This is a genomic window from Candidatus Nitrosocosmicus sp. FF01, assembly GCF_047711275.1.
Taxonomy (GTDB): Archaea; Thermoproteota; Nitrososphaeria; order Nitrososphaerales; family Nitrososphaeraceae; genus Nitrosocosmicus.
This window is the reverse complement of record NZ_JBLNIG010000001.1, coordinates 233601-348580: the sequence shown is the minus strand read 5'-3', so window position 1 is coordinate 348580 and position 114980 is coordinate 233601. Positions and strand designations below refer to the sequence as shown.

Genomic DNA, 114980 nt, shown 5'->3' with positions numbered 1-114980 from the left:
ACACAATGGTTAAACTATAGGACGATGCTCCTACATCGTAATTTATTTGGAGATGCAATAGGTATTGAGTAGATAAGTCTTCCCTCAGCTCCAATTAAACGGAACGATTTATCAATAAATTAACATAATGATTTTGAAATTAATTGCGAAAAACCACAATTATTATCTTCATTGCACATCGTTTAGACATCAAACTATTAAATTATTACTGGGTTAAAGAAGGATAGTCCAAAGACACTAGGTCGGACAATACGAGAGTAAGGGACAAACTCTGTGTAAACGACTCCATTAATGTTCGAATTTAAGAATTTCAATTATTTCGTTAAGAGTTTTCTTAAATTTGGGATCACGGTTTAAAACATGCTTTACTCTTTTATGGGTACTTGCAATATGCTGAAGCTCAAAAAGAAGTGGACATAGTTCCCTTTTACATTGATAAAGAAATGGAATATCCAAACCTTCCTTAATGGTCTTATTTTTTCCATAAATCGAAACTTGGTCATGAAACCTTTTCATTTTAAATATATTGGAATATGTAACAGATCTGTATCTTAATGTCACAGTCTCTGTTGAAAGAGAAATTATAATTATAGAATATTCTTTATTGGGACCATGTATCTCTATAAAATTGTTTTCTAGATCAAATGAGAATCTTGCGCCGGATAGCCATTTCCATTTAAATTCTCTATACAAATGATTACGAAGTATGGTAATGATTCTTGAATTGTCAATCTGAGTATCCCTTGAAAGTTGTGCTGACCAATTAAACAAATGGATCATTGTATATCTATTAGATATCAGAAATTGAGATCTCAAATCGGGATCCATATATTTGTGGTAAATATTCAAATTCTTATTTATGATTCTACAAATTTGGTTCAGATAAGACAAAAATAGATCATTCATTCCTAAATCCAATAGTGTTTTACGCATGAAGTAAGGGTACAAAAAGCAAACGAATAGGTTGTTTAAGGATTCATTTGTGAGTAACTGTCTAAATGGATTAATAGATTTGAAATTTCTCAATGCTATGGTTAATAAGAATATAAATGATACCTGCCATTGTTAATTCAATTGGTAATGAATATCTATTAGTATTACCAATTCGTTCTGTTTCGTCTTCTCCAGGTTCTCCCATATATTGAACCAACCCTAATTCTACAAGTACTTTGACTTGCCTCAATATCTTTTTATATTGGTTTTTATCTTTTTTGGTAAATAGTGTATCATGAACCTGTTTAACATTACAAGAGTGTGCTCTCAGGACAACACTCAAGATTAAGTTTAATTTATCGTCCAATTCGAATATCTCTGGCTTTATTATTTCATTCGTATCAATAGATTTGTGATCTTTTGTTAGTCTACCATACTTTTCATGCCACTTCAATGAATAATAAATAATACCTGAAAAATTATAGAGGACAATTCCACGATGCAATTGACGTAAATGATGTTCTAGGTTATCTAATTCACCGCTTTCAGTGGACAAATTTTACGTAAATTATGGAGTCTATTACTTTTATAATAATATTCTTCATTTCTGTCCAATGAAGGATGATAATTTTTTAGATAAAGTGATGACAAAAAACTCAGAAATGATTAGAACAGGTAACTTTGAAAGCATAATACTAGTAGATGGTGAGTGTGGTTGTTTGGTTGAGGGACCTAGCCAACCACACCAGTCAACATACTGAATTCGTTAAGGTGCTTTAATATGAACAATCAAACAAAATCCGACTATTTAAGTATTGAAATTCCTGAGGATATGAAAGATACAATCACTTCCTTAAAAATTCATGATGACCTCAACATAATTGCTACAATTACAGGAAAGAACGGACCACTTTTCAAAAGCATTATGCTTAAGAAAATAAACAAAAGGACAATTTTGGATTGGGAAAAAACATTGATAGCACTAAGCTCACAGCTAAAAGAATCAGGATTATTTGATAATTCGGCAAATAGAGTATCTTCATTACTAGCACGCAATCATGCCAAGATAACCGAGTATGTCAATTCGTTATTAAAGAAAAGCGAAGGTGAAAGTGAAGACCAGGGTAATGGCCTAAACAATCAAAGGAAACAGAAAATCAAAGTATTCAAGTACTATTCAGAAAAAGAACAGACTTTATACGAATCAATTGTCTTGGAAGGTAAACCATGTTTTGTATTTTATGAAAATGAAAAACCAAATACTTTAGAATCAATAGAAGAAGCAACACGAACCTTACTCCCTTTTGGATTTGATGACGGACCTGCCAAACCATACGAATTTGAAAATATGGAAGAGCTTGACATATTAGTAAACGAGGTAAGACAAAAATCCACAAGTGATTTTTACAAGAAAACTAAACTCATTGTCTCAAAATATGTAGACCAAAAACCGATCGTAATAAACATCATAACTGTAGATTTATTGTTCTCTTATTTTCAAGACAGGTTTCCTACCACTCATTATCTTTTCTTTGTAGGAAATAATGGAGTAGGTAAAAGTGTAATAGGTGAATTATTTGAGTTAATAGCGTACAGAGGAGTAATGATGACAGATCCTTCTGCTGCAAACATTTACAGATTATTAGGTAAAGTGCAACCAGCTCAATGTACTCTGATTATGGATGAGATTGAGAATATTGAGAATAATCAAACAATAATGAACATATTGAAAACTGGATATACCATCAGAGGAAAAGTTGCAAAGATAAATACAAACACTTTTGATCAAGAATTCTTCAATACTTATTCTCTAAAGATATTTCTATCCGAAAAACTTCCACACAACTATACAGCAAGAGGAGTATTAGACAGAACATTTGCAATCACATGTCTTTTGGGTAGTCCTAAATACAATATAAAAGATGTATTGGTTAGTCAGGGAAAAGAGGGAAATCAATCTGTAAAAGAATTAGCTGAGGAAATAAATGAACTCCGAAAAGAATTGTTTGTTTATCGCCTTATTCACGCATACGAGAAAAGACCAGAGATAGATACTGGACTTGAGAACAGAGAGATGGAATTATGTGAGGGAATAGCCTTGTTTTATGACACTGATGTACAACGAGAAGTAGAGGAAACATTTCAACACTTTTTGGATGTAAAATATGAACAAAAGATAGCCACTTTCGATCATTTCTTATTATCAAAAATAATTGAGGAGTTAGATAAATCAGATGATAAATACAGCTTTCCAGTTAAAGATCTATGGAGTTCCATAAAACAAACAACGAATAGCTACAGCATAAGTGATAATGAGTTGTATTTGGTAGATTTTGGTTTTACGCTTTACTATAATCAACTGTCTGCCAAATGTAAAATATTTGGTGCTGAATCTAAACATACTAACACAGGTAACATATTAATCTTCAAGGATATAAGAAAAATACGACTTACATATCAACAGCATAGTAATAAACCAAAAATCAAGTGTTCTGGTGTCAGGAGTGATGGAGTAAAAAGTGAAGGCTGTGAAGGCTGTGAAGGCTCTGGAGAGGGCGCCATGTCATTTTTTGATGAGAGAAACAATACTAATACTAAATCTAACGAATCTCAAAATCACTAATCAATTATTTCATAATGGTAAATATCATGTCTACCCCTGACGAGCTTAAAAAGGATATACAATTCATATTGTCTCATTTTGGCGGCCAAGAGTTTATGTTCCCAAGATCCATTATGACAGCCAAAACCAAAGGTCAAGTATTTGTAGATTCTGAGAATGAGATGATAGAGTATCTTACAGAAGCTGATTTTGTTGATTGCAGAATTAATGGTTATCCTCTTCATCATCCGAATGAATGGAATAAGTTGTACCCTAGTTTCATTTTCATAGATTTAGATCTATCTTCATGTTCTACTTGTAAGTATCCAATTAGAAAACTAGATTATATTCTAAAACAAACGTTAAAGAAAATCAAAGATGAAATCAGTGGCCACCCGACCGTCCTTTGGACGGGGGGTGGCTACCACATATATCAGCCTATTCAGATAATAACTAAAGATGAAGAAAAACTTCCTTTGGAAAATATCAAAGTGTTTGAGGATTTTAAATCTGTTGTCAAAGCCGATTTAACTACCGAATTCATAAGATATGCTGGAAAATATCTTACTAATCAAAAAGGCGACCCAAAACATAATCCATCTATTTACTCTTGTTTAATTAGAATACCCGGAACTACTAATTCAAAATATGGAAACAAAGTAAACGTAATTCAAAAATGGGATGGAGTCGAAGCCATTGCAAGTCCTGTCTTACTTTCCTTTATGAATCATCTGATACAGCTAAAAATTGAATTCCAGGAATCGAGGAAGAGAAACAGTTTTACCACTTCTAAATCCAGCAATGACAATATCACATGGATTGAACAATTACTGCAAACTCCAATCAGAGAACATAGGTACTTTTGTCTTTGGTATATTTTGATACCATATCTTCTAAATATCAAACGATTACCAGAAGATGAAATAGTATCAATAATTACTAACTGGTTGGACAAATGTAATAATCTGAATAAGATTCAGGTGGAGATACCCTCAAAGAATTAAAGAGCAATTAAGGTATGATAAGGGCTTTCCACCCATCAGTTTAGAAAACCTGAAGAAAGAGAATTTTGAACTCTATAAATTACTACAAAAATAGATGACCGCACCTTCTAAAGCCTTCACAGCCTTCACAGCCTTCACTGCCTTCACCTATCAATCTCGTGGTTTGTTGCTTAACAGAATAAATAAGTCATACAGTTAATTTCACTTATAGTTTATCATTACCATTATATAGTAAATACTTATATATTATCGATGATAACTATGATATGTTTAAAGAGAACACCAAACGGTATAAACAGGTATTAATTGACATCGATCATTATAATACTCTTAAGGATTTAGGAAAAGCGGGTGATTCCTTTAATGATGGACCTGGAAAGTTATTAGATGAAAAGGTAAACAAGGCTTTAGGAGAGGGTCATTAATAATTTGTCATTTTGTATCACTTTAGAATTACGTAAACTGGGCCTTGGTAGTATAACAGTTCATCAAGATTATCTATACATCGACTTTTTAGGATATGATGATGGTAGTATGATAGTATATTATCCGAATAACATAAATGAATTACCCGACGAAGTCGAAAAAGAGTTACTATTATGGAGAGGAGAATCTGACAATTATCTATCAGCTGAATTAATCGAGAAGATCAGAGACCTTGTCCAAAATAATATCCATGTTATAAAAAAGGAACGCCGTCAATGATTAAAGATTGCTAGGATGAGGAAATGGACTTTGGATTGCCTCATATGGTAAATCCTGTTATAGAATCAATTCCTGTGGAGATATCTAAATATAAACTTCTTAGTTGTTCATCGAGCTTTTTACGTTTTTTCCATAATGTATTATGTTGCTTCTCCTCTTCATACTGAATCTGAACTTTAGTTTCATAAATTTTGCTTATGGATTCGAGAAGTGTATTGAACTCAGGACTTTTGATAAAGTTGTATAACCGTGATTGTTTGTTCTCCTCTTCTTTACAACTCATGGATATCCTTGACAGTTTGATGATCACTTTACGTAGTTGATGGCTTACATCAATAATAATTGATGGATGTACTAACAAAACCCCATCAATTTCACCATATAATCCATTTTTAATATCTCTTTTTGGTAAGGTTTTAGATACAATGATCACGTATTCTGTGTTATGGATATGCATATATCGTTTGGCCTTTTCTATGTCTTTCTGAGTCACAGAATTTGCGTTCTTATTATCATAAATGATTTTGGTATCCAAAATAGTTCCAGAGGGTAATTTTATTTGATGAATTATATCACCACTTTCTACTCCTCGAGAACATCTTTCTACAATATCAGATTCAAATGCACTCTTGAGTTTATCGAAGAGATTTAATTCTCCTACTTCCCCTTTTAATTCGGATTGAGCTTCTGAAAGTTGCTTTTTTAATCTATCTAATTCATATTGAACTCGCTTAATTTGAATTTCTTTTTCGACGATTTTGTCTTCCTTATCATCGAGTTCCGTCTGAAGTGAGCTTCGGGCTTTAACTAATGCCTCCGATTCTATTAACTCCATTTTTTTGTATAAATCCTTATTTTCCAAATCTTTCTTGTATATCTCTTCCTCTAATTCAGAAGTCATTTGATTTACCAAATCTTGTTTCTCTTCTTCTTTTTGTTTCTCTAATTTTGTCAATCTTTCTTGGAATTCGTGTTGTTGTTTATTCAATTTTGATTCATATTTGGTCTTTACAGTTTCCTCAAATAGTGATACAGCAGATTCATATTCTTGATTATTCAAAGGATGTTTACAATATGGACATTTTAACTCTACAATGGTTGCCATTAAACAAATACCTCCTCAAAATTTCCTTTTAGACTAAAGATGGATCTAGTAGGTTGTGGATAGTATGATGTGTCCTTTAGCGAATATTTTCTTTTGTAGTTGGACTTTAATCGGTTAAGTCTATTCACTAATCTATTATACACGGGATCCCTCATTTTCTCTGAAAATTTCCAATCTGGACCAAAATTTAGTTCAGATGTTGGTGATTCCATTTTTGTAGGTTTCTTTGATTTTTGTTTTTGTAATTTTATCATTACCGTATTATTCATTAAATTGTTATTCAATGAGGTATGCGCAATTATGTCGCATTTATAACAAATATTTAATTTCTAGTGACATATTTCATTAATATTATTTGGATTGGGATAGCTACGAATCAGTAGATGTAAGAGGAGCAATTAGCAAAGTTGGCCATATTTTAAATGGGAGGGACTTGGATGGCAAAAAACGGCCATTAGGTCCAGTGAATATGCGACCACTTAGATACCTGATGTTGTTGTATTTGGCCAAAATGTCTCCAAAGTACAAGGATATGGGAAAAGCCGTTAATAATCATCTCTACTTCTCTACTCCACATTTGGATAAAGTAGCTTCCGATATGAACCCCCAACTTGAATTTGATAGAAAGCGATGTCTAGAAGTTTATGAAAAATACTCTAAGGCAGGTCTTGTTGATATTGTTGAGGAAAACCATGTGACACGAGTTGGTATAACAGAGGCAGGCGAAACTAAGTGCTTAGAGAATTTAGAAGATTTAATGTCTAACGAATATCCTTCAGAAAAAGATCATTTCTTTAGACCAAAGGTGGTTGCACTAAAGACACCAGTAACAACGAATGAAGCTCGTTATGACAATTGACGTTTATTTAAACAGAAATGAAATAAAACCACTATTCAATAAATATCGTAAATTCTATGGAAGAATAGAGGAAATTAAATTTATCACACATTTTTTGGAAAATGATCAACAAATCTTGATTGTAACAGGAGATGGAGGAGTGGGCAAAACTAGGTTAATATTGGAAAGTATTTTACACCATAGGAATAGACTGGAAAAGGAATTACATTGGCATGTGTTGTTTATAAATCCTGTACAAGAATCTTACACTTTTTCCAGAGCACAATAAAATTTTATTCATATTGGATGATGCGAAACGATATTCAGGCAACCTTGATTTACTCCTCGATTACGTAATTAATCCTCCTAATAATACTTTGATAAAAATAATACTTATAGAAAGACCATACTTTATTGATGAAATAATTAATAGTATCCAACAAAAGAACTCGTCTTTTCAAAAATTAGAGGTATATGCTGGTGATGTGGAAAAATTCTTGACTGAAAACTACTCCTTGGATCATAACACGGCGAGTGAAATCGAGTTAAAAAGTAGAGGTAGTTTTGATTACGCTGCCTCTTGTGCTGAATACTATAGGAATGGTGGTAAAATGGATGATAATTTACTTTCTATTCTTTCGTGGAAAATAGAAAGATATGTCAGCGATATATCCAGATGGACAGGCTATGACATTTCTACAGTAAAATATTATTTACAAATGCTTTCCTTAATAATGCCCGTAAGCTGGAAAAATGACTGGTACTTTCTTCAAGAATGCTTTTCTGATATAGAAAAATTCAAGAAGATATTGCTTGATAGTAGAGATAGGTATGATAATAATCTTATTTTTGTTGAAGATGATACGTTCATTATAAAACCCGATCCAATAGCAGATTACCTACGATTAGCTTTATCAGATGTGAGAAAAGGTGAAAATATATTGCTCAGTTTGTTTAGATTTTTCCCTTATAGGATTTTATATAATATGATTTCTGTCCGCAAGCTTACCGATAAACAGAATCGATTTTATATGTCCATCCTTGGAAATTGCTGGCAAGTTTTAAATGAAAACAAAGGTTATAACGAAGAATATTTTGAAGCTATTGAACTACTTTCCGCAGTAATTACTCAATCTAAAATTTTTGTTGAAATTCCACCAAAGATCAATATAGACATTTGGGTTGAGTCTTTTGAAGATGTATATCCTGATTCCCCACCTAAAGAGATAACAAATCTTCTAATAAGTTCATTTTTTAATGCGTTTGTTTATTATGCGGATATAGGATATTATGATCTGTGTGAGAGGATCATTGGACTTCTCAATAGATTATTCATAAAATATGGCGATGTGCGATTTGAAATTTTTCAAGGGGCCTTTCTAGAGACTTTGGGTAACTACTATGTAAAAGACAACCAACCTGAAAAATTCAGTCAGTGTATACTAGAAATAAAAACCTTGTTTTCCAAATATCCCTCTGATTTACGATTACCCCTCGCTTCTATTCTAGTCAAATCACTTTCTATCAATAAACCTAAAACCAATTTGAAAAAGGCATTGCATATGAATAAACTAATAAACGAAATAAAGGTTCTGTATGATCAAGAACCCAGTGATAAGATGGCCAAAATCCTCTGTTCAGGACTAGTTTTATCAATTGAAGCCTATTTAAACCATAGATTGGTAGACAAGGCTATCTCTGCTATAGACATTGTTAAAGAGTTAAATGAAAAACATTCAAATGAAGAGTTAACATCATTTATGAATTCTATCGAATTCAAAGTATCAGAAAAGATTAGATATGATTTGTATTATAGAAACAAGGGTTTAGAACAAATACTCGTTAACAATGGTAACTCTAAAGAAATTAAGGGATTTTCAATGGGAACACTTAAGAAAGAATTCCAAGATACAATACATGCTAAAATAGCTGAGAGAGTAGTTCCATTCGACATACATCAAATACTTAATGGCTTATTTGTATTTGTTACTCAATAATGAGGACATACCTAAAATAAATCTAGTTACTGAATTCACTATTCATGACTTTGCTTTAGATTCTCATGTTTTCATAAATATAGTTGATAAAATTAATAACGAAAATGTAAAAACTTTAGCAATTTGTCCTTTTCGAGTTTTGAACGATCTGAGTTTACAAAGGATGGTAAATTATTTAGATAAAGCAACACGAGATCCATTGACTGATCTTTTAATTAATAAGGCTATGATAGGAATAACTAACCAAAAAGGATTTGATATGACCAGAATTCCGCATTTAACTACCGCCCAGAGAGATAGGTTAATGTTGGAAAATGATTGTATGGTTTCAGTAGTTTCTAAAGGTTTCCCAACAATGTGTATGCTTTCGCTTGCAATTAATGATCCCATTCTTAAAGACAAAAATAAACGGATTGATTGTTGTCCATATTGTACAGGTTAGTTGTATCCATAAGATATTATGCCAGAGTAAATCAGATTATTCAATAAACTCTAGTTCAATAATGTCATCGAAATTAATTCACAAAATGTAGATGATAGATTCACTGTAATCAAAGATTGGAGAAGAACAAGAAATGAATGTTAGAACAGTGTAGTAGTTAGAGTCAAATCAGACAAGACTGCTTTAGGTACTATTTCAAACTCAAGCTAGCAGGATTTCGACAATCATAGTTTCATTTAGAAAATAATACTAATTTAGGTTGACAGTCTTGATCAAGATACGAGAAACCTCTGCATACAGTTAGCATACTGCTCAACCATCTTATCCAATTCGTGAATAAGATAGTGTTTCGCAGAAATCGACTTGGCTCGACCTTGCAACACCTCGGCCCCCTGTTCTTTGAGTTCCGATCGACACAGTATATTATAGTGGAATTTCCTGAGATACATTAGCATAACCTTTCCATCAGTATGTGACATTAGTAAGGTATGGACTGCTTTTCTTTCTAACTTACTTACTTTATCTAGATTTCTAAATTTGGACCATACGTTTGCGGGCAATATAGTAAAATAACTACGTTTCTGACCCATTATTCTATTAAGCACTACAATAACAAACTTATCCTTTTCAATGACATGTAAATTCTCACATTCACAGCCACTCAATTTATCACATATTGGAGTTTCATGTGCATGTGTAATTTCCTCGCCTCTTAATCCAGAAAAGAATGCAAACTTTACTATTAGTCCCATGGATCCATCAATTTTTAGAACTTTATCCACCGATTCAATTATGTAGTTATTATCCGCCACGAAAACTCTATCTCTAATTTTCATCTTTTTGTTGATTTCATATCTTTTGATTATCTCATCTATCAATAACCTAACTTCTGGATTCTGATATTTGCGGTCATAATATTCAGCAAATCTTCTCATAGCATCACAAATCCAGGCCCTTACATTTCCTGTCTCTGACTGGATAAGCTTGGGGTTGGTGAAGAACATATCACTATATCTCTCAAAATACCTGATTAAATCGCGGGCATGTTTTTTGTAAATATATTTACGGTAAAAGTCTCTAAACATATCCTCCTTGTCTATGCTTTTGTAAAAATCGACCGAGAAATCTCCTGTCATCGGGTCTTTTATCCCTCGATCTCTTATCCTTTCAAGTAGTTTCTCGGACTGCTCATTATCTTCTCGGGCTGGCCACTTCTTATCTAAAACAGCCTTAACGAATTTTCCAAGAGTAGGAAAGTTATTTCTCTGTAAAAAGAAGTTAAGACGCATTGTATCATTTTCATCAAGTATGACTCCAAAAGTCTTGGTCTTCTTTCCTTGCTTCTTTTGTTGTTGCTCGTCGGCAATAGTTCTATTGCTGCTCATTAGTTTTCTCTGGAGGTGGGAATTTTCCCTCACTGAAAGCATCTATTAATTCTTGAATGTCTTTAAATCCATATTTATCAAGTCTCCAATTCAGGTTAGCTAATTCATCTTCTGATAGCTCAAACTGATGTTCCTCAGAGCCATCTTCGGGATGTTTTATTACGGTTTCCTTAACCATAGGTTACTTTACATGCACAGCACAATATATAACGATTTTGCGATCTCTACAAAAGATCGATTATATTAATATCGTCCGAGCGCATATTAATAATTCCATACATATATTAATAATTTTACGAGCGGCCAAATCAAATATTAATAATTATATTAATAATCTGTGAAAATCACGCACGAAGCAAGTGCGAAGTGCGGGATTTGAACCCGCGATCCCGAGCTTGGGAAGCTCGTACCTTAACCAGGCTGGGCCAACTTCGCCCAAAATAAAATTAATCAAACGATATTAAGAACTTATCTTCACTACTTGTAACTATTCCAAATTTTTCCCTTTCTAAAAGCAATTTTTCTTGCCGAACTCATATCTCTAATGCCACTACGGTTTTTCTCAGTACCTTGTCTTATAGATGTACCATATTCATCCACAATTTCGATAACTATCTTATCCTTAAAGTTTGAGCTAAGAATCCCGGCTATTTGATGCGATAGAGAGAGACTTCCGTCACCTATTCTAACAATTTTAGTTGGAGATTCGATTGATGATAATATAAAACTAATCCTTTCAATAGTAGCATGCACAGATGACATTATAATTTTATCAAGTTCGAATTGACAGTATAGTATGGATATACCAATCCTTTTTCCAGGATCAATTCCAATAATTAATTGCTCTTTTGAGGAACCATAATACCCCATACAATTTTGCAGAATTTTAGCTTTTATCGATAACGGATATTTCTCTAACTGAGTATCTAAAAATACACCTTCTCTATTAACGATCCTTGATTCATCATCAGTTGTAATAATAACTCTACCCTTAGATAGGGCAGCTTCCTCCGGAGATAAGGACAAATATCGCAAATCTAGGGACTTTAATACGCTTGTGATTCGATAATATGATCTCCCTGAAACTGTCGCAACAATAACTGGTGGACAACTTGTTAAGTTGAACATTTCTATTGTTATAATTTAGGTTGCATTTACAAGGCTATTAAAGATTACTCATAATTATTGAGTTATTTACACTCCACCCATCTATTTACAGAATTTGATATTCATGGTCAAATACAGACATATATCCTTAATTCAACATGCACTAAAAGAATTTTTATGTTCATAATTAATTTATTAAACACATTTTAAAATCAAGTTATTAAATTTGAAAATTTTAGATTTAATGGTGGTTTTTAAAAAAGCAATCTAAACCGTCAGATTAAGTATTGCTTGAGCAATATCACCCTTTGTGTCCGTAAGTGCTACTATTGCTTTTTCTTTGGATACATTTGCTTGCTGCATTACTAATACAATATCCTCTTCCTTAAATGAGGGGACATCGCGTTTGGTCTCTTCAATATCGCTAGCAACAACCTGAAAAATAGTACTATCCTTACCTTTCATTTCTACAACTTGTGGTTTTTTTAGATATATTTCCTTTACATCAGTCTTAATGATCACTTCTTCTACAGATCCCAAATCCTTCATATCTAACCCCATTCGGTCAAGCATCCTTCGCATATCTCTGTTGCCTGAACGCATCATCCAAAACACTACGCAGTTCTGCTTTTTATTCCTTCTCTAATCTTGACACCTATACCACGGATCTGAGATCGACCGCTAGAACTCAAGTTCCCACTCCTTGTCCCCATTAGAGTAGTAGTTGAATGGAAGTAGCGAACGGCCCACAGCCAAAATCGACTGATCCTTGTTAATAATTGCCACATCAGAGCCACACCTAACGTTTGAGCCGCAGTGAAGTACATGCTTGACAAACAATGATCTGCCTTCAGAAACAAACGGTACAGCGTCTTCTATCGGAATAATGCAGTTTTCAAGAAATTGACTGTCTTTAAGAAAAAGAGTTGCACCATAAATTGTCAGTGCAATCCCGCCATCGGTTCGAAAAGTCCCTATCAGTTTCCCATTAGCACTAAAACTCTTTATTTTTCCTGTTTTTTTTGAATATTCAATGTCTATATTAGACGAAAGCGATGTGCTTATCCCATTGCCAAAGACAAAATCTACATGAGAGCAGATCTTTTGATATGGATTTACAAACAGCTCTTTCAATTAAATGCTTGAATTAACTAATACGATAATAAAAACTAAAGTATGGGATTTGATCGGACAAAAAGTTAACTTGATGATCTAATTCATAGTATGAGAATACTTTATGTATTTTATAAGGAGTTTTGTTTATACTCATATATAAATGGGAAATTCATTCGGAATTGGTATCAACAGTGTCAACTATATAAGCTTCTTGCATGGTTTACGCTTTCAACTCTTAATATATCGTGAAAATGTATATAAATAGAATTAATAGAGAAGGTTGATGTCACCCCGCCTGTTTATACAAAAACAAAACCCCCTTTTGTGGGCACTAGTTCTTACTGGACATATCTAATTACTTGGTTTTCAAGGTTCGCTGATTGACCTCTAACATTCATGTTTTTTGCTTACGTATAAAACCCCTTATGGGAATTTATTCTTCTTTAATAAAGCCTAATAAATTAGATCTGCCTAATTATCATTGCATATGGCTTCTTTCTGTGAATTATGTGGAAAACATACCGATGTTAGTAAAAAAGTAATTATTGAAAAATCAATTTTTAATGTTTGCTTATCATGTTCAAGAAGAGGCAAACCAGTTGAGTCTACCAATTCTATAAGAAATCCTACATCATCGAAAGGCACTGCAATTGCAAGCAATATGGCTACCCGACCTACTTACGTTCCCTACAATGCCGCTGGGACGTCTCAAAATTCAAGAAATCTTTATAGGCGTAAAATAATATCCACCCCTCCAAGGATCAAGCCCCCACCTCTTAAAAAAATTAACATGATGGATGAAATGATACTTGATCATGAGTTCCCATCATTGATAAGAAATGCCAGAAGCAAAAAGGGTCTTACACATGATCAATTGGGTCAAAAAATTAACGAAAAGGTAACTCTGATCCGAAAGGTTGAAACCGGATCTATTCGTCCAGATGAAATTTTAGCAAAAAAACTGGAGAGATTTTTGGGAATAAAACTTTATGTCAATGCCAACGAACAAAATTTGGAAGAAGACCAACCCTAAAATTTGATTTGCGAACAGGAGCCAAGAATCGTTGCAAACAGAAAACGGAAATTCATCCATTAAAGAAAATCCAAATCATACTATTGCTGTTTCGGTATTAAGGATTGGTCACAGGTTGGTAAGAGATGACCGAACAACGACTCATGCCGTGCTTAGTTTCGCGTGCATTAGGATGTAACAATATCTATATGACAGATGTTGATGACGAAATTAAAAATACCCTAAAAAAGGTCAACAAAAAATGGGGTGGAGAGAATGAATTTCACCTTGAGATTATAGACAATTGGAAACAAGTTATCAAGAACTGGAGAGCAAATGGCGGAATTGTTGTTCACCTTACAATGTACGGTGCATTGATAAATGAGAAAATTACAGAAATAAAGGCACTAAATCAAAATGTACTTGTAATTATTGGTGCCGAGAAAGTTCCAAAAGAAATCTATTTTTTGGCTGACTACAATATTGCCATAGGAAATCAACCTCATTCAGAAATAGCAGCGTTGGCGATATTTCTAGATAGAATATTTGATGGTAATCAGTTTGATAGAAAATTGACTAATGAATCAATAAAGATTATTCCTACAGATAAAGGTAAGAATGTAATCAAAAATTAAGTATAGTTTAGGCAAATCCAATAAATCTTATTCAATTCAAAACCACATTCATCCTTAAAATATTCTCACAAATCTATTATTTTTTTGCATATCAACTAGACCTAAACCAAATGCGGAAAAAAAGTTCAGCTAATTCTTATATAATCAAGTTATGTTAAACAAAACCACAAGGGATAAAAAAAACAGAGTTATATGATATAGAATTGATGGAAGATACGCAGCTTAGAGCCAAGCAAACAAGGATCAAGATATTAAGAGCTATAGTCAAAAAAAACGGCTCTGCTTGCTTTTCTGAGATTAGATCTCTCACAGGATTATCGACTGGTTCTATTTATTACCATCTTGAAAGAATGAAAAATTACGTTTTAAAGAATTCGAAATATTACGTTATAACCAAAGAAGGAATGGATTTATTGGTTGAATTAGACAAGAGAAAAGATTTTGCACTCTCAACAAAATCTATCTAGCCTCAGGTCGTAATTAACCTTATTTTAGAGAGTTCCCTGGCCCTCTTGATTTCAAGAGATATCCTTCTACCCATGCTCATAGGGACATCATATAACAAGTCCGAATAAGGAGATCCTGAAACAAAGAGATTGGTTCCAGCAACGATTCGGGCTGAAAACTCAAATGCAGTAAACTTTGCTGTATTATCATACACTCCTTCAATACAAAACGGGCCCGGCATGCCTGGTGGCACCAATTTCTTCGATGCTTTTACAAATCGTTCACCCATGTCATAAACTTCAGGTAGCAAAGATTCTCTTAATACTATAGGGATGTTTCCAACTACGGTATAAGACGGTTCTATGATGGAAGAAAGCTGGTATTTTGATGGTATTCGACCAATAGCATCTATATCGGTTTCGTATCTTCTATCAATCCCCAATAGCTCTAGTTCATTGCTTATGGGAGAATAGAAATATTGAAGATAAACCGGGACACCATTGGCATATTTTTGAATAAACAAATCTTTTTCAGACTTTATAGTTTTGGATTCGACTAGTTTTTGTGCCTGTTCCTCAAACTCCTTTTTATTAGTAACGAGAAAATATCCCTTGCCACCAGCCGCACCGTGTAATTTTACAATACACAATCCATTAATCTCATTTTTGGATGCAAGTTGAACAGGAGAACGAAGATCAGATTCGTTCATCAATTGTTGTTTAAGAACCCTGTCAGATTCCCATCTTAAGATCCATTTATTCCCAAATATAGGAATCTTTATGCTTTCAATAGCGGCCATATCCAGGGTTGATATTAGAGTACCGTGTGGAATCAAAATTGGATTAAAACTTTCAACAAGGTCTGTCTGGAAATCGGCATCTATGATTTCCTCGAAATTTTTTACAGGCACTATACTGTCAATGAACTTGAAACGCTTGTACATGTCGCACCGCTTTTCCTCACAGACAAGTAGTGTTTTGAAACCCTCATCTTTAGCACCCTTTAATACTTGGAGTGAACAATGTGATCCCAAAGTCATTATACTTAATTTACTATCACCTTGTGTATTGTTTTGACTATCTTCCGCTACGTTAATGATTTCTATCCACCACTTATTACTAGAAATTTTATCTGAAATTAAATTTTTTGCTATGGGAGGATTAAATGATCAGTTTCAGTCTGAATCAAAGTTATTCAATTCTTTATATTTTCTTATCATGGCTAGTCAATCAAATTTCTCAAATAATATACCAATTTCTGTTCACTGAATGACATTTAGACATATAAGTCGGAAGTAATAATCTCGACTGAATTAGTTAATGGCTGAAGAAGGTTACAACTTTATAGATACAAAAATGATTCATAATGGTCCTGTGAGACTAAGAATAGACTCGTTTACCTACAGGGGAAAAACTTTTAGTAAAGAAGTCGTTGAGCACAACCCCTCAGTAGGAATAATCCCGGTTATCAATAAAAATGAAATTCTTTTGATAAGGCAATTCAGACACGCTGTCAATAAAAATCTGGTAGAAATTCCAGCTGGCAAAATTGAAAATAATGAACTCCCCCATGAGGCCGCCAAAAGGGAACTGGCTGAAGAAACTGGATATTCTGGTATCTTGCAACCCTTAACCAGGTGTTTTCTCGCGCCAAGTTATGATACAGAACTAATGCATTTTTTTGTCGCTAGCAATTTGTCTGAACTGGACATACCCATCAAAATGGACGAAGACGAAAATATTACAACTATGTCTGTCCATATAAAAGATGCGGTAAAATATTGTTACGATGGAACTATTGTTGATTGTAAAACCGTTTCAGCAATTTTTCTTTACTATTTTAGCCTTAATGACGGTAAACATAATTAGATGGACTCGATGTGAGCTATAACCTGAGCAAGTGATGGATCATCTTTTAGCAGGTTTTCGATGTGCAAAGATGCTAACAAGTTTGCAAAGCATAATTTTTCTATAGCGTTAAACCCATATAATTGACCAAACATAAACCCTGCGTCCCAGGAATCTCCAGCTCCACTAACAAGGTCGATTCTGGATGGATTAAGGGCAGCAGCGAAAAATACATTTTGATCAGCAGAATTATTCATACTTTTGCTACCTACATCGTGAGCACAAACATCAGAGCTAGGAGAAGATAATATAGAGCCTTTTGTTGTATGAAGGCATACTGTCAAATTAAAATAGCTTGATAGTATTTTAACAGATTCACAAATAGAGCCTATGTTTTTTGGATAGACACCGTCACTAAATACATGGAGATTGCTGGCAATAAAATTATGTTTTAACTTGTCAAGTCCGTCGTTAATTTCGGCGGGTTTATCAACTAGATCGTCGTTTTCCTTTTTGCTAGTTTTTTTGGCAAATATGCTCCGCAGGGCCTCCACTATCTGGTTAAATTCATTTTCATTGATACTCAAGAAGTTGACTAGATTTGAGTTGATTCTTAACATATTGACGAATTCAAAACACCTTTTTTCAATATCTGCTGGGTCTAGAAAATGAATAGAAGATGGAGAATTTGTAAAAATAAAACGTAGTAGATCAGTCCCCCTTAAATTAGAAGCCCAATTAGTAAGGATGATAGCATCAGAAGATCGCAGATTTGAGACAAGATTCTCAGATTCTAAAATATCAGGTCCAAAATTATCATTGTCGCCAACATCGCTCACCATTACGTTTGAAAGAGAATGAGTATTTGGATTAGAGAATTCAAATACGGTTGAAAGTCCTTGTTTTCCTTTTTTGATAAAGAGGTTAACCCTATCTCCGAAAGGGGCAAATACAGATCGTAATATGGAGTTACCAATTTCATCGGCAACCGTGTAAAGATTAATACAAACGCCAAGTTTCGCCATACAATATGCCACATTTACAGCATTTCCACCTTTGATGTCTTTGCTAGAATATCCCCTCATACTTCCACCTCCAGCCTTAATTTTTTTTTTAATTTCGCCTACAAATTTATCATGGTCCATCACTTTGATTATTCTGTCAACAAAAAAGTCTGGCAATACTGTAATTGAGTATGATTGATTGGTTTTTTCGATAGACTGCAGTCTAGATAACAAATTCTTTAGTATCTGATTGATCTCAAATTCATTTAAAATATGGGTTTGCGAAGGAAGAGATTTTGTCATTGTTGTCTTTCCTTTAATAATCTAAGGATATTTTCATTCGGCTTTTTTACTCTTGCCGAAGATATTATTTTAGAACAAGTACGGTCATGCGACACCTTGATTTACCTGTGCAAAGTCCAGAGATAAATTTATAGTTAATATCGCAGCTGCAATCGAATACAAGAATATACGACCAGATGTAGAAGTAACAGTAGTAATGGCATGGATAACAGGGTAGTTGGAAGTAAGCAAGGAGTAAATGAGAAATCAAGAAAACTACCAAATAAATACTTGCAAGTGATCGTAAAAGAAGATGTATTCAAAATCGTATCTTATCTTGGTAGTTATTTGAGGGAATTGACAGCAGGCATTGAGTCAAAAAAAATTGTCGAGTAATTTGCTTTTAATTTAACTGAAATGCAAAAAGTGGGTGGACAATAGTTACAATGATTTAAAAAGAAATCGACGAATCATTTGTTAAATTGGGATAGGACAGAAATAAAGAAGAAATGAAAGAAGGAAGGAAGGAAATTTAGAAGGTGGTAAATACAGGCGAACTAGCGGACTAGTCCATGTCCATGCCGCCCATGCCGCCCATGCCGCCCATGCCGCCCATGCCGCCCATGCCGCCCATGCCGCCCATGCCACCAGGTGGACCAGCGGGCATTTTGGATTTTGAAGCGGCAATGACGTCATCTATTCTTAGAAGCATGCATGCTGTTTCTGTTGCAGATTTTATAACTTGTTCTTTAATTGCGGTTGGTTCAAGTATCCCGTTTTTATAAATATCAGATACCGAGGCTGTCCTGACATTAATGCCGATCCACTTGGAACCTTTCGTTTGCTTAGCCTTGAGTTCTGCCATAGTATCAATTGGATCCATTCCTGCGTTTTCTGCCAAGGTCAACGGTATAACCTCTAATGCTTCTGCAAATTTCTGAGCGGCTAATTGTGCACGACCTTCTAAATTACTTGACCATTGCCTAATTTCATTTGCAATATATGCTTCAGGAGAACCACCACCTGCTACAATTGATGGCTTTTCTAAAACATCTTTCATAACCATAAGTGAATCATGCATAGATCTGTCAGCCTCATCAACAACTCTCTGTGAACCACCCCGTATCAGGATAGTTACAGCTTTAGGATTCTTGCAACCTTCGATAAATACCCATTTGTCTGTTTCGACCTTTCTTTCTTCAACCAGATTAGCGGTTCCCAAATCTTGGGTAGTAAAATCATCTAGATTATTTACTAGTCGTGCACCTGTTGCTTTTGACAATTTGAACATATCGCTTTCTTTCACTCGTCTCACTGCCAGAATTCCTGCTTTTGCCAGATAATGCTGAGCAATATCGTCTATACCTTTTTGACACAATAACACAGTTGTTCCAACAGATTTGATTTTATCAACCATATCTTTTAGCATCCTGTTTTCTTCCTCTAGAAACATTTGCATTTGCTGTGGTTCGCTAATTCGAATTTCAGCACTCATTTCGGTCTTTTCAATTTCAAGGGCAGAGTTTATCAAAGCAATTTTAGCATTTTCTATCCTCTTCGGCATCCCTGAGTGTACTATTTCCTTATCCAATACTATGCCTTGGATGAGGGTAGTATCTCTCATAGATCCTCCCGCTTTTTTTTCGACCTTTATATTATCTAAATCGACACGGAAATTGTCACCCACTGATGCCTTCTCTGCAACCTGTTTGGCAGCACTTACAACAATATCGCTTAAAATCGGGCTATCATCAGATACAAGCTTGGACTCCATGCTAGTTTTTGCTATTTTAATCAAAAGATCTCTATCATTAAGATTAAGTTTTAAAGCAATTTTATTTAGCACAACTAATGCTTGTTCTGAAGCTGCCGTATAACCATCAACAATCGCAGACGGATGAACATCTTTTCCTATTAATTCCTCTGCCTTTTCCAAGAGTGCACCTGCGAATATTACAGATGATGTAGTTCCATCCCCAACTTCATTATCAACAGATTTTGCAACTTCAACCATCATTTTAGCCGCAGGATGTTGTACATCAATTTCTTTCAGTATTGTTGCGCCATCATTTGTGATTGTAACATCACCTAATGAATCAACTAGCATCTTATCCATTCCTCGAGGACCGAGAGCAGATTTGATTATTTCTGCTACTAGTTTTGCGGCCGTAATATTATTTTTCTGTGCATCTCTGCCCTTATTTTCTTTAGTTCCTTCTTTTAATATTAATACTGGCATACCACCAGCTGTTTGTTGAATTGAAGCCATACTCTCATATCACCTTAATAGAATGGTATAATCTTTTGATAAGCCCCTTTTATAGGTTTCACAATCTAAACATTACAATGTTGAGGATCAAAGATTGGAAAATAAATTTATCAAACCAAACAAAATAATTTGTATGGAGTTTAACATCAAAATAGGATCCAAAAACGAAAGAAGGATAAAAGTAGATCATAATCAAACGACAAGTTTTCTTTGGGAAGGAGAAAATGTATTTTCGACGCCATCAATGATTTCAGAAATGGAGGAAACCTGTAGATTGCTATTAAAGGAGCAGTTTCTTGGAGTCGATTCGGACTGGGATTCAGTTGGAACAATAGTGGATGTTAATCACATAGCTGCCACTCCAGTGGGAGCAGAAATATTGTTAAAAGCCGAAGTAATTAACTCAGACGGTAGGAAAGTATCGTTCCAAGTTTCTGCCGAAGACAGTTTAGAATTGATTGGAGATGGAAAACACGAGAGATTCATAATCAATGTTCCAAGATTCAAAGAAAAATTTGACCAAAAAGTAAAAAGACTAAGTGACTTTAAAAATTCAAAATCCGCTCGGAGCTAAAAACGATTATCTAGCCTGTGTGAATTCGGAAAATAGATAGCACATGTCAAAAAATGTAGGAGTGAAGTATTTGAGTAGAAGTCACAAAGGAGAAATATATTCAACCGGAAAACATCATGGTTTCGTGGACTTTAGCGAGTAAGTAAAGAATTGTCCCATTAAGAAACAAAAAAATGTTGTTTACTTGTCGAGCTTGACTTACATAACAACTTATATTCAGTACTAATGGAAAAATGCATCAACCATAAAAGCAATAAACAAGGCAGCTAAATATGGACTACTAAATTTGAATACCAGCCATGAAGTTTTCTCACTTGGCTTCAACAATAACCATATCGATAAAAATATCATAACGATTCCAAACACAGTAGCTGTCAAAAGGTAAATCAAACCAAATTGATTAAAAAAGAATGGTAATATGCTAAATACCACCATCATCAAAGTAGTCAACGCAATTATGCGCACCGATTTAGATTCGCTTGATACAACTGGCAACATAGGAACATTGGCCTTTTTGTAATCTTCTTTTACATGCAATGCCAAGCTCCAAATATGAGTTGGAATCCAGAAAAACACTAATCCAGCCATAGCAAAACCAATTTCCACGTGTTGAAATGTTACTGCTATGTACCCAATTAGCGCGGGAGCTCCACCTGAAAACCCACCAAGAATGATGTTAGATTGACTTGTCCTCTTTAGCCATTTGCTATATACGATAATATTATCAAATAATCCAAAAGCCATCAGTCCAAAAGCCCATATATTAATGAACCACGAACAAACTAGAGAAATACCAGCCAATACAAGTCCAAAAATTAAGGCGTTTCTTGGAGATATTCTTCCTGAAGGTATGGGCCTGCCCTTTGTTCTCTCCATTATAGCGTCTATATCTCTGTCGTTATAGCCGGTAAGGGTGTCTGCTGCAGCTGAACCTGCGGCTATCGCTACAAATAATAAAATCCAAGTCATCAAACTGACCTGGACATCAAATAACCATGCTGCTGAAACTGCAGCACCTAATGCTGTGAAAACAAGCAGATACCAAATTTTTGGTTTAGTCAGTTCATAGTAATTTTTAACTTGGTTACCTACGGTCTTCATCTGTAAACCCAAATAATCTAATAACCTACCATCATCTTATAATTAAAATAGTTATTTATATCTTGAGAGAACTTTAGCTATTTAGATTCAGAATTAGATATGATTTCTCTCGATGTCTTTCTCATCTCTATAAATGTCTCAGTTTTTTGAACTCCTTCTATTCTCCCCACTTTTTCTGATATTATTTGATGCATTTCATCCAAAGATCTTGCAGTCATTGTTACCAGTACATCGAATCGTCCCGTGACTTCTGCCACCTCTCTTACCTCAGGGATCTTAAACAGTTCGCTTAAAACATTATCACGCAATTTAGAATCCATTGTTATTCCGGTAAGGGCTTTAACGTTAAATCCCAAAGCCTCATCATTGATTATTATTGTGAATTTCTTAATTAATCCCCTCTTGACCAAGCGCTTGATTCTGCTATAAACTACCGATGAATTGATATTGATTTTTTTTGAAAGCCTGGGTACAGATATACTAGCATCCTTTGACAGCTCACTCAATATCTTTAGATCAAGATCGTCGATCCTGCCCATGATTTTCAAAATATACTAAATTTTGGTGGTTAATAAATGTATAATTTTTATCTTTTGTATAAAGATTTTTAATTTTAAAAAAAATTATATAATTTTTTTTGTCTTGAGTAATTCTGCGAGCAAAACTGCTCCTTTTGCTGAGCCCATTTTTTCATTATGAGTCAAAAGTACATATTTTATCCCGTTTTCAAAGACAGAATCTTTTCTTAATCTACCCACAACTGTAGTCATTCCATCGTTAACCTCTCTGTCAACTCGCGGTTGAGGTCTTGTTGGATCATCATTAACTACTATATAGTCAGCAGGGGCAGTAGGGAGTTTCTTTATAGAAACATTATCAGAAAATTCAATCATTTTCTTCTTGACCGATGACGGGTCAGCCTTGTCAATAGTTTCAACGAAAACTACTTCAGTGTGACCATCAGATACTGGGACCCGGGTACATGTGCAACTAACCTTGATATCATTTGATGAAATTTCCTGTGAAGAGTCATCGTAAGTTCCAAGTATCTTTTTTGTCTCAATCTGGACCTTTTCCTCCTCTTTGGGAATGTAAGGTATCACATTATCTAATATATCTAAAGCAATTACACCAGGAGATCTACCAGCACCTGATAGGGCTTGCATCGAAGTCATGAAGACATTCTTGACTCCAAAATTATCAATAAGAGGTTTTAGGGTTATTGCCAAGCCAGTGGTAGTACAATTTGGCAAAGGTGCAATAAATCCCCCCCATTGACGTTCTTTTTGTTGCTTTTTGAGAATGTCTGTATGATCGTCATTAATTCCAGGAATTAGTATTGGTACATCATTTTCATATCTGAATGCAGCTGCCGTACTTATTACAGGAACGTGTTGGGCAAGTCTTGGTTCTATTACCTGTGCATCATCAGATTCAAGTGCCGTAAATATTAGATCAAATTTTTTTGGATCTATTTCATCCATCTTTGAAACAACTTTCTCTCTAATATACTCAGGAACTTGTTCTCTATTATGCCATCTTAGTATACCCGACTGAGGATCTCTAAGTGCATCGATGTATTTTTTACCAGCAGATCGTTCAGAAGAAACAATATGAGTAAGGTCAAACCAAGGATGATTGTGAAGTGCAACTACAAATTCCTGGCCAACCGCACCAGTTGAACCGATTAACGCAACTTTAAGCATATGGATAGGATATGAAATAAAACAATTAATAATCCTTTTTAAACAGGTTTTAGAAATAAAAATTATTGATGTTAAAGGCACTTTCGGATCAAAATGGATCATAAAGAAAACATATTTGATTCAAATTTGCATGATTGTCAGCATGGTGGAATCCACTCAATAGATTCTTCTAAAAGTGCGATAAGGATGGATTTTAGTTCGAACCTAAATCCACTTGGAATGTCAAGAAAGGTGCAAGATAGATTAAAAAATAGCACTGTGATTGCATATAATTACCCGGATCCAAAATGTATTGACCTAAAAAAAAGAATTTTAGAACATATTGGATCTGAAATGGATTTCGATATTAACCATAACCTGATAACAGGAAATGGTGCAACCGAACTCATTCACTATTTTACGGCTGCGTTTGTGAAAAAAAGGGCCCTCATTCCAGTCCCTACTTTCTGCGAGTATGAACTAGCTTGCAGGCGTAAAGAATCCACTATTCAGTATTCCCTTTTATCAGATGATAGTTTCTTGATTGATTCAGATTCCATCATAAGGATTGCTAATAATCCCAACAATGAGATCTCTTCATTGTTTTTATGTAATCCAAATAATCCCACAGGCAGGTTCCACAAGAAAGAAATAACAGATATTATTGAAAAAACTGACAGGAAAATCAAAATTCTCTTAGACGAATCGTTTCTTGAATTCGTAGACCTTCGAAAGAAAACTACGAATAATCTTTTCATCGATTTAGTAAATGATTATGAAAATTTGATCATTTTAAGATCTCTTACGAAAATATTTGGCCTAGCGGGATTAAGAATAGGTTATGCGATATCTTCAAAAATAAACATAGATAAACTAAACAATCACTTGATTAGCTGGAATGTCAACACTATGGCCCAAATGGCAAGCATAGAAGCCTTACAAGACAAGGAACATTTGCAACTAACCATATTAAATAATAACTCTGAAAGACAAAGGTTATTTGCATTATATAACAAGTATTCTAAAATAAGGGCTATGCCTACAGATACTAATTTCTACTTGGTCGAATTGTGTAACACTAAAATGAATTCTACTGCCCTGAGAGATAAATTGCTAAATAATAACAAGATCCTTGTGAGAGATTGCAAGAATTTTACAGGGATGACTGACAAATTCATCAGGGTAGCCATAAAAACCAAAGAAGAAAATGATATTCTTGTAAAGGCATTGGAAGAGGCACTATGAGATCAAAAATGTTGATGATTCAAGGCACATCCTCAGGAGCAGGAAAGAGTATAATTGTTACCGCACTGTGTAGGATATTAACTAACAGAGGGTTCAAAGTCGCTCCGTTTAAGTCACAGAACATGTCGTCTTTTATTCATAAAATCAAAGGATCGGATAAAATTATTGCAAGAGCCCAGGCTATCCAGTCTTTCGCATGCAAAACATATCCTGATCCAAATATGAATCCTATTCTGTTAGAGCCTCAAGGAAATTTTGAAAGCAATGTTTATGTCAATGGAAAATTTTTTTCAAGAATGAAAGCTCAACAATATTACTCTGATTTTGTACTTCAAAGAGGTTTTGAGGTGGCGTTAAATGCTTTCAAAGAATTGCAAAAAAATCATGACGTTATTTTACTAGAGGGGGCTGGCTCACCTGCTGAAATAAATATTCAAAAGTATGATATAGCGAATATGCTCTTTGCTAAAAAAGTCGATTCACCTGTCATATTAGTTTCAGATATTGAAAGGGGAGGTTGTTTTGCGAGCATCTTAGGAACTATGATGTTGTTAAGTCCTAGCCACCAGAATATGGTGAAGGGGTTTATAATAAACAAATTCCGTGGAGATGCAAAGATCTTAAACCCAGCAATAAGAAAAATTGAATCCAAAACAAAGAAACCTGTTTTAGGTATCATTCCCAAATTTGATCACATAATTCCAAAGGAAGATTCGCTAGATGGTAGCATCGACTCTGAAATCAAAAAGAAACCTCGGTCCAGCATAAAATTAAACAAAATCGCCAAGAAAGAATTGGAAACAGATACTACTGCTCTTGAAATATTCTCTTTCAATCAATTTAATCTAGACCAAGAAATCGATAGAATTTCCGTCTTGATAGAGTCTAGTATTAATTTTAAATATATAATGGATATAATCATCAAATGAAAAAGGGCAATCTAGTATGACAATAGAGCTGATTGATGAAATCATATGTACATTGATTATTGCCTTTGCAATAGATGTAACAATAGGTGAACCACCCAACAAACTTCATCCGGTTGTCCAGATAGGTAAAACGGTAAGCTTGTTTACAAGAATCACTAAGCAGGTATCTCATAAAAAAGGAACAAATTTCGAAAAAATAATGGGATCGGTAGTAGCATTAGGACTGCCCATTGTAGTTGGTTTAATCGTTTACTTCATTAGCGTACAATCATTCCAATTGTTAGGTGCAATCATTTTTGTTCTTCTTTCCTCCATAATCTTGAAAGTCTCGTTTTCAATTAAGGCTATGGACAACCATATAAACAATGTTATCGATGAACTAAAGAACAGTAATTTAGAGCAAGCCCGCAAGAACCTTGCAAGGATAGTTAGTCGAAATACCGATTCATTATCAGAGTCAAAAATACTATCAGCCTGTATCGAGTGTGTTGCAGAAAGCTTTGTAGATGGTATATTATCCCCATTATTTTATTACGGATTCTTAAACACACCAGGAGCAATGGTCTACAGAACCGTAAATACTTTAGACTCAATGATAGGATACAAGGACGATTATCACATACATTATGGATTGATGGCAGCAATGCTGGACACTCTGTTGAACTATGTTCCTGCTAGAATTTCCCCGGCATTCTTGATTCCCGCTCTTATGATTTGTCGAAATGATTGGAAAAATTCTGTGAGGATTTTGAAAAGAGACAGAAACAGGGTAGAAAGTTCCAATGCAGGGATTCCTATGGCCATTATGGCAGGTGGATTAAATACTCAATTAGAGAAAACTAATCATTACAAATTGGGTGACATGGATGAGGAACCCACTATTCAAAAGTGCTTAACATCATTGAAAGTCACGAAAATTGCGACCGTTATTTGTATCACAGTTTTTATAATCCCAGTAATGGTAATTCTTAATCATCTGAGTTGGTGGAATATTTTTTTTGGTCTATAGGAACTTTTTGGGCTTAATTGCATTTTTGACAATATTGCCTGTAGGAAAATCAGCCAAGAATTTTGAAATTGAAAATATTTCTAAGAACATGTTTTTGTTCCCAATCGTTGGACTGATAATTGGATCTTTAACCTTACCGATCATTGTAACTTCATTATATTTTTTCAATCAATACATTGCAGCATTCATAGTCACAATTTTCCTTATAATAATAACTGGAGTACATCATACCGATGCCTTGGCAGATTTTATAGATGGGCTAATGGTCAAAGGTAATAAAGAAAAAAAACACCAAGTAATGCATGATCCAAGAGTTGGCTCAGCAGGGGCAGTTGCAATATCAGGATATATTATTGGAATGACCCTAGCCATCGCTTCATTCTCTAGTATCGATAGATTATTGATATCAATAATCATCGCTGAAATTGTTGCAAAATATTCAATGATATTGCAAGCAGCATGTAGTAATTCTGCATGGGAAGGCTATAGTTCGCATTTTACCAAAAATATGAAATCTAGAAAGAAAATTGTAATAGCTTCAGTCGTTACGATTATCCTAATTACCCTAATTTCTTTCTCAAATCTCATAGTGGGATTTCAAATTTTGATTCTTGGAATAATTTGCGCTCTTATAGTTATCCATATATCTAACAAGAATTTGGGCGGAATATCAGGCGACGTGATGGGTGCTACAAATGAAATTGTAAGACTAGTTTCATTGATTTCAGTAACCTAAGTAGAATAATTTTTTGCGTACTGTATGCATGCATTAACTAATTATCGACAATTTATTTTGCTTACTTATTATCAATTATCATAGCCTGTGGATTTCAATCAGTGACTAAACAAGTTCTTATAGTGGCATGGAGCATGTTCATTTAGTAACCCAATCATTGCAAAATTATTTATAAATAAGATTTATTCTTCTATCCCACTTCATAAATTTCACACATCCAAAAAAGAGTTATTTACCACCAATTACACAAGAACAAATTAAAAAATGATATTCAGAGATAAATGAGGAGAAAGAGTAGATATAGATGAAGGAAGGAAGGAAGTAAATGATTTGACCATATGTGTTCTCATGTGTGGTGGTAGAGGTAGTAGAATTAGTGCGCACTCTAAGATATCTAATAAAATTACTGAAAAGCCTCTAATACTCTTAAACGACAAACCTATGATTGAGCATATTCTAGAGACTTTAATAAATTCAAAGAAAGGATTTAGAATATTTGCTGCTGTAAGTAGTAACACAAAAGAAACTGAAGCAGTAATCAAACGCAAGTATTTCAAAAACGTGACAGTATTAAAGACGAATGGAAATGGATATTCAGAAGATTTTACCAGTATAGTAGATCATTTTTTGACCAAGTCATATATTAGAGAACAATTAAAGAAATATCCTCAAGATAACATAATCTTGGAAAACCAGAAACATATCAAGGAGGATTCAAAAATCATTTTCTTGCCAACCGATTTACCTTTGATTTCTACAGATACAATTGAGAGAATTGTAGAATTAAAGCACAAGACACCTTTGATGTCCATAGTCATAGACAAGAAAATAATCGTCGAAAATAGCTTTTTACCCACATCTTACACAATAAAGATAGATAAAAAGGACTATTGTTACACAGGTATTTCAGTGTTAGAAACGGCTTCATTTAGAACCCAGAAAATTAACCTAATTGGCAATCAAATAGAGGAAGAACCCATAATTTTCAATGACTCCGAACTAGCTTACAATATTAATACTATCGACGACCTGAAAAGAACAGAAGAATTTCTATTAAAAAATAAGTACAGAAAATAACTAGAAAGTAATTAATCCAAAGTTTCTAGTATGTTACCTGTTATTTTTGCTTGTCCGCCAGTATTTAAAAGAAGTTCCGAATTACAGGATGGACACAAAACAGTCTTTGTGCTATAGGTATACAAGACTTTAACATTCTTACAGGATTCACATTCAACTTTAACAAAGTTACTTCGAGGTTTTGGAATCATAATATTGTGTTTTTTCATATCAAACCACTTTCAACCAGTTAGGCTATGCTTGGATTTCCAATTTTCTGATTCGCATTCCTTGTTTCATTGTTTTTCTTTGGCATGTCTTGCAAGTATACCTTAGAGTAACCTTTTTGGTGGTTTTAGCAGTTCTTTTTAATTCGGGGAACTTTTGACCACCATATCCTTTCTTATCCTCAGCGTGGCGTCTGGCCCCCTGGGCACCTTTTCGGTCTTTGCCCTTCTTATAAGTAGAAACAGCCTGAACAGTATGAGTTTTACATTTCGGGCAAAATTTGCGCAGCTCTTTCTGCATCTTCATAAATAAAATTTGTTCACAAGGGTAATTTAAAGTAAATAAATTTACAACGCAAGAAAATTCCCGAAGATCGTCACGTGAAAAAAATATTAAATTGATTCCATAATTTGATAAAATATCATAATATGAATACTGTTTGTTGCATAATCTTAATTTCAGTTTAAAAATAATATCATACAAAGCTTATATACATGCACGGGCTATAACCCCCTAATGTTGTCATTCTTACAAATTGTAATCAGTCCTGAAGCTTTTGGAGTATGGATACCGTTAGCAGTTGGTTTAGGAATTGGGCTAGTTTATGCATTAGCATCTGCAGCGAGAAGGGCAAGATAAGCCTATAATTTTTTAAGCCAAAACATTTTTTTCATACTCATAGACAAGTCTAGAGACTACCACTTGGGATTCTAATCCCACGCTAGAGATAGAATATTTTTTGTCAAAACAAGAATCAACACTATCTGAAAAATAACCGTTTGGAAATCCCCCAATAACAACGCAAGGATTGTTTTGAGAAGATAGATCTATGGCTATTGATTCAAGTTTTCTGTATACGCCCGTAGTTGATAAACCTACCACGATGTCGGACTTTACAATCTCTTTTATAAGACGTTTAAAATTAATTTGAGATCTAAGTTCCAACAATAGTCGTCCTTCATCTGAAATAATCTTCTTGGTTTTAAGTAGGTTTATCATCAGTCCCTCAAATCGAATATAAGACTTGGGAATTCTCACATTGTCACCTACACAAATAACGTTATTATTAACAGTATGGATAAAAACCTTCATCATGTTATTGCGGTATAGAGGAGTAGCTAGAGCGTTTATCAAGGCGATATGAAGTATGTCTGGACGTCCTCTTTTATGGTGATTTTCTAATCCAGTAGACACCATCGCAAAATGATGAAAGGATCTATCTAGTAAAATATCACTAGGTTTTTTGCCAGAATGACGAAGTTTTCTTAGCGAAGGATGTCGATACAGATTATCTGGAATTGTTTCTAGCGAAGTATCAGCTATTATCAAATTAAGCAAATGGTATGAAAGTAAGAGAAGTAGAAATTATTTAAAGATATATAATATTGCAGCGTCATATTTATAGGAAAACACAAAACCATGAAAAAAAGCGCTACAAGACAGATCGCACTACAAAGAGTAAGAAATCTGATTGATAGTGCACTTTATTCTAATGACGAATTTTCTCATGATCATATCAAGATAGCAAGGAAAATCATACTAAAATATAAACTAAAAATTCCGTTTGAATATAAAATACTATTTTGCAAGAATTGCAAAGAGTATATTGTTCCGGGAAGAGATTCAAGTATAAGAATCGGCAGGTCGAACACGAAGGCGCTAAGAATCACATGCAAGCTTTGCGGCCACACGTATAGAAAAATAATTGATAAAAATGCCAATAACTCCATTCTAGGAAATGTCAAATCATAATCACCGCCGAAATCAGAGTGAACGGCTGAGATCATTAACTAGCAAAATAAGAAATAGTGACTATATTACGGTTTATCAGAGATACAAAGAACAAGGATTATAAGGGAAAATTGTTGAATTTATCCTGTAATAATAGATGGCAAAGGTATTTGATGTTCCAGCAAATGAATTGATATCAAAATTAACAGATCAGCTTAAAAAAGATAAGAAAATAAATCCTCCAGATTGGGCCAGCTATGTAAAAACTGGCGCACACGCAGAAAAAATTCCACAAAATAGAGACTGGTGGTATACTAGGTGCGCTTCATTGGTAAGAAAGGTTTACTTACATGGTCCGATAGGAATTTCAGACTTGAAAAGTTACTATGGGGGAAGAAAAAGGATAGGTTACAATTTAGATCACCATAAAGATGCTGGTGGAGCGATTATCAGAAAAGCTTTGCAACAATTAGAGTCTTCCGGATACGTAGAAAGGAAGGGCAAAGGTAGAATGATATCAAATGAAGGGATGAAAAGAGTGGATAGATTGGCCACCGAAATATTCAAAGAAACATCAAAAGCTGATAAAAATTTAGAAAGATATGCTTAAGAAGGAGTAGGTAGCAGACGTGTCAAGCCCCCCACAATCTCATCAACCCTCTGATGATGAAATTAGGAGACAACAGGCTGAAGCGGAGGCAATGAAGCAAAGAGCGCTAGCAATGTTATTAGATCCAGAGGCAAGGCAAAGACTTACAAATGTAAAGATGGTAAAACCAGAACTAGCAGCTGCGGTAGAAAATTATTTAATAAACGCGGCTACATCAGGCCGACTCAATAGGGCCCTTACTGACGACGAGTTAAAACAAATACTGTTGACCATACAACAGCCAAAAAGAGATTTTAGAATCAACAGAAGATGACTTAATCTAATCTCCAATTTAATATACCTATTTATAATTTTCATTAATATAATAAAGAATAATATTCATTTTTGAGTTAACTATATTAAGGTTCTAAATTATCTTCCTCCCATGAAGGCAGCTGTTTTTAGAGAATACAATAAAGATCCTACACAGGTAGTCAAAATTGAAGATATCGATGTCCCAAAAATAAAATCAAATGAAGTTTTGATCAAAGTCGAATCTGCAGCATATAATTATAATGATTTATGGGCAATTTGGGGAGACCCAGTAAAAACCCCACTTCCTCATATTTCCGGTAGCGACGTTGCAGGAACCGTTGTAGAGATGGGTGAGGATGTAACCAAGTTTAAGGTGGGTGATAGAGTTGTCTCCCACTCTAACATGAGTTGTAGAGTTTGTGATCAATGTACATCGGGCAGAGAATATGACTGTAAGGAGAGAATGATTTGGGGATTTCAGACTGGTCCTCTGTGGGGAGGCTTTGCACAATATACGCATCTTCCAGAAGTGAATGTAGCGAAACTGCCAGAAAATGTATCCTTCGACGATGCTGCTGCCATGTCCATGGTCGGTATGACAGCATGGCACATGCTAGTGGGAAGAGCCAAGATCATCCCAGGTCAAACTGTTTTGATAATGGGAGGAACAAGTGGAGTAGGAATGGTAGGGATCCAAATTGCAAAATTGTACAATTGCAATGTAATAGCAACAGCCGGAAATCAACAAAAGATGGATAAATGTCTAGAGATCGGAGCAGACAGTGTAGTTAACCATAGAGAAGCTGATTGGTATAAAAAAGTGAGAGAGATTACAAAGAAAGAAGGAGTAGATGTTATTTTCGAACACATTGGAAAGAATGTATTTCCTCAGGAAGTAAGCCTCCTAAAAATGGGCGGTACCTTAGTTGCCACAGGAGCCACTACAGGGTACGATTCTAGTATTGACTTGAGGTACTTGTTTTTCAAAGGGACTAACCTCCTAGGATCAACACAGGGAACCAAAGCAGAACTGGAACAAGTAGTTTATTGGACTAGTAAGGGAAAATTAAAACCAGTTATTCATACATCTTTACCGTTTTCAAATATGGTAGAAGGTCACGTGATGATGGCTGGCGCCGAACAGATAGGAAAGATAATTACCAGTCCTCAAAAACTTTAATTTTTTTATATCTATTGATAAGACTATTATTGTGGGTAGCTCGAGAAGTTTAATTTTTATCCCAGGGAACAACCAAAGATTTTTAGAGAAATCTAAAGGGATCAATTCAGATATTATATGCTATGACCTAGAAGATTCGGTGCCGGCCGAAGAAAAAGAGGTAGCCAGAGGACTCATCGAGGCAACAATCATAAGCCTCAAGAATAGTAATAGCAATCCAGAAATAAGGAAAGAAAGAATTGTAGCAGTACGCACTAACTCTCCTAATTCAAAACAAATATCAAGTGACTTAGATAAAGTAGTCATAGAAGGACTAGATGCAATAGTCGTCCCAAAAGTAGAGAAAGTTTCACAAATATTAGAAATTTCAGAATTACTAGACCATCTAGAAATTGAAAGAAATATTCCGAGAGGATATTTAAGAATCATGCCTTCAATCGAATCTGCATTAGGAGTAGTAAACGCATTTGAAATAGCAAATTGCAATGAAAGAAATTCGTCCATTTTATTTGGTATTTTTGATTTTCTTCATGATATGAAAATAGATACGCCGGATATGGATATACTTAATAGCTATATGTACGCTCGTGCTAAAGTCCCTGTTGACGCAAGGGCGGCAGGCTTGGATTCTATCGATTCCATATGGCAGGATATTAATGATATAGATGGCTTAAACAAGGATCTGCGGTTAGGGAAAAAATTTGGCTATACCGGTAAATGTATTATTCACCCTTCTCAAATTGATCATGTTCATAAAATATTCAATCCTTCCATTCAAGACATCCAATGGGCAACAAAAGTAGTTCAGGCTCTAGACAATGCTCAGAAAAATCTTGCGTCAGGTGCAGTTAAGCTTGAGGGAAAAATGATAGACGCTGTTCATTATAAACAAGCAAAGAGGATTTTGGACTCTGCTAAATAGTAATTAAAGATAAAATATTTTGTTCAATAATCTTCAAATTATATTTTTGTATTTTGATAGTTGTGTTTACGGGAATAACTCAATATTTAGCAGTCATAGAAGAAATTAAAAAGCCGACTCCATCTAATAATAGAAATTCTGAAACTATTGGCGATAAAGGTAACCATCACACAGAAATTTCACTTCGACTGCCAGAAACAAAGAATATCAAAATAGGAGACAGCGTCTCAATAAATGGAGTCTGTTTAACTGTTGCAGCCCTAAGAAACACGAGAGCTACATTTCAGATCATAGATGAAACCATCAACAAAACAAATTTTATAGATTTGAGAAAAGGTGACAGAGTAAATATTGAACGAAGTTTAATGATCGGGGAAAGACTGGAGGGTCATTTTGTACTAGGCCATATAGATGGCATTGGACAGATCAAGAAAATTGAGAAAGGCGAACAAGGCAGTAGGATAAAAATCAGAATCGCAAACAAAAAGCTTTTACCACTCATAGCTCAAAAAGGCTCAATTGCTATTGATGGGGTAAGTCTAACTGTAGTTAGTGTAAAAAATAGGACGGTTGAAATAGCGCTAATACCGCATACTCTTGAGAATACTACCTTTGGATTAAAAAAAGTTGGCGATGCAGTAAATGTTGAAGTGGACATCTTATCACGATACTTATCAAATATCTACCAGTTTTCTGGTAATAACAAGAAAAATAGTAAGATATATTAACTTTAATCTAGAAAAATAGTTAATTGACAAAGATATTCGAGGCTGTAACTTCGTTAAGAGAAGGAAATTTTGTCTTGATTCACGACGACGATAACAGGGAGGACGAAGTCGATATGGTTATTTCTTCTAGTCATATAACCCCTGAACATGTATCTACAATGAGAAAAGATGCTGGTGGTTTAATTTGTACTGCAGTATCAAAAGAAATATCTACGAAACTAGGATTGCCGTTCATCTACGATGTATTGAATATTTTTGGAACTGCTAATAAGACCATATCCTTAATAAATCAGAACAGTTCTCCATATGGAGATAAACCCTCATTTTCAATAACACTTAACCATGTCAACACATATACGGGAATCACTGATAATGACCGGGCTTTAACCATTTCATCTTTAGCAAATATTTGTTCGGAATTGGATACAGATACAGATCTGGTTGACCAACAAAGAATTATCGAAAAGTTTCAAACAAGCTTTAGGACGCCTGGTCACGTCCCGATTTTAATAGCTTCAAAAGGATTGCTAAATGAAAGAAAAGGTCATACCGAGATGTCCATTTTTCTTACCAAGATAGCAAATATGACAAATGTAACAACCATATGCGAAATGTTAGACTCTCATAACTACAAAGCTCTCTCATACAAAGATGCAGTAGACTATTCTAAAGAGAAAAACCTGGTAATCATTGAAGCCAAGGAACTAATAGCATATGCAAAGTCATATGGAAATTAGTAATGAAAGTCAGAATAGGAATTGTGGTCGCGGAATTTAACAAAGAGATAACAATTCCAATGCTTGATGAAGCAAAGAAATTCGCAAGTGTTGTCCCTACATCAAGGATTACACACATTTGTTTTGTTCCAGGGGTCTTTGATATGCCAATTATGATTGAAGAATTACTAAAAAAAAGGGACGTTGACGCAGTAGTCACTTTAGGAGCAATAATTAAGGGAGAAACCAGTCACGACAGATTGATTGGAAGTATTACGGCCAAATCAATAACTGAACTATCTTTGAAATACAAAAAGCCAATATCTTTAGGGATAACGGGCCCGGATATGACATTTGAACAAGCCGAGGCCAGAATAGAACCTGTTTCCCAACATGCAATTCAAACCGCAGTACTAATGACAAAAAGATTAAGAGAGATAAGAAATAGAAAAATAAAAAATAAAGGTACAAAACCAACTCTATTAGTAGTAGATTAGTTTTGACATGTCAAATAACAGTCATAAAATTAGAAGGTTATGGTCCATGGACCCTTAAACTTGGGAGCGATAGAGAACATCAATTACAAATCCTACAGGCCGGGATATATGCAGATCTACAGGAATATTTTTCGGAAAAGAATGGGCTAGTATTTTCCAATCGCTATGATGAATTAATTGCAGTTACAAATCAAATAACCCTACATGATCACAAAGAAATTCTCGACAAGATTTCGAAGAAAAATAGTAAAATCAAAATTTCCATGACGATAGGAATTGGAAAAACTCCTTTAGATTCAGATAAAAAGATAAAGAGAATCAGGCAAAGGGAAAACAAATCAGTATATAATAATATTTTTGCAATTGACAAAGAGCATCTACAACAAGAGATGGGTCATAAAAATAACATCGATGGGATTTTAAATCAAAATCATAGTAATACTAAAGATTTGAAAATTATTCATATAGACGTAGATGGTTCCACTTCAATAACTAAAAAACTTTCCACATATGAGGTTACAAACCTATTACTGAAGATTCAATTACAAATCTCTAATTTGTTTTTAAAAGAGGATAGCTTAACATTTTTCTTGGGAGGAGACAATTTCATGGTAGTTGCCAAGAGTGATATTAGTATTAGTAAAATTACCAAGATAATCAATCGAATCATAAAGTCATTTGACATAAAGCTCAATTGCGGAATTGGAAATGGAAATAACGCCAGAACAGCTGCAATGCTTGCTACCAAATCATTAGATCAGATAAGAGAATACAGAAAGACAGGCATGAAAATAAACGTTTTTGAGTCAAATTGAGAAAGACCGTAATTGTAAATCCTCAGATTTTATATGGCGAAGAGTTGGAATTGGTTAGAAGAGGAGCAATTCTTGTAAATGAGCACGGGATAATAGAAAAAGTAGTAAGAAAATCAACAGACAGTTACTTTGATTTTTTATCCGATTCAGCTGCTAGAAAAAGTGAAATTAAAATACTTGATGCGGAAGGCTTTATTGTCATTCCAGGTTTCATAAATTCACATATTCATATGGGAGATTCGATTGGAAAAGACCTTGGATCCGATTCAGATTTAAATAAAAGAGTACACCCGCACTATGGTATCAAAAGAACAATTTTAGACAAAACGCCAATTTCGAATTTAATTCAAATGATGAGAAGTACAGCCCTTTCTATGATAAACAAAGGAATCACGACCTTTGTCGACTTTAGGGAAGGAGGATTGGAAGGCATAAACCTTTTAGTCGATGCAATTAGTAACACACCAATAAAGGGAATTATTTTAGGTAGAATCGATTTTAGTAAATCTTACGATTACTATGCGGGTTCAGATCAGGATCAAATACATAGATATCCTGACCAAGAACTTTTAATTTCAAATAATACAGAATCATTTTCCTCAACTAAAAAAGAAATAAGAAAAAGGCGGGATAAAAAAGTGGAGACGAAAGGAAGTAAAAAGAACCAAAAAACCAATACCATTGAGGCCGGTAATAAGATTTTGGAAAATTGTGATGGTTTCGGAATTAGCGGAGCAAATGAAAATACTGATGCAATGCTGTCACTTTATAGTAAGCTCATCCATGATTATTATGTCAAAAATACAAATCATCAAAAAAAAAATAAAAAACCAATTCTCGCAATCCACGCAGCTGAAGCAGAAAGTACTGTAAAGGAATCAATAAGAAAACATAAAAAAACCGAAATCAAACGAACATTAGAAATTTTAGATCCAGATATCTATGTTCATGTTACCAATCCAACTAAACTTGACCTTAACTTACTTCATAAAAATAGAAAAAAAATTATAATTTGTCCTAGAGCAAACGGCATTCTAGGAGTAGGATTAGCACCTATTAGAAAAATGCTTGATCTTGATTTTATACTTGGGATGGGAACTGATAATGTTATGCTCAATTCTCCAGACATGTTCAAGGAAATGGATTTCTTGTTAAAGAGTCAAAGAGGATTTGAGAAAGATTCTAGCTTTCTTAGTGCCAAAGAAGTATTAAAGATGGCTACTGTTAATGGAGGAAAAATTTTTGATATAAACACAGGATGTATTAAGAAGGGATATCAAGCAGACTTGTTGTTTATAGACAGATATGATCTTGATTTATATCCGCTATTAGATCCACACATGGCCATAGTCAATAGATGCACAGAAAGACAAGTAAAAGCTGTAATGATAAATGGCAAGTTAACTACTAAAAATAGTTATTTTGACTAATAAAATGAAAGTTATACTAAATGCGGCATGCAGTATTGATGGGAAAATAGCAACTTGGAGCGGAGATACTAAAATTTCATCCGAGTCGGATCTCCTAAGAGTTCACAAATTAAGGTCAGAGGTGGATGCAATTCTAGTAGGCATTACCACGGTAATTAAAGACGATCCACTATTAACTTTTAGGAAGATTCCGAGAATAAGAAAAAGTGACCCTAACCGTTTATCTAAATCAAATCCCATACGCATAATAGTCGATAGCAGGGCAAGGATTTCCTTACATTCAACCATAGCAAAAACCGCAAAGGAGATCGACACAAGGATTGCAGTTACAAAGAATGTTCCATCGAAAAAATTAAGAAAGTTACAAGAATTGGGATTGAAAATAATGGTAATTGATCATGATACAAAAGACATTGGAAAGGTGGATTTAAAAAAATTGTTTGATCTTTTGGAGGAAGAGGGATTATCCAAAATCCTTGTGGAAGGAGGCGGTGAGATCAATTGGTCTCTAATAGCGAACAATCTTTTTGATGAATTGATCGTCACCATATCTCCCTTAATTATTGGTGGAAAGAAAGCCACTACTTTGGTTGGTGGAGCGGGATTTGAAACGATACATGAAAGTGCTAAAGTAAAGTTATTCAAGATGCAGAAAAATAATAAAGGTGAAATAGTTCTTTACTATAGAAACATAAACAAGGATAAAATCAGGAATAAGAAAAAAAAGTTATCTTACAGAGTCCGTGCTTAACTGCTCTATTTTGTATCGGAGTGCATCCTTTAGTTTGCTATTATCTACCATATTGAGAGGTTCTTTGCAATTTGGACATTTGAAGAACAACTCTATCGCGTAATCAAATTTAATTCTGTCACAGGCAGAATTACCACAGTGATAAAATTCGGATGATTCTTCATATTCGAGTCTATTTTGTAACCTTTCCAAGATTTTCTTTTTTTGGTTATCAATAAAATTATCTACATGGTCTCTTTTTGCTCTCCACCTGTAGACAAACCAACCCTTTTTTTCATCTTTGACTCTAATGCCTGTTATCAAAGCTTTTCCAAATAAATCGTACAGAACCTTTCGTATAATATTTATTCGAAGACCGGTAGCTAGAGCTATTTCCTCGTCAGTTGAATCTTCAGTCTTTAATAATGCTTTAGCAACTTGGTGATATTCATCTCCACCTATCAGCGATGCAATTTTTATAAAAGGATCCTCGTTGCTATCAACACTTTGCATAAAAGTAATATAATATCACAATCAAAAGATATATAGTTTTCCAATATTCCAAGTCCATTCGAATTAATTCAAAGACAAAGAAATACGCGTAATTTTTTTCAATTAAGGGCTTGGGCCCTTTTGATCCTCTACTAAGAGGCGACACTGAGCCTGGTGGGGATGGTTAATGCTTGTAATCAATATCAAAATATGAGATGTTCAATTGTCAATCTAGTTTTTATTTAACAGTCAACCTGTCACTTTTCTGTGTAGATCCAAATCCACTGTAGCTACTAACATGACCCTCCTCCAGATCTTTAGCTCAACTGACTCATATTGGACAAACAAAGCGTCACGATTGGCAATAATACCGTTACAAATTTGATCGACCAAATTGCTAAATGAGATGACTACATCATGAAAACGAATTTCATTGTGTATGCATTCAAGGTAATTTATTAGATCACCATGCAAAAAAAGGATTTTCTGTCCCATAACGATTAAAATATTTTCTTTTTATAGATAGTGTATTATTAATGTGATGAATTCGGATTGTTTTTTTAATTCTTAGCGACATAAGGTTCTTGTTAATAATCGGATCGATTTTGTTTTCATCTAAATTTTACTACCATAGTAAGAAACCTTTTTTATCTAAGGCTTATTGACTGTTTAGTAAGTCTATTGTATCTTCAGCTCGTACTGTCCGGAAAGCCAAAATCACCAATGCAGGAATAGAGACATAGGGTAGGACATACAAATAGGATCTTGATATTCAATTTACTTGTTATCTTCCCTTCTCAATCTACTCCAAGCATGTTATCACATGCCAATGAGAATTAAGAAATGTTCAAATCCACTACAAAAATAATAAAGTGTCATACAATCGATGAACTATCCCATTAGTATAATTCCTGCACCCCTTTTACCTTTCCAAGTTACATGTGGTCTACATCGTTGAAAAAGAACATTCTAAAGAAAAATATAAGGTTTAAAACTGCCACTTATTTTAAGAGTCTACTGCTCGAGCCACAAATGATGGCGAGCATCTTGAAAGTAGGAGACTAAGTTTACATTTTTTTACAATCAGAATTTAACTCTTTTAAGAATGCATAAATCACAGAGTAATCCATCTCCTTTCGATTGTCTTGCTTATTTGCCGCTCTAAATAGTTGTTGAGACATACTAGTCATTGGTAATATCAAGCCAAGATTATGAGAAATTTCCATGACTAAATCGATATCTTTCAACATGTTCTTTAGATAAAATGATGGAGAATAGTCATTGCTTACCATCATGTGGCCCTTACGCTCACTTATTCCGGTCTTAAGCTTTGTAAGATTGAGTATCTTTAGATATAAGTTGGGGTCAATTCCACTGTGATTGGCTAAAAGTAAACCTTCAGACAAGGCCAGTGTTATTATGGCTATATTCAAATTGAGTGCCAATTTTATGCTATTTGATAATCCATTATTTGTTCCCAAGTAGAATATGTGTTTAGAAAAATATACTAATATAGGGTAAGCTTTCTCATACGAGTCTTTATTTCCTGATACCAAAGATATTAATTCTCCATTTCTTGCATCAGTTGGCCCCCCCATTACGGGGACGCTTAGGAAGGTAATTTCATCTTGCTTACTTATCAGATCCGAACAATCAGCAGATTGTTTGGGAGTAACCGTGGTACAATCAATAATAATTACTTGTTTGTTACTGCTATTTACAACTCCGTGTTTGCCAAATAATACATCTCTCAAAGATTCATAATTGGTAACACAAGTTATAATGAAATCGGAGTGATCGGTTAAGGAACAAGGATTATCGAATAACCTTGCTCCTTTTTTCTCTAATCTATTAAGTTTCATTTTATTTCTCCCATAGATATTCACTTTGACATTATGTGTTAGTAATCGTTCTACAATACCGCTACCTAACATTCCCACACCTATCACACCAATAGAATAAACGCTACCCGGTGACACTATTTTTCAACTTGGTCAAGCAGTTTTAAATGTATGTTTGTCATACTGCTTCAACCATGAAGAATAAATAGAAAGTCCATAATTAAATTACTAGTAGTAAATGACTTTTACTTTATTGATTGGAAATAACTTTATCTCTAACGGTCCAAAAAGGATTAGATATAATGACAAAATTTTATTCAGTTTAGAGCAGCACCAGGATACAAATATTCCAAATATTTCGGTTAATGTATTGGATCAAAGTAACAATCAAATAGTGAAAGTTGAAAAAAACGAACTTAAAGAATGCAGCCCAGAATTAATAATAAAAAAATCGGATCCAGAGCATTTACTTATTGTTGACAAAGCTGGTGAAATAATTTTTGAATCGAGGATTCTTGATAGCAAGACTATTTTGGTAAGTGGAATTTTTTACATTGATAACTCCAGGCTAACAATTACACAAAATTATATAATTCTACCAACTGAGAAATGGATAATGCATGACAAGGTAAATTCAAACAATAGAGATGTTGTAATCACCAACGAGGGTATATCTTCCACATCATAAGAAAAAGACAAGTTGCATTATTCCTACCCCCGCTTTTCTTTATCTACCACCCAGCTCCCAGATCGTTTCTTTAGTATCAGTGTTCCTACAAATTTCCCGCTACTGTACACCTTACAATATTCTTGACTCATTCCAAAGAAAGATTCGACTATATTGCCTTTTTTATGAAATCCTGCCTCAACTACCTTGATGTTCAGTTTTGAACTGACTTTCTTTATCACATTTCTCGCAATGCTCCAATCACCATGCCATTCGACTAAATCGAAGATCCCAAAATTTAATGTTTCAAGTTGATTAGTTGTGACAGAAATTTTGAAGGATTTATTGTTCTTGACAGTATACTCATTTATCCATTTTAAAGCTACGTCACATTTCCCTTTTTCAATGCCAAAGTTATTTGCACTGGCCAAGAAATATCAAATTAGTATTACAAGTGTCTCTATAAATGCCTATGATAAAAAAGGTCAACTAAGGTAGATTATTGAATCCTCGCAAGCACATCCTGATAATTTGTTAGCGGCACTATCTTAACTGTATTGAAAGTAGAAATTCCCGATTCGATGCAAAGTTGTTCTATATCATGAGCACTATTCGCCTTCACCAATATGATCCACTCATGCTCTAATACAGACATGTAAAATCCAGCAATTTCGCTGATACCGTATTTGTCTGAATTAGACTGCATTTTATTGTAGATTTCTTTAAAAACATCCTTACTTTCAGAATTATTAAGTGGACAAGATTCTGGACTATGTATTGCAAAAATACCAAAGAGCCTGTATGAACTCATCAAAGTCTTTATGATGTATCCTGTATATATATTGAAAATATTCAAGTTTTGTACATACAGTCCTGATTCGCAAGCAAATGATATTGAATGAATTTCTACATCTGTTCGAAATTTTTGACACTTATTTGACAAAAAATATGCTAAAATAGAAATGACAAGAACAATTATAGATATATACGAGATTATTTAACTTAAAAGAAGGCATTTTTGTAAAAAAATTGAACATTGAAGCAAGGTATAAAAAAACATTAAAGTATCTAATTATTTCTATAGTTACAAGTATTCTAGTTTTAGATTTAGGGATATTATTCATTTCTGATGTACACTTACAGCATGGAGTAGCAATACTCTCACTAAACATCGTAGCAATTATTGCAACTACCTTTGGTATCATAGCGGTGTCAAGACACGGCCTTGGTGGTAGTCATGGAAAATCATACTTATTTTTGACGATTGGGATTGTTTTTTGGTTTGTAGCAGATTTAGGAATTATGTATTCATATTTTGTTTTAAAAGTAGATGAATTCAAACAGATATCAATACTGGATGCATTCTGGCTTTTAGGATATGTTTTCCTTACACTTCATTTGCTATCAATCATTAAAACTATCAAGATCAGGAATCACACTATTACAATAACTATCTTATTAGGAGTTGTAGTTGGATTTATCGTTGTTAATCTTGTTAGTTTATTACCCTTTTCGGACTTTACTCCAACTAATGACTTGGATCAAATCTTAAAAAAAGATTATGAATTCCAAGATGTAGTTATTACAGTTTTGTACCCCATCCTAGATTTGTGTTTAATTGTTCCTTCTATTACAATTTTGTTAAATATTTACAGAGAGTATCAACATGCGATACCTTGGATATTGGCATCAATCTCATTGCTAGTAAATGCCTTTGCAGATAACGGATATACAATTCAATTTATAGATGGTAAGCCATCAGCAATGCCATGGGATCTTTTCTATATTGCAGATTTCATAATTATGTCCGGGGCTCTTTATTGGTATAATAAATACCATATTTCAGAACACATTTTGAAAAGGAAAAATGAAAGGAAATGAAAATCTGGGTTTGTCACTTTAACATAGATTTAATTCTTATTAGGTTTCATTATCTGAATTATCTTCAGCATCGGTTTCTTCCTCTTCTTCCTCTATCTCATCAAAGTCAAGGTCTTCCAAGTCGTCAGCCCCTGTTTGTTCAGCATCGGTTTCTTCCGCTATGTCACTTTCGTCATCCTGTAATTCATGGGTTTCATCCTTGATTTCATCGCGCTCTGCCTCCTTATTGCTCATATTACCGAAACTTGTTAGCACGATGATATAAAAAAATATTGATTGATCAAGAGAATTAGATCTAATCAACATATCGATTCAGGGATGCTGATTGTGCAGGTATTATTGAAAATAAGATTTAGGGTTTCATTAGTCGTTTTTCCATCACCAAGATTGATCTCCACACCAAAATTTCTCGTAAACATGTTTGCATTTATAGTAATATTATTACTATTTGCATCCAAAAATATACCATTCAAACTACTTGATATAAGGTTATTGTCCACTATGTCATTATAAGAACCAAAAAGCGAAATACCTGATATATCATTTGAATCAAATGAGTTGGTAGAAATAAATGAACTATTAACATTATGAAATTTTATTCCAACAGTATTTGTATACAAATAATTGTTAGTAATAGAAATTTCCGACGAATTTATAACCATTATAGAGACTTTGTTTCCTGTAAAATCCATATTCGATATATTCACATTTTTGGTGTTATTTATCAAAACTCCCGTATCAAAATGACCTACACTACCGTCACCTCGCAGTGTGATATTTGAACTACCCGACATCAAAATTCCGGTATATGGATTCAAGTATCCTGAACCTAGAAGAGATGAAGAATTAAAATCGACTCTAATGTTACTGCTATTAATAATAATACCATTCACAAAATCACAATTAATAGAATTATTGAGGATAAAGTTGCCTATAACGCTCTTGTTACATAGTATGGGGTCTGTCTCCTCAATGCTCAGCTGCGAAGATCCAAACACGGGGTTGGATACAGTCAAGAAAAACACTAAGGAAACTATGCCGATATAGCTATAGAAATGATTTGTGAGCAATAGCACAGATCATAATAACTAACTAAAATATTTATTCAGGTTTTTTTTGGGAAGCTACTGCTTACCAATTTAAGTCGAAATCTCCTTAAAGAATAATCGACCTTCTCTTTTATTTCGATAGTTTAACTGGATTAAATTACTATACACCCAAGAGTAACTGAGCTCAACCCTTCTTTTTTCTTTGCTTAGTGATTAGTATTAATGAGTTACAAGAAGCAGATTTTCATAAAATGTATGGTCCGTTTCTTTTAAGCCACGATATTTTTGTCCTGTAATCTTGCATATTTTCAGCGACCAATTTCCAAAACCGAGGTGAATGATTATGTTCTATTAGATGACTCAACTCATGTAAAACTACATAATCTATTATTTCCAATGGTGCTTTCAATAAATGGATATTGAGGTTTATTATATTATTATATGTAGCACTACCCCAGCGACTCTTTAGATTTTTTATTATTATTTTTTTTGGGCTGACTTTTAAAATTTGCGAGTATTTTGAAATAAGAGGTTCAAATATGGTCATTGCTCCACCAAACAACCACTGCTCATAGTACCGTTTGATATTATTTTTTTTGGTATAAATGATAAATTGATCATCAGAAAATTGAAATGAATGATAATTGCTATAGACTATTTTCAATGGATAGTTTTTGCCTAAATAAGGTAAAGTGGAATTGTTACTATATGTTGGCACTTTAATTGTTATGTTAGGGTCATTTTGTTCATTTACTTTTTTTTGAATCCAAGTTGCTTTTTTTGTTGCTAAAGACTCTATGCTATGAATGGGTGTAGACATAGGCACCTTTATGCAAATAATTCCATTGACAATCGAAATCTCGCTAGTTTTTTTTCTTCTTCTAGACCTAACTATCTGAAATTCCAGTATGCTGTTGTTATGGATTATTTGATGCGTGGAGCTTGATAAACATGGAGATGATGAAGAAATTTCAGCCATGGAATACAGATCAAACTGGGGATCATCTTATTATAAATTTGGATAAGAAGTATATATAGGAGGCAAAAATGCGGTAATAACAAACTTTCAGTTTTAATCACAATTAGCAATCAAACTTTGAAATGTGTAGTTAGATGGTGCATCATCATTAATTCGCTCTCTATGCACAGAATCAAGTGACCTACATTTCAAGCATTAGGTTGGCGAAAAAAATATCTAAACAAAATCCAAAATCGATTTTTGGGCCTCTCTCGTAGTAACTTCTATGCGTGATAAATTCGAAACTTTTATTCCCAATTTCCTAATATAACTTGGATAAATTCTTCTTGCAGTAGGCGTATTATTTATGGGGTCAAAATAATTCTCAAATCCAAATCGGTCCAACAGCATCTCGATGACCGAGCTTATACTATCTTTTGTCCTTTGATATGCCGAAAAGGTGAATTCTCTGGTCTCTATCGAAAAGTTAGTTTGAACCAACTTGATTCCAACCGTTCTAAACTCATAACCTTTTATTGCAATCCTTTTGTAAATATCATCCGTAAGACTATGGAGAAAAATCTTCAGAATTTCGTCTCTATCATTGATTGGTTCTAGAAGAGTTTCCTCACTGCTTATAGATAAATTATCACCTCTTGGAATAACCGGTTCACTTTCCCTGCCGTTGGCGATTTGCCACATCCAGAGGCCATGTTTCTTGCCAAATTTTTCCAAAAGTTTTTGAACATCCGTTTTTGATAATTCGCCTATAGTATTGATACCCATAGCTTTCAATGTTTTGGTAGTTTTGATTCCAATACCTGAAATTTGGTCGACTGCCAACTTTGATAAAAATGGCATTATATTTTGAGGATGAACTATAGTAAGTCCATCAGGCTTTTGAAAATCTGAAGCAATTTTTGCAATTGACTTGTTGTTCGCCACCCCTATGGAACAGATCAATCCATTACACTGTTCAAGTATTGAACTTTTGATTTTTAGCGCATATTCTTCCACGTCAGATTTAGTGATGGATTCAGTTACTGGATGAGAGGTATCCTCAGAAACTGGCTGTTGTGGAGACGACTCGAGTTTGTGAGAATGCGAGTTTGCATGTTCGGGCTTAGATAACGAAGGTATTACTGTAATAGAAGACACATCTATTTTACCTATATTTTTACAGGATAAAGTATCATCAAACTCATCAAAGCGATTATGTAAAAATTTTCTTTGTCTATACAGCATTAATTTCTTGGTACAGTCAACGAAAGCCTCATCAATACTCGTCTGTTCTAATACATCAGCATATTCTTCCAATAGTCTCATCACCTGATGAGAAACAGAACTGTAATATTCCTTATCTACAGGTTTTAGTAGTAAGTCAGGACAAAGTTCTTTGGCTCTTGACAAAGACATCGCAGACCGTACTCCGTACTTTCGCGCTTCATACGAACAGGAAGCAACGGCACCTCTAGTTATTAATCCACCCTCCTTTTCCGGAGTCATTATTACCGCATGTGCTTTACCCTTCAACGATGCGTCTCTCAATTCTTCGCATGCAGGGAAAAAGGCATTCATATCTATGTGCATAATGACCCTGCCTGGCCAGATAGAAGAGACAGGTAGTTCTTGTCGTACAATTTTAACATTCCCAGAAGGATTTTTTTCTGTTAAAGCCAGTTTTTGAATTAGCTGGGCAATAGGTGGGCTTTTTGCAACTATAATAGAACAGTCTAGCACATCCAAAGAATAACTTTGGAATTGTTTATTTCCATCAGTTGCTTTCCGTCTTAACAGGTCTAGGTATTTGGTTGCTGTTTGTCTGTTGATGTAAGAATTCCCCAGATTAAGGAAAACAAAATTAGTTGTGATTGCTGGATAATAGTATTGATTTGTGGTATTGGACCAAACAAAAGATGATTCATATCTTTTCAAAAGATTGTAGGTTAAATCCTGATACCATGAGCTTTGTTTATCGAAATCGATAGCGGTTGAAAACCCATGATACTTACATATTGTTAACGTATTCTCTAACCATTTACGACCGATATTTTGAAGCGAAATATGAGAGGGCGGAGACAAAACGATAACAAGAATTTTTTCCCTGATGGGGTGTAATTTATCTAAAAACTTTCCAAGAATATCATAATGTTCTTGCGAAGTTGAGGGGATGTCATAACCAGAAGTCGATAAATTTGCCGATTTGTTGATAATATCCTGAGGCACTCGTACTGAAAAACGAAAATTATCTGGAGTATCACTCGACCATTTATTGAAAGTAGACGAACTTGGTAATGTATTACTCTTTCCGAGATCCAGGTGAACAAAATTGAAAATATTTGAATAGTAGGAAAGATAGTGCGAAGGCTCCAATCCATCAGGATAGAAATTTTTTTCCCATGTTTGATTTTTCCATCCAATGCAACCTACATAATACTTCATTGATTCTCCTTCCTCTTTTATTATCCATTCAGATTAGTTAAAATTATTTAATCAAAGTTTCTATTTCTCAAATTGAGCAATACCATACAAGTTAGGTAAAATCAAAATTCTCCGGTGTATTAGATAATCTGAACCATCTAACCAGGAGCAATGTATTTAATAATTTCTTAACGAGTGATTATAACTAGTAGAATTATCTAATATTATTTTGATATATAATTAAGTTATGTATTAATCTTTAAAAATTTTAATATCATATAATATTGTTTAAAAAATTACGAGACAATTGTTGCAGTTTAAATTTTCCCTTTTAATGCATTCAGTAATTTTTTTAATTTTATTAACCGCTCTAATATCGCTCCCCACCTTATCAAATAGCGAGTCTAGCATATTTGCAAGCAAAAATAATGATAAGGATGATTTCGATGAAATACAATCAGGATCACAAGATTCAGATTGTGAGGCTGGAGAAGATAACAACAACTCATGTAATAATATTAGCATAGGTAGACAAGGCGATGGCAATCAAGGTAATACTGTACAAGTGTCTAAGCAGAACTCAAAGTGTGAGGCTGGAGAAGATAACAACAACTCATGTAATAATATTAGCATAGGTAGACAAGGCGATGGCAATCAAGGTAAGACTGTACAAGTGTCTAAGCAGAACTCAAAGTGTGAGGCTGGAGAAGATAACAACAACTCATGTAATAATATTAGCATAGGTAGACAAGGCGATGGTAATCAAGGTAATAATCACGACTATGGGGATGACCATACAGACAAACAAGGTAAGACTGTACAAGTGTCTAAGCAGAACTCAAAGTGTGAGGCTGGAGAAGATAACAACAACTCATGTATTAACTCTAGTATCCAGAATATTCTCGAAAGCAAATTGAAGTTGATAAGTCATACTAGACCTTAATAACAGTGAATCTTGCGGCGTAACAATAAACTAGATTCTCTATCTTTAATGTCCCAATTCTAACTTCCCATCCCAATCTATATATTAAACTATAATCTACGTTACCATTAGATAGATACATGTGTACATACTTACATTTTGTGACAGACTGTCGGAGTATGATCCATGACAATACTGCAATGCATATCACAACTCAAAAAGCTCTTTTTCATTTCCACGAGGAAGAGTCATTTCAAAATTAAGCGAAAATATAGTTATTAGGTATTCAAATCATTTTTCACGTGCTAATCCGTTGGATTGATAAGTACGGTCATGCTAATGGACTGTTTGCTCTAGTATTATTGTTGAATATATCTATATCTAATTTACAAAAAATCTTGATTTAGCAGTAAAAGATAGAAATATTAGATTTAGATTTACCTTAGGTTTACTTCTATAAAGTATCGGAATTGCTGGCTCTACTATCATTAACTAATTCTGTCGATATCGTGATTTTTCCATCGATTTTCCACTTTGCACCTGCATGATGTTTGCCATCTGAACCGTTGGCCCTCTGAATCTCAATCTCGACATCATCAAAGGTATATGTTACTTGTAGATCCTTTCCAGTCAATTTGTCGATTACCTTAGAAATCATATCGGACCATTCTGAAAGGTGTTCTTTAGAACCCTTAGATTTATCAGAAGTGCCGTATGTATTTCCACTTTCACTAGTGTTAGAAATTTCGCTCATGATAACTCATATCAATTATGGTTTAAATAGATATCACTAAGATGATTAAAGACTTTACTTCTTTAGTACACATATTGGAACAAAAATCACGAAGACAACGTGAAAGGTCGTATTTTTCAAAAATTGTTTGAGATACTAACATTGCCTATCATTTGTTTCCTTGACAGCCTTACTGGCAATATACTACCTGGTTTAGACTTGTAGGCGGGAACACCTATTCCTATTGCAATCATTGTTTCCATACGCAAACCACTATGACTAAAAAAGGTGTTTACCTCATTATCGTAAAATGTGGAGCCAGATGCACCTATACCACATGCATAAGATAAAAGATACATTTTTCCTGCGATTATTCCTGCTTCCAGCTGGGCTGCCCTATAACCCCTGTTTCCCAATATTTCGAGCACCATTTTCAAGTCAGCCATGAGAAAAATAACAGCACTAGCGTTTGCAAAAAGGGATTGATCAAGGCAAAGATGGCCAGAATAATTATCGGTAGGCTTTTCTTTCAAAAATTCCAAAATAGCGGCGTGCTTGTCTAAATAATATCCTCCGCTAGGTAAACCCTCTACTGAATTGACCAAAACATAAAACTCTATCAGGCCAGAACTATCCCTTTTATAATCCAATGGAATTTTCCCGTCAAGGTATGAGGCATTCAAAAGCACTGTGGAGAATACACTGCGAGAAATAGAAAGATTTGAAAAACGTCTAGAGGATCCTCTTTTCAAGATTACTTTACCAATATCCAGCGTGTTTCCATCCATACTATCGTTATTGAACAAATCCTTTCTGAGGTCGTACAATTTCCTTACATTACTTTTTTCTCTATTTTTTTTCGTTGTTTTGATTGATTGTACTTTAGACCATGAAATAACTTCTCTATTATTAATCAATTTTGAAGCATCATATGCTTTCCATATATCAGGATAAAATGTCTGTTTGGATGAAAGTGGATATGTTTCATGTGACAGTGGTTCCAGAGTAGTTTTGTATTGAGGAGAGAAATTACCATCAGAATCTCTTTCACTTTTGTTCATGTTAGGAAATGCGCTACTATGAATAGAAGCAATAAGTAATGAGGCTTCACTATGCGTTTGTAATCCTAACAAGTTATTAACTTGATCATCTACAAAACCCATTTTCAAGCGAGTTTCCAATCCCATAGACTTGATGACAGCCAGCAAGTTAGCAATGATAACACCTAAATCCCAAAACCAATGTCTATAAGAGCGGGATTGATATTTCCATGAATTTCTCCAGGAATTAGATGTAAATATTAATGATAAGGGGGATTTGAGAATTTCCACGTCGTTTCCAGCATAGGAGGAAAGAATTTTTCTATAATCTCCTGATCGAATTGGAACTAGACTAAATTCCCCGGGATTAAAATGATATACTCCAGCATCCAGTTTATCGTCTGGAAAATTGTTGCATACAAGGTACACCTCTATTGGATATAGGGCGCCAGTAGCAGAAGCAGCCCGCATATAAAAAGTTCCAGAATCGAATTTTAGTTGTCTTGTAACTCCACAAGTAAAAAACAGGATGGATGATAGGTCTGTTAACCTCATGGGTCGATAATGATGCTTTGATTCAATAACTTCATCTGCATGCAGTTTCAAACCCGGGGATTTTTCTTTACCATATATATCCCCATTTATTGCATCAATTGCATTCATGGATGGTTTTGGAAAGTCTGATGGAAGTGCAATAGAAGACAAATTTGCATAAACCTTAAACGGATTTGGACGATTATTCCAATCTAGATAATGATGAGAGTTTAGTACACTCAGCTTGAGAATGTTTTGTTTTTTCATGGTAGTAAAGTGAATCTTCAATATTATGGTTCAAGTAATGTCAACCGTTAGGGATTCAAGATATTTAAAGAAAATAAAATCGATTTACGATCGCAAAGTTGTACTGGATCATCAAATATTTGCAACCATTACCACACCACTCAAAAAAGTTATAGATATTCTTACAAATTGACAGGCAATAATAAAAGTTCCATAAATAGGGTATAAGATTAGCACAGGTTTAGGTGTGTTGAGCCTCGGCGGGTCGTTTCATTAATAACATGCTAACCTTTTCAACGACCGTAGTTGGACTAATCGGTTTTATGGCAAATTCATCAGCACCATAATCAAGGACTCGTGTCTTGTTATTTTCATTCTCAGCCAATGCAAAAATCTTTATTTCATGGCTTACTTTTCTTATATTTACAATTAGCATAGGTCCACGGTCTGCGGCTATAGCACCATTCATAAATACTACATCAACTTTGTAGTCTAGCTCTTTCAACTTGTCTAGACATGCTCCAGCACTTTTGGCTTTGAATACATTGAATTTGGCCAAAGTAAAGTGTCCAGCCAAGATATTAGAAACATCAACATCATCTTCCACCAAAATAATAGAATGTTTGTGGTCGATATCAGAATCAGTTAGCAATTATAACATTGAATGGCAATTCCATTAAATGAATCTTTCCGGCGATCAATTTGATGCTGGCGAAATATACTAAAAGACTATTTATAGTTCCATTGGATTCATTGAATTCGCTCTAAAATAAAATCTCGTAAGCTGCAAGTACAAACAGGCAGAAAAGCAGTTACCAGAGAAATTTTTTGTCAAAAGTATAGGATTATTCGTCTTGGGCCCACCCGAATTTTGGGGTTATCCATACAGTAACCAAAATTGTTGAGGCATTAATCAGATCCAGAACCAGTAAGGGCTGGGGCTGGAACAATCACTACCGGCTTCCCTATTGCTTTTATTAACTCATTTTGTATTTGAACTAGATTTCGTTGAATCTCTGTTTCGTTGTCGTCATTTAAGGCAAGAATGGCATTGTTTGTATAATTAAGTAGTTTTTCGTTAAACAAGGGGTCCGATAAAGAAGGGGATGTAAGATTTGCTGTGGTGGTAGTTTGGTTATATTGGTTTGTCTGGTTTGAAGAGGTGGCATCTATGACTGGCTCTGTTGAATTTAATGTCGTCAAGTTGGCAGGAATAGTCTGTCCATCAACTGGGTAAACATTAGAGATGGATAATAAAATTGAACCTAAAGAGACAAGGATAGGAACAGCGAATAGATATGTAAACTTCATCACCGATATTTGGTTATCATTATTTATATAATTGCTGATCGCAACCCAGTATCTAGGTTAGTATTTTTCGTCAAAATTCCATTCAAATATTATAAACAAAATGAAACTGCATGAGAGCGATAGGACGGGGCAATAATCTTTTGTAATAATAGTAGGTAGAGTTAGATTCTGCGGAAGTCTAAGTTAACTTCCCTATCAGCATCTAGGTAGTAAAAAATGAAAAGATAGGTTATTTATTGACTACTATTTGACCCAGCTGACAGGGCATTTGACTGGTTCTCAGATTCAACATATTGTTCCCTTTCCAACCCAGTTCCCAACGAGTTGTTCTCTGGAGCAATTGATGTTCCATTTTGCAATAATTCCTGATTTCCTGATGTTAGGTTTTGTAACTCTTGGATTGATCCAACACCGATGCATCTGATTGGTTGGCTGAACCGCTGCTGGCAGATTGGTTGGCTGAACCGCTGCTGGCAGATTGGTTGGCTGAACCGCTGCTGGCAGATTGGTTGGCTGAACCGCTGCTGGCAGATTGGTTGGCTGAACCGCTGCTGGCAGATTGGTTGGTTTGATTATCACCCATCATTCCTGTGGTCAAATTATTAAAGGCCTGGCCTATCTCATCAAGTATATTTTGTCCATATGCCACTTGAGAAATTGGAATAAAAATCACTGAAAGTAGCAATAAATACAGATATTTCATCATGTTGATTTGTTCATAATAATTTAAATAGATGTACTTAAATCCCAATCTAACAATGTGGTTCAAACGCTGCAAATTTATACATATTTAGTCATCTTATTGTAGCGTTAATAATTTCAACAACCATAGAAGATTAACTTATTTTATCAGTCAGAGACATTTTTCTGTGCTATAATTTTTGTTGGTCGGACTCTAACTATTAATTCACCGGGTACAGCATTTCTTTTTCCATATCTTTCAGCTTTCTCGGTTCCCATGTAACGTTCAGCAATCCTGGTGGTATATCTTAAAAGTTCCTCTTCATTAGGAGATCGATCAATATCAACATTCCCATTAATAATTATAAATGAATAAGGAGGTGTTTGATCATCCACACATAAACATACTTGAGGATTGGAAATTAGTTGTTTGGCCTTGACAGACTTGCTGTAAGTTGTAAAAGTAATTACCAGGTCGGTACCTGGTTGACTCAAATCCCAATCAACTACAAACCAGACAGGAGCGACGTGGGGTTTCCCGATACGACTTGCGGTGGATATTTTGGCAGTCATGGTTCCCTTAGTTAGAAAGGCATAGATTTCATTATTGGTCATTTGTGCCATATTAGGATTTTGATATGTAAGTAGATAATTAAAATTTTGACAATATCATACAGAGGGTTTCTCTGACAATGGCAAAGAATTCCACAAATTGTTATAAGAGCAAGCGAAGGCGTGGTAACCAGTGGAACCATGGAAATTATACTACTAGTTTTTTAGACAAACCCATATCAAATCATATAGTAGTAACACACTGTTAGAAGGAGATAAAATTCTCTTACCGTTTAAAATTTAGGCAAACAAATTCCGATTTATAACATAGTAACAAATATCCAAACTGTGATTTAATTAATTTCAAATATAGATTTAGATTAAAATGAGTAATATAAGAAAAAACTATAAAATCGGAGTATTCACAATGTTCATTGCAGCAGCACTTATAGGTTCAGTAGTAGCCTTTGGCGACAACTATGCATATGCAGGTGGTAAAAAGAAACACAATGACGCAGAGCAAGAAATTGAACAAGGTCAAGCAAACGAACAGAATGCTCAATGTGTATCTGGTGAATTTACATTAACTGGATGTAACAATGTTGGATTATTATTCCAAGTTAATGAAGGCGATTTGGGACTAGGCCAACAATAAATTTTTTTGACTTTAACCGAAATTAAAATTACAGTTCTTTAAGCATTGTCAATTTTCAATTACTCCATTCACAAATTATATAGAAGAGTCATAATCTTGTTTATCTAGTCAATCTAGACTCCAATTCGTCAATTTTTTTTCTAATTTCTTTTATTTCAAACAGTATCTCATTTTGAGTAGCTGGGTTTCTAATTTCCTCTTCTAAAGCTTTGTATGCTTCTTCGGATTTTCTAACAATGACGGCTACAAATATGTTGATTACAATGAATGTGCCTATCACAATAAAACTGACGAAGTATATAATATTGAGCGGGTTTGCATGTGTTGCAGGCGCCATAACCTCTACCCAACCCTCTAAAGTTAATATTTGGAAAAGTGTTATGATAGCTCTTGGTAATGAACCCCAATGTGCCGGATCAGTGGCACTAAATAAATGATAACCTGCAATGCTATAAATGAAGAATAGCAACGATAGTAGTAAGAATATGTTTACCATACTAGGAATTGATTTGATAATAGTTTTTACTACTACTGACATTTCTTTTGATCTATTACTAAGTCGGGTAACTCTCAATAACCTTATTAAACGTGCGATAGTAGAGTACCCTCCACCAAAAGGGATTAGGGATAGTACTATAATTGAAAAATCCAATATATTCCAGCCGTTCTTAAAGTAACTAGAAAAGTTAGGATAAGAGGCAGAAATTTTTAAACCTGCTTCAATAATATAAACAATAAGCACGCCGGTACTGATTGATTCAAGAAAAGAATAATATTCTTTAAAGACAGGAATTGTTTCTAATACTAAAACGGCTGCTTGTATCAGTATGACTATGGTTATAAACTGATTAAAGAAAGGTTCATTAACTATTTTTCTGATTGAATCTAGCAAATCATGTTGATGTCTCTCTGGAAGAATATTTTTAACTTTGGATTATTGAGGCTCGATAGCAATGGCGGAACTTCTGCAGTGATCAATATCGAATTTGTCAAGACAATTCTCCATAGACTTGCTTAATAGTCATTAAAATACAAAATATGTTTACCTGGATTTTCCTGATTTGGTGTTCTTTTTGATGAGGAGTTGCGAAGAGAAAGGTCATGTAGGAATTGGAGGTTGCATGTCAGAGCTTTTTACAAGAAAGATAGAAATCTATAACTACAGGTCTTCTAAATAGGAGGTGAAAATTAAGATTTTAGAAAAGCACTAGATGTCTTTAGTAGAGGATTTTTTTGACTCGAAGATTTTGAGAAGGAAGACTAAGATATCGCATTCGACAATGGATCATTCAATGACCTCAATCCGCTTAACTCCTATATTAACGACCATATAGAATTCATCGGCAATTTGGATTATATCACCCAGAGACATTTTTGAATGATGTCGTTTCCATTTTAGAGGTATTCCGAACGGATTTTCTTCATTCACAAATCTCATCCAAATTCGGCCAGGGTTTAAAACATTCTTAAATTCGGCTTCCCACACCAGCTCGTAAATAGTATAGAGGGCTATTCGGCTAACTTTTTGCAAATTGTACATTAATTCCGCATTAGTCTCCTTGTAAAAATAGACCCTAACTAACACAAAAAACCACCTTATATCGAATAACTTTTGATATTTATTACCTTTACAAACGAAGAGCAGTAATCAACGTCAGAATGGATAGGTATCATCACCATCTACCCAAAAAAAATTTAATCATACAATCAGGTGACTTTTCAAGGTAATTTGTATAGCAATTCATAAATAGATTAGTAGCGATTTGAGTTAAAGTTCTTTTTCATGAATGCTTTCAAAGCAGGCATGATTAGAGCCCCTCAAGGGCTCCAAGTTAATTATACACTAAAGAATACCGCGAGACAATGATAAGAAGTACATGGAAAGAAGCTGAAGCAGAAGAACTGAAAAGAGAGAAAACCATCATATTGGCCCGCATTGACATATAAAAGAAAGAATAGACATTCTTTAGTGATCAAATTTTACTATTGGTTATAGCAAGAAAATTGTGCAAACAATTCTATTCTGTAACTATCTATCAGTATATAACAAAGACATGGTTTCTGTTTGCAAGATAATGACAAAACTTTGTACGTATCTTCACAAGGTATGATAATCGGGAATAGCAATTTTATAAATATATACCAAGAATTCCCAATATCACCTCTTGCACGGGACTGACTCCAAAAAATATCCGCCAATTTAGTTAACTCTAATACATATTTTATGAACAAAGAGATATCTTTTTGACCCATAAGGTATCTATTTAATAAAATGAACTCTAAATAATATTATATTCAAAATCAAGTCTCTTCCAATATCTGTTTCTAATTTACGAAATAATCTTAAAAACTTTTATATCAATCATAATTAATTTTAATGTTGATTAAGGATACAAGTGACAAGACACATTATCAGTATTATCATGATGCGAATCAATTAATGATAATCGATGATGAAAAAGATTTGTTATTTGTATACAAGAGCGGGCTTGAAATTGATGGAATAGAGATATTCACATTTGATGATCCGATATCGGCCCTAGATGAATTTTCAAAAAACTCAGAAAAATATTGTATTGTAATTACAGACATGCGTATGCCAGTTATGAGCGGATACGAAATAATTAACAAGTTCAAGATGATCAACCCTAAAATAAGAATAATCATTATCTCGGCATATAACATAACTGAAAGTGAAATTAGCCAAAACCTAAATTCCAATACAAAAATAGACAGAGTAATTCGAAAGCCAGTCACATTAGAAGATCTAAGAAGAATGATCGAAGATATATGGAACGAATGCAAGACTACCCAATGAAATTAAACAATTTATTAAACCAACCTACTTTTTAACATACACTGATTTACCAACTAAATGGCATGAAATACTCATCAATACATCGAACAGTTGAAACCTAAGAACTAACTTCTCCTGATATTTCAGAAAAGTAAATGAGGTGCTATAACCTATGAAATAATATATAGTACAGTTATGAGCACGAAGGATTACAAGAACCCCATCCCCACTGTGGATGCAATAATTCAAAGGGGGTCGGATATTTTACTCATCAAACGAAAAAAAGATCCATTCAAGAATATGCTGGCACTGCCTGGTGGATTTGTCAATGAGAATGAAACGGTAGAGGAAGCAATAATTAGAGAAATAAGAGAAGAAACAACTCTTGAAATAAGGTTGTTGGAAATATTAGGCGTATACTCAGATCCCAAGAGAGATCCACGAAAACATATCATGACCATTGTTTTTATAGGGGAGATTAAGGGAGACAAAAGCATCGAGGCCAAGGCAGCAGATGATGCTTCAGAGATCATTTGGCTCAGTTTAGAGTTAATAGAAAAAGACACATTCGCTTTTGACCATAAGATAATTATCAATGACTATAAAGAGTGGATCCTCGGACGTGGCACTTTTTGGTCGGCTAAAAATAGAGCCAATCCCTGAAATCAATTGGCCATATTCGATCCAGACAAAGCGAAAACCGCTACTATTAGTTGATCACGAAATGAATTTAACAAATTCAAACGCTTTACGATGCCCAAAAAAGATCCTGCAAATGGCAGATTCCAAGTTTTTGGAAAGGAAATTTTTTACACTAGTTTCTGAAATTTCAAGAATAATGATATCAGGGAATCGGGAACTAGGGGAACGGGAAGGGGTAAACCGAGTGATTAATCCCATTTTAAGGCTCTGTTAACTTAATTCATTATATCCTTATTGTGTTTACATACAAATAGATTCAACCAATTTATCACATGATTTAGTTTACAGTTTGCTTTTCGACACGGAAAGTAATCATCGAAACTTTCAGTCCTGTCCTTAATATATTGCATAGTTCTTTCAATCAAGCTTTTCTCTAAAGGAGAATGAAGATGATGTCTTATCTTTAGGAACCTACAAGCCTGAGGGTACCATGTTCCACCATCTGTTGATACAGGATGCTTTCCATGAATTTTAACTAGACCTGATAAGAATCTCTCAGCAACGAACATGTTTCTTTCCTTGGAGATAGATAGTGCGAGAATTTGCCTGTTCTTAGGCTCTATTGCTACCCATAGCCAGATGTATTCTGAACCAACCTTAATAATGGTTTCATCTACTAGGTACTCTGAAATTTTCTTCCTCTTTGATGATATCCTTTGATGATTATGTTTCTGAATCCAATTCCATATGGCTACATGACTTCTCCTGACTTTGTGTAGAAAGAACATTGCTTTGGCAACGCCTCTGGTTGATAATCCCAGAAAATACAAATACAAAGCGCGACTAATATCTAAAGAAGGTGTTCTGTTTCTTTTGCTTAACATAACAGAAATAGAGCATCTTCAAGCTAAATCATTTTCTTAAGTTAACAGAGCCCATTTTAAAGCCTTTCTTACACGATTTTCCCGATTTTGACATTATTAAACTATTAAATAGCTTAGTTATGGGATTGTAGTTGAGATGGGTAATTTCAGTTTTCACTCAGATAAAATAGGCATCTCCTTTGATAGTCACTTGGCAAATCACAATGATGAAATGAAAACATTGTTGCTGAAAATCAGAGATGATGTGTTTTCCTTAGGAGATAAAGTAATTGAAGAGGTTCGACCCCATAGGATTGTTTATGCAAAATCGTTAACCTTTCGCTACTTTTTAGATATTTATCCCAGACCAATGGATCTAGTGGTTTCTGTAAGAAGAAACAGAAGAGATCCTGCCAGAGAATACATTATTCGCAATTATGAGGAATGGAAAAACATCAGTGTAGAAATTTCTACAGCATATAAGGAAGTCTAACTTAGATGGATCAGTAAAGGTAGATATCTTCGTAGGTTTCCCTTGAAATACCCTAAACTCGATTAATAAAATTAAGAACCCATGGTAACTACAACTAGAAATTCTCCTGAGTCAATTCGGGCGTTACTGCTTGCTAGCTTGCTTGTCTACCCTTGTGATCCATGCAAGTTAGTTAACACATGGAGTGATCAAACAGTAATAAATAGAAGACTGACTTAATCCAAAGGATTGGACGCATACTTTGAGGAAGAACTAATTGATTTATTTACGTATTATTTGCAAAATCCCAGTTCCCAGGAATTGACATCAAAGAAAGAGCGGATAACAGAAATTGGTAGAGAATTATATCAAGATGGGGGTCAGGATTCAATGGAGAATATGTTTCATTCTGTATCGATTCGAATTAAAGAAGAGATTGGAAGTGACATTAGTAAATATCGCTCATGGTGGAACGAGATATCTGATGGATGGAACTACTAACGGTCCAAATTACTGCTATTAACGACAAATAAACAATTGACAGCTCGAGGATTAACAAATGTCGCATCGATTGATCTAAATTCAAGAAAAAAGTAAATTAAGACTAAAGATCCAGGCCATGTTTATATTTTGTAACAGGTAGTATAGCATAATTGGCCAAAGAGTCGAACGAAGATCCTAATCAAAAAACTACGATATTAAATCTATTTAATTCAGGTTTAGAACCTGAAATTATATCCCTCGAACTCGATATAGATGAAGATATTGTTAAATCAATAATTGAAAAAGAGAAAAACAAGGAAAAAGGAGGAAAGACAGACAGCAATATTTCTAATTATCTTATGAACAAATTTTATTTAGATGTAATCATAGATATCAATGCTATTACAAAAGAAGCTCAAATTAGAACTTGGAAAGCATTAAAATCAAAACCAGAACTAAACATAATCGTCAAAGAAACCCAGAGTATTTTAGAACAACATGCTGAATCCAAGTTAAAGTTAGTCATGTTGCATATTGATCTAGTAGGTTCCACGAAAATGGCTCTGACGTTACCAATTGATCGACTAACAACAATAATTAGAGCCTTTACACAGGAAATGACAAAGACAATAGCAATGTATGGCGGTTACGTTCTAAAATATATTGGTGATGCCGTACTAGCGTTTTTTGTAGTAGAAGACTATGGACCCAAGGAGCAAGCTGAAGGAAGTAACCTATCCTTACGTAAGAAAGAAGGTGAAGGAGAAGAAACAAGAGGTGAAGGTCGAAGTAAAAAGATAGAAATAAAATCAAATATTAACGGTTTAACCTCTCTTCAATTTAGTAACGTAATTAGTTGTGCATCTACAATGATTAAGATTCTAAAGGAGGGGATAAACCCCATACTCAATCAATACGATTATCCCGAACTTAAGGTTAGAGTGGGTATAGACTACGGAGAGGTGGCCATAGTACAGTACGGCATAGATATTTATGAATTTGATAATGTAACGTTCAAAGCACCACATTTGGATCTTATAGGGTATACTATTAGTGTAGCCGTCAAAATGACGTCTCTCGCGGAGCCGGATCACATGGTGATTGGTCAAAAACTTTTTGATAACTTAGACGATAAATTAAAGGCATCGTTCAGGAAAGTACAGACCAATACCGAAATTTGGAGTTATTCAAATGATACGTATGATGGACTTTATTCTCTTTTTACCAAGTGATCGAATCAAGGATGATAACTTTTCGTAAAAAGGTTTCATTCAATAGTAAAGTTCAAATGATTTTTCCTCTCGAATCGTGTTCCACCAGTAGATTGTATAGGTATCGATAAGAATTTTCAAATTAATAGACTGGAAATCCTGCGGGAAATTGAAAAGATGCTAGTAATAAAACTCAAAAAGTAAAAAAAAGAAAATTTTATTGCTGTCCTAATGCGTTGTTGCCACTATTCACCTGATTTTGGAAGCTCTCGTTATCACATGATACAATTGCATCTTTACCTGATACACATTGTGCGTTTTGGTTGGAGGTTTGTGATTGGCCGATACCTTGGTTGGCGCTGTTTCCACCTTTACCGCTTCCTCCATTGTTGACCTGCTGCATTGTTTCCGCTATTTGCTTGGTTTTGAGTGCTCGTATTACTACAAGAATTGCTCAATGAACCGCCTGCTACACATTGTGCGTTTTGGTTGGAGGTTTGTGATTGGCCGATACCTTGGTTGGCGCTGTTTCCACCTTTACCACTGCCACCACTTTGTGCGGCTGCATTGTTTCCGCTATTTGCTTGGTTTTGAGTGCTCGTATTATTACATGAGTCGGCCACGTTTCCACCAGATACACATTGTGCGTTTTGATTGGAGGTTTGTGATTGGCCGATACCTTGGTTGGCGCTGTTTCCGCCGCTACCGCCTTTACCGCTTCCTCCTTGTTGACCTACTGCATTGTTTCCAGCTGTTTGCTTGGTTTTGATTGCTGGTATTGTTACAGGAGTTGGCTGTGTTTCCACCAGATACACATTGTGCGTTTTGGTTGGAGGTTTGTGATTGGCCGATACCTTGGTTGGCGCTGTTTCCGCCGCTACCACCTTTACCGCTTCCGCTGCCACCGCCACCACTTTGTGCAGCTGCATTATTGCCTGCATTGTTCTGTGTTTGAGTATTTTGGTTGTTGCCCGAATTAGCAGTATTACCACCAGAAACTACGCCACTATTTTGATTGGAGGTTTGTGATTGGCCGATACCTTGGTTGGCGCTGTTTCCGCCGCTACCACCTTTACCGCTTCCGCTACCACCTTGCTGAGCCAAAGCATTGTTTCCAGTGTTTGCTTGGTTTTGAGCGTTCAAATTATTGCATGATACAAAGGTTCCTGTTCCAGAAACGCATAATGCATTCTGACTTGATGATTGAGCCTGTCCTATTGCTTGGTTTGCGGTATTAGCTCCATTGCCACCTTGCTGAGCGGCTGCATTGTTTCCGCTATTTGCTTGGTTTTGAGCGTTCAAATTATTGCATGATATAAGGGTTCCTGTTCCAGAAACACAAACGCCAAGTTGTGTTGAAGACTGGGCTTGTCCTATTGCTTGGTTTGCGGTATTACCTTGTGCGAATGCATTCAAGGTCATGGAAGTGGGACCGACTAAAAGTAGTATTGATAAAGTTATTACTGCTATAATCGGCACCTTAATATTTTTTTGCTTGTAGATTTTTTTATTTTCAGTGAGTGAATTGTTCACAACCATACTGATTTGAATAAGTATATTTAATTTGCTGCGATATTGCAATACTCTAATATTCTAATAGTTATAGAATTTTATCATTTTATTGGTAATCACTCAAGTGTAGAAATCGCGTTAGCAGTTTGTTATAGCCTTAAATATTAATTAACTATACCCAATTTATGCGAAATACACGTAACAAGAATACATCGACAAGATTGACCAAGTCCACCAAACATGTAATCAAGAGCGAGGATGTGTATAATATGTTACGAACTATCCCTACTGGGATGGTTTCTACGTATGGAGATCTTGCCAAAGCCCTTGGAAAGCCATCAGCCTCACGACATATAGGAAGAATACTAAGCAAAAACCCAAATCCAATTGTAGTGCCTTGTCATAGGGTAGTAAAGTCTGATGGGAATCTAGGAGGATTTGCATTGGGAATTAGAAAGAAAAAAGAATTATTAGAAGTTGAAGGAGTGCATTTTGTACATGATCTTAGAATAGAGGATTTTCAGAAAATCAGGTTTTGTCCACCAATGCGCCAAACAAAATCTAGTTTCTAAAAAAGTTATAAAAAAAGAAGAAAATTAAACGGCCTCTAATTCTTTGATCCTTTCTGAAACACCTTTTACTTCTTTCTCAAGGTCATTTTTGTATTCCTTTAATAGATCTACTTTTTCTTCACGAGTAAGAAAACCTCTTGATCTTTGTACGCCAATTCCACTTACACCGGTGCCACAACCACAGCTCATTATATCACCTCCTGATCCTTATTATCGGACATACGATATCATTAGGCATGAGGTTATTTATACATATCGGATATCCAATATTTAAACAGTAGTTGCTTTCATTGGGCCCTGTTAACTTAAGCGTTTGAATTAGGGTCAAATGTTGTCCAATATGTCATATGGAGCCAAGACTGACTCACTTTCAGACACAGTTATGTTTGGAATTTATGTATAAATTTGAGACATAACTTGTTCTGATAGTTATTCAGTCCTAATCCATATGAAATATTGGAAAACATTTGAACCAAATTCAAACGCTTAAGTTAACAGGGCCAGTTTCTTTCATTGTTATGGATTTCAACTAATTATTGGGCACAAATAATTGTACATTATTATTTGTAGTATCGGCCACATAAACCCGTCCGGCTAAATCAATCGCAATGCTTTCGGGTTTAATAAATTGGCCGGGGCCCGTCCCCTCAGCACCGAATTCCGATAAAAAAGTTCCATTTTTAGAGAATATTTGAATTCGATGATTATCTGAATCTGAAACATACAGATTTTGCAATTTGTCAAAGGCAATTACAGCAGGATGATTGAATTCCCCTTCATTGAGGCCCTCAGAGCCCCATTGAGTTATAAAAGTCCCATTATTAGAGAAAACCTGAATGCGACTATTCACGTAATCAGGTACAAATACGTTGTCCTGATTGTCTATAGCTACATCCCATGGCATATCAAATTGACCAGGTTCCGCTCCTTTATCTCCCCATGAGGTTATGAGTGTCCCGTTGTTTGTGAATTTTTGTATTGTGTCAAGATCCCTATCGGAGACAAATAAGTTTCCTTTCGAATCCGCGGCAATTCCATGGGGATGTAGAAATAGTGCTTCAGCATTAGGTTCATTTCCCCAAGTGTTAATAATAGTTCCATTTTGTGAGAGCACCATTACCCGTTGATTAATTTGATCAGTAAGATAGAAATTTCCTTGCTTGTCAATTTCGCTGCTATGTGGATGATTTAGCGAAAGGTCATCTTTGACTAAATTTTTCCATGTTGAAATAAACTGTCCATTTTTGTCATACTTTTTAATCTCATTTGATTCGATATCATTGACATATACATTATCTTGACTGTCTGTAATTACCCCTTCAGGCTGAAAGATCTGTGTTGAATTAGGAGAATCAGTTTGAGGCGCAAGGGTTCTGAAATAACCAAAGGTCATTGTTTTGTTAGCAGGTAAATCATGCAGGGTGCTAGTATGATCGCCAGAAGTAGAAAAGGAATAATTGGGCAAAAACGCAGGGTTTGAAATGTAAGAAAGTGGCATCAAGAGAATAAAAATACTCAACATGCGCAAAATGTGCGCATAATTATTACAACAAATAGATTTCATGCAAGTAAAATACATGATGACTTTAATTAAGTCTTTAACAAATTATATAAAATCAACTGAACAATTTAGGGAAGATCAACAGAAACTCCTCGCACAAATAGGTAATTGGATATCCTTTTCTAAACGCCATCTAACCAAATCTGTCCTAAAATATATAGTATTAGTATTATGCCATACCAAAAATAAGAACTATATGGAAGTTTAGTTTTTGTATGTTAATGTATTTATTGGGAAATAACAAATTATTTATGTTAAACATGTAACTATATATTATGCAAGACTTTGACAATGAAAATTGGAGCGGTTCGTAGTTTTTTTACGGCCAATAAATCAGTGATCATAGTGGCTATCTTAATTGTTATTATTCCTATTTCATTGTATTTGTATTTTCAACAAGAGACAGAAAGTAGTATAAGAAACAGCATATATGAACAACAAAAACAGAATCAAATGGATGCAAGCAAGGCTATTGCAACGCACCTAGAATCAGATATCGAGTTGATATTGTCAAGACTCCAAGGGCTGGCTAGCTCTCCTTCTATTATGAATTGGGACACTAGATCCAACACTACAATAACTTTATTGAAAGATTATTACAGGATTATTAATTCGAGTACGCCTGTGGATAGGTTATTCTTAAATGATAGATCAGGTGTTTCGGTATTAGATATAGCTCCTCTAAACACAACAAATTATGCAGGGATCAACTTTTCCTTTAGAGACTGGGTAAATCAAACAAAAAACACCTTGTCTCCTGTCATCTCAGACACCTTTTTAGGAATGGATGACAAAAATCGAATCGCAATGACTTATCCCATAATAATCAAAAATTCCAGCGGTTCTTTTTATAATGGTTTGGTTGGTGTAGTAATTCCAGTTAACGAATTTTTCAATTTTTATGGTAATATTTATGATATCCAGTCGCAATACTTGTCAGTGCTGGACAATAAATCAGTTATTTTAGTTCATCCACTGCCTTCATTAGTAGGTAAAGAATTTTTCGGCGAATTTACTCAAAATCTTACAGGTTACAATGACATTTTGAATAACTTGGTTAGGACCGTGATTTCAGGTCAACCTAATATTTCCATATATGAATTCGTAAATGAGGAGAGATTGAATACAGGTTATCCGGTATATATAGACGGAGTTCCCAAATATGCAGTTTTTGTTGTGACTCCAACTTCATCTATTTACTCAACAGTGAACAACATTATTGAAAAAGAAAGACTTCAAATGCTGTCACTAATAATTGGAATAATTGCAGCAGTATTATTGTTAATATTATACTTAAGTAAGGTAAATTCAACTCTGGATAAAGCAGTCAAAAAGAGAACCACAGAATTGGAAAATGTAAACATAAAATTAGAGTCTGCAAACAAACATATCAAAATCCACGACGATATGCAAAAAGAATTCATAAACATGGCAGCTCATGAATTACGGAACCCGGTTCAGTCATTATTAGGATTTTCGGACATCCTAAAAAAATTAAATATAAGAAATGAAGGAAACAAAATTGCCCTTCAATACAAAGATGCCATAGAGGCAATAAGTAGAAGTAGCAAGAGGCTCAAAAGATTAGTAGATATCATATTTGACGTCTCACAGCTAGACAATAATTTATTGATATTAAACAAAGAATCGTTTGATTTGAAGGATATGATAGAACAATTAGTAACAGATTATCAATCCCATAATACACTTCTCAATAACACCAACAACAACCAATCCCACATCGAGGGTAATAATATTGAGTATACTAAAGGCAAACACGTTATAGATTTTGCCTATTCCAACTATCCACCAGGTCCCAAAACAGTCAAAGGAGACAAGGCATATTTAAAACAAGTTATAACTAACCTGGTAGATAACGCCGTTGAATTTACTCAAAACGAGGGTAAGGTAAAGATAAACCTAGATAAAGAATTAAAAAATGGCAAGGTCATTGTAACTGTAAGTGACAATGGATACGGAATCCACCCCGATATTTTACCATTCTTATTTACAAAATATGTTAAAAAGTCAAGAGGCGGGGCTGGCCTTAGTCTATATATATCAAAAAAAATAATTGAAGCCCACGGCGGAGAGATTTGGGCCAAAAATAATGATGACGGAAGGGGTGCAACTTTTGGATTCAGTTTGCCTCTGGATAAATAACAAGTTTTTATTTTAAAAAATATCGGAATTTTTGGTACAGCCAGTTCGAATATTCTCTACTCGAAATTTTTTGTATGGAAATGATAAGATTGTATTTATCAGAACGTTGTTTGAATTGATATAAAATTTTATTGAATCTTCATTACTGTTTATTTTGGTATTTGGCTTTATCAATTTCTTGCTCAAAATGTCTTTTCCAATTCAGAGGCAAAAATTTCAATTTTGTTATAGTTTTTAATTGTTGTAATTCACTATAGTTATAATTCCTTTTTTTATACAAGCTTACTATATAATTTACGGAAACACTGTTCATTTCTCTAGTTAATAGCTTTATTTCATCACCCTCTATTAATTCGCCTTCTCTAAGCACTCTAAAATAAATTCCAGATCTAAGACTGTTTAGAAATTTTTCAATGACATCCATTTTACCAAACCGTATACCTAATTTATAACAAGGCATTCGGGGTTGAGTAACAACAAGCCGTGATGAACCAATATCAAAGGTATCTCCAATATTCACATCCATTTCATTCAATCCTTGGGTTGTAAGATTTTCACCAAACATGCCAAATTGAATATCTATATCAGGATAAATTTTTCTCCAGTATTCATAGTGTTCTACGGGATAGGAATAAACCGCTTTGTCAACTCCCCCATGAACTGACAAGTCAGACTGTGCGTCCCCTTCTAGGTTGAGCTTTGATAATTTTATCTTTTCATGAACAGGATGTTTGAAAATACTCGTAGTTACTAGTTGATTGTTGAATCGAATTTTTTGTGGTATTCCAACATTAACAGAGACAACCTTCATGGGATGGTACAAGATTGTCACTCATAATTGTATATATGTTTGTCAAGATTGATGCAGCACCTTCTCCAGAGAATGAATTACAAAAATTATTATGTCAAATAAAAAAAAGATTATTGCTTGCTATTTTTGGTTTTGAGAATGTATGTAGAGCAAAGAATCAAATTTTATTGCTGCTAATCCGGCAGCATACAAAAGGAGCAGTGGTATTGTTATGAACCACATGGTTATGCCACTGCCGTCCGGTGTAAGCAGTGCTCCTAGGATAATTAAAAAAATAGCGATATATCCAATATTCTTAATCCAAAAAATTTGTGAAACCAATCCAGATTTAGTAATCGCCCACATTACAAGTGGAATTTGAAAAGAAAAGCCAAATATCACTAGCATATTCAGGGTGAAAACCACGAAAGAGGTAATCTCAAAAAAAGAAGTAATTTCGATAACTTGTCCGTACTTGTACAAAAATTCAAGCGTATATGGGATTACGATGGTATATGAAAATATACATCCCATGATGAACAATAATACCATTGGAAGCAAGGTCTTTTTAATAATCTTATTTTCATGATGAAATAATGCAGGATTTATGAATACAAAGAACTCTCTAAATATTAATGGCAAAGTACCTACCAGGCCGATTATTAATGCCACATACAATTGAGCATTGAATGACTGACCAGGTGCTGTTTGAACCAAATTCACGTTCTTGGGTATGAGATCATTCTTTAATAACGAAATTATTTGAACCGAAATATTGTTAAATGCATCAATATGTAAAGTTGGTACATCATATCCGTTTAGATTAACCAAGGATACTCCGAGTGACATGCACACGAGAGTAAGCAACCCCATCACAATGAATATCCTTACTGCCCTACCCCTTATTTCAATGAGTAGACGTGTAAGAGGACTGATGGTAGAAATTTTTATCCCCTACCTCTTTGTTGTGACATACTCAAGTTTATAAAATTCTATAAATCGCTGATTAAAAAATATTTTACTCGATACAATACTGTAAATATCTAAATACATGAAATGCGATTTGAAAGTGAAGGCATATTAGGAGTGCTAGATTCAACAAAGGAATTATCTGACAGTTTTGGAAGAATCGCAAAGAAACTCAGGATTTCCGTTACTGATAGGTGTAATATGAGATGCATTTACTGCATGCCTTTTAATAATACCAAATGGCTAAGCCAAAAAAACATCCTTACTTACGAGCAAATAACATACTTGGCGGAAATTTTTGCCTCACTTGGAATAGAAAAGATAAAAATTACTGGTGGAGAGCCATTGGTTCGAGTCGATATTATATCTCTCATAAAGTCACTTTCTTCGATAAAAGGGATAAATTCTATAAGCATGACTACAAATGGCATCCTGTTAAAGGATAGAGTGGCAAGCCTAAAGGAGGCGGGATTAGAAAGTATCAACATCAGCTTGGATACATTTAATCGCACTCGATTCAAATCAATAAGTGGAATTGACGGTTTAGATATTGTTCTTGAATCAATAAAATCAGCAGTTAGTCAAGATTTGCGCGTAAAAATTAACACAGTTATAATTAGGGATTGGAATGACGACGAGATATCTGAATTTGTGGAATTTTCAAAGAAAACCGGTTGTCCTGTCAAATTCATAGAATTTATGCCTCTTGACGGAACTAAGATCTGGTCAGAAAACCTGGTGGTAAGCAAGGACGAAATGATTGATAAAATAAACAACGATTTTGGGAAACTAAGTCCTTTGGACAACGATAAAGCCGATCCAGCAAGGCTTTACAGGTTCGATAATGGAAACGCAACAATAGGATTCATACCCTCCATAACCAAACCATTTTGTCAGGATTGTGATAGGGTTAGAATAACTGCAGAAGGCAAACTTCATACATGTCTGTTTGAAAAGAAGAATTATGATTTAAAAGCGCTACTAGATAAAGGAAAATCGGATAAAGAAATTCAAGAATATATTCGTAACTGTATATTAGAAAAGCCTGAGGGAATAATAAAAATTATTAAAAACCATTCACTAGAACCCGGAATAAACAATATGTATAGTATTGGTGGCTAGTAAGGGAGGCGAAGAGGAGATATACAGATAGAAAAATAGACCACAAGTATAAAGCGACGTTACAATAAAAGGACCAGATCAGGTCACAGAAATATTGATCTTGCTATAACCCTCCGCGCCATTGGGGAACGGATCTTCTAATGTTGAAGTTTGGATTTGCCCGTTTTTGTCTGTCGCCCGTACCACTATCTCATAGTTGCCTTTGTCTGCTGCGGTGAATCCACTTGTCCACAATACCCAAGTATATTGTGACAAGGGATCTTTAATTATCGCTGTTTTCCAAGATTTGCCTCCATCTATGCTCACCTCCACCTTCGATATACCTCTGTTACCTGCAAATGCGATTCCAGCTATAGGAATGTTCCTGCCAGCTGCTAGGTTGCTGTTATCCCCTACCAAATGAGGAAATCTGTCACCTATGGGCTGGTTGCCTGGGATTACGATAGATGAGCTAATAGAGCTTATACCGTTATTTGTCCAGCCTTTTCTCTGCCAAAAACCTTCATAGGTTTTATCTACTAATTCTATCTCTGTAATCCATTTTGGATTCATCATTCCATAAAATCCTGGAACGATAGCCCTGATGGGATAACCATGCTCGTTTGTAAGCGGAGAATTGTTCATATCGTACGCTAAGATCGTACCTTCCATCATACCGCTTTCTAAAGGAATGCCCACATCATATCCATCCTGACATCTGAATACAATATATTTTGCATTTGGTTTGACCACAGCTTTTTGAAGAAGATCCTTAAGTCGCACTCCTTTCCATAAAGCTGTGCTAGTGAAGTTGCCACCTATCTTATTACTAATGCAAGCCAAAGTTGCAAATTCTTCTACTGCATTCATATTTTTTATCTCATGATAATTTATTACGACAGGATTGTTCACCAGGCCTTTTATGGACAGATTCCAAGTAGCCGCATCGATTGTGGGCACCACGGTATTGATATCTATTCGATAAAATAGATAGGTAGGGGTCACTTCTGCGTCAATGAGAGGAGTAAGCAGTGGATTCTCAAATCCAGCTGGTTTTGATCTTGATTGTAAGAATTGTCGTATTGGTTCATTATAAGTACGTGATGTTGACGGTGATGAAGGCGAAGTTTGTTGATCCGATCCAGATATTAAACGGCTAAAGCCAAAGTAAACGAGAGGAATTGCAATTAACTGAAATTACAAGGGCGCGTATTGCATCTCTTTTGGCGTAATCGATACCATTAGGAATAGAGGAGTTATTTTTTTGTTGTATATCAACGCCCGATGCAGAAGCGGGTCTGGTCAGCAAATTTCTTATTTTCAAAGTATTTGTTTCCATATAAAAAGGCAAAAATTAATCCAAAGATAATATTAGGTAACAAGAATAAGCCAAGAGATGGTAAAGAAGGTAAAAGAGCAGACTGTCCTGGTATAGTACTGATCATCATAAAAATAATTACTAAACTGATTTGAATAACATAAGGTATCACCGTCGCAAGCATCAATCTCCGAGCAAATACTGGAGAGTTAATTTTTTGAAGCAGTTTGCCTATAATAATTCCAAATATACCAAAAATCAAAACATTGATAACAGTAGCACCAAAAAAAGTTGAATACTTGGCAAGAGGTCCAAGGGTAAGTACTGCTTGAGATTCAATTTCTCCAGATGTAGTGGAAATCAAACCCTGTGCGGCTATTTCGGGTAAAAACAATCCATTGAAACCAATTTTTAGAAAAATGCTTAAAGACAGACAAGCGATACCTGCAGCCAGGCCAAAGACAAAAAAATAGACAGAGTTATTTGCCTTCAATCCCTTAACCATTGTATAACGGAAAGATGAAATTATTTAAGGATTTTTCCAAATTGACCTTCCTAGAGTGTTGATTTGAAATGCTCAATAATTTTTATCATTTCAAAATAACCAGAGAGAGAGGGAGTTATATAGGGAGGCACATTGGATCATAAGAATCCACCCCAATCTTAATTAGATATCTTGAGTTAATTTCAACTGTTATGGGCATGATAGACGTGGGTGACAAACCAGAGTCACTTAGGAGTGCAATAGCACAAGCTGTTTTGGAATTTGATAACAGTATCTATGATGCCATAAAAGATGGAAACTCTCCAAAGGGAAATATTTTTGAAATAGCAAGGATGGCCGGCACCATGGGTGCGAAAAAAACTTCTGATTTAATTCCCTATTGTCACCCGATACCAATTGATGACATCAAGGTAGATTTGACAATTGAACATAATCGTATGGAAATAAAAGTAAGAGTCAAAAGTGTATGGAACACAGGGGTCGAGATGGAAGCACTTACAGGAGCAACTGTTGCAGCGCTGTCTGTATATGATATTCTAAAACCATTAAAAAAATCCTTATCTATTAACAACATCACAATTTTAGAAAAAAAAGGCGGAATTGGGGATTTCATAGAGAACTTTAATGAAAATCTTTATGCGGTGGTCCTGACTATAAGTGACACAAGAAACAAAGATCAGGATAAATCCGGCAAGTTAATAGTGGATGTTTTAAGCAAATACGGCTTTACCACAGTTGAGTACAAAATAATCCCAGACGACATAGAGATTATTGAAAATGAATTAAGAACCTATTCGGACTACAAGAAAAAAATAAACATTATAATTACAACCGGAGGAACTGGTGTTGGTGCTCGAGATGTTACGCCAGAGGCAACAAGAAAAATCTTAGACAAAGAGATATCAGGTATTATCGAGAATATAAGGCACTACGGTCAGAAAAGAACGCCCCTGTCAATGCTTTCACGAGGTATTGCGGGAATCAGGGGAAAGACTTTAATCGTAAACTTGCCTGGAAGCGCTCTGGCAGTATCCCAATCTCTAAATGCTTTATTCCCTGGAGTAATACACATTTTCAAAATTATTAGTGGACAGCACTCTTCTCATCATCATCCTCATGATCATGATGATAATTAATAGCAGGTTCGACGGGGCCAGTAACAAGGTTCATTACCAAGATAGCTAGCCACGCTCAACATCCTAATCAATCACCTGGAGGTCATGAATATATGAAAAGCCAGGTAAAAGAGAGAACTGTACTACATCCCCTTTAGATAACTTACGAACATTTTCTGGTACAATAACAAATGCATTTGCTTCTGATAACAAGGATATGCTCTGTGTTTCGCCAACAATTGGACTTGCAGTAAGTAAATTTTTTGATCTTATTTTTGATACTTTAATGTATACTACTTTCTTAAAGTTGGAAAATTTTTTCCTTGAAGTCCAATCCTGATTTAGTATTGCTGGAAGGGTAAGAACCTGAGGATTATTTCTTCCCGTAAGTAACGCTATTAGAGGCCTAGCAAATACAAGAAATGCATTTAAGGCTCCCTGTACAGGTCCAGGCAATAAAAGTAGCGGCTTATCACCAAGAGCCGCAATTCCTGCTACTCTTCCGCGGTCTAGTTTCACTTTGTTAGCAATCATGCCAGGAGACCCCATTTGATTTATTGTTGATTTTACGATATCATGTTCACCGGCGGATGTTCCACCGACCGTTAAAATCAAATCAGATGATCTCAAAGCTTTTGTGATTTTGTTTTTCAAAGCGTGAGTATTATCCGGAGTTATCCCCAAATCTATAGGGATGCCACCCAACTCCTTGACTAGACTAGAGATAATATGGCTATTCGTATTAACAATTTTATTTTGTAGTTTGCTACTAGTATTGCTTAATTCTTGGATATTATCAGTAAGTTCGTTCCCAGTAGGGATGATTGATACAACTGGTTTTTCATAGACAGAAATCTTGCTTATATGTAGCGTAGCCAGTAATCCCATATGTTGTGCACGAATTACCTGTTCTTTACTCATGACTTTCTTACCTTTTTTGATATCAGATCCCGTCAAATATACGAAGCTTCCTTTCTTTAGTGACTTCGTTATTTTTATTTCATCTTTATCCATCACAGAAACATCTTCAATTGGAATCACTGTATCTGACCCTCGAGGCATGCTTCCTCCAGTATTGATTCTAGTGGCCTGCCCCTTCTTATGGAAATAAGATGAAGATTTGCCAGGCACAGATCCAGAGGTAGAGATCTTCAGAAAGACCGGTTCGTTTAACGATCCATTATTTATATCTACTGAACGAACGGCAAACCCATCCATGTGAGAAGTAGGATACTCCGGCACATTGCGGTTAGATATAACATCTTGATCCAAAACTCTGCCCAAGCCTTCATATACATTAATAAGTTCGGTTTTTCTTGAAATCTTTATATTTTTAAGAAGTATTGAAATGGTTTTTTCTACAGATACATATGAATCAATGTTTCGCGACATATTTTATAGCTGATTGATTATAATCATTAAAGATTATTAAAAATGTTCAGCCATTTAGAAATATAATGAAAGTACATTGATTTAGAATAGAATTAGAATATCTGTTGCTGTTATTCATCTATGTTAATTGCGTTACCCACAACCCACTTTACCTTGTTATTTGACAGAATTTCCTTCTTCCAAATTGGAACTTCTTTTTTGATTGCATTTAAAATGAATTGACATGCTTCAAAGGCATCCTTGCTATGTGGAGTGGAAAGTGCTATAACAACGCTACTAGCACCCAACTTCATTGGACCTATTCTATGAATTATTCTAATTTTTTTAATGTCCCATCTTTTCATGGCAATTTTTTCAATCTGTTTTAGCTGTTGTTCTGCCATATCGATGTATGATTCATAAACCATTTCTTTAACCAAACCGTTTTTACCATAATTTCTTACCGACCCAACAAAAACAACAGTTGCTCCAGATTTTCCCTTCTTATCTTTCATTGAATTCAAAAGTTTACAGATATCGATTTCATCAGTGGTAAGTCGTTTGGTTGCTGTTGGATCAATAGACTCATCCTTAACTTCATCAGCATAGATAAGAGGATTTTTATTGGCATTTGTCTGGTGTGGCTTATTTTGAGTGCTTTTTGATCCTGGATGCGTAGATTTCCTAATGGATTTGATTAGAATCACCCTCCAGAAACCGGCGGCAAAAGGGCCACTTCATCTTTGTCCCTTAAAATGACATCAGAGTTTACCAGTTTGTAATTTACAGAAGTATTAAAGTCACTTACATTCCTTAATTCAGGATATCGAGTACGAATTAGTGATAATAGATCCGTAACAGAGGTATTTTTGGATATTTCCAAAGTCTCCTTTTTTACTTTTGTTGCTTCACGAACCTGTGCAAAGTAAAGTACGGTGATTTGGATATTTGAAGTCATCTAGTATCTTGAAAAGATCTAATATTTAAGAAAACGCATAAGCAATATCAAGTTAAGAGAATGTCTATCTCTTCTTAAATCACTTTTGTAATATAGTCCAGACTTTTTTTCAGATTTTTTTTGATTTTTGGACTAACACATCACATGTCTATAGGCGACATAAAACATACAAAACGTTAAAGAATCAAATTACGAGCATCTTATCTCTTTTACCGCAAACCGAGTCATCATAGTTTAGATATCACTTTAAAAGAAGGGATTCTCGTGGTCATTCTTTCTCACGACATTCTCTCTACGTATTACGTGCGGCGTCGTGGCTTTGAACATTGCATATACGAATTGGCCTTTTTTTAAGCTTAAGATATTTTGGGATTCAATTGTAATTCGTGATCTTAAGTGGAAACTTTTAGAGGATAATTGAATACTAACAATTCCCAAGTTATCTGATACAGGATCATCAATCTTTTCGATAAATAATCTTATATTGTTTCTTGCGCTAGTCTTGACGGGGCCTAAAGATAAAATAATATCTTCGGGTTTGATCAAGATACCAACAATAGAATTAATTGGGAACTCTCCAAGGATTTCGATTATATGCTCGTCAACTGAAAAAACCGAAACCCCTTGTTTTGTTTCAATTATTTGTCCCTCTAAATAATTATCATCACTTTGAAACATGTCAGAGACGGGGTTTTTGGCTTCAGATAGGCCAAAATTATTTGATGACAATAATGATTTCAAGTTATCAATCTTTATAATGAGCCCGTGTTGAAGAATCGCTACTGAATCAGCTAAGGCGTAGACATCATCCTCAAAATGGGTAACATAAATTCCCAAAATTTTTCTTTTCTTAAGCATCCACCGAAGTTTTATTCTTAATTTAACTTTTGTTTTGTTGTCAAGGTGAGATAAAGGTTCGTCCATTAGCATTATTCTTGGTTCTAAAACAAGCATTCGAGCTAATGCAACCTTTTGCATTTCACCTCCACTTAATTGTTGTGTCGATCTGTCCAATAAGTGGGTCAGTTCGAAAGTATCTACAAGGGATGTAATTTGTAATTTCATATCTTCTTGTTGATTTTTACTTAATCCAAATACAATATTCTTATATGCATTCATGTGAGGAAATAAGCTTGGCTTTTGAATCAAATAGCCTATTTTTCGAGATTCAATTGGCAAGTTAGTAATGTCTTGACCATCAACATAAATTGAACCCGCATCTGGTTTAACTAATCCGGTTATCAAATTCAGAAGAGTGGACTTGCCGCTTCCCGTTGCCCCAATAAGTACCAGAATTTGGTTACAATCTAGAGATAAATTTATAGGCCCTAGTGTAAAATTTGGATATTTTTTGGTAACGTTAATCAAATTTAGATACAAAGACTAGTCATATCTCCTATGATTTTCAAGGGTGGGAAAATCGTTTCTATCGAAATTTATTGTATCGATTTTTTTGATTAGTGTGAGTATATACAAGGACGAGAACGATTGAAAGGATGATAGATAGCAGTATGCTAGGAATAGCATAAGTTAATCCCCCGATGGCATTATCTTCATATATTTGGATCGATATTGTATGAGGATTATAAGCCAGCATAAGAGTTGCACCTAACTCTCCTATTGCTCTAATCCATGTCATTACTATACCAATCAAGATGCCCCTTTTAGCTAATGGCAAAGACACCTGTATGAAAACCTTCCAATTTTTCTTTCCAAGAATCCTTGCAATGTCCTCTAAGGATTTGTCAATTGCTCCAAATGCAGTTAGGCTAGCAAGTATCATAAAGGGTGAAGCAACATAAGTTTGAGCAACTATAATTCCTATTACGGACTGTGTAAATTCAATCTCAGGAAACCACAAATTCAAGACTGAAGAAGGATTGAAGACACCAAGAAGAAGTGCACCACTAGCTAAAGGTGGAAGCACCAATGGAATAACAACGACAACAAAGAGGATAGACCTGCCAGGAAAGTTATACCTTGACAGACAATATGCTAATGGAATCCCAAATAATATTATTATTCCAGTCGAAACGGAGGCTGTAACAATGCTAAGTATGAATGCATCGACCAACTCGGGTCTTTGAATTGAACTAATTATATTTTCTGGATCAAAGAAAGTAATGATACTTGCAAAAGGATATACAATATACAACAGAGCCAAGGCAGATAAAAGGCATATCAAGAATTTAAAACTAATCAATTTGACTGCAATTTTCATGATTATCCTTTTAGAAAGGTATTTTCTTTATGTCATTTATTATTATCGGCACAAAATATTAAAATATTCATGATTAAAGTCAAAACTCAAAATTCAAACACACTAAAGGAATTCATCGAGTAACGAAGAGAAATCAGGGCGGGGAGTTGAATACCACATATCCTATTTGTGGTAATTTGTATTAAAGTCAACGATATAGTCAGTCACCACTTTACTTCTTGTTTTTTGTTCCATAACACAGATTTTTAGTGGACTTGAGAAAAAGTCAGCTTATTATGCTGATAGTGGAGATTGACGGAAGTGAGTGAGCGGATATAACCCGCCTTTTACAAAAGTTATTGTTTTTAGATTATGTCCTCACAAGCAGTTTTTTCCCAAGAACAATTGACATGACTATGGCCGCTACGGAGAACATCAAGGCAGTAAAGAATATCAAGCCAAAGGAAAAGGATGAAGGCACTGTAGTAGTTATTCCTTGAATATCTATCAATGACTGATTGGTTTGCATGTACATTGCTGCGAGGGCTGGACCTATTGACGAACCGACTATTCTAAGCATAGTACCGATGCCCATTGTTACTCCAGTAAATTCGATAGGGGTTGATAAGATAGTTACATTAACTGCTCCCACAGATGCTAGCGACAAACCGGTAGACAAAACAGCGAGGCCTACAGAAATGAAAATCTCAGTCGAATGAAATAAAAACAGAATGAAGAATCCAGCAGCAGTCAATATTGCCCCTAAAATAATAGGTTTAATGGAGCCCATCTTTGAAATAATAAACCCAGATGTGGGCCCAAAGACCAATAAGACTATGGCAAATGGCAGTTGTATCATGCCTGTGGTAATTGCATTCTCGTCAAACCCAATAGGCGCTGGGCTTTGTACCAGGATAGGCACAGTCTGAAAAACCATAAACATGGATAGTCCAACAATCATTATGATCAAGTTTGAAAGCAATATAGGCGGTTTTAGGAAAATCCTAAAATCTATTAGTGGAAATTTACTTCGCCTCTCCTGATATATAAATAATAAAAGAGATACAATTCCGATTATCAAAAATGGAGTAATCTGATTGATAGCTGAGTCAGGATTAAGCGATCCTACTTCAGCTATGTTAAAGCTTTGATCCTCCGCTGAGGGAGTCTGCAAATATGTCAATGAAAGGAGGAAAGAAACGATGGTAATAGCTAAGAGTATCGAACCTTTTATGTCTATTTGAGAATAAAACCTTTGATTCGCTTTAAACTGTGTATTATTATTTGCAGTATCAGGCTTCATATCAGGCCCAATGGTCATTTTGCTATGAGGAGGTGTACCAGTCTCTGACACTCGAACATTTCTACGAATCATCCACAACAGCAATATAGCAATAGGTATTATAGTGAAAAATGTCATTTTCCATCCATATTCATGTACTATCAATCCTCCAACGGATAACCCTATAACAGATCCCGCTGCAAACATGGATGTAATGATACCTGTGGTAATGGAGATCCTCTCCCTTGGAAATTGATCTCTAATAATACTAAACGCTATCGGGAACATCCCCAATCCGATTCCTTGTATAGTTCTAGCTATTATCATAGTCAGAAAATCTTCAGCTAGTCCACCCACAAGAACACCGAGTGTGTAAATCGACATGATTATGAGCAAGATTTTCTTTCTTCCAAAAATATCAGATAATTTGCCAGCAATGGGAGTCATGACAGCCCCTGCTATAAGATAAGATGTCAATATCCATGATGATAATCCGTATGATACATTAAAATCATTAATAAGTGTGGGAATTGCAGGAATCAGCATAGTCTCTGCATACATTGCCATAGTGGCTAGACAACTAAGTATTATCAGTATTTTCCACGGCGGAGATATCTTGATCATCAGTTTATGATTAGGTGTAATTCTTTTCAATCTTCAAAGTTCACTCTTGTTAAATCAATTTCTTGAATGTTACTAACCGCAGTATGATTTTATTTCAGAGTATCCCTAATTTCTAACATATAAATTAGGATTTGACTCTTGAGATGAATTTCCCTTCGCCCTGGTCTCTACTGAACTACTGATGCTAAATCTGTCTTGTAAATTGTGCCACATTTTTTCTAAAGTATTTTTTGTAATTAAAATATCGTTTTCAGATAAATCATTCAAACATACTTTTTTAATCTGAGTAACGCATTCTATTGTGTCGTTAAGAAATCCATCTGCTCTCTCAGTAAGATATATTCTATTAATGCGACGATCCTTTGGATCATTTTTCCTTATTACAAATCCGTCTTTTTCTAATTTGTCTAGGATGGGAATTAGTGTAGGACCTTCCAGTGCTAGTTTGTCAGCTATATCTTTTTGAGTGATATTCTGGTCACTATTTGCAATTATTATTAGTACTTTCCACTGTCCAAATGTGATACTAAACTTTCTGCGCAATTCTTGATCGATTATATTGATTAGAGATTTACCTATTCTATTTATGACGAATCCAATACTATTCTGATAGTCATATTTAATCATTATATATACTAATTAATAATATACTAATTAATAGTATATAAATTATTAGTCTATATGTAGAGTCAATTAGCTTTGTAGACGATCAGGTCACTAATATTATTGGCGGATAAATTCAATCCTCAATATTCTCGGTCTTGACCTTTTCAGCTTTTTTTGAAATAATGATATTTTTGAGTTTGTTTAAACCGTACCCTGTTTTTGAAGAGATTGCCATTTTATTAATCGAGGGTTCCAAATAATCCATGATTTCATTTAACTTTTGGTTATCAGCAGCATCTGCTTTTGTTAAAAGAATAAAAAGCTTGGATCTGTCCACCTTCAAATCCCTTAACACATTCCAGCTGCTTGAGTATTTTGTACCAATATCTTTTAATTCCTCTGAGGAGTCGATCAAAAATAATATCAAATCAGCTTCAAGCGATTCCTCCAAAGTAGACTTGAAAGCCTCGATCATGTAATGTGGAAGCCTGCTGATAAAACCCACAGTATCAACTAGCAAGATATCGTTTGTTTTTTCACTCGTGTTTGAAGGGTGTGATGATTGAAGGGATCTTGTTGTCGTTGAAAGGGTTGTAAAAAGTCTGGCTGAAGTTTCTTTGTTCTCTTTTGTTAGAAGGTTAAATAATGTCGTCTTGCCCGAACTGGTATAGCCAACCAGAGATACAATAAACATCCCTTTTCTTAATCTTTGTTTTCGGTATTCGAGACGTTTTAGGTGAGCGTCATAAAGTTTTTCTTTAATGAATGACATTTGACGCTTGAGGTCTCGAAATTGAACGTCAACAACGTACTCACCCATACCGCCTTTGCCCGCCCGCTCGCCACTTTTGCTCATGAGTTTAGCTTTTTCTCGTACTTGCGGAATCTTGTACTGCACTTCGGCAAGCTGTATTTGAAGTTTCGACTCATTTGTAGTGGCCTTGGAATAAAAGAGATCCAGGATGAGCCTCTCTCTATCTATTACAGGGATTTCTAAAAGGGTTTCTAAATTGAATAATTGTTTAGCACTTAGGTGTTCATCAACGATTACTTTTTCTACATCAGTAGTTTGAGAAACAAATTGTTTTATCTCTTCAGCTTTACCTGCCCCCATACCATATTTTGCACGATTTAAATACTTTTGAGTAAAAATTTTTAATATTCTGTAGTTTGGCATCGATTCGACTAATCCCTTTGCTTCTTGAATAGCAAAATTCTCCGGATATGAAACCAAAACTATATTGTGATGTTGAGGCAAATTGATGACTTGTATAGGAGTTATTATTCTTCTTCATATTAACATTACATATTTTTGCAGTAGAAATTATGACTAATTTACCAGTTGCTGCAAATAGTCAAACATAATACGTGGGCTGGGCCTTAAATCTTAAATATATTGTCGTTTAATGATCTTACATTTTGCTTTTTTGTAGCGAATAATTCTATCAGTTTAGTTAGACATGCTATAAATAGTCTATAAAGAAATGGGTTTTATATATAAAAAATTGGTCAATGATTCGTTTGAAAGCCAAAAATCATTATACGCCTATCTCAGAGGCCAATTTCATCATTTTTTTACCCTCTTTTGTCAACTTGTTGTAGGTTCTGTTTTTGACCGTGCTTCTTTCCACCAATCCCTTATCGGCTGCTTTGAGTAGTAACTTATGACCATAACCATATGCACCTAGTTTTTTCAACAAATCCCTAGTTGAATATTCCTTTTCTCCAATAGATTTTATCAGTTTGATCAAAGCTCGTTCTTCTATCATGATTTTTATCAAGTTTGCGTCACGCATGATAGTAAAGAATAGCTAAGGCTATTTATTAGTTACTTTATATGGCAACAAATAGTTACCTTTACTGCATAATCAGAGTTTGACATGTTAAATAACACCTGTTAGAATATCAACATAATTTAATTGAAGTTAAATAAGAAATGAGTCAAGACTAAAAAAACAGGTATAAATGTGCTCTATTCTCGATACTAGCAAATGTTGTGACTGTCTACTTAAAGTCACTCATTTTTCCACAAAACTATGTCACCTGTCCAGAATAATATCCTCTACAAATGAACGTACATATTTTAAAAAATAAGAAATAACATCTGACTATCATGTGTATTAAAACTTCTCCTGTAAACAGATAGGAGAGAGGGGTGAGGGATGGGTATGGGAAGAGGGAGACGCAAATTGAGAGGTTTTCACATCGTAGAGAACAGAAAAGTTGATTTAAAGAATCTCCAGTTAATCTAACCAGGCTAAAATAATTGTTTATCAATGCCGGTTTCAAGAAATTGCTCGATAGAAAAAGGTATTTTTACCCGCACTATGTCCCGCTATTCATTTTTTTACCCACTTGTCTCCATTTTTTTTATACTCTTTTTTGACTGCGGCCCAAGCGACCTTGTGGGCAACTTCTTCTAAATCATCTTTGGCGCCCCCCCTCCTCTTATCGGGATCTTTGTACTCTTTTATGGCACTACTGTGGGCTTTTTTGAAGATATGTTGAGCGTGTTCTGGAAGACTATCGATTCTTTTTTCAGTAGCTTCTGATAATTCAATATCCTCATCTCTAGATTCTTTTTTTCCCTTTTTTTCAGACATGCAATATACTTCCTCCGCCCCATGAACCTCTTTGTGAATCGTTTTGATAATGGTTAACACCAGTAAGAGTATTATTTTTTTCTCTGTCAATTGCCATTTGAATTACATGTTCCGATACCGATGAGTAAACACACATGTTCCTGCTGTTCATAATAGTAATATTCTAACAAACAATATATAGATAAATGGAAGTCTTTTCAAGAAAATGATAGAACCAAAAATTACCTAGATATTTGGTTTAGGATGTGAATATTAATAATCTAATTATTTATCCACCAAAAGAGTAATTCAAACTTTCTGTTTGTAGTTAATACGGACAAGATAAAAAATAAAGTATAAAGATCTCAATTTGAACTAGTTTACTTCGAGTTCCTTTATTTTCTCTTCTACACCTTGAACTTCCTTTTGGAGATCCTGGTGATATTCCTTCAGTAACTGTATTTTTTCCTCTTTTGTTAGAAAACTCCTAGGAAGTATAACTTGAGCCGCAGCACCCGTAACTCATTATTTCACCTCCCTATCCCAATCATCGGGCATACGATATTAAATAGAGAAGATTTATTTATATATATCGGATATCCAATATTAATAGATATATGAATAGAGAGGGTGCGGGTGACTGTTGCGATATGAGGGGAATGCTGGGTTTTCTCATTCTTTTCTTGTTATCAAAAAAGCCAATGCACGGACAAGAATTAGCAGGTGAAATCGCCAATAGAAAAGGCGAAAAAAAGCCTAGTCCTGGTACTATATACCCAGCTCTTAAGAGTCTAAGAGAAGCAGGATTTATAGTCGAAGAAAAAGACGGCAAAACAATAGTTTACAGCTTAACAGAAAGAGGAGAAAACGCGTTAAAATTGGCAAAGAGAAAATTTGTAAAGACATTTTTTGGAATATTCCCTGAATAATGTGCACCTACAGAGAATTGATATTAGTAATTTTCTCGTAAGGATTTTTCACAGATAACTTTAGGACATCTGATCACGATATACTATTTTACGAAAGTATAGACTAACTAATGAACTGACGACTGCTCTGTGTATAAGTATTTCAACACTGCAAGAATTATTACACTTCCAAGATATGATTTATTCATAAAGAACATTATGAAAACTAGGGCAAATCTCTGAACCCACTAAAATAAAACAACATTTTCTGTATGATTCTTTGTTATGCATCTCAAAAATTCCTTCATCACACCATTTTATGACTATTTTAAATAAATAAAAATTAGGGAGATTCAGCTCTGGGCAGCTGCATTGTTACCTGTATTTGTTTGGCTTTGAATGTTGATGTTGTTACCAGAGCCGATTGTGTCTCCACCAGATACTACTTGACTGTTTTGGCTAGAGGATTGTGATTGGCTAATGCTTTGTTCTGCAGAGTTTTCACCTTGACCAGTTTGTGCTAATGCATTGTTTCCGCTGTTAAACTGATGCTGGAAGTTTACATTATTACATGACAGAAAAGTCGTTCCACCAGAAGCACACAGGGCGTTCTGAGCTGAGGATTGTGATTGAGATATGGACTGTTGGGCTTTGTTCTTCTTTTTAGTTGCAAAGGCGTCATCTATAGCCACTAAGGGGCTTGCGAAAAGGGCTAATGCGACCACTGTGGCTATTGATGCGACAAAGAGTTTGTTTTTGTTTTGGTTGTGAATATTTTTTGTTTTATTATTCATAGGTCTAGCTAAGATAGAAAAAATATATTGGTATTTGCTAACTAGTTGCAATACTCTAATATTCTAGCAGTTTTAGAACTAGTAAATAGAGGACCAAATCCTGAGAAAACAAAAGACACCGAAATTAGTCAGAGTATATTCACTCCTAAAAAGGTTCTGGGACTATGGTTAGAATCTATTATACATTCAACTAGATTTTCTAATTTTTTATAATTTGTATTTTGGTAATATAGTTTATTGATAAAATATGAAAGGTAGTATTCAATAGTATAGGTCTATTGATATGTTTAATACAAGGTATTCTTTTACATATGCATGGATTATGATCAGATCTGTAGAAGCGTATTAGCTCTTGATCCCAAGGTTCGCTTTGCGGGTATTTGTGATGAAACCGGTGAGACAAAGTATGGGGGCATGCGGGAAGGGATGACAAGCTTGCTTTCACCCCAAGAATCACAAAAATCTAATCTTCAAGCAGTTGGACGTTGGGGTTTGAGAAAATCCCTTACTAGCAAAACAGGGAAGGGTATTTATGCAATGACTGAATATGAAAAATTAAAAAGGATTACAATTCCCCTAGATGATGATCACCTATTAGTAGTTACCACTGAGGTAGATGCTGACCATGGTAACATCATTAGCAATACACTAAAACTTGTCAAGCAATAAGAATCCTGTAGTCTCATAACTTTTATTGGTAACTCAACAAACCATCAATATAACCTGAATACATGAATTCAATAGCTAGTATTAAACGTCTATTTTTCTTTTTAATAAGTAGGTGGCGACCTCAAATTTCTCCAATAATGATGAATAATAATTGAAGGTATTGTAAAATTCAACTTTATTCATGGACAATTAAAGGTAAACTGTTTCAGTAGATGTATGCATGCATGTATGCATGCATTCGATGAAAATGATGAAATCAGATATCTCACCTATATTCACGATTGGTCGTCATAGACCGGATCTTAGGATCTCTATCAATTAGTGAAACTAAAGGATGATAATGTAAAGATATGATAATGTTAATCCGTTTTCTACATTACTAAAACCTCACGTTTGAGTCGACATCGACACCTTAACTGAATCCATATTGCGAGATAATTTTTAGTCAGGATTACTTCTGCATTTGATAAATCTTTTTAAGCTATAAATATTAACTCTAATCTTTGAGAGAAAAAAGTAACGATTCTCATAAACCCGATAGGAAGGATAATGTAGACGATGAAGATAGAAGAGTTCTTGAAGATATAATTTACAAAAAAAATAGTTCCTCTGCAAATGACACAGAAATTTTTGATTTAAAAACCCTAGTTCATTTAAGACAAGACAGACTATGGGGTGCGATAAAAGAGAGATATAGGTACAATACGTCAATTAAGAGGGGACAAGAATATCTCATAAGACATGTAGATACCAAAGTACCTCTGGTTGTTATGTATGCAGATTTGGTGGGGTCAACCAAGATGAGTATGACATTGCCGGTCGAAAAGCTAGTAACCGTTATACGTGCATTTTCTCACGAATTGTCTTCGGTTATTGAAAGTCTAAACGGGTATGTTTTAAAATATGCTGGTGACGCAATCATTGCATTCTTTCCATCAGGGTTTAACAAATATTTGACTTGTGATAATGCGTATCGATGCGCCAAATCAATGATAAATATAATCAGAGATGGAATCAATCCAATATTGAGTAAACATGACTTTCCAAATTTATCGGTAAAAATTGGGATGGATGAGGGGGAGAACATAGTTTTTCAGTATGGGTATGATAAGAGCTCACAAGTTGATGTTTTAGGCTATACAATGAATGTTACTTCGAAGATCACGTCGATTACGTCACCTAATAAAATATCTGTTGGGGAAAATGTTTACAAGCTATTACACCCTCAGATTCAAACAAATTTTAGACAAGTCGAATTTGATTACAACGAGTGGAAGTATATTGATATTAAATCGGGTAATGCTTATAAAGTTTATACTTTAAAGTAGTCATCATACAATACTATAAAAAGATTAATTGGTATCAGATATTTTCTATTCAAAACCTTTACCTAATTATTGTTGCATAATTCACATATGCAGAATTAGCATTTGATATTATTGAAATATCTTGTTGATAAGGACCCATGGACACTGAGGCTGATCACAGAATCGATGAATGATTGTGAACAAGAAACTATGTTTATCGTCTTTAAATTAAAATTGAATTCATGGTAGCAGATTAGACTTTTGATCCTCAATTAGAGTAATGATATTTATCCTCCACATGGTCATAATCATGAGTAGGATTGGCCTCATCAACTTAATAGTTGTATTCACATTCATTTTAAGTAATTCAAAAGCGAATTTACTTGAATACTAGCTTCTTTAAACCGAAGCATAGAATCCTTATGGGTCTAACGATAAGTTTCACTACATCTTAAATTACCTTTATACAGAAAATGTTTAAGCACAACAACTTTGGATAATTAACCCAACTATTTTGAGTCTTACTAGGCGACAAGATACTACTAGTTGTAACCTGAAGCGAGCATCGGGAGAAGTAGTTCTACTTTCAAAATGTATATTACTAGGATAGTTTACCCTCAATGATGCAAATTGACAAAGCGTTGTAAGGACCGATGTTCTCAATTCACGGTAAATATAGCTAGAAGTAAGGGTAATGGTCCTTATAAACAAGGTTTTAAATGGTGTTCTGTCTGTCGGAAATTTTTTCAATTAACTGAAATTTCCCTTGAATGTCCATGTTGTGGTACTAAATTACGTAACAAGCCTAGAATAAATAGACAGAATAAAGAGTTGTACAATGACTTTTTAGGGATAAGAAGAATCGAATAGGACTCATAGATTCATTGAACGATATCTTCTTCATATCTGTAGAAAATAGCTTTGCAAAAGTTGATAATTCATCTAATGAATACCAACTAAAACTAATTGTATTTTGCTTGCATATAGATCTCATAGTTAATCCTTTGTATGCCACTTATATTCTGACAAGAAATAATTTGTACATGTACGTGCAACAATGATTTAGAAAAATTTTGCTCCTAGAGATATCCTTGAGAATATATTTTAATTTATCTTTGCATCAAAAACTGAGTACCGATTAACCATTCAGGTAGGATGTATGTCAATTTTTCTTGAATAAATTATTTTTCGTGTAAGATTTCAAGAAATTGAGAAATTAGGAGGCTGTTAGCCTTGTTGTTTCGTGAGGCCTATATTTTCGCCACATCATTCCAAATATAATTCCCAGAACAATGTAGAACATAACCATCGTAGTAAAGGTCGCTATTCTAAATGAATTAACCAAATCCATGGGTGCGGTAATTGCATCTGGATTGGCAGGAAATATGGAATAGATAAATCCTATGAGCCCAACATAAAATACCGGAATCAAATACTTGAAATTGTTGACAGACTTGAATTTAATCAGCAAAACACTGAGACCTAAGACTATTAAGCCGGATATTAGTTGAAAAGATGTATACAAGCTCTCTCGTAATCCGATTGTTTCTGGATCACCCACAGCAGGTGGATTGGCGGGATATTTGAGGAAAGGGACAACATACAATGCCAAACATATCAGACCTGCCAAAATCAATGCCTTCTTTCGATCATCAGAAGAAGGCAGATATTTTCGCGCAATAACATAGACTATTCCTAGTACTGCACCATAAGTTACACCTAGAAAGGCTCCTGCCACAAAGGTGCCTTCTTTCTGCCAAACTCTATAGGTATTTAATTCATTAAAATCAACTGTTTCTCCCGCAGCTATGGTATTTTCAATTTCAATTCCTATGGCTTGATCTATATAAGGTTCAGCAACAAAATAATTAACACTAGCCAAGATTAACCCAGCTATGGCACCTGCTAAAAGTGAAATAAAAATAAACGAATAAGAGTTCATAAAACTATAACTCACAAAATTAACTAAAATAAAAAATTTTGAGGATTAATGACAAGGAAATCCGGCTGCATGTCTAATATCATGCGTAAACTCGTGAATCCACATAGCATCGTATGCTTGATTTCCCTGAACTAAACTAAATAGTTGACCTTGATCGTAACCTACAATATAAATACTAATTATTGCAATAACGCCTAAAAGCGCGATTGCTAATTTAGGAGCCTGATCCTTGTGTATAATTCTAAGATCATTAACAAAACTCATAACAATTGAGAAATGGATCCAAGTATATAAAGTATTGTATTGTTTATCCAGCGAGATAAATGTGCACCTAATCAGCAATCCAACCCGGTCCAAAAGGTTGTGATTATGGTAACAATTGAATGATTGTATTGAAAGGATAACATTAAATTTATAGTACAATGTGATACAATTGTGCATCTTGTAATCAATACTTTAAATTCTATTTCAAGCAGATATGCACCGAGTAGAGTACTGTCATTTAATTCTTCTCATGTTTTTAAAACCTTGCAGCTCATAAACAGGGAAGGGTACGTAAGTAGATTGTTATTGATTAAAGAATTGCAATTAGGCGAAGGATCGATAAAGACGTTGATAAAGCATCTAAAAATGAAAAAGTTGATCATTACCACAAATAAGGGTACAGCAATGTCTGAAAGTGGTCAAAAAATTTTTGAAGAAATGTCGAGATTTATTTGTGCCGAGACTCAAATTCCGAGGAGTTCAATTTCCGTTTCTGTGTTCAATTACGCTATATTATTGAGATTTGTAAAATACGCAATCAAACAGGGAGTAGAACAGAGAGATGCAGCAATAAAGATGGGTGCTAAGGGAGCTACTACCCTTGTTTATAGAGATGGAAAATTTTTGATACCTGGAACAAAATATAACGCATTAAAGGATGAAAGGACAATAGAAAGGATCCTAAAGGATAAGTTAAGTCCAATCAACGATGACATTATAATAATAGGAAGTGATGATTCAAGTATAGTGTTATCTGAGTTAGCATCAAAATCCGCCGCACTCTACACATTGGAGAGTCATGGCCATCATAAAGATTTTAAGTTGGTTCCTAATACGAGGACTGTTATGACTAAGAAAAATTCTGAATGACTGTCATAGGGTTAGTAACAGTGTATCTCTTTTTCCATACTTTGCGTAGAATTTTTCATATTGAGTCAGGCTCTCCTGCACTATAGAATTTTCGAGATCATACATCTTCAGAAAATTTACGCGTAAGATAAGGCCGCCATCAGAATTAAAAAATCTCAAACTATAACTTTTTCTTCCGTTTTCCTTTTGTTCAGACACAAATTTTGCCACCTTCGATTCATAAATGTTAATATGAGTATGCCATTGGCCGGTTTCATCACCTATTGTTGCATATTGATCCTTGATTCGGAAAGGTGTATTTCGTTCTAATCTTAATTCAGCAACTGCTCCTTGGCTTCTAACTGACAACATTACATTGTCCAGCAAAAGTATATCCTTGATTAAATCTCCAAAAGTCACTTTTTGAGAATCTGACATATCGATGATAACTCGTAGTCATAATTAATATTATCCAAAGTTATTTGATCTTTCATTTATACTAAACATGACTCATAATTAACAAAAAATAACTTAAACGACGCCGATTATCAAAAAGAGAAAATCAAGATCAAAAATAAATAGTAATCATCACATACTAGTATTTACCCTGATGTCTACCACGAAAGGGTGAAATCGCAAATCTGATCAAGACCTCCTTAAAATGAGTGAAAAATACTAGAGGCTACAATCATGTGATAAGTATCTCTGTAACTCAAGTAATTAGAACTCGGTCAACGGAATGTACCATATCTACCATTTCACATAAGGCAAACTGAATGAAAAAAGATGGAAAGTTTTGTACTATCTCATCATTCTTGAACATATATACGATACAAAAGCATGAGAAAGTTCCCCACGTGAACTTCCAATTGATGCCTTTACTATTTTCCTCTGCTACCATGAATATCTATAAGGTCAGGTACGATCGCTGTCTGACAATTGGGTACAAAGACGGTTCTTCCTTACTATTTATTATATTTGGTTGAAATATTTTTACTCCATAAAACATACTATAAAAGTCAAAAATCACATCTTGAACAATTAAATACTGTTTCTAATATTGACGCTGAGGTACGGGAAACAAGCTAAAGAAAAAAACAATTACAATAAATACAGCGATAGTAACAAAAATTGAACGATTTGGAAATCCAGTTGGAGAAAAAGACGAAATAGTTGAGTAGTATCAGGATGACCTCCTATCAGGGGTTGTATCTTTTATGAATAGATCCTTTGGATCCAATATTCACATACAAACGATCTTTTGTTAAACTATCTTAGTGCAACCACTCATTGCACGATTCAAAACCCGTTCAAAAACAATATATTATTTCCAGTTGAAATCCAAAAGTCCGTATGATGATTTCGGAAAATTACTTTATGTACTTTCATGATTTGATGTCTTTGATTTTGGCTGCAATTTATAAATGATGTTTTTATCTTATTACTCGTATAATGTGGTTAAAAACGGGGGAAGAATAGGACATGAAAGGGAATAATCATTTTCCTTCAGATCCGATGTTATATGTTCCAAAAATCATGTTTTTTACTAAAGGTAAAGGTACACATAAGGACTACCTTACTAGTTTTGAACTTGCACTGCGTGATGCCGCCATTAGCGACCTAAACTTAGTATCGGTATCCAGTATCAAACCTCCTCTTTGCAAAATAGTGAATAGAGATGAAGGTAGGAAACATCTCAGGCCTGGGCAGATCGTTTTCACGGTAATGGCAAGATCATCTACTAATGAACCAAATCGCTTGATAGCTGCATCGATTGGACTAGCCAGACCAGCAGACGATGCTCAATTTGGGTATCTCTCAGAGCATCATTCAACTGGAGAAACGGCTACGAAGGCAGGAGATTATGCAGAGGACTTGGCAATGGAGATGCTGGCAACTACATTAGGACTGCCTAACGACCCGACTCTCAGCTGGGATCAGAACGAAGAACAATGGAAACTATCAGGAAAAATCTATAAAACACAGAATTTTACCCAATCTGCTCAAGGAAATAAAGATGGCATGTGGACAACGGTAGTTAGTTCTGCAGTACTGATTTTGTAAAAAATTCCGGTTTCAAAATTGGGATATCATTTTTCTTTAAATAATAAAAGTCATTTTTTGCTTTTTCATATTTTTGATATGAGAGTATGATCACTAGAAAAAAGTTAGGTCTGATCATTAGAAAGAGCTAATTGCAAACTAATACTAGAAGCCTTTTATTTTGACTTTAAGTCCTAGATTGATGTAGTTTCAAAGTGAAGGATTTTCACTAGCAAGTTTAAAGAACATTCATATTTTAAGAATTGCATGGTGAGCAAACTGTTTTGTAGCGGGTAGGCTAGAATCTATATCGGTTGTGTGAGGACCAATGTATTCACCCTGAGTATCCATTCCTATATCTTGATAAAAAGAGGATATGTGAAATCTAGTCTTGTTAAATTATAATTACAAAAAAAAATTATTGTCCAAATGGAGACTGTAGCTCGGCTCCACCATAAGTTCCTGCTGCATTTGGATCAGCGTCATCTAAAGGCTCTTCAGTAATAATGAACTGTGTATAAGTATAAGGATTCACCATATGCTCTGAAGTCTTGAGACTTCCACCTTCAATTGCACCCAAACTGAGCTTATAGTTAGATCCATCTGCATCGACTAACCATGCTTCAAATACCTTATCTTGTTTGGGAATCGCAGTCATATTTGCAGATATATCTAATGTTTTATTTTGTGTATCAATAGTTAGTGATCCTATCTTTTCTGTTCCAAATCCAGGACCAGGATCTAATGCCTTGTTGATATCCATTGTGATTGGTTCAGCATTTAATTGTTCAAGATGGAGAGTCATTGAAAATATTGCGGCTAATGCGATCAAAGTTAAAGATACTTTTACTCTTTTCAATAGATTTGCATGGGTTACAAAATATAAATAGTTGATATATTGACCATTTCAAAGTTGGGAAAGAATTCAAGAATTTCAGAATAAGGGAAATGGTAATATGTCAGGAGTAAATCACACAATAATTTATCAGCAATCCGCAACATGAACATTGTGATTTTTAAACAAAAGTCCGGCTGAAGATAAAATCATACAAGGAATTCAACAAGCAGCACAGAAAGTAAAACAAAGTCTAGAGTCAAACTGAAAGTAATTAAACAATTTACATTGTTGGATATGTCGAGAAATATCAAAAAGTATTCCACAAAAATTGCAAAACTATTTTGAATTCCCATCCATTAACATTGATTAATCAAAGGAATTTTACAAAGTATTTAAAGCCTGGAGGATGGTAGAAATGATTCAGACTATCCGCATAAGGATATTTCAAGAAAAAGAATGACTATCATTATTAATGTTCCTTTCATTAGTAATTTGATTAGGTTAACAAGGATTTTAATGTTCTTATCTTAGAAAATATACAAAATAGGGGTTGAAAACAAGGAAAATAATCTACAATAGAAAAATCCAATGGAGAATTATCCCCAGCTAAAAAATAATGCTAAGATAGTAAGACTTAATAAAGTGTCTCAAAATATGAGATGACTCATACGTAGTTATCGATAAGACGAAATGAAAGCAAGAATTATTACAAATACCTTTATCATATCAAGGTACAATTGGAATCAATTCGAGGATTAGGTATCTCATTTGAATAAGATATAAGATTTAATTGTTTCTCTAGATTTGGAACTCAGGATCGTTTGTAAACCAGTCATATTGTCAAGACTTCAGCTTGTTCCCTCTCGTTTTTAGCCTCGTTAAATTTGAGTTTTAATTTACCGTTTCTAGGTTTATATCTCAATCGTGTTCCACAACAAGGGCAAAAAACAGATACGTTCCAAGTAATATAAATATCGCAACGCTGGCATCGCTTTTGTCCCTCTATATATCTACCACCATTTATACTTCTTCCAGTAGCCTTAAATCTGATACAAATCCCTTTACAAACCATTGAGATATTATCTAGAAGATTAGGTGATTATTTAAAGCATGATTTCTTTGATATACCAAATAGATCTTACCACCTTAACTTATAACAATTTTTGCCGATTTTTGACCACCTAAATGAGAAGGTTTACTCCCAGCGTTTAAAACAATACAAAAGGACTTTTGAGGTAATAAGATCCCAATTTATTCGCTTTTTTCTAGTATGCTGGATCAACTGGATGAGATTTCAGATTTTATTTAGGTTTAGAAAATACTTGAATTCCGTGGCAACTACTATAGTAGTCTATATTTAATTCAACAATTCAATCAAAATAAAAATAGTAATTAAATTCATAGAGTAAGACGAGCAGAAATTTACGCCTGGCGATATAAGATCTACGCAATATGTGAATTTTTTTGAAGACGATCTCTACTGTTATTTGGTTCTTCAGACATACTGTTTTTGTAATAATAACAATGTTTTTTATCCATACTTTAAAATCATTGGTGTCGTGCATAGCCAACTAATCGAAACTATGATAATATATGTTACTTTTGATAAAAAAAATAAAACAAAAATGTACGTCATAATAGTTATTTTATTGTAGATCGTGCTTAACTATAAGTAATTGTTGTGTTTTTTTAGCTTTGGAGCTGTGATATTATTTAGTATTTCATACGCTTCTACTTGTCACTTTGTATGACCACAAGTATGAGGATTCGATTTTACATCAATTTGAGCACAAATCTAGTTCGCTGTACAAAAGAGTGATGCGACTATAAAATTGAAAATATATTAATTCACGGGGTCATATATTAGATTGATTTGACTACATGATAAGATCAAAGTTGGAGCAAACAGAGCCAATCCTATTTCTTTTATAACCACATTCAGCTATATCTCTTTATAAATTACAACACCAGATGGTTGTGAATCTTATCAATGAAATTTAGTTTAATTTTTGTTTGGCGGAAAAATTTGCTTGTGTCTTTTGATACACAAAATTATAATTAATTACCCTTAATATATTAATACCCGATTCCACTTAAAAGCAGATCAAATTGTCAAACTTTTAATTTCGTCCGGTATACGGATATTAATTGTTTGATTTTCTTCCTAAAGATTGATAAGATGTGGGTAGGTTATTTACTAGTTAGTTTATACCAAAAATATAAGATATAGAGATTACACATTCCAATTAATGCTTACAAACATCATTGTTTTCTTTAAGGATAACTCTGGTAAGTGGTTAGTAGATGAATCGTTCTAGCTCAAAACCAAATGAATGTAGGTAATAATACATCTCTGACTAAGCAAAATTCTCTATTTTTTGATTGATTTTTGAAATTTTACCTTTAAATCGATCTTGATAATTTATTGTATGTCGATAATGAAATTGATTATTCTTATGTAGAGACAAATATTTCAACTGAATATTGCAACCATAATGTTACTGCTCTCTCTTTCAAATTTTTGCATTCCTACTCCTGAAGCATTGAATTGATGTAATAACTGTGCAATAACATTATCTAATTTCTCAAGTCAACTCACACTATTCCTTATCCAGTAAACACATCTGTTCTGAATGAAAAAAATAAAGGAATTGAGGAATTCAACTAGTTTTTATTGCTTGTCTAAAATGCTCTAGATTTTTTGCTATCTCTTCTTTAAATGACTCTTCTGTATAGCCGTGAACTTCTATGCCATGTTTCTTAGCATTTTCAATCAATTCTTCTTCTGTCTCACCATACATTGTATGGGTACATACTGGATCTCCAGCATCTTTACAATTAAGACTAAGTGTCATGTTTAGATAACAAGTGATTTGGATCAAAATAAGGATATCTTTTAAATTCCATATTTTGACAGAATCTATAAACAAAACAACTCTGAATTAGTACAACTTGACATTCATACCCAATATTTAATCGGGCGGTATATGAATTGGAGCTGGTCTTAACCTATGAAAACTACGATAACAATAACATCTGGATTTAATTTTTGCTCCTATACTATATTACGATACACACAAGAGTAATGTTTTCTCATGATTAGACTATGTGTAAAATTATTTGATCATAAAATATAGGAAATTCTACACATTTTATTGAGAGTGCAGTAAAGGTTAAAGATTGAACTTAAAAATGTAGTCAGGTTTATCATCATTTAGATTCATTTGTTGAACCAACTGAGCCATTAGAATTCAATCTAAACTTGTCAAAATTAACCGTATCTTTAAAACCATCCTTTATTTTAACGGCATTGGAGAGAAAATTATCTTTAACTAGATCCAACTGGTCGAGCAATGATTTTTTTGTATCGTCGTTTAAGTTAAAAAGTGTAATTTGACCTTTTCTATATTACCAGCTCTTTCGTTTTTTCCAAACATGCCAGAGTAGTTTTTTAATATGGATGCATTAGTTTCAATCATTTGTCTTTGCTGAAGATATGCATTTTCAATCATATTCTTGAATGGCTCATTTTCGGTCATTATGGTATGCTTTTATTCTATAAACTTTTTATAAAAATTATTATTATTTCTAGTTCTAATCAATTTAATGCATAATATAATAAACAAATACAAGAACAATAAGAAATTTTAATTTGACACTTTGAACACGGCTATGATCTTTAATGTGCAAACTTTTCGAATTACATATTCAACGATTAACAACGAATTACTTAAATCCAGTGTCTAGTGTCATAAAGAAAAACCTGCCCATACTTTTCCCCTATGCAAGACTCTTCCTTATGTGAGCCCTTACCGATACTCAATAGTTCACCGACACTGAAAAAATAAAATTCAAGTTCTGGAGGACTTATTACAATTAGCGTGTCCACCTTTAGATCCCACCTCCAATCTATGAGGAGTTTCTTTTGGAACAAAGATTGTATTCCCAGGTTTACCACCTATTGGCCTTTCATCTGAAATAAAATTATAATCACCATCAATTATGTAAAAAGTTTCTGACCTCCTTGGATGCTTGTGCAATGCCGGTCCCAAGTTTGGTGGATGAATTACATCTAGAACTGTGTACCTATGGTCTGTTTCGGAACTCAGGACTTTGATTGTAAACTTTGTACCAAGAAAATCAAATGTCTTGTCTTTCACGAAAAAGATAAAGACATGGAGAATTTATTTCTTTCAATCCACCCGTGAAGAACTTTAGAAAATAATTACCTTTAAAAGGTTATATCTAGATTTACGTGGTTGCCAATAGAAATTTACCATAGAAAATGTTATATCTAGACATCACAAACCATTCGATCCTCATGCATTTTGGTAATAAAATTAAGAGAATGAGCTGTTCATGTTAAACAGTAAATTATTGTGCTTGAATAGTATTAGCAATTCATATGGCCTTAATTTGAGCAAATAAATAGAGTCGGCATTTAACTATTCAATCAAGATTCTAAGGATTGTGGAATAATAGCATAATTCAAGAGACGTTCACAATGGTAGAAAAGTTTTAGTTACCATTTAGAAATGTTTATTATATACTCAATTTATTAGGATACTAATAATGGTTGGCATTTGTAATTCCACAATTATTTCAATTAACTCCAAAATTTATCAAATATCTGGACTCAGGAGGATGGAGATAAGTTAATTTGACTACCACACAGAAATCACCAAATTGGCTACGTGTCATTCAGATAGGTTTAGGAATATTGATATTATTCTTGTCAATAGTAGTATTAATTAATCCTATAATAGGTGCGATATCCGTTATTTTCTTCCTAGCATTTCTCTTGTTGTTTGCAGGAATTGAAAAAGTAATAAGTGGTTTATTTATACCCGGTAAATCTCGATTTGCAAGTATTGGTTTGGGAATAATAGTAATAATTGTCTCAATAATAGCCCTAGCTTATCCTATAGATGCAAGCATATTTGTAGTTCTTTTGTTGGGTATAGCTCTATTGGTTGATGGAATTTCTCGAATAGTTCACGGAATTAAAGATAAGACAAGTGTAAAATGGTCTAAAGGATTTAGTGTTGGGGTAGGTGTGCTTTCCATAGTATTAGCAATAATAGTAATCGTATTTCCAGGAATAGGGCTCATTTTTGCAGGCATACTAATAGGAATAGCATTGCTGGTTACCGGATTTCAGATTCTTTCAGCAGGAATTTCTGGTCAACAGAACAGAAGGACAAATGACATGACATAGCCAAATAATAAACTCTTTTATTCAGAACTGAATTACTTTTATTTTAAAAATCTTGTAATAATAACCTTCTAACTCCATCAACTGAGAATACCCAAACATTGCAGTCAAACAACTTTGTTTAATTATTGAATTGGTTTTTTTATAGTTTTGTGAATCTCATTTCAAACCAATCATCTGAAGACCTCTTTCATTCAATGTGGATATCGGTTAAAAAAGGGGAAGTTGGAATTTTATGCCTTGGATGTTGGAGAAACGGTTTTTTTACTTATCAAAATACCTAATAGAACTATAAAGGCGATCTGGAATATTTCGATAATTATTGCCGATTCTCCAATACGACCGGCTCGACCCGTAATTGGGTTGTCAGGCATACGAGTTATTAGCCAAATTATAATGAAAGCGACCGTCCCAGCAATGCCAACATAGTCCCAGGCCTTGCCCCATCTTTTGATCGTCGGAATTATCCAAAATATTTGAGCGATACCGCCAACCAAAAATAAAATGGTCATGTTCGTATTGGGGGCAGGTAGCATCGTCAAATGTAAGATTCCGGCTATCGCAGTACAAATTGATGCAGCAACTGCGATCATGATAATAGAATTCATTATCAATACTTACTCAAAAACATATAATAATATGTTGATTTCAAAACCATTCCTATATGTTATAAACTTTTTAAGCGCCAGATTCAATACTAAAAACCGTAACAAGAATTAACTTTTTATTCAGTTGCCGTCACCAGTAATGGCAAATATTTCTTTTACCTGTTTTTGATTCTTTCTGAAATTTACTACCCCAATGATAGATATAATTACAACCAGAGATATCACGAGTAAAAAGAAAAAAGAACTACCGGATTCGCTTACATTGCTAGATTGAATATTAAATGTATCTTGATCAGTTGCTTCTAAAGAGGGCGGCGAGGTCACTGATAGAAATGCGGCTACTATGAGAACAGCTATTCCTAATAACGATTCGATCTTTAAAGATCTGTTGAGTTTTTTAAATAACTCATCCCTAGTTTGTTGATACGGGTCTGAAATGCTATCTGTTGTGTCATTATTACCTTTGTTTTTTACCAAAAATGATACCAGCGATGTATTTTTATATATTTTGAGCTGATTATACCGGCCTATAAATATTAATGGAAATACTAATCCTAGTTTTAGAACTAGTATTTGTCCGTATGATGTACCAAATAGAGAGTTCAAGTCCTGGAGATGCATGAAACCTAAGATTAATCCAGAAATCCCAATTACACAGAGAGCAATAATAATTACAAAAGAAAAATACATCAATGAAATAGATACATTATGAATACTCACGAGGTCATTAGAAATATCAGAAACTGAATTCGCCCTATTCACGGTACCATCGTACTCAACAGGCTTAATATTTTTCAAAAAAATCAATGAAAGATAAAACAGTCCGCCTATCCAAATGGACACCGCCATGAAATGAATCCAATCCATCGACACTGCAAGAACAGAAAACGATGATAGCGAATTACTATGACTAACCATACTATTAGAAAAAAGATTAAGTGAAGACAGAGATATTAAACCCAATAGAAACATTTGATTTAACTTGTTTTTTCTAAAAAAATGTATTTTGTTTGCAGAATGTTTATCATCATTCATTTGATTTGTTATTCTAGCCCTCGTGTTAGATGTAAAATAATACAAAACTATCGTCGCTATAATGGTGAATGATGTCAAAACACGTAACAGCCAAACCTGACCTACAGAAGTACTAAATAATATATCAAACGCAGAATAAATGTCCAAATCCATAGTCTGTGAGAGTTGATATGATTGAAGTAAAATTATACAAGTTGAAAAAATTACTAAAGTTACACAACATAGTATTACTACAAAAGATACTCTTTTTAGAGTTCTCACATCAAAGTAGACACTTTGCTGCTTTAATTCATAAAATCTATAGCGAATGTCTCTTTTTTTATTGAGAAACCAGTTAAAAATGAAGTAATTAAAAAGGATCCCCAAAACTGCTACTTGAGATATGATTACCAATGATTTCAAAATTGCATCATTTACAGATGTTACAGCTTCGGTAGATACAGTATTCTCAAGTGTAGTTTCAATCTGGGCAAGTGCATTTACGTCGACATTAACAAGGCAGAGTGAAACAAATGATAAAACCAAAAAAAAGTAGATAATTTTAGATAGCGACATACGAATTTGATTTATGAGTGTAAATTTGTCTTAACAAAAAATTAATTGGAGGTTCGGTTTAGCTCCTGGCTTATTTCATACTGAGAAATATATGGTTCAGGGAAACCTATTCTATCTTCAGGGCATCCAAATCCCCCTAAGAGAGCTTTTCTTTCCACTCCTTCAGATATTTGTACTGTGGAATTATCACCTTGAGCTGATTCACCGCCAGAAGGTTGACAAGAGAAGGTCACATCAAATGCGGCCCCATTAATATCGCCATATATTCTATAGTCATATGTTGTTGCAATTGTCGGGTAAAATGGTTCAGACTCATAACTTCCGAGCTCTCCAAAAGATGGTTCCAAGTTGGATGTCAAGTTCTTGTCACCTGCTAAAATTTCCACCTTTAAAGATTCTTCTAACCCGGTTGCTGGTTGGGTACCGTTTGCTCTAGAATCAGTCGGATTGGCAGGGTCCGGGTACATTGCTCTAAATTCAACACCAGTCTTATCATCTACAGAAACAGGTTCATTTAGTGAGCCAATTACAAACAGATAATCTTGACCATTTATATTAAAAAGAGCTCTTTGATGTGCATAGGACATTTGCAATATGGGCGCCGTTACTAGCAAGGACATTGCAATTACAATTCCAACAAGCATGAGATGAAAACTTTTCATTGTAATACTTGCTCTGAATTCGATTATAACGTTTATTGTACAAAACTCGAATAAAATGAAAAAATGAACTGAAGACATGAAATAAGATTAATCACTGGATCAAGAACAAACGTATCTAAACATCTGTATGCTTCGAATGTTGTACAATAAATAATATAATAATTATTTGTTAAATATGGATATGAAAGTTATTCTCGGTACTTTTTTTGCTCTTCTATTTGTTGTAGGGACGACATTGTCAATTTTTCCTGCATATGGACATGCAAGTCCTATTACCTATAACCCAACTCCCAATTCTATTTTGGATTCGGCTCAATCATTACCAGACGAAGTTACAATAGTATTTACAGAAAGGCCTGAAATAAAAGCAAGTAGCATAAAAGTGTTAAATTCAAATAATGAGAGAATAGACACAAATGATTTAACGACGCTAGATTCTGACAAAACCATTGCTGTATCATTAGATAAATCGAAAATAACTCCTGGAATATACACCGTTAATTGGGCAGTATTATCAAAGGATGATGGGCATATTACTAAAGGCTCGTATGTGTTCACATTTGAAGATAAGAGTATCACGCAAAATCAAAATCAACAATCTAACTTAGATATGAATCGTTCCACAATATTTACTGAAAACTATACTTCTTCGGATAACGTAGTTCTTAATTTTAGTATTACCCCATTTATAGTCGGCCAAAATAATTTTACTTTAGGGGTTAATCATGAGAATGGAACTGCTGTCAAAAATATAAGGAACATATTCTTGGAATTTAATAACCCAGAAAAGAATTTAGGACCCCTTGCTGAAACCATGGAAAAAATAGGGGATGGGATATTCTCTAAATCTGGAAGTTTCATCAGTCAGGAAGGCAATTGGCAAATAAAAGTCACTGTTCAAAGAATTGGACAGTATGACATCAATCATGTATTTGATGTACCGATAAAGAACTAATCTTTTATTTGACCTAGATTATATCTTTTCAATTTGATTTCTTCGGGCCTAAAATAAACAAGAAAATGCTTATTTGGAGCTCTGAGTTGTATAATATCTCTACTATATTCGGTGAATGTACAAGAAATTTTATAAAGACGATTATAGATGATACACTGACCAATAACCCAGCCAAATGACAAATGCAAATGCAAAAACTAATGCCTCTTCATAAGAGTAAATAAAGTTCAGATACTTTTGATCCATATTTACTTTTTTTTAATATTAATTATCTTAGCGTGGATTATCAATTTATGCCAATACTTAGGTCATATTTCGAGGGCATGATGGAAAGCAAATAATCGAATTACATTTTTATTTTCAATATTAGTCCATTGTGTCATTTTGTTAGGGACGCATTAATTGAAAGAGTGTTAGAGATAGTCTCATCATTAGCTCTAAACATATAAAACTCAGCCCTTACGTCTTGAATGCTGAGATCATTAAAAGAAGTAGCAAATTGAACAATCCCTGATTGACCTCCTACATATTCCTTTGGAATTGATGAAGTCTTTATAAGAGAACCGTCAGATAGAAAACCCTCATGATTCCTGCCATTGGGGTATTAACTAGAACCGGATTTGTCGTTTGGTAATTGATGAGAATCTTGAGTTGATCAATTGAAGGATCGGATTATGGAGCACATGTAACCGAATTCATTTCAATAATTATTTTGTCTGCGGTATTTGAAACACCCTCTAGAGGTGTTCTTTGAGCAAATGCATAATTTCTATCTATCATCGAAGTAGCACAATCAATAGTAACAACAGTGAATAGAGTAAAGCTTGATAAAAAAATAACTAACATTGGCATCCTCATAAGATTGATTGAACTCGGCAATTATAGGTGTTCGGCACCTAATTGAATAATTGAAATGGACATCTAAGAGTATAGCAGAATTAAAATATAATGGGTAAGCCAACAATCTATTCTGACAAATGTATGAGGAATACTTCCTTAAACTATATTTCACCTAAATTCTGTTCTTTTTGCACATGGGTATTTTATGGATTAAAGGTCTGTTTTTAATCTCTTAATTGGCACTATAAAATAAATTAACAAACCGATACATTTGTGACCTGTCACAGAAACGAGAGATTATGTAGATCCCAAAACGTTTAATAAATGGAAAAATCAACCAGGATTATTTACTGTTCAATATTACCTGAACATATTCACAAAAAACTCTAAAATAGCTAATATATATTGAATTATAACAATAAAATTTACAGGTATGAATACAACTAAAACATTACTAGTATCAACAGCAGTTGTTCTAGCACTCGCATTAGTTTTGGCTCCACTTGCAATCTCAGAAGATGCATTAGCAAAAAAGAGTAACAAGGCAAAACAAATAATTAGTCAGTCTCAAAAATCAAAACAAAATAGCCAAGTAATTTCAGGTGGAAGTTCCATAGCTTCTGGAAATAATATAAACTTCCAATTCCAAGCCAATACAGGAAGTAACGGCCTAGCTCAAGCAAACGACTAATCTTTTTTTTTGTTTTCTCATTATTGGATTTTTACAGTGTTATTCCTATTAAATAGTAATTAACCAATAAAACAATAAACTGATCGGTAATAATTCTTTTTTAAACGAGTCAATGAATCTACAGTTGTTTTAATAATTAAGCTCAGCAAATATACATAAATGACTCTTAGGTCCGTTTTATATTATTTTCAATGTAGTAGATTCCCGATAGATTTCGGGATAATAAAGATTTATTTTTTGTTTATGAAGTAGTCTAAAGTAATCATCCAAATCATTGAATAGATTTTGAAAGAAATCAGTGGACAAGATTGTTAAATAGTATATTAGATACAGAATAACATATTGATTCCAGAAAATATTTTGTATGAGTCAAAGACCATTGTGTGTATAAGAGACTATTGTGATTCAGATTTATTTTGTATTGGTAGATTTAATTTAAGAACCAAAATTCATACAATCAACTAAGACAAAATGCGGTATATTTCAGCCTCTGCAGGAATTTTAACTCTCTCTCTACTAATCTATGTCACTTTATTAGACAACATTACTTTCGCAGTTACTGAATTGCGCGGTACGGATACAAGCTTACTACATGCCAACCCGTCCGGCATTGAAAATGTTAACCCTTATTCTGATCTTTCTTTGATACCGAGTATAGTAAATGTTACTACATCGTGGATAGCAGAGTATGGATATGTAGGAGTTTTTACTGCTGCATTGGTAGAAAATCTTTTCCCACCCATTCCCAGTGAATTGATATTTCCTTTGGCAGGCATTACCGCATTTACGAAACATTTGGGGTTTATAGAAGGTGTTATTGGTATGTCAATGGCAGGGGCAGGGGGTTCAACCTGTGGTGCATTAATAATTTACTATATATCAAGAAGAATAGGGAGAGTGGCGATACTTAAACTTGGTAATCGCATTGGAATTGGAGAAAAAGAGCTAGAAAAATCTGAAAAATGGTTTGATAAACATGGTTCAGCTGCTGTATTTTTTGGCAGAATGGCTCCAGGAATTCGAGAACTAGTCTCTATTCCCGCTGGAATTGAAAAAATGAAACTATCTACGTTTGTAATTTTTACTTTTGCAGGTTCATTTGTATGGTGCACATTTTTAACAACAATCGGTTTCTTCATAGGCGATGTATGGAGCAACCTATATGAGGAATATTCTTTTGTATTTGATCTAGTCGCAATTATCGTCGTAGGTGGCATAATAGGAGGACTTTCATATCGATTCTATAAAAATAAAAAGATAAGCAAACCCTAGTAGAACAGGCTCTTCTTTTTCCAGTGTTCTAAGGAGAGGGCGTTTATTCTATATGTAAGGGACTTGAATTAACTATTAGTGACTATTAACCATGGTTCATCTTAAATAGAATTTTTTAAAATAGTTTTGTTACTGTTGAGATTGTTTTCTAAAGAGAAACTAACTAGTTTAGATCACTAGTCTAACCTATCGGTTGGTAATCAGTTTATGAATTCATGAAATTTTCAAACTTCATTGGCCTCTACTAATTTTGATGCTAGTCCAATTTGGTATGTATTCTCATATTGAATTCCCTCTTCAAGATTATTTTGAACACTTTCAAATACATCGTTTATTCTATTGCCCATAGATGGTGACTTTCTGTTAATGTGATCCAAAATCTCCTCTTTTGTAGCTGGAAACTTGAGATCTTCAAGCAAGTTTGCAAGCTTAGACACAATGGTTTTGTTGGTTGCTTCGTTAATTGGCGGTTCATTCCTGTCAGATCACCTACTCTTTTTTTGCGCAGACGAGGTCTACCCCTGAATTCAGCTTGGATCTGTATAATTTTTATCGTCACGTACATAACTCATGCCTATCACTAAAAATTATGAAACATAGTATTTTACCATAGATAAAATTAATTTCATCAACACATGAACAGTGAAGAAGACCTTCCCGCTGACAAAAAAATTACTCTGCTAAACGAACGAAATAAAACAATCTTTAATGTCCACACCAGTTGTTTTCAATTTCTATTCTTTGATTGTTTAGGCGCAAATAAACGACCAGGGCAATACAAATTTTTACAAAGACAAACTCAGCTTGAATCTTAATGGTGCCCATATAGTTTAACGGATATTGACTTATTGGATGATGGTTACAATTTACCCGCCACCTTGTGCAATACAAAAGTAGTTAGAGATACCTTCCTTTATTTTCCAGGGGAAAATATTAGCAAAAGTAGGGGACCGATAGATTCTGGAAGTTGTAAGCTTTTTACAGCAAGAATAGACAAGCTCAAAAATATAGAGGGATATATCGCAAGTATTTATGGACCTAGCAGAAACAAGTTATCTAATATCGTTTATTAATCCAAATAGGCTTTAGATAATCAAATCAATCAAAATTATCCAAAACCAAATTAGATTTGGAAGAATGTCAGATGAGAAACCGTTTTATCGTTACCAATCATTCTCTTACATTTTTAGACTAGTCACCTGATTCTCAAATATTATAATGAACATCATAATTTAATAAACCAAAATATTTCAGTTATATACACTATGAATTTTACAAAAAAGACCGTAACAAATTTGTTTTTATTTTCATTGTTATCTATAGTTATGATATGGGGCACACTAACGGTTTTACCAAGTGTTCATGCGCAAGCAGCAAATAATGTCACATCAAGTGGAACAGGCGAACCAGAAACTCCACTTGAATTTATTTCTGTAATAAGAGGTCTATTGAATCAAACAGTTATAGAATATACCAATCAGAATTATACAGGAGCAGAAGAGCTTGCAACTACGGCCTATCTAGATAACTATGAGTATGTAGAGGGTCGATTAGCTGAAATAGACAGGCCTTTAATGGAAACTACTGAAATTCAAATGAGAGAAGAATTGCGCAAGATGATCCTAGACCGAGTGTCAGTTGAAGAATTACAAGATCATATCGATGAGATAAATGCCAATCTAGACAAATCTGTAGAATTATTGTCTAACTCAACCGCGTAAAATAACCATACAAGAGATCTAAAAAGAACTCTGTAAGGTGAGGCCAAGTTACATCTTTGTGTATCTGAACTTCTTTTGGTGCCACCAACAAAGCGAACTTTGATTTATTGTGAAATATATGAATAATTTTTTTTATTTTCATCAGTTGCCAACTCATTCTAGCAGTTCATTATATTACTATTTTGAGTTGGATTTTAAAAATGGATTTGTATTATAGAAACAGATTTTGATTATCAGATTTAAATTTGATTTAATGACACTCATTAAAGTCTGATTCTTAAATTAGTAATAGAATTCCATAAATATAAGTTTCACCATAATGTGAATAATTTTGACGATGGGCGATAATATTCAAACTATTCAAAACGATGAAAATGCTCTCGATCGCCTGTACGGGTTAATTAGAAATGTTAAATCAAGACTAGACATCGTGGTGGGCGTAGATGGTTTAATACTGTTAGGTTCTTGCCCAGAATTCTCGGAACTCTGCGAACAACTAAAGAAACAAGGTGGCGTCATTAGAGGCATTATCAAAAACCCTATACAAAACTATCCTGATTTTCAATCTATTCTTAATTCATTTACAGAAATAAAACAACTCGATAACATCAGAGGAATAATTGCAACTTCGGAATCAGAATATATTAAACTCAATTGCAACACATCCGGCACAATTATCTTAAATGGTACTTACAGCAATAGTGAAGACCTCTTGTCAGCCTCACATACTTTTTTTGAAGCATTATTTTCAAACGGTGTTTATTATAAAACTCAAAATGAAGGTACAGTCAATGACCTCAATTTAAATGATCTTGTTACTATTACTACTCCTGCTACATCAGCATCAAGATTTAAAATCGATAAGAAAATTGCAGATAAACTATCTTATTTTGTAGATAACTCTGAATTCATTTGTGTTTATTCATCAATTGGTGGAATGTTATTTGAATTTCAAGATTACTTTGAAAATTTCAATTCAATTGTAGCAAAGGAAAAAAGTGGCAAACATGGAGGGGTTAGGTGGCTAACATCGATTAGAAACAAAAATGATATAGATCTAGTAAGATCACTTGCTAAAAGTGGATTAAAGATACGCCATATCCATGAGAAACCAGCTTTTGATTTTGCTATATCAGATCGGTTTTTTGCATCAACGATTGAAAGAATTAATGACGGCAGGATGGTAATGGACAATTTATTTCTAAATGATGATCAAGCAAATCTGAGTTTCTATAGCATGATATTTGAAAAACTTTGGAAAAATGGAATGGATTTTGAGGCAAGGATAAACGAGATAGAAAATGAAACAGACGATAAAATCGACATAGTATACGACTCAAGTGATGTGATGCACAGAATTTATGAATTATTTGCATTGGCCAAAAAGGAGGTTCTCATTATACTTCCTTCTACAAATGGATTTTATCGCTCTGAGCTGGAGGGTGGCTTTAGAATGCTAAATGAACTAGGGTTTAAAGGGGTTAAACTAAGAGTTTTAACTATTCCGGACTCGGAGAATGCACATGAAACGAACAAAATAAAATCTAAATATCAAAATATTGTATTCAAGGATCTTGAACCGACAATGGCATCGCTTAATAGGATCCTAGTTTTTGATAACAAGACTACGGTTATGTGGGAAGTAGTAGACGATAATCAACAAAAATTTACACAGGCATTGGGAATGGCCGTATTTGTTGAAAGTATCAAGACATCTGAAACTATTACTGCGATTTTCAATAACCTTTGGAATCAATCAGAAATACATAAACGACTTAAGGATGCACATGAAAAACTAAAAGGCCAAGGCAAAATGCAGAGCAGATTTATGGATTTGGTGGCTCATGAGTTACGTACCCCTTTGCAATCGATTTTAGGGATTACAGAAATTCTAAAGAATGAAATCAAAAATAACGATCAAAACTTCTTGTTGCGTATTGCCATATCTAATGCAAAAAAACTTCACAGGTTATCTGAAAACATATTAGATATAACGCGACTCGAAGGTAATATACTTTACCTAAATAAAGAAAAATTTAGTCTCAATCAATTAGTAACATACATCGTTACAGACTTTGTTAACAACATTGAATACAACAAGGTTATAACTTTTGAATACCGAAATTTTGACAAAGAGTATTTTGTATTCGCCGACAAATTTAGGATGAGTCAGGTAATCCAAAATCTAATCGACAATTCTATGAGATTTGTTAGGAACAGAGGTACAATAATACTAACAATGAGTGAGACAAGAATCCATTCTAAAGATGTAGTAGAATTAAACGTAACTGATGACGGAGAATCCCTCAAACCAGAAATTCTAGCACGATTATTTACGAAATTTGCCTCTGATTCATACTATGGTGCTGGTATTGGATTATATTTGTGTAAAAAAATTATTGAGGCTCATGGAGGTAGAATTTGGGCTAAGAATAATCATGATATGAGGGGATGTACCTTTAGCTTTGGTATACCACAATAGATATGGTTTAAGAAAGCATCATTATTTTGATTTGGATCAAGTTTGATATGACATTTATCTGCCTTGCTTAAATGACATTTGTTTAATTGATAGTAGATATAGAGATCGATTCTTTGATCAAAAATGGAAAAATTACAGTTTTTATTAAAAAGCATTAAATAACCTTACATAAGATTAGAGCACTCGTTTGGATTTAGATATAAAATAGTCTAAGTGGTATCTTTTGAAGATACTAGTCACAAAATATCGACTACTTGTCTCCCAGAATATTCGATATTGTATGTATCATATAATAACTCAAATAAATCAACAACATATTTTGAGTTTGTCTTCTTTAAACTTAAAAGATGATCAATAGTGGATTTGTATAAGACTATCCAAAACAAAATCAGATCTACTTGAAATGGGCATTAAACATGAAAGGCGTTACCAATAGTTTTATTATTTTGCTAGGGTATTTCAGGGATGTTATCCCTAGATAAGCATGAAAAACAATGTTGCGTCAGGAAAAGCCGGCTCAACTGAAACACCGGTAAAATCTGATGGCATACCGGCTCATGAACTACCAACCTCGCGACCGCAAGGTGCTTTAGAACCGGTTGCTTTTTTTGATGATGCCATGCCAACAGGGGTGACAGTATCACATACGGGAAGAATTTTTGTAAATTTTCCAAAATGGGGTGACGACGTCAAGTTTACAGTAGCAGAAATTCGAGATGGTCAAACCATTGCTTATCCTAATCAAGAAATTAACGAAACGGACGAGCAAGATCAGGCGTCAACCTTAGTATCTGTACAATCTGTAGTAGTAGATCCAGCAGATCGTTTATGGATACTTGATACTGGTAGTCCGCTATTTAAGCCAACAGAATTTGGAGGTCCGAAATTGATTTGCATAAATTTAGACACAAATAAATTAATAAAAAAAATTCTCTTTCCTCAAACAGTTGCACTTCCAACTACCTATCTCAATGATATTCGTTTTGATCTCAGAAGAGGAAACGAAGGATTTGCGTTTATCACAGATTCTTCTCAAAAAGGTTCAAATGGAATAATTGCAGTTGATCTTGCAACAGGAGAAAGCTGGCGTCGGTTAAATGACCACGTTTCTACCAAAGCGGAGGACATTCAAACTTTTCTTCCCCTAGTGGAAGGAAGGCCATTTTTGGAACACAAGCCTGACGGAACTATTCAACAATGTGCTAATATGGGTGCAGACGGCATAGCCATAAGTTCGGATGGATCTCGAATATTTTACTGTCCACTTGGAAGCCGTAGTTTATTTAGTGTTGAAACTGATGCATTGACCAATCGAGACTTTTCCGAAGAAGAGGTGGCAGAAACTGTCCATCATCATGGTGACAGAGGTGGTGCATCAGATGGCCTAGAATCAGACTCTGAAGGAAATATATACTCAACCAATTATGAGCATAATGCAATCCTTCGACTTAATTACTATAATAAAGTGTGGGAAACCATAGTGTATGACACGCGATTGTTGTGGCCAGATACTCTTTCTCTTGCAACTGATGGATACTTATATGTCACTGCTAATCAGTTACATCGTCAAGCCCGCTATAACAGGGGAAAAGATTTACGTATGAAACCATATACGTTATTTCGAACGCGTGTAAATGCACAACCTGTTTTACTACGCTGATTCATAATATTTATTTTGCAGCAATGATATCAAAAATTACATGGATAGTTGATTGAAAAAATTAAAAAAATTTTTTATTATTGATATTGAAACTTTTTACATAGAACCGACCTTTGTAGGTTTCACTTTAAATAGAATTCTTTTTTCGCCCGGAGTGCTAAAGGGATATTTATCTTTGTTTAGATACTTTTTGGCCATTTTATTTATATGCTCATCTGCCAGTTCCCCAGTAATTTGATCGACTACCTCTCCTCTAACAGTGACCATGTGATAGGGGTTATTCTTATCTGCAATTGATATAGCAATTCTGGGATCTCGTGCCACGTTTTTCTGTTTTATTCTCCCGACTGCGGTATTGATAAGAATTTGGTTGTCGTTGTCTATGTCCACCCACGTAGGAGTTATCTGTGGAGACCCGTCTTTCATAATCGTAGCGACGAAAGCAAGATTTTTGTCTTCAAAGAGGTTTCGCAAAGATGCATCAATTTGTTCATTATCTTTTTGACTCATATCTAAATACTGAGAATAATTGTTTTTATACGTTAATATTTTAGCTGAAAAAGGAGTCAATTTAAGAAGGATGAAGGTGGAAAATAGAGATTTCCCCAAGTTCAAAAAAGAAGGATCCTAAGTAGTTTGACTACATCCAGCAGTAGTATCAGCAGTCGACGTAATAATAGCAAAATGAGGATATGATACACGATCATATCTGTTTCTTAAGGAATTCCAAATTCAACTGCAAATTTACGTAAAATTAACTTTAGCCAAACTAAAACTAAAAGTAGCTCCTCCCCATTAAATTATTTATTGCCCAAATCTTGTCTCCATATGCTTTCATAATATTTTTAGAGAAATACAATCCTATTCCTGTTATACTACAGGATTTTGAATCAAATTTGGCAAAATCCTTGGAAGGATTTCAGAATCTATTCCTCTACCATAGTCTAAAATAGGAACAACAATAGATGAGTTCTTCCTTTTGGATCGACTCGCACCTCTAATCAATTCCTTCTGCTCAATACATCTGAATACACAAGATACCTTATCTGATCGAAACATTATAGTATTTTAAATTAGACTACTTATTATATGCCCTAATTTTTACACTATCTGCATTTATTGCATAATTTGTGTTACCCAGGTTATTATAATACTCAAAGCACAGTGTATTTGCAGATTTTTTAATATTATTTTTGAACTACCGTACCACATACAGGATTAGTTGATTGATACTAAATTGCGTTATTTTGAGAGTATGAAATTTGCAGTCAATTCGAGTTGCATCTAAAATTTTTTCGATCAAAATTTGTGGTTTTGTCTCTAAGATGTTCAGCTAAACCGATAATAGTATCTAGCAGAGTTCGTAGAATCATTCACAACAAAGTCTACAAAATCCTGTTACATTATTTTGTGTAGCTTCATACTACCATAAGGCATTTGTAACTGTTCATACTTTTTAGATTGATTGACAAATCATTAGGAACTTTGTAGTTTGGTTTTAACTTATTGCTCTTTTCACTTTATTCTTTTTTACAATATAGAAGAATATTCTGTATGATTACTACATAACATTATTGTCTATTTTAGTTACACTAAGGATTTAAAATTTATTGACCATAATAAATATGATTAATTGAATCATGCCAGTGATAATAAGAGATTATAAAACTAAATTAAAAAAGCATAAAAGTTATTATGATTCTCTTTATGATGCACTTGTTTATCTGAATAACCACCACGGTCCATTAACAAAATACAGGATTACAACTAACAAAACCGTGATATCAATTCTCTTCTCCTGCGAATTGGTCAGAAAGGTTACAGACAAAACTTTGCTGTCAAGTATGGACCACAATGAAGTTCCTCACTACACCATTTCTCAAAAAGGATTAGAGTTCATGAGACAATATGAGTTGATACAGAGTTTATTGTCATAGAAAAATAATAGTGGTATTAAAATGTAATAACATTCTAGTATATTCATATTAATGAAGGTTTAAATTTTGATCTAGCCGATATTCCGATTGTTAAAAAGAAATTGCTTGATTGTTGAGTATTTCTGACTCTAAGAGAGATTCATAATTTGGCAATCGAATGAGCAGATATTGTGGTTTGTAAACGCATTAGGTTATCACAGAAGGATCAACAGCCTCTATTATTTCTGAATCAGACAACGCGATTATGCATTTGACATCATCTTGTTTTGATAAACTTAACCGATAATCGTTACCTTTATGCAAAAATAAACTTTGGATCGCGGAAGAATTTATACCGATGTTATTTATTAATTTGTAAAGATTCTCCCCCCCAACCCTTATCAAGAAAAAGCAAATCCAGATCAATAAAGTATCAACCCATCTTTATATCAATAATATTTTCATTCAACAAAATACCTAACTATTTAATAATTTATGCACAAACAATAATATGTTTAGAACTTTGCTTTTGGTTTTAATTGCTCCATTAATTGCAGCAAGCGGTGTGAGTGTATACGCTTCTAGTGGTCCAGGAGGAGTTTTTGATAGTCAGTCAGACAGCAATGCAGATGTATCTTTTTTGCCCGGAAAGGGAAATATGACATTTACAGAAGATAACGTAACGGTAGGGCAAGAAAAAGCACTGAATAATACCATAGGAAACACTACCGAGTTTAATCAACCCGGTTTTGATCCAAGTGCGCCCATAAAAGAATACGAGAGTAATTCTTCTGATTGGACCATAATTGATCCATTCGATAAAGGTAGGTATGATTGATTAGAAAATAATCTAATTAATTTTTGTTACTATAATATGTAAATAATATTTAATTAACGACGGCTTATTCAAAACCAACTACTTCATCAGGATTCGCGTTTTCAGTAAATGGTTTCTTATAAAAGTAATAATCCGTTTCGTTTGGAATATTTTTGTAACGGGTTGCTCGACACTATTCATATTACAATCACATTCTTTTTCCATACTCAAGTCGAATATATTCCCAATTATCTCTGCATCTAACCACAACCCCTCGCATCCAGGACATTCGCATACCTCCTCATTATTTTTGACACTCAATTGCATTTCTAAGAAGCAGCGGGGACATTCCATACCCTAATATTTTATTCTGATCATCATTTATAATCTATATGGTCCACTATTTGGGTAAATAATTCACGATCCAAATATAACATACTTTTTGGCTATAAATTGCAAAACTGTGCAATCTTAACATATTTTTTGACATATGAGGATTTTTGAACATCATATTTCGCAACATGATTAACGGATATCATAATTCAATCAGGAGATCTAAAAAAAGATTAGAATTTTAAGAGTTTTAATTTATCCATGATCATTCTCCCTTAGAGACGTAACTTCATCTGAATATTCATATACGCCTCGTCCAGTTCGCTGGCATCCAGAGCAAAAACTGATGATAAATTTCGTAATTCATTTTTGTTCTTTTGTTCCATCGCCATCTTTTTTCCATTTGAGGTTGAAAGGCAAAAGAACGATGGGGACAGTGCATCATGACTATAATAATGTAAATAAACTATATTAAATTTAGAAGTTTATCGGGAACAAATTCACTGAATTGAATTGAATAGTTCACAAGTAACATAAAAATTGAACATTGCTGAATCTTAGGTTCATATCTTACATTAGGAAGTGAAATTAAAACATACACATCTATAATAAAGTGGTTGCGGGGAACTGCTATCTAAACGAGAGTAGGCCATGGTCGGAGGTAGAGAATTTATTATGGCATTTGTCTAACCTAAAACAGCACAAAACATTAAGGAAAGAAAAAAGAGATGATGATCAGGAGGAGATGCAACAGATTGAATATCTCTCAATTATCATCCCATATTTTTAGAATTGACCATTTTTTCTAATTTTCTTAGTAAATAGATGAAGTTATCAAAGAAGGTCATTTTCTATTTTGTCAAGAGCCTCATTTACAGAATTGCTAATACCATTCTTTGCAAATTCTTGCCCTATGCTTGGTATATTGACGAGTCCAAATACCAGAGAATGTTGATTTCAGTTTTGTTAGCATCTCCTCCTACCTGATAGAGGCTTATAGTCTTTACACCAGTAACTGCCCCCTGAGTTTGATTTTCGATGACCTTATACTGCTCTGGATTGATTTCTATTATCTGAAGAGCTTTATTGTCCATGAAAGGGGGAGCGGGCACGGTAACTTCTCGCTCAACTCTACTATTGCTGTCGTTAATAATATCTACCACTGTAATAGGCCAGTAATTCGGATTACTATCCAAGTCAGAAATTATTTTCCATACGTCATCCTTCGATGCATTTACTATTTTTGAGGCATTAATGGTGTCAGTGGACTTGCCTTGTGCATATACCAGATTATTCGCACCGGAAGTAGTGACGGCTGTAGATATGCCCATAAGAGTAGAAAATATTAGCGTTACTGCAATTGTAATTGATACTAAACATATTGCTGATTTTCTATATTTACCAGTCTCGGTTGATAGTGATTTTCCTGATTTTGTCATTCAGTAACCGTTCTTTTCAGGTATATTAACCATTTTGGACCTATGAGACGTAACTTTGTTACCTAAGGTATTTTATTTGCTTTCATACAAACATAAATAATATATGAAATCACCTTTTATTATCATTTGTCAGCAGCAACAGAACTACATTTCGAAATACAATTTGGTCGTCCTTGGATCGAATAAACATTTTTGGTACAAAGTTGAAGATATAATGATTAATTGATTCATTGTGGTTCATGAATACCGTGACCGAATATTTATCAGGAAGGATATTCTCTTGAAACTCTGTGAATATGGTGAAATCAATCAAAGCAAGCTCATGAGCTATTGTGGATTGAATAATGTGAAACACAAAGAGATTTTGGATGATATGGTCTACAAAGATTTGATAACCCGAATGGAACAAACATGGGGCAGTAAAATCATAATCAACTACAAAATTTCAGAAAGAGGAAGATCGATTTTAAACGAAATTCTTGCACCATATGAGGAATTGTTTCCAAGAAATGAAAAAGTAAAAGAAGAAGAGGAGAAAG

General features: G+C 34.3%; 137 protein-coding genes and 1 tRNA gene. 62 read left to right on the top strand and 76 right to left on the bottom strand.

All coding sequences use genetic code 11. The annotated features are described in order from the left end of the window. Nucleotides 1–288: 288 nt before the first annotated feature. Both ACMT7R_RS01930 and ACMT7R_RS01925 read right to left on the bottom strand, forming a co-directional pair. Nucleotides 289–828 (bottom strand): hypothetical protein, encoded by a 540-nt coding sequence (locus tag ACMT7R_RS01930; protein ID WP_415309752.1) that lies wholly within the window; start codon nt 826–828, stop codon nt 289–291. Between the two features lie 175 nt (nt 829–1003). Then, nucleotides 1004–1489 (bottom strand): hypothetical protein, encoded by a 486-nt coding sequence (locus ACMT7R_RS01925; RefSeq protein ID WP_415309751.1) that lies wholly within the window; start codon nt 1487–1489, stop codon nt 1004–1006. Between the two features lie 58 nt (nt 1490–1547). Here ACMT7R_RS01925 and ACMT7R_RS01920 point away from each other — a divergent pair, with 58 nt between their 5' ends. From ACMT7R_RS01920 to ACMT7R_RS01900, 5 genes are all read left to right on the top strand, one after another. Then, nucleotides 1548–1694 carry a hypothetical protein gene (locus ACMT7R_RS01920; RefSeq protein WP_415309750.1) on the top strand — a complete coding sequence of 49 codons (147 nt, stop codon included), beginning with the start codon at nt 1548–1550 and terminating at the stop codon, nt 1692–1694. Between the two features lie 20 nt (nt 1695–1714). After that, the gene (locus tag ACMT7R_RS01915; RefSeq protein WP_415309749.1) at nt 1715–3556 is read left to right on the top strand and encodes a hypothetical protein; all 1842 of its coding nucleotides are present in this window, start codon (nt 1715–1717) and stop codon (nt 3554–3556) included. A gap of 26 nt (nt 3557–3582) precedes the next feature. Continuing rightward, nucleotides 3583–4539, top strand: a complete 957-nt coding sequence (locus tag ACMT7R_RS01910) for a hypothetical protein (protein ID WP_415309748.1) — start codon at nt 3583–3585, stop codon at nt 4537–4539. A gap of 266 nt (nt 4540–4805) precedes the next feature. Continuing rightward, on the top strand, nt 4806–4964 hold the full coding sequence (locus ACMT7R_RS01905; RefSeq protein WP_415309747.1) for a hypothetical protein: 159 nt from the start codon (nt 4806–4808) through the stop codon (nt 4962–4964). 4 nt (nt 4965–4968) lie between these two features. Continuing rightward, entirely contained in the window at nt 4969–5244 is a 276-nt protein-coding gene (locus tag ACMT7R_RS01900; RefSeq protein ID WP_415309746.1) for a hypothetical protein, read from the top strand. Between the two features lie 40 nt (nt 5245–5284). Here the strand turns inward: ACMT7R_RS01900 and ACMT7R_RS01895 are convergent, their stop codons facing one another. Continuing rightward, a complete protein-coding gene (locus ACMT7R_RS01895; RefSeq protein ID WP_415309745.1) occupies nt 5285–6349 on the bottom strand; it encodes a DUF2130 domain-containing protein in 1065 nt (354 codons plus the stop codon). Further along, nucleotides 6349–6633 carry a hypothetical protein gene (locus ACMT7R_RS01890; protein WP_415309744.1) on the bottom strand — a complete coding sequence of 95 codons (285 nt, stop codon included), beginning with the start codon at nt 6631–6633 and terminating at the stop codon, nt 6349–6351. Before ACMT7R_RS01890 ends, ACMT7R_RS01895 begins: the two co-directional genes overlap by 1 nt. Before the next feature lie 71 nt (nt 6634–6704). Between ACMT7R_RS01890 and ACMT7R_RS01885 the strand changes: the two genes are divergently transcribed. Genes ACMT7R_RS01885 through ACMT7R_RS01870 form a run of 4 tightly spaced genes read left to right on the top strand, consistent with a single transcriptional unit; the run spans nt 6705 to nt 9626 of the window. Then, nucleotides 6705–7208, top strand: a complete 504-nt coding sequence (locus ACMT7R_RS01885; protein ID WP_415309743.1) for a hypothetical protein — start codon at nt 6705–6707, stop codon at nt 7206–7208. Continuing rightward, nucleotides 7198–7476, top strand: coding sequence for a hypothetical protein (locus tag ACMT7R_RS01880; protein WP_415309742.1), 279 nt, complete (start codon nt 7198–7200; stop codon nt 7474–7476). The genes ACMT7R_RS01885 and ACMT7R_RS01880 overlap by 11 nt, the downstream gene beginning before the upstream one ends. A 13-nt stretch (nt 7477–7489) precedes the next feature. Next, on the top strand, nt 7490–9184 hold the full coding sequence (locus ACMT7R_RS01875; RefSeq protein WP_415309741.1) for a hypothetical protein: 1695 nt from the start codon (nt 7490–7492) through the stop codon (nt 9182–9184). Next, the gene (locus tag ACMT7R_RS01870) at nt 9171–9626 is read left to right on the top strand and encodes a hypothetical protein (RefSeq protein WP_415309740.1); all 456 of its coding nucleotides are present in this window, start codon (nt 9171–9173) and stop codon (nt 9624–9626) included. The genes ACMT7R_RS01875 and ACMT7R_RS01870 overlap by 14 nt, the downstream gene beginning before the upstream one ends. 272 nt (nt 9627–9898) lie before the next feature. Here the strand turns inward: ACMT7R_RS01870 and ACMT7R_RS01865 are convergent, their stop codons facing one another. The 6 genes from ACMT7R_RS01865 to ACMT7R_RS01840 form a co-directional block, all read right to left on the bottom strand. Continuing rightward, nucleotides 9899–11011 (bottom strand): integrase, encoded by a 1113-nt coding sequence (locus ACMT7R_RS01865; protein ID WP_415309739.1) that lies wholly within the window; start codon nt 11009–11011, stop codon nt 9899–9901. Then, nucleotides 10998–11189 carry a hypothetical protein gene (locus ACMT7R_RS01860; RefSeq protein ID WP_415309738.1) on the bottom strand — a complete coding sequence of 64 codons (192 nt, stop codon included), beginning with the start codon at nt 11187–11189 and terminating at the stop codon, nt 10998–11000. The genes ACMT7R_RS01865 and ACMT7R_RS01860 overlap by 14 nt, the downstream gene beginning before the upstream one ends. A gap of 182 nt (nt 11190–11371) precedes the next feature. Then, nucleotides 11372–11446 (bottom strand) — tRNA-Gly (locus ACMT7R_RS01855). Nucleotides 11447–11488: 42 nt separating this feature from the next. Then, nucleotides 11489–12037 carry a hypothetical protein gene (locus ACMT7R_RS01850; protein ID WP_415309737.1) on the bottom strand — a complete coding sequence of 183 codons (549 nt, stop codon included), beginning with the start codon at nt 12035–12037 and terminating at the stop codon, nt 11489–11491. A gap of 348 nt (nt 12038–12385) precedes the next feature. Beyond that, entirely contained in the window at nt 12386–12724 is a 339-nt protein-coding gene (locus ACMT7R_RS01845) for a nascent polypeptide-associated complex protein (protein ID WP_415309736.1), read from the bottom strand. 75 nt (nt 12725–12799) lie between these two features. Then, nucleotides 12800–13252 carry a PUA domain-containing protein gene (locus tag ACMT7R_RS01840; RefSeq protein ID WP_415309735.1) on the bottom strand — a complete coding sequence of 151 codons (453 nt, stop codon included), beginning with the start codon at nt 13250–13252 and terminating at the stop codon, nt 12800–12802. 469 nt (nt 13253–13721) lie between these two features. Between ACMT7R_RS01840 and ACMT7R_RS01835 the strand changes: the two genes are divergently transcribed. The 4 genes from ACMT7R_RS01835 (at nt 13722) to ACMT7R_RS01820 (ending at nt 15348) form a co-directional block, all read left to right on the top strand. Next, nucleotides 13722–14267, top strand: a complete 546-nt coding sequence (locus ACMT7R_RS01835) for a helix-turn-helix domain-containing protein (protein ID WP_415309734.1) — start codon at nt 13722–13724, stop codon at nt 14265–14267. A gap of 31 nt (nt 14268–14298) precedes the next feature. Next, nucleotides 14299–14445 carry a hypothetical protein gene (locus ACMT7R_RS01830; protein WP_415309733.1) on the top strand — a complete coding sequence of 49 codons (147 nt, stop codon included), beginning with the start codon at nt 14299–14301 and terminating at the stop codon, nt 14443–14445. 10 nt (nt 14446–14455) lie between these two features. After that, complete coding sequence (locus ACMT7R_RS01825) at nt 14456–14881, top strand: tRNA (cytidine(56)-2'-O)-methyltransferase (protein WP_415309732.1); 426 nt, start codon at nt 14456–14458, stop codon at nt 14879–14881. Between the two features lie 206 nt (nt 14882–15087). Then, nucleotides 15088–15348 carry a winged helix-turn-helix domain-containing protein gene (locus ACMT7R_RS01820; RefSeq protein ID WP_415309731.1) on the top strand — a complete coding sequence of 87 codons (261 nt, stop codon included), beginning with the start codon at nt 15088–15090 and terminating at the stop codon, nt 15346–15348. A 2-nt stretch (nt 15349–15350) separates the two neighbouring features. Here the strand turns inward: ACMT7R_RS01820 and ACMT7R_RS01815 are convergent, their stop codons facing one another. Beyond that, nucleotides 15351–16367, bottom strand: coding sequence for a DUF1297 domain-containing protein (locus tag ACMT7R_RS01815; protein WP_415309730.1), 1017 nt, complete (start codon nt 16365–16367; stop codon nt 15351–15353). Between the two features lie 280 nt (nt 16368–16647). Between ACMT7R_RS01815 and ACMT7R_RS01810 the strand changes: the two genes are divergently transcribed. After that, a complete protein-coding gene (locus ACMT7R_RS01810; RefSeq protein WP_415309729.1) occupies nt 16648–17196 on the top strand; it encodes an NUDIX hydrolase in 549 nt (182 codons plus the stop codon). Here ACMT7R_RS01810 and ACMT7R_RS01805 read toward each other — a convergent pair. Continuing rightward, a complete protein-coding gene (locus tag ACMT7R_RS01805; RefSeq protein ID WP_415309728.1) occupies nt 17193–18482 on the bottom strand; it encodes a hypothetical protein in 1290 nt (429 codons plus the stop codon). The genes ACMT7R_RS01810 and ACMT7R_RS01805 overlap by 4 nt on opposite strands. A gap of 201 nt (nt 18483–18683) precedes the next feature. Here ACMT7R_RS01805 and ACMT7R_RS01800 point away from each other — a divergent pair, with 201 nt between their 5' ends. Then, nucleotides 18684–18857: a hypothetical protein gene (locus ACMT7R_RS01800; RefSeq protein WP_415309727.1), complete on the top strand. Its 174-nt coding sequence runs from the start codon at nt 18684–18686 to the stop codon at nt 18855–18857. A gap of 169 nt (nt 18858–19026) precedes the next feature. Here the strand turns inward: ACMT7R_RS01800 and thsB are convergent, their stop codons facing one another. After that, on the bottom strand, nt 19027–20730 hold the full coding sequence (gene thsB / locus ACMT7R_RS01795) for a thermosome subunit beta (protein ID WP_415309726.1): 1704 nt from the start codon (nt 20728–20730) through the stop codon (nt 19027–19029). Between the two features lie 94 nt (nt 20731–20824). Here thsB and ACMT7R_RS01790 point away from each other — a divergent pair, with 94 nt between their 5' ends. Then, complete coding sequence (locus tag ACMT7R_RS01790) at nt 20825–21304, top strand: thioesterase family protein (protein WP_415309725.1); 480 nt, start codon at nt 20825–20827, stop codon at nt 21302–21304. Between the two features lie 222 nt (nt 21305–21526). Here ACMT7R_RS01790 and ACMT7R_RS01785 read toward each other — a convergent pair whose 3' ends face one another. From ACMT7R_RS01785 to asd, 3 genes are all read right to left on the bottom strand, one after another. Then, nucleotides 21527–22405, bottom strand: a complete 879-nt coding sequence (locus ACMT7R_RS01785) for a heme o synthase (RefSeq protein ID WP_415309724.1) — start codon at nt 22403–22405, stop codon at nt 21527–21529. A gap of 77 nt (nt 22406–22482) precedes the next feature. Further along, a complete protein-coding gene (locus ACMT7R_RS01780; RefSeq protein ID WP_415309723.1) occupies nt 22483–22944 on the bottom strand; it encodes an Lrp/AsnC family transcriptional regulator in 462 nt (153 codons plus the stop codon). A gap of 84 nt (nt 22945–23028) precedes the next feature. Continuing rightward, a complete protein-coding gene (asd, locus tag ACMT7R_RS01775) occupies nt 23029–24111 on the bottom strand; it encodes an aspartate-semialdehyde dehydrogenase (RefSeq protein ID WP_415309722.1) in 1083 nt (360 codons plus the stop codon). Nucleotides 24112–24204: 93 nt separating this feature from the next. Here asd and ACMT7R_RS01770 point away from each other — a divergent pair, with 93 nt between their 5' ends. The 5 genes from ACMT7R_RS01770 to ACMT7R_RS01750 all read left to right on the top strand — a co-directional run bounded on the left by ACMT7R_RS01770 (nt 24205) and on the right by ACMT7R_RS01750 (nt 29086). Continuing rightward, the gene (locus ACMT7R_RS01770) at nt 24205–25335 is read left to right on the top strand and encodes a pyridoxal phosphate-dependent aminotransferase (protein WP_415309721.1); all 1131 of its coding nucleotides are present in this window, start codon (nt 24205–24207) and stop codon (nt 25333–25335) included. A gap of 14 nt (nt 25336–25349) precedes the next feature. Further along, on the top strand, nt 25350–26264 hold the full coding sequence (locus tag ACMT7R_RS01765; RefSeq protein ID WP_415309720.1) for a cobyric acid synthase: 915 nt from the start codon (nt 25350–25352) through the stop codon (nt 26262–26264). A 16-nt stretch (nt 26265–26280) separates the two neighbouring features. Further along, nucleotides 26281–27273 (top strand): cobalamin biosynthesis protein, encoded by a 993-nt coding sequence (locus tag ACMT7R_RS01760; protein ID WP_415309719.1) that lies wholly within the window; start codon nt 26281–26283, stop codon nt 27271–27273. Further along, on the top strand, nt 27263–28009 hold the full coding sequence (cobS, locus tag ACMT7R_RS01755; protein WP_415309718.1) for an adenosylcobinamide-GDP ribazoletransferase: 747 nt from the start codon (nt 27263–27265) through the stop codon (nt 28007–28009). The genes ACMT7R_RS01760 and cobS overlap by 11 nt, the downstream gene beginning before the upstream one ends. Nucleotides 28010–28339: 330 nt before the next feature. Then, nucleotides 28340–29086, top strand: coding sequence for an NTP transferase domain-containing protein (locus tag ACMT7R_RS01750; RefSeq protein ID WP_415309717.1), 747 nt, complete (start codon nt 28340–28342; stop codon nt 29084–29086). Between the two features lie 11 nt (nt 29087–29097). Here the strand turns inward: ACMT7R_RS01750 and ACMT7R_RS01745 are convergent, their stop codons facing one another. Both ACMT7R_RS01745 and ACMT7R_RS01740 read right to left on the bottom strand, forming a co-directional pair. After that, a complete protein-coding gene (locus tag ACMT7R_RS01745) occupies nt 29098–29295 on the bottom strand; it encodes a 30S ribosomal protein S27e (protein WP_415309716.1) in 198 nt (65 codons plus the stop codon). Nucleotides 29296–29320: 25 nt separating this feature from the next. Continuing rightward, nucleotides 29321–29599 (bottom strand): 50S ribosomal protein L44e, encoded by a 279-nt coding sequence (locus ACMT7R_RS01740; protein ID WP_415309715.1) that lies wholly within the window; start codon nt 29597–29599, stop codon nt 29321–29323. Nucleotides 29600–29809: 210 nt separating this feature from the next. On the opposite strand from ACMT7R_RS01740, the gene ACMT7R_RS01735 reads away from it, so the two are divergent. Beyond that, nucleotides 29810–29932, top strand: coding sequence for a hypothetical protein (locus tag ACMT7R_RS01735; protein WP_415309714.1), 123 nt, complete (start codon nt 29810–29812; stop codon nt 29930–29932). A gap of 12 nt (nt 29933–29944) precedes the next feature. On the opposite strand, the gene ACMT7R_RS01730 is transcribed toward ACMT7R_RS01735, so the two are convergent. Further along, on the bottom strand, nt 29945–30622 hold the full coding sequence (locus tag ACMT7R_RS01730; protein WP_415309713.1) for a ribosome biogenesis protein: 678 nt from the start codon (nt 30620–30622) through the stop codon (nt 29945–29947). A 90-nt stretch (nt 30623–30712) separates the two neighbouring features. On the opposite strand from ACMT7R_RS01730, the gene ACMT7R_RS01725 reads away from it, so the two are divergent. The 11 genes from ACMT7R_RS01725 to ACMT7R_RS01675 all read left to right on the top strand — a co-directional run bounded on the left by ACMT7R_RS01725 (nt 30713) and on the right by ACMT7R_RS01675 (nt 38967). Continuing rightward, nucleotides 30713–31045, top strand: coding sequence for a ribonuclease P protein component 4 (locus ACMT7R_RS01725; protein ID WP_415309712.1), 333 nt, complete (start codon nt 30713–30715; stop codon nt 31043–31045). Between the two features lie 136 nt (nt 31046–31181). Then, nucleotides 31182–31634 (top strand): 30S ribosomal protein S19e, encoded by a 453-nt coding sequence (locus ACMT7R_RS01720; RefSeq protein ID WP_415309711.1) that lies wholly within the window; start codon nt 31182–31184, stop codon nt 31632–31634. Nucleotides 31635–31653: 19 nt separating this feature from the next. After that, on the top strand, nt 31654–31947 hold the full coding sequence (locus tag ACMT7R_RS01715) for a DNA-binding protein (RefSeq protein ID WP_415309710.1): 294 nt from the start codon (nt 31654–31656) through the stop codon (nt 31945–31947). A gap of 111 nt (nt 31948–32058) precedes the next feature. Next, entirely contained in the window at nt 32059–33108 is a 1050-nt protein-coding gene (locus ACMT7R_RS01710) for a zinc-binding dehydrogenase (protein WP_415309709.1), read from the top strand. Nucleotides 33109–33139: 31 nt separating this feature from the next. After that, complete coding sequence (locus ACMT7R_RS01705; RefSeq protein ID WP_415309708.1) at nt 33140–34030, top strand: HpcH/HpaI aldolase/citrate lyase family protein; 891 nt, start codon at nt 33140–33142, stop codon at nt 34028–34030. 62 nt (nt 34031–34092) lie between these two features. After that, complete coding sequence (locus tag ACMT7R_RS01700) at nt 34093–34758, top strand: riboflavin synthase (RefSeq protein WP_415310541.1); 666 nt, start codon at nt 34093–34095, stop codon at nt 34756–34758. Between the two features lie 23 nt (nt 34759–34781). Further along, nucleotides 34782–35495 (top strand): 3,4-dihydroxy-2-butanone-4-phosphate synthase, encoded by a 714-nt coding sequence (gene ribB / locus ACMT7R_RS01695; protein WP_415309707.1) that lies wholly within the window; start codon nt 34782–34784, stop codon nt 35493–35495. Nucleotides 35496–35497: 2 nt separating this feature from the next. Beyond that, nucleotides 35498–35971: a 6,7-dimethyl-8-ribityllumazine synthase gene (ribH, locus tag ACMT7R_RS01690; RefSeq protein WP_415309706.1), complete on the top strand. Its 474-nt coding sequence runs from the start codon at nt 35498–35500 to the stop codon at nt 35969–35971. Nucleotides 35972–35973: 2 nt separating this feature from the next. After that, nucleotides 35974–36786, top strand: a complete 813-nt coding sequence (locus ACMT7R_RS01685; RefSeq protein WP_415309705.1) for a GTP cyclohydrolase IIa — start codon at nt 35974–35976, stop codon at nt 36784–36786. Next, complete coding sequence (locus ACMT7R_RS01680; protein WP_415309704.1) at nt 36783–38216, top strand: amidohydrolase family protein; 1434 nt, start codon at nt 36783–36785, stop codon at nt 38214–38216. The genes ACMT7R_RS01685 and ACMT7R_RS01680 overlap by 4 nt, the downstream gene beginning before the upstream one ends. A 4-nt stretch (nt 38217–38220) precedes the next feature. Then, nucleotides 38221–38967: a 2,5-diamino-6-(ribosylamino)-4(3H)-pyrimidinone 5'-phosphate reductase gene (locus ACMT7R_RS01675; protein WP_415309703.1), complete on the top strand. Its 747-nt coding sequence runs from the start codon at nt 38221–38223 to the stop codon at nt 38965–38967. On the opposite strand, the gene ACMT7R_RS01670 is transcribed toward ACMT7R_RS01675, so the two are convergent. The 3 genes from ACMT7R_RS01670 to ACMT7R_RS01660 all read right to left on the bottom strand — a co-directional run bounded on the left by ACMT7R_RS01670 (nt 38944) and on the right by ACMT7R_RS01660 (nt 41417). Continuing rightward, nucleotides 38944–39459 (bottom strand): transcription factor, encoded by a 516-nt coding sequence (locus ACMT7R_RS01670; protein WP_415309702.1) that lies wholly within the window; start codon nt 39457–39459, stop codon nt 38944–38946. The genes ACMT7R_RS01675 and ACMT7R_RS01670 overlap by 24 nt on opposite strands. Nucleotides 39460–39687: 228 nt before the next feature. Then, nucleotides 39688–39933 carry a hypothetical protein gene (locus tag ACMT7R_RS01665; protein WP_415309701.1) on the bottom strand — a complete coding sequence of 82 codons (246 nt, stop codon included), beginning with the start codon at nt 39931–39933 and terminating at the stop codon, nt 39688–39690. A 572-nt stretch (nt 39934–40505) separates the two neighbouring features. Continuing rightward, nucleotides 40506–41417, bottom strand: coding sequence for an NAD(P)-dependent oxidoreductase (locus tag ACMT7R_RS01660; protein WP_415309700.1), 912 nt, complete (start codon nt 41415–41417; stop codon nt 40506–40508). Nucleotides 41418–41517: 100 nt separating this feature from the next. Between ACMT7R_RS01660 and ACMT7R_RS01655 the strand changes: the two genes are divergently transcribed. After that, complete coding sequence (locus ACMT7R_RS01655) at nt 41518–41967, top strand: hypothetical protein (protein ID WP_415309699.1); 450 nt, start codon at nt 41518–41520, stop codon at nt 41965–41967. A 23-nt stretch (nt 41968–41990) separates the two neighbouring features. On the opposite strand, the gene ACMT7R_RS01650 is transcribed toward ACMT7R_RS01655, so the two are convergent. Together ACMT7R_RS01650 and ACMT7R_RS01645 are read right to left on the bottom strand one after the other, a co-directional pair. Then, nucleotides 41991–42377, bottom strand: a complete 387-nt coding sequence (locus tag ACMT7R_RS01650) for a hypothetical protein (protein ID WP_415309698.1) — start codon at nt 42375–42377, stop codon at nt 41991–41993. Between the two features lie 68 nt (nt 42378–42445). Then, the gene (locus ACMT7R_RS01645; protein WP_415309697.1) at nt 42446–42889 is read right to left on the bottom strand and encodes a hypothetical protein; all 444 of its coding nucleotides are present in this window, start codon (nt 42887–42889) and stop codon (nt 42446–42448) included. 86 nt (nt 42890–42975) lie between these two features. Between ACMT7R_RS01645 and ACMT7R_RS01640 the strand changes: the two genes are divergently transcribed. Then, nucleotides 42976–43827, top strand: coding sequence for a hypothetical protein (locus tag ACMT7R_RS01640; protein WP_415309696.1), 852 nt, complete (start codon nt 42976–42978; stop codon nt 43825–43827). A 39-nt stretch (nt 43828–43866) separates the two neighbouring features. Here ACMT7R_RS01640 and ACMT7R_RS01635 read toward each other — a convergent pair whose 3' ends face one another. The 4 genes from ACMT7R_RS01635 to ACMT7R_RS01620 all read right to left on the bottom strand — a co-directional run bounded on the left by ACMT7R_RS01635 (nt 43867) and on the right by ACMT7R_RS01620 (nt 48276). Then, nucleotides 43867–44061, bottom strand: a complete 195-nt coding sequence (locus ACMT7R_RS01635; RefSeq protein ID WP_415309695.1) for a hypothetical protein — start codon at nt 44059–44061, stop codon at nt 43867–43869. 65 nt (nt 44062–44126) lie between these two features. Next, the gene (locus tag ACMT7R_RS01630; RefSeq protein WP_415309694.1) at nt 44127–44843 is read right to left on the bottom strand and encodes a right-handed parallel beta-helix repeat-containing protein; all 717 of its coding nucleotides are present in this window, start codon (nt 44841–44843) and stop codon (nt 44127–44129) included. Nucleotides 44844–45120: 277 nt separating this feature from the next. Continuing rightward, a complete protein-coding gene (locus ACMT7R_RS01625; protein WP_415309693.1) occupies nt 45121–45855 on the bottom strand; it encodes a M48 family metallopeptidase in 735 nt (244 codons plus the stop codon). 216 nt (nt 45856–46071) lie between these two features. Next, entirely contained in the window at nt 46072–48276 is a 2205-nt protein-coding gene (locus tag ACMT7R_RS01620; protein ID WP_415309692.1) for a DUF72 domain-containing protein, read from the bottom strand. Between the two features lie 313 nt (nt 48277–48589). Between ACMT7R_RS01620 and ACMT7R_RS01615 the strand changes: the two genes are divergently transcribed. Further along, nucleotides 48590–49198 carry a hypothetical protein gene (locus tag ACMT7R_RS01615; protein WP_415309691.1) on the top strand — a complete coding sequence of 203 codons (609 nt, stop codon included), beginning with the start codon at nt 48590–48592 and terminating at the stop codon, nt 49196–49198. 433 nt (nt 49199–49631) lie between these two features. On the opposite strand, the gene ACMT7R_RS01610 is transcribed toward ACMT7R_RS01615, so the two are convergent. The 7 genes from ACMT7R_RS01610 to ACMT7R_RS01580 form a co-directional block, all read right to left on the bottom strand. After that, a complete protein-coding gene (locus tag ACMT7R_RS01610; RefSeq protein WP_415309690.1) occupies nt 49632–49931 on the bottom strand; it encodes a hypothetical protein in 300 nt (99 codons plus the stop codon). A gap of 116 nt (nt 49932–50047) precedes the next feature. Beyond that, the gene (locus ACMT7R_RS01605) at nt 50048–51751 is read right to left on the bottom strand and encodes a SagB/ThcOx family dehydrogenase (protein ID WP_415309689.1); all 1704 of its coding nucleotides are present in this window, start codon (nt 51749–51751) and stop codon (nt 50048–50050) included. Between the two features lie 220 nt (nt 51752–51971). Further along, entirely contained in the window at nt 51972–52382 is a 411-nt protein-coding gene (locus ACMT7R_RS01600; RefSeq protein ID WP_415309688.1) for a response regulator, read from the bottom strand. A gap of 257 nt (nt 52383–52639) precedes the next feature. Beyond that, on the bottom strand, nt 52640–53041 hold the full coding sequence (locus tag ACMT7R_RS01595) for a hypothetical protein (protein ID WP_415309687.1): 402 nt from the start codon (nt 53039–53041) through the stop codon (nt 52640–52642). A 233-nt stretch (nt 53042–53274) separates the two neighbouring features. Further along, nucleotides 53275–53400 (bottom strand): hypothetical protein, encoded by a 126-nt coding sequence (locus tag ACMT7R_RS01590; RefSeq protein WP_415309686.1) that lies wholly within the window; start codon nt 53398–53400, stop codon nt 53275–53277. Nucleotides 53401–53420: 20 nt separating this feature from the next. Next, a complete protein-coding gene (locus ACMT7R_RS01585) occupies nt 53421–53714 on the bottom strand; it encodes a hypothetical protein (protein ID WP_415309685.1) in 294 nt (97 codons plus the stop codon). Nucleotides 53715–53890: 176 nt separating this feature from the next. Continuing rightward, nucleotides 53891–54337 (bottom strand): PPOX class F420-dependent oxidoreductase, encoded by a 447-nt coding sequence (locus ACMT7R_RS01580; protein WP_415309684.1) that lies wholly within the window; start codon nt 54335–54337, stop codon nt 53891–53893. Nucleotides 54338–54659: 322 nt separating this feature from the next. Between ACMT7R_RS01580 and ACMT7R_RS01575 the strand changes: the two genes are divergently transcribed. Further along, nucleotides 54660–54929 (top strand): hypothetical protein, encoded by a 270-nt coding sequence (locus ACMT7R_RS01575; protein WP_415309683.1) that lies wholly within the window; start codon nt 54660–54662, stop codon nt 54927–54929. Nucleotides 54930–55029: 100 nt separating this feature from the next. On the opposite strand, the gene ACMT7R_RS01570 is transcribed toward ACMT7R_RS01575, so the two are convergent. Both ACMT7R_RS01570 and ACMT7R_RS01565 read right to left on the bottom strand, forming a co-directional pair. Further along, a complete protein-coding gene (locus tag ACMT7R_RS01570) occupies nt 55030–55821 on the bottom strand; it encodes an ion transporter (RefSeq protein WP_415309682.1) in 792 nt (263 codons plus the stop codon). A 393-nt stretch (nt 55822–56214) separates the two neighbouring features. After that, a complete protein-coding gene (locus ACMT7R_RS01565; RefSeq protein ID WP_415309681.1) occupies nt 56215–56514 on the bottom strand; it encodes a hypothetical protein in 300 nt (99 codons plus the stop codon). 792 nt (nt 56515–57306) lie between these two features. Between ACMT7R_RS01565 and ACMT7R_RS01560 the strand changes: the two genes are divergently transcribed. Together ACMT7R_RS01560 and ACMT7R_RS01555 are read left to right on the top strand one after the other, a co-directional pair. Then, nucleotides 57307–57747 (top strand): response regulator, encoded by a 441-nt coding sequence (locus ACMT7R_RS01560; protein WP_415309680.1) that lies wholly within the window; start codon nt 57307–57309, stop codon nt 57745–57747. Nucleotides 57748–57921: 174 nt separating this feature from the next. Beyond that, the gene (locus tag ACMT7R_RS01555) at nt 57922–58389 is read left to right on the top strand and encodes an NUDIX domain-containing protein (protein ID WP_415309679.1); all 468 of its coding nucleotides are present in this window, start codon (nt 57922–57924) and stop codon (nt 58387–58389) included. A gap of 254 nt (nt 58390–58643) precedes the next feature. Here the strand turns inward: ACMT7R_RS01555 and ACMT7R_RS01550 are convergent, their stop codons facing one another. Then, entirely contained in the window at nt 58644–59252 is a 609-nt protein-coding gene (locus ACMT7R_RS01550) for a DDE-type integrase/transposase/recombinase (protein ID WP_415309446.1), read from the bottom strand. Nucleotides 59253–59388: 136 nt separating this feature from the next. On the opposite strand from ACMT7R_RS01550, the gene ACMT7R_RS01545 reads away from it, so the two are divergent. From ACMT7R_RS01545 to ACMT7R_RS01535, 3 genes are all read left to right on the top strand, one after another. After that, nucleotides 59389–59724: a hypothetical protein gene (locus ACMT7R_RS01545; RefSeq protein ID WP_415309678.1), complete on the top strand. Its 336-nt coding sequence runs from the start codon at nt 59389–59391 to the stop codon at nt 59722–59724. A 228-nt stretch (nt 59725–59952) separates the two neighbouring features. After that, nucleotides 59953–60204, top strand: a complete 252-nt coding sequence (locus ACMT7R_RS01540) for a hypothetical protein (protein ID WP_415309677.1) — start codon at nt 59953–59955, stop codon at nt 60202–60204. Between the two features lie 152 nt (nt 60205–60356). Next, complete coding sequence (locus ACMT7R_RS01535; protein ID WP_415309676.1) at nt 60357–61418, top strand: adenylate/guanylate cyclase domain-containing protein; 1062 nt, start codon at nt 60357–60359, stop codon at nt 61416–61418. 196 nt (nt 61419–61614) lie between these two features. Here ACMT7R_RS01535 and ACMT7R_RS01530 read toward each other — a convergent pair whose 3' ends face one another. Genes ACMT7R_RS01530 through ACMT7R_RS01520 form a run of 3 tightly spaced genes read right to left on the bottom strand, consistent with a single transcriptional unit; the run spans nt 61615 to nt 62930 of the window. Next, nucleotides 61615–61800 (bottom strand): hypothetical protein, encoded by a 186-nt coding sequence (locus tag ACMT7R_RS01530; RefSeq protein ID WP_415309675.1) that lies wholly within the window; start codon nt 61798–61800, stop codon nt 61615–61617. Beyond that, nucleotides 61769–62203, bottom strand: a complete 435-nt coding sequence (locus tag ACMT7R_RS01525) for a hypothetical protein (RefSeq protein ID WP_415309674.1) — start codon at nt 62201–62203, stop codon at nt 61769–61771. Before ACMT7R_RS01525 ends, ACMT7R_RS01530 begins: the two co-directional genes overlap by 32 nt. Beyond that, nucleotides 62109–62930 carry a hypothetical protein gene (locus ACMT7R_RS01520; RefSeq protein WP_415309673.1) on the bottom strand — a complete coding sequence of 274 codons (822 nt, stop codon included), beginning with the start codon at nt 62928–62930 and terminating at the stop codon, nt 62109–62111. The genes ACMT7R_RS01525 and ACMT7R_RS01520 overlap by 95 nt, the downstream gene beginning before the upstream one ends. Nucleotides 62931–63094: 164 nt before the next feature. Between ACMT7R_RS01520 and ACMT7R_RS01515 the strand changes: the two genes are divergently transcribed. Then, entirely contained in the window at nt 63095–63481 is a 387-nt protein-coding gene (locus tag ACMT7R_RS01515) for an MGMT family protein (protein WP_415309672.1), read from the top strand. A gap of 24 nt (nt 63482–63505) precedes the next feature. On the opposite strand, the gene ACMT7R_RS01510 is transcribed toward ACMT7R_RS01515, so the two are convergent. Then, nucleotides 63506–63670, bottom strand: coding sequence for a hypothetical protein (locus tag ACMT7R_RS01510; protein ID WP_415309671.1), 165 nt, complete (start codon nt 63668–63670; stop codon nt 63506–63508). A gap of 340 nt (nt 63671–64010) precedes the next feature. Next, nucleotides 64011–64979, bottom strand: coding sequence for a 6-bladed beta-propeller (locus ACMT7R_RS01505; protein WP_415309670.1), 969 nt, complete (start codon nt 64977–64979; stop codon nt 64011–64013). A gap of 354 nt (nt 64980–65333) precedes the next feature. On the opposite strand from ACMT7R_RS01505, the gene ACMT7R_RS01500 reads away from it, so the two are divergent. After that, nucleotides 65334–67205: an ATP-binding protein gene (locus ACMT7R_RS01500; RefSeq protein WP_415309669.1), complete on the top strand. Its 1872-nt coding sequence runs from the start codon at nt 65334–65336 to the stop codon at nt 67203–67205. 142 nt (nt 67206–67347) lie between these two features. On the opposite strand, the gene ACMT7R_RS01495 is transcribed toward ACMT7R_RS01500, so the two are convergent. After that, on the bottom strand, nt 67348–68016 hold the full coding sequence (locus tag ACMT7R_RS01495) for an MOSC domain-containing protein (RefSeq protein ID WP_415309668.1): 669 nt from the start codon (nt 68014–68016) through the stop codon (nt 67348–67350). A 120-nt stretch (nt 68017–68136) separates the two neighbouring features. After that, nucleotides 68137–68901 carry a twin-arginine translocase subunit TatC gene (gene tatC / locus ACMT7R_RS01490; protein ID WP_415310539.1) on the bottom strand — a complete coding sequence of 255 codons (765 nt, stop codon included), beginning with the start codon at nt 68899–68901 and terminating at the stop codon, nt 68137–68139. 150 nt (nt 68902–69051) lie between these two features. On the opposite strand from tatC, the gene moaA reads away from it, so the two are divergent. Continuing rightward, nucleotides 69052–70086 (top strand): GTP 3',8-cyclase MoaA, encoded by a 1035-nt coding sequence (gene moaA, locus ACMT7R_RS01485; protein WP_415309667.1) that lies wholly within the window; start codon nt 69052–69054, stop codon nt 70084–70086. Nucleotides 70087–70164: 78 nt separating this feature from the next. Here moaA and ACMT7R_RS01480 read toward each other — a convergent pair whose 3' ends face one another. Together ACMT7R_RS01480 and ACMT7R_RS01475 are read right to left on the bottom strand one after the other, a co-directional pair. Continuing rightward, the gene (locus ACMT7R_RS01480; RefSeq protein ID WP_415309666.1) at nt 70165–71028 is read right to left on the bottom strand and encodes a molybdopterin-dependent oxidoreductase; all 864 of its coding nucleotides are present in this window, start codon (nt 71026–71028) and stop codon (nt 70165–70167) included. A 311-nt stretch (nt 71029–71339) separates the two neighbouring features. Continuing rightward, the gene (locus ACMT7R_RS01475) at nt 71340–71888 is read right to left on the bottom strand and encodes a hypothetical protein (RefSeq protein ID WP_415309665.1); all 549 of its coding nucleotides are present in this window, start codon (nt 71886–71888) and stop codon (nt 71340–71342) included. A gap of 191 nt (nt 71889–72079) precedes the next feature. On the opposite strand from ACMT7R_RS01475, the gene moaCB reads away from it, so the two are divergent. Next, nucleotides 72080–73024 (top strand): bifunctional molybdenum cofactor biosynthesis protein MoaC/MoaB, encoded by a 945-nt coding sequence (gene moaCB / locus ACMT7R_RS01470; protein ID WP_415309664.1) that lies wholly within the window; start codon nt 72080–72082, stop codon nt 73022–73024. A 63-nt stretch (nt 73025–73087) separates the two neighbouring features. On the opposite strand, the gene ACMT7R_RS01465 is transcribed toward moaCB, so the two are convergent. The 11 genes from ACMT7R_RS01465 to ACMT7R_RS01415 all read right to left on the bottom strand — a co-directional run bounded on the left by ACMT7R_RS01465 (nt 73088) and on the right by ACMT7R_RS01415 (nt 82798). After that, nucleotides 73088–74395 carry a molybdopterin molybdotransferase MoeA gene (locus ACMT7R_RS01465; RefSeq protein ID WP_415309663.1) on the bottom strand — a complete coding sequence of 436 codons (1308 nt, stop codon included), beginning with the start codon at nt 74393–74395 and terminating at the stop codon, nt 73088–73090. 110 nt (nt 74396–74505) lie between these two features. Continuing rightward, nucleotides 74506–75081 (bottom strand): molybdenum cofactor biosynthesis protein MoaE, encoded by a 576-nt coding sequence (locus ACMT7R_RS01460; protein ID WP_415309662.1) that lies wholly within the window; start codon nt 75079–75081, stop codon nt 74506–74508. Beyond that, nucleotides 75078–75332, bottom strand: coding sequence for a molybdopterin converting factor subunit 1 (gene moaD, locus ACMT7R_RS01455; RefSeq protein WP_415309661.1), 255 nt, complete (start codon nt 75330–75332; stop codon nt 75078–75080). The genes ACMT7R_RS01460 and moaD overlap by 4 nt, the downstream gene beginning before the upstream one ends. A gap of 246 nt (nt 75333–75578) precedes the next feature. Continuing rightward, nucleotides 75579–76712 (bottom strand): ABC transporter ATP-binding protein, encoded by a 1134-nt coding sequence (locus ACMT7R_RS01450; RefSeq protein ID WP_415309660.1) that lies wholly within the window; start codon nt 76710–76712, stop codon nt 75579–75581. Between the two features lie 46 nt (nt 76713–76758). Further along, a complete protein-coding gene (locus ACMT7R_RS01445) occupies nt 76759–77553 on the bottom strand; it encodes an ABC transporter permease (protein ID WP_415309659.1) in 795 nt (264 codons plus the stop codon). Between the two features lie 349 nt (nt 77554–77902). After that, nucleotides 77903–79468 (bottom strand): MFS transporter, encoded by a 1566-nt coding sequence (locus ACMT7R_RS01440; protein WP_415309658.1) that lies wholly within the window; start codon nt 79466–79468, stop codon nt 77903–77905. A gap of 75 nt (nt 79469–79543) precedes the next feature. After that, nucleotides 79544–80065, bottom strand: coding sequence for a MarR family winged helix-turn-helix transcriptional regulator (locus ACMT7R_RS01435; protein ID WP_415309657.1), 522 nt, complete (start codon nt 80063–80065; stop codon nt 79544–79546). 112 nt (nt 80066–80177) lie between these two features. Then, on the bottom strand, nt 80178–81302 hold the full coding sequence (gene hflX, locus ACMT7R_RS01430) for a GTPase HflX (protein WP_415309656.1): 1125 nt from the start codon (nt 81300–81302) through the stop codon (nt 80178–80180). Nucleotides 81303–81582: 280 nt separating this feature from the next. Continuing rightward, nucleotides 81583–81840, bottom strand: coding sequence for a hypothetical protein (locus tag ACMT7R_RS01425; RefSeq protein ID WP_145988017.1), 258 nt, complete (start codon nt 81838–81840; stop codon nt 81583–81585). 543 nt (nt 81841–82383) lie between these two features. Further along, on the bottom strand, nt 82384–82647 hold the full coding sequence (locus ACMT7R_RS01420) for a ChaB family protein (protein ID WP_415309655.1): 264 nt from the start codon (nt 82645–82647) through the stop codon (nt 82384–82386). Continuing rightward, the gene (locus ACMT7R_RS01415; protein ID WP_415309654.1) at nt 82640–82798 is read right to left on the bottom strand and encodes a hypothetical protein; all 159 of its coding nucleotides are present in this window, start codon (nt 82796–82798) and stop codon (nt 82640–82642) included. The genes ACMT7R_RS01420 and ACMT7R_RS01415 overlap by 8 nt, the downstream gene beginning before the upstream one ends. A gap of 445 nt (nt 82799–83243) precedes the next feature. Here ACMT7R_RS01415 and ACMT7R_RS01410 point away from each other — a divergent pair, with 445 nt between their 5' ends. Next, nucleotides 83244–83555: a PadR family transcriptional regulator gene (locus ACMT7R_RS01410; RefSeq protein ID WP_415309653.1), complete on the top strand. Its 312-nt coding sequence runs from the start codon at nt 83244–83246 to the stop codon at nt 83553–83555. Between the two features lie 332 nt (nt 83556–83887). Here ACMT7R_RS01410 and ACMT7R_RS01405 read toward each other — a convergent pair whose 3' ends face one another. Then, nucleotides 83888–84328 carry a hypothetical protein gene (locus ACMT7R_RS01405; RefSeq protein ID WP_415309652.1) on the bottom strand — a complete coding sequence of 147 codons (441 nt, stop codon included), beginning with the start codon at nt 84326–84328 and terminating at the stop codon, nt 83888–83890. A gap of 315 nt (nt 84329–84643) precedes the next feature. On the opposite strand from ACMT7R_RS01405, the gene ACMT7R_RS01400 reads away from it, so the two are divergent. Together ACMT7R_RS01400 and ACMT7R_RS01395 are read left to right on the top strand one after the other, a co-directional pair. Further along, entirely contained in the window at nt 84644–84997 is a 354-nt protein-coding gene (locus ACMT7R_RS01400) for a hypothetical protein (protein ID WP_415309651.1), read from the top strand. 503 nt (nt 84998–85500) lie between these two features. Continuing rightward, the gene (locus tag ACMT7R_RS01395) at nt 85501–86325 is read left to right on the top strand and encodes an adenylate/guanylate cyclase domain-containing protein (RefSeq protein WP_415309650.1); all 825 of its coding nucleotides are present in this window, start codon (nt 85501–85503) and stop codon (nt 86323–86325) included. Between the two features lie 1195 nt (nt 86326–87520). On the opposite strand, the gene ACMT7R_RS01390 is transcribed toward ACMT7R_RS01395, so the two are convergent. Both ACMT7R_RS01390 and ACMT7R_RS01385 read right to left on the bottom strand, forming a co-directional pair. Then, the gene (locus tag ACMT7R_RS01390; protein ID WP_415309649.1) at nt 87521–88246 is read right to left on the bottom strand and encodes a CbtA family protein; all 726 of its coding nucleotides are present in this window, start codon (nt 88244–88246) and stop codon (nt 87521–87523) included. Nucleotides 88247–88291: 45 nt separating this feature from the next. Then, nucleotides 88292–88510, bottom strand: a complete 219-nt coding sequence (locus ACMT7R_RS01385) for a CbtB domain-containing protein (RefSeq protein ID WP_415309648.1) — start codon at nt 88508–88510, stop codon at nt 88292–88294. Between the two features lie 306 nt (nt 88511–88816). Between ACMT7R_RS01385 and ACMT7R_RS01380 the strand changes: the two genes are divergently transcribed. Next, nucleotides 88817–89380 (top strand): DUF4443 domain-containing protein, encoded by a 564-nt coding sequence (locus ACMT7R_RS01380; RefSeq protein WP_415309647.1) that lies wholly within the window; start codon nt 88817–88819, stop codon nt 89378–89380. A gap of 3 nt (nt 89381–89383) precedes the next feature. On the opposite strand, the gene ACMT7R_RS01375 is transcribed toward ACMT7R_RS01380, so the two are convergent. Continuing rightward, on the bottom strand, nt 89384–89797 hold the full coding sequence (locus ACMT7R_RS01375; RefSeq protein WP_415309646.1) for a ChuX/HutX family heme-like substrate-binding protein: 414 nt from the start codon (nt 89795–89797) through the stop codon (nt 89384–89386). A 1077-nt stretch (nt 89798–90874) separates the two neighbouring features. Here ACMT7R_RS01375 and ACMT7R_RS01370 point away from each other — a divergent pair. Further along, entirely contained in the window at nt 90875–91423 is a 549-nt protein-coding gene (locus tag ACMT7R_RS01370) for a pyruvoyl-dependent arginine decarboxylase (protein WP_415310537.1), read from the top strand. Nucleotides 91424–91820: 397 nt separating this feature from the next. On the opposite strand, the gene ACMT7R_RS01365 is transcribed toward ACMT7R_RS01370, so the two are convergent. The 5 genes from ACMT7R_RS01365 to ACMT7R_RS01345 all read right to left on the bottom strand — a co-directional run bounded on the left by ACMT7R_RS01365 (nt 91821) and on the right by ACMT7R_RS01345 (nt 96400). Continuing rightward, entirely contained in the window at nt 91821–92261 is a 441-nt protein-coding gene (locus ACMT7R_RS01365) for a hypothetical protein (protein WP_415309645.1), read from the bottom strand. A 2639-nt stretch (nt 92262–94900) separates the two neighbouring features. Next, a complete protein-coding gene (locus tag ACMT7R_RS01360) occupies nt 94901–95095 on the bottom strand; it encodes a DUF1059 domain-containing protein (protein ID WP_415309644.1) in 195 nt (64 codons plus the stop codon). A gap of 355 nt (nt 95096–95450) precedes the next feature. Continuing rightward, on the bottom strand, nt 95451–95594 hold the full coding sequence (locus ACMT7R_RS01355) for a hypothetical protein (protein WP_415309643.1): 144 nt from the start codon (nt 95592–95594) through the stop codon (nt 95451–95453). Nucleotides 95595–95614: 20 nt separating this feature from the next. Further along, entirely contained in the window at nt 95615–95779 is a 165-nt protein-coding gene (locus tag ACMT7R_RS01350) for a hypothetical protein (RefSeq protein WP_415309642.1), read from the bottom strand. 312 nt (nt 95780–96091) lie between these two features. After that, on the bottom strand, nt 96092–96400 hold the full coding sequence (locus ACMT7R_RS01345) for a cupin domain-containing protein (RefSeq protein WP_415309641.1): 309 nt from the start codon (nt 96398–96400) through the stop codon (nt 96092–96094). A 500-nt stretch (nt 96401–96900) separates the two neighbouring features. Between ACMT7R_RS01345 and ACMT7R_RS01340 the strand changes: the two genes are divergently transcribed. After that, the gene (locus ACMT7R_RS01340; protein WP_415309640.1) at nt 96901–97458 is read left to right on the top strand and encodes a DUF308 domain-containing protein; all 558 of its coding nucleotides are present in this window, start codon (nt 96901–96903) and stop codon (nt 97456–97458) included. A gap of 230 nt (nt 97459–97688) precedes the next feature. Here ACMT7R_RS01340 and ACMT7R_RS01335 read toward each other — a convergent pair whose 3' ends face one another. The 3 genes from ACMT7R_RS01335 to ACMT7R_RS01325 form a co-directional block, all read right to left on the bottom strand. Beyond that, nucleotides 97689–98063, bottom strand: coding sequence for a hypothetical protein (locus ACMT7R_RS01335; RefSeq protein WP_415309639.1), 375 nt, complete (start codon nt 98061–98063; stop codon nt 97689–97691). Between the two features lie 120 nt (nt 98064–98183). Continuing rightward, the gene (locus ACMT7R_RS01330) at nt 98184–99653 is read right to left on the bottom strand and encodes a copper resistance D family protein (RefSeq protein ID WP_415309638.1); all 1470 of its coding nucleotides are present in this window, start codon (nt 99651–99653) and stop codon (nt 98184–98186) included. A gap of 41 nt (nt 99654–99694) precedes the next feature. Further along, complete coding sequence (locus tag ACMT7R_RS01325) at nt 99695–100315, bottom strand: hypothetical protein (protein ID WP_415309637.1); 621 nt, start codon at nt 100313–100315, stop codon at nt 99695–99697. 175 nt (nt 100316–100490) lie between these two features. On the opposite strand from ACMT7R_RS01325, the gene ACMT7R_RS01320 reads away from it, so the two are divergent. Continuing rightward, on the top strand, nt 100491–101270 hold the full coding sequence (locus ACMT7R_RS01320; protein WP_415309636.1) for a copper resistance CopC family protein: 780 nt from the start codon (nt 100491–100493) through the stop codon (nt 101268–101270). Nucleotides 101271–101942: 672 nt separating this feature from the next. On the opposite strand, the gene ACMT7R_RS01315 is transcribed toward ACMT7R_RS01320, so the two are convergent. Then, nucleotides 101943–102149 carry a hypothetical protein gene (locus ACMT7R_RS01315; protein WP_415309635.1) on the bottom strand — a complete coding sequence of 69 codons (207 nt, stop codon included), beginning with the start codon at nt 102147–102149 and terminating at the stop codon, nt 101943–101945. Nucleotides 102150–102543: 394 nt separating this feature from the next. On the opposite strand from ACMT7R_RS01315, the gene ACMT7R_RS01310 reads away from it, so the two are divergent. Both ACMT7R_RS01310 and ACMT7R_RS01305 read left to right on the top strand, forming a co-directional pair. Next, nucleotides 102544–102801, top strand: coding sequence for a hypothetical protein (locus ACMT7R_RS01310; RefSeq protein ID WP_415309607.1), 258 nt, complete (start codon nt 102544–102546; stop codon nt 102799–102801). Between the two features lie 471 nt (nt 102802–103272). Beyond that, complete coding sequence (locus ACMT7R_RS01305) at nt 103273–104073, top strand: DedA family protein (protein WP_415309634.1); 801 nt, start codon at nt 103273–103275, stop codon at nt 104071–104073. A gap of 224 nt (nt 104074–104297) precedes the next feature. Here ACMT7R_RS01305 and ACMT7R_RS01300 read toward each other — a convergent pair whose 3' ends face one another. Continuing rightward, on the bottom strand, nt 104298–104510 hold the full coding sequence (locus ACMT7R_RS01300; RefSeq protein ID WP_415309633.1) for a hypothetical protein: 213 nt from the start codon (nt 104508–104510) through the stop codon (nt 104298–104300). A 411-nt stretch (nt 104511–104921) separates the two neighbouring features. Between ACMT7R_RS01300 and ACMT7R_RS01295 the strand changes: the two genes are divergently transcribed. The 4 genes from ACMT7R_RS01295 to ACMT7R_RS01280 all read left to right on the top strand — a co-directional run bounded on the left by ACMT7R_RS01295 (nt 104922) and on the right by ACMT7R_RS01280 (nt 109936). After that, nucleotides 104922–105146 carry a hypothetical protein gene (locus ACMT7R_RS01295; RefSeq protein ID WP_415309632.1) on the top strand — a complete coding sequence of 75 codons (225 nt, stop codon included), beginning with the start codon at nt 104922–104924 and terminating at the stop codon, nt 105144–105146. Between the two features lie 192 nt (nt 105147–105338). Beyond that, nucleotides 105339–105794 (top strand): hypothetical protein, encoded by a 456-nt coding sequence (locus tag ACMT7R_RS01290; RefSeq protein WP_415309631.1) that lies wholly within the window; start codon nt 105339–105341, stop codon nt 105792–105794. Between the two features lie 337 nt (nt 105795–106131). Continuing rightward, nucleotides 106132–108276: an ATP-binding protein gene (locus ACMT7R_RS01285; RefSeq protein WP_415309630.1), complete on the top strand. Its 2145-nt coding sequence runs from the start codon at nt 106132–106134 to the stop codon at nt 108274–108276. A gap of 484 nt (nt 108277–108760) precedes the next feature. Then, entirely contained in the window at nt 108761–109936 is a 1176-nt protein-coding gene (locus tag ACMT7R_RS01280; RefSeq protein ID WP_415309629.1) for an L-dopachrome tautomerase-related protein, read from the top strand. 96 nt (nt 109937–110032) lie between these two features. Here ACMT7R_RS01280 and ACMT7R_RS01275 read toward each other — a convergent pair whose 3' ends face one another. Next, on the bottom strand, nt 110033–110506 hold the full coding sequence (locus ACMT7R_RS01275) for a PPOX class F420-dependent oxidoreductase (protein WP_415310536.1): 474 nt from the start codon (nt 110504–110506) through the stop codon (nt 110033–110035). 300 nt (nt 110507–110806) lie between these two features. Continuing rightward, the gene (locus ACMT7R_RS01270; RefSeq protein ID WP_415309628.1) at nt 110807–110995 is read right to left on the bottom strand and encodes a hypothetical protein; all 189 of its coding nucleotides are present in this window, start codon (nt 110993–110995) and stop codon (nt 110807–110809) included. Between the two features lie 581 nt (nt 110996–111576). On the opposite strand from ACMT7R_RS01270, the gene ACMT7R_RS01265 reads away from it, so the two are divergent. Both ACMT7R_RS01265 and ACMT7R_RS01260 read left to right on the top strand, forming a co-directional pair. Beyond that, the gene (locus tag ACMT7R_RS01265) at nt 111577–111873 is read left to right on the top strand and encodes a hypothetical protein (protein WP_415309627.1); all 297 of its coding nucleotides are present in this window, start codon (nt 111577–111579) and stop codon (nt 111871–111873) included. Nucleotides 111874–112363: 490 nt separating this feature from the next. Beyond that, nucleotides 112364–112690: a hypothetical protein gene (locus ACMT7R_RS01260; RefSeq protein WP_415309626.1), complete on the top strand. Its 327-nt coding sequence runs from the start codon at nt 112364–112366 to the stop codon at nt 112688–112690. A 78-nt stretch (nt 112691–112768) separates the two neighbouring features. On the opposite strand, the gene ACMT7R_RS01255 is transcribed toward ACMT7R_RS01260, so the two are convergent. Further along, the gene (locus tag ACMT7R_RS01255; protein WP_415309625.1) at nt 112769–113023 is read right to left on the bottom strand and encodes a zf-TFIIB domain-containing protein; all 255 of its coding nucleotides are present in this window, start codon (nt 113021–113023) and stop codon (nt 112769–112771) included. An 890-nt stretch (nt 113024–113913) separates the two neighbouring features. Beyond that, the gene (locus ACMT7R_RS01250) at nt 113914–114441 is read right to left on the bottom strand and encodes a hypothetical protein (protein WP_415309624.1); all 528 of its coding nucleotides are present in this window, start codon (nt 114439–114441) and stop codon (nt 113914–113916) included. A gap of 280 nt (nt 114442–114721) precedes the next feature. On the opposite strand from ACMT7R_RS01250, the gene ACMT7R_RS01245 reads away from it, so the two are divergent. Further along, on the top strand, nt 114722–114980 hold a 259-nt coding region (locus tag ACMT7R_RS01245), incomplete at its 3' end, for a hypothetical protein (protein ID WP_415309623.1).

Coding starts and splice junctions, on each gene's coding strand:
- ACMT7R_RS01405 (WP_415309652.1), bottom strand. CDS start 84,328: ATGAATAATAAAACAAAAAATATTCACAACCAAAACAAAAACAAACTC.
- ACMT7R_RS01510 (WP_415309671.1), bottom strand. CDS start 63,670: ATGAGCTGTGGTTGTGGCACCGGTGTAAGTGGAATTGGCGTACAAAGA.
- ACMT7R_RS01905 (WP_415309747.1), top strand. CDS start 4,806: ATGTTTAAAGAGAACACCAAACGGTATAAACAGGTATTAATTGACATC.
- ACMT7R_RS01335 (WP_415309639.1), bottom strand. CDS start 98,063: ATGAATTCTATTATCATGATCGCAGTTGCTGCATCAATTTGTACTGCG.
- ACMT7R_RS01530 (WP_415309675.1), bottom strand. CDS start 61,800: ATGCAGCAGGTCAACAATGGAGGAAGCGGTAAAGGTGGAAACAGCGCC.
- asd (WP_415309722.1), bottom strand. CDS start 24,111: ATGCTTAAAGTTGCGTTAATCGGTTCAACTGGTGCGGTTGGCCAGGAA.
- ACMT7R_RS01580 (WP_415309684.1), bottom strand. CDS start 54,337: ATGACCAATAATGAAATCTATGCCTTTCTAACTAAGGGAACCATGACT.
- ACMT7R_RS01255 (WP_415309625.1), bottom strand. CDS start 113,023: ATGGAATGTCCCCGCTGCTTCTTAGAAATGCAATTGAGTGTCAAAAAT.
- ACMT7R_RS01805 (WP_415309728.1), bottom strand. CDS start 18,482: ATGACAAAATCTCTTCCTTCGCAAACCCATATTTTAAATGAATTTGAG.
- ACMT7R_RS01635 (WP_415309695.1), bottom strand. CDS start 44,061: ATGAGCAATAAGGAGGCAGAGCGCGATGAAATCAAGGATGAAACCCAT.
- ACMT7R_RS01865 (WP_415309739.1), bottom strand. CDS start 11,011: ATGAGCAGCAATAGAACTATTGCCGACGAGCAACAACAAAAGAAGCAA.
- ACMT7R_RS01370 (WP_415310537.1), top strand. CDS start 90,875: ATGTTATATGTTCCAAAAATCATGTTTTTTACTAAAGGTAAAGGTACA.
- ACMT7R_RS01385 (WP_415309648.1), bottom strand. CDS start 88,510: ATGAGTTTTGTTAATGATCTTAGAATTATACACAAGGATCAGGCTCCT.
- ACMT7R_RS01505 (WP_415309670.1), bottom strand. CDS start 64,979: ATGCCACTTTCTTACATTTCAAACCCTGCGTTTTTGCCCAATTATTCC.
- ribH (WP_415309706.1), top strand. CDS start 35,498: ATGAAAGTCAGAATAGGAATTGTGGTCGCGGAATTTAACAAAGAGATA.
- ACMT7R_RS01675 (WP_415309703.1), top strand. CDS start 38,221: ATGAAAGTTATACTAAATGCGGCATGCAGTATTGATGGGAAAATAGCA.
- moaA (WP_415309667.1), top strand. CDS start 69,052: ATGCGATTTGAAAGTGAAGGCATATTAGGAGTGCTAGATTCAACAAAG.
- ACMT7R_RS01740 (WP_415309715.1), bottom strand. CDS start 29,599: ATGAAGATGCAGAAAGAGCTGCGCAAATTTTGCCCGAAATGTAAAACT.
- ACMT7R_RS01390 (WP_415309649.1), bottom strand. CDS start 88,246: ATGAACTCTTATTCGTTTATTTTTATTTCACTTTTAGCAGGTGCCATA.
- ACMT7R_RS01495 (WP_415309668.1), bottom strand. CDS start 68,016: ATGAAGGTTGTCTCTGTTAATGTTGGAATACCACAAAAAATTCGATTC.
- ACMT7R_RS01655 (WP_415309699.1), top strand. CDS start 41,518: ATGACTTTTACTTTATTGATTGGAAATAACTTTATCTCTAACGGTCCA.
- ACMT7R_RS01290 (WP_415309631.1), top strand. CDS start 105,339: ATGAATTTTACAAAAAAGACCGTAACAAATTTGTTTTTATTTTCATTG.
- ACMT7R_RS01710 (WP_415309709.1), top strand. CDS start 32,059: ATGAAGGCAGCTGTTTTTAGAGAATACAATAAAGATCCTACACAGGTA.
- ACMT7R_RS01605 (WP_415309689.1), bottom strand. CDS start 51,751: ATGAAAAAACAAAACATTCTCAAGCTGAGTGTACTAAACTCTCATCAT.
- ACMT7R_RS01425 (WP_145988017.1), bottom strand. CDS start 81,840: ATGCGTGACGCAAACTTGATAAAAATCATGATAGAAGAACGAGCTTTG.
- ACMT7R_RS01260 (WP_415309626.1), top strand. CDS start 112,364: ATGTTTAGAACTTTGCTTTTGGTTTTAATTGCTCCATTAATTGCAGCA.
- ACMT7R_RS01930 (WP_415309752.1), bottom strand. CDS start 828: ATGGATCCCGATTTGAGATCTCAATTTCTGATATCTAATAGATATACA.
- ACMT7R_RS01310 (WP_415309607.1), top strand. CDS start 102,544: ATGAATACAACTAAAACATTACTAGTATCAACAGCAGTTGTTCTAGCA.
- ACMT7R_RS01555 (WP_415309679.1), top strand. CDS start 57,922: ATGAGCACGAAGGATTACAAGAACCCCATCCCCACTGTGGATGCAATA.
- ACMT7R_RS01250 (WP_415309624.1), bottom strand. CDS start 114,441: ATGACAAAATCAGGAAAATCACTATCAACCGAGACTGGTAAATATAGA.
- ACMT7R_RS01845 (WP_415309736.1), bottom strand. CDS start 12,724: ATGATGCGTTCAGGCAACAGAGATATGCGAAGGATGCTTGACCGAATG.
- ACMT7R_RS01420 (WP_415309655.1), bottom strand. CDS start 82,647: ATGTCTGAAAAAAAGGGAAAAAAAGAATCTAGAGATGAGGATATTGAA.
- ACMT7R_RS01360 (WP_415309644.1), bottom strand. CDS start 95,095: ATGACACTTAGTCTTAATTGTAAAGATGCTGGAGATCCAGTATGTACC.
- ACMT7R_RS01720 (WP_415309711.1), top strand. CDS start 31,182: ATGGCAAAGGTATTTGATGTTCCAGCAAATGAATTGATATCAAAATTA.
- ACMT7R_RS01265 (WP_415309627.1), top strand. CDS start 111,577: ATGCCAGTGATAATAAGAGATTATAAAACTAAATTAAAAAAGCATAAA.
- ACMT7R_RS01765 (WP_415309720.1), top strand. CDS start 25,350: ATGATTCAAGGCACATCCTCAGGAGCAGGAAAGAGTATAATTGTTACC.
- ACMT7R_RS01770 (WP_415309721.1), top strand. CDS start 24,205: ATGGATCATAAAGAAAACATATTTGATTCAAATTTGCATGATTGTCAG.
- ACMT7R_RS01515 (WP_415309672.1), top strand. CDS start 63,095: ATGCGAAATACACGTAACAAGAATACATCGACAAGATTGACCAAGTCC.
- ACMT7R_RS01665 (WP_415309701.1), bottom strand. CDS start 39,933: ATGGGACAGAAAATCCTTTTTTTGCATGGTGATCTAATAAATTACCTT.
- ACMT7R_RS01280 (WP_415309629.1), top strand. CDS start 108,761: ATGAAAAACAATGTTGCGTCAGGAAAAGCCGGCTCAACTGAAACACCG.
- ACMT7R_RS01825 (WP_415309732.1), top strand. CDS start 14,456: ATGACAGATGTTGATGACGAAATTAAAAATACCCTAAAAAAGGTCAAC.
- ACMT7R_RS01835 (WP_415309734.1), top strand. CDS start 13,722: ATGGCTTCTTTCTGTGAATTATGTGGAAAACATACCGATGTTAGTAAA.
- ACMT7R_RS01780 (WP_415309723.1), bottom strand. CDS start 22,944: ATGGGCAGGATCGACGATCTTGATCTAAAGATATTGAGTGAGCTGTCA.
- ACMT7R_RS01415 (WP_415309654.1), bottom strand. CDS start 82,798: ATGAACAGCAGGAACATGTGTGTTTACTCATCGGTATCGGAACATGTA.
- ACMT7R_RS01500 (WP_415309669.1), top strand. CDS start 65,334: ATGAAAATTGGAGCGGTTCGTAGTTTTTTTACGGCCAATAAATCAGTG.
- ACMT7R_RS01915 (WP_415309749.1), top strand. CDS start 1,715: ATGAACAATCAAACAAAATCCGACTATTTAAGTATTGAAATTCCTGAG.
- ACMT7R_RS01820 (WP_415309731.1), top strand. CDS start 15,088: ATGGAAGATACGCAGCTTAGAGCCAAGCAAACAAGGATCAAGATATTA.
- thsB (WP_415309726.1), bottom strand. CDS start 20,730: ATGGCTTCAATTCAACAAACAGCTGGTGGTATGCCAGTATTAATATTA.
- ACMT7R_RS01550 (WP_415309446.1), bottom strand. CDS start 59,252: ATGTTAAGCAAAAGAAACAGAACACCTTCTTTAGATATTAGTCGCGCT.
- ACMT7R_RS01735 (WP_415309714.1), top strand. CDS start 29,810: ATGTTGTCATTCTTACAAATTGTAATCAGTCCTGAAGCTTTTGGAGTA.
- ACMT7R_RS01920 (WP_415309750.1), top strand. CDS start 1,548: ATGAAGGATGATAATTTTTTAGATAAAGTGATGACAAAAAACTCAGAA.
- moaCB (WP_415309664.1), top strand. CDS start 72,080: ATGGGCATGATAGACGTGGGTGACAAACCAGAGTCACTTAGGAGTGCA.
- ACMT7R_RS01670 (WP_415309702.1), bottom strand. CDS start 39,459: ATGCAAAGTGTTGATAGCAACGAGGATCCTTTTATAAAAATTGCATCG.
- ACMT7R_RS01330 (WP_415309638.1), bottom strand. CDS start 99,653: ATGTCGCTATCTAAAATTATCTACTTTTTTTTGGTTTTATCATTTGTT.
- ACMT7R_RS01320 (WP_415309636.1), top strand. CDS start 100,491: ATGGATATGAAAGTTATTCTCGGTACTTTTTTTGCTCTTCTATTTGTT.
- ACMT7R_RS01465 (WP_415309663.1), bottom strand. CDS start 74,395: ATGTCGCGAAACATTGATTCATATGTATCTGTAGAAAAAACCATTTCA.
- ACMT7R_RS01400 (WP_415309651.1), top strand. CDS start 84,644: ATGGATTATGATCAGATCTGTAGAAGCGTATTAGCTCTTGATCCCAAG.
- ACMT7R_RS01445 (WP_415309659.1), bottom strand. CDS start 77,553: ATGAAAATTGCAGTCAAATTGATTAGTTTTAAATTCTTGATATGCCTT.
- ACMT7R_RS01435 (WP_415309657.1), bottom strand. CDS start 80,065: ATGATTAAATATGACTATCAGAATAGTATTGGATTCGTCATAAATAGA.
- ACMT7R_RS01860 (WP_415309738.1), bottom strand. CDS start 11,189: ATGGTTAAGGAAACCGTAATAAAACATCCCGAAGATGGCTCTGAGGAA.
- ACMT7R_RS01270 (WP_415309628.1), bottom strand. CDS start 110,995: ATGTTTCGATCAGATAAGGTATCTTGTGTATTCAGATGTATTGAGCAG.
- ACMT7R_RS01350 (WP_415309642.1), bottom strand. CDS start 95,779: ATGACCGAAAATGAGCCATTCAAGAATATGATTGAAAATGCATATCTT.
- ACMT7R_RS01475 (WP_415309665.1), bottom strand. CDS start 71,888: ATGGTTAAGGGATTGAAGGCAAATAACTCTGTCTATTTTTTTGTCTTT.
- ACMT7R_RS01745 (WP_415309716.1), bottom strand. CDS start 29,295: ATGAAAAAACACAATATTATGATTCCAAAACCTCGAAGTAACTTTGTT.
- ACMT7R_RS01285 (WP_415309630.1), top strand. CDS start 106,132: ATGGGCGATAATATTCAAACTATTCAAAACGATGAAAATGCTCTCGAT.
- ACMT7R_RS01800 (WP_415309727.1), top strand. CDS start 18,684: ATGGATAACAGGGTAGTTGGAAGTAAGCAAGGAGTAAATGAGAAATCA.
- ACMT7R_RS01880 (WP_415309742.1), top strand. CDS start 7,198: ATGACAATTGACGTTTATTTAAACAGAAATGAAATAAAACCACTATTC.
- moaD (WP_415309661.1), bottom strand. CDS start 75,332: ATGACTTCAAATATCCAAATCACCGTACTTTACTTTGCACAGGTTCGT.
- ACMT7R_RS01760 (WP_415309719.1), top strand. CDS start 26,281: ATGACAATAGAGCTGATTGATGAAATCATATGTACATTGATTATTGCC.
- ACMT7R_RS01610 (WP_415309690.1), bottom strand. CDS start 49,931: ATGAGCGAAATTTCTAACACTAGTGAAAGTGGAAATACATACGGCACT.
- ACMT7R_RS01545 (WP_415309678.1), top strand. CDS start 59,389: ATGGGTAATTTCAGTTTTCACTCAGATAAAATAGGCATCTCCTTTGAT.
- ACMT7R_RS01560 (WP_415309680.1), top strand. CDS start 57,307: ATGTTGATTAAGGATACAAGTGACAAGACACATTATCAGTATTATCAT.
- ACMT7R_RS01620 (WP_415309692.1), bottom strand. CDS start 48,276: ATGAAGTATTATGTAGGTTGCATTGGATGGAAAAATCAAACATGGGAA.
- ACMT7R_RS01410 (WP_415309653.1), top strand. CDS start 83,244: ATGAATAGAGAGGGTGCGGGTGACTGTTGCGATATGAGGGGAATGCTG.
- ACMT7R_RS01625 (WP_415309693.1), bottom strand. CDS start 45,855: ATGGCTGAAATTTCTTCATCATCTCCATGTTTATCAAGCTCCACGCAT.
- ACMT7R_RS01810 (WP_415309729.1), top strand. CDS start 16,648: ATGGCTGAAGAAGGTTACAACTTTATAGATACAAAAATGATTCATAAT.
- ACMT7R_RS01785 (WP_415309724.1), bottom strand. CDS start 22,405: ATGAAGACCGTAGGTAACCAAGTTAAAAATTACTATGAACTGACTAAA.
- ACMT7R_RS01910 (WP_415309748.1), top strand. CDS start 3,583: ATGTCTACCCCTGACGAGCTTAAAAAGGATATACAATTCATATTGTCT.
- ACMT7R_RS01595 (WP_415309687.1), bottom strand. CDS start 53,041: ATGAAGTTTACATATCTATTCGCTGTTCCTATCCTTGTCTCTTTAGGT.
- ACMT7R_RS01725 (WP_415309712.1), top strand. CDS start 30,713: ATGAAAAAAAGCGCTACAAGACAGATCGCACTACAAAGAGTAAGAAAT.
- ACMT7R_RS01815 (WP_415309730.1), bottom strand. CDS start 16,367: ATGACTTTGGGATCACATTGTTCACTCCAAGTATTAAAGGGTGCTAAA.
- ACMT7R_RS01325 (WP_415309637.1), bottom strand. CDS start 100,315: ATGAAAAGTTTTCATCTCATGCTTGTTGGAATTGTAATTGCAATGTCC.
- ACMT7R_RS01895 (WP_415309745.1), bottom strand. CDS start 6,349: ATGGCAACCATTGTAGAGTTAAAATGTCCATATTGTAAACATCCTTTG.
- ACMT7R_RS01375 (WP_415309646.1), bottom strand. CDS start 89,797: ATGTCAGATTCTCAAAAAGTGACTTTTGGAGATTTAATCAAGGATATA.
- ACMT7R_RS01615 (WP_415309691.1), top strand. CDS start 48,590: ATGCATTCAGTAATTTTTTTAATTTTATTAACCGCTCTAATATCGCTC.
- ACMT7R_RS01575 (WP_415309683.1), top strand. CDS start 54,660: ATGAGTAATATAAGAAAAAACTATAAAATCGGAGTATTCACAATGTTC.
- ACMT7R_RS01305 (WP_415309634.1), top strand. CDS start 103,273: ATGCGGTATATTTCAGCCTCTGCAGGAATTTTAACTCTCTCTCTACTA.